The organism is Streptomyces griseorubiginosus (genome assembly GCF_001514195.1).
Lineage (GTDB): Bacteria > Actinomycetota > Actinomycetes > Streptomycetales > Streptomycetaceae > Streptomyces > Streptomyces griseorubiginosus.
In genome coordinates this window covers 227,480-342,387 of record NZ_KQ948737.1, presented here as the reverse complement: position 1 = coordinate 342,387, position 114,908 = coordinate 227,480, and the positions used below count along the sequence as shown (strand labels likewise).

Annotated in this window: 93 protein-coding genes and 1 pseudogene (2 of these 94 running past the window's edge); 46 read left to right on the top strand and 48 right to left on the bottom strand. The window is 70.4% G+C overall.

Going from position 1 to position 114,908, the window contains the following annotated elements; all coding sequences use genetic code 11:
* The 3 genes from AQJ54_RS46395 to AQJ54_RS20010 form a co-directional block, all read right to left on the bottom strand.
* Positions 1–6, bottom strand: partial view of a type I polyketide synthase gene (locus AQJ54_RS46395; RefSeq protein WP_428843804.1) — the start only. It extends 17,775 nt beyond the left edge of the window; only the first 6 of its 17,781 coding nucleotides appear in the window; the start codon lies at positions 4–6; the stop codon falls past the left edge of the window.
* Positions 7–229: 223 nt separating this feature from the next.
* Positions 230–1,450 (bottom strand): cytochrome P450 family protein, encoded by a 1,221-nt coding sequence (locus tag AQJ54_RS20015; protein ID WP_062019700.1) that lies wholly within the window; start codon positions 1,448–1,450, stop codon positions 230–232.
* Between the two features lie 125 nt (positions 1,451–1,575).
* Positions 1,576–4,500, bottom strand: coding sequence for an AfsR/SARP family transcriptional regulator (locus AQJ54_RS20010; RefSeq protein ID WP_282959635.1), 2,925 nt, complete (start codon positions 4,498–4,500; stop codon positions 1,576–1,578).
* A gap of 418 nt (positions 4,501–4,918) precedes the next feature.
* Here AQJ54_RS20010 and AQJ54_RS20005 point away from each other — a divergent pair, with 418 nt between their 5' ends.
* From AQJ54_RS20005 to AQJ54_RS19975, 7 genes are all read left to right on the top strand, one after another.
* Positions 4,919–7,255: an ATP-binding protein gene (locus AQJ54_RS20005; protein WP_062239208.1), complete on the top strand. Its 2,337-nt coding sequence runs from the start codon at positions 4,919–4,921 to the stop codon at positions 7,253–7,255.
* A 267-nt stretch (positions 7,256–7,522) separates the two neighbouring features.
* Positions 7,523–8,785 carry a cytochrome P450 gene (locus AQJ54_RS20000; RefSeq protein WP_062019693.1) on the top strand — a complete coding sequence of 421 codons (1,263 nt, stop codon included), beginning with the start codon at positions 7,523–7,525 and terminating at the stop codon, positions 8,783–8,785.
* Between the two features lie 29 nt (positions 8,786–8,814).
* Positions 8,815–10,485 (top strand): FAD-binding oxidoreductase, encoded by a 1,671-nt coding sequence (locus AQJ54_RS19995; protein ID WP_062239206.1) that lies wholly within the window; start codon positions 8,815–8,817, stop codon positions 10,483–10,485.
* 10 nt (positions 10,486–10,495) lie between these two features.
* Positions 10,496–11,851: a crotonyl-CoA carboxylase/reductase gene (gene ccrA / locus AQJ54_RS19990; protein WP_062240430.1), complete on the top strand. Its 1,356-nt coding sequence runs from the start codon at positions 10,496–10,498 to the stop codon at positions 11,849–11,851.
* A 43-nt stretch (positions 11,852–11,894) separates the two neighbouring features.
* Positions 11,895–13,001, top strand: a complete 1,107-nt coding sequence (locus AQJ54_RS19985) for a 3-oxoacyl-ACP synthase III family protein (protein ID WP_248845396.1) — start codon at positions 11,895–11,897, stop codon at positions 12,999–13,001.
* Positions 12,998–13,870 carry a 3-hydroxybutyryl-CoA dehydrogenase gene (locus tag AQJ54_RS19980; RefSeq protein ID WP_062019687.1) on the top strand — a complete coding sequence of 291 codons (873 nt, stop codon included), beginning with the start codon at positions 12,998–13,000 and terminating at the stop codon, positions 13,868–13,870. The genes AQJ54_RS19985 and AQJ54_RS19980 overlap by 4 nt, the downstream gene beginning before the upstream one ends.
* A 16-nt stretch (positions 13,871–13,886) precedes the next feature.
* Positions 13,887–14,666, top strand: coding sequence for a thioesterase II family protein (locus AQJ54_RS19975; protein ID WP_062239203.1), 780 nt, complete (start codon positions 13,887–13,889; stop codon positions 14,664–14,666).
* A gap of 22 nt (positions 14,667–14,688) precedes the next feature.
* Here AQJ54_RS19975 and AQJ54_RS19970 read toward each other — a convergent pair whose 3' ends face one another.
* On the bottom strand, positions 14,689–15,273 hold the full coding sequence (locus AQJ54_RS19970) for a TerD family protein (protein ID WP_062240426.1): 585 nt from the start codon (positions 15,271–15,273) through the stop codon (positions 14,689–14,691).
* A gap of 761 nt (positions 15,274–16,034) precedes the next feature.
* Complete coding sequence (locus AQJ54_RS19965) at positions 16,035–16,610, bottom strand: TerD family protein (protein WP_062239200.1); 576 nt, start codon at positions 16,608–16,610, stop codon at positions 16,035–16,037.
* 212 nt (positions 16,611–16,822) lie between these two features.
* Here AQJ54_RS19965 and AQJ54_RS19960 point away from each other — a divergent pair, with 212 nt between their 5' ends.
* Positions 16,823–17,212 carry a BlaI/MecI/CopY family transcriptional regulator gene (locus AQJ54_RS19960; RefSeq protein ID WP_062239197.1) on the top strand — a complete coding sequence of 130 codons (390 nt, stop codon included), beginning with the start codon at positions 16,823–16,825 and terminating at the stop codon, positions 17,210–17,212.
* 6 nt (positions 17,213–17,218) lie between these two features.
* Positions 17,219–18,151, top strand: a complete 933-nt coding sequence (locus AQJ54_RS19955) for a M56 family metallopeptidase (protein WP_062239194.1) — start codon at positions 17,219–17,221, stop codon at positions 18,149–18,151.
* Positions 18,152–18,231: 80 nt separating this feature from the next.
* On the opposite strand, the gene AQJ54_RS19950 is transcribed toward AQJ54_RS19955, so the two are convergent.
* The 4 genes from AQJ54_RS19950 to AQJ54_RS19935 form a co-directional block, all read right to left on the bottom strand.
* Entirely contained in the window at positions 18,232–18,687 is a 456-nt protein-coding gene (locus AQJ54_RS19950; RefSeq protein WP_062019677.1) for a tellurite resistance TerB family protein, read from the bottom strand.
* A gap of 158 nt (positions 18,688–18,845) precedes the next feature.
* On the bottom strand, positions 18,846–19,877 hold the full coding sequence (locus tag AQJ54_RS19945) for a sporulation protein (protein WP_062240422.1): 1,032 nt from the start codon (positions 19,875–19,877) through the stop codon (positions 18,846–18,848).
* A 336-nt stretch (positions 19,878–20,213) separates the two neighbouring features.
* Entirely contained in the window at positions 20,214–20,420 is a 207-nt protein-coding gene (locus AQJ54_RS19940; protein WP_248845395.1) for a twin-arginine translocase TatA/TatE family subunit, read from the bottom strand.
* Positions 20,421–20,572: 152 nt separating this feature from the next.
* A complete protein-coding gene (locus tag AQJ54_RS19935; RefSeq protein ID WP_062239191.1) occupies positions 20,573–20,863 on the bottom strand; it encodes an SCO0607 family lipoprotein in 291 nt (96 codons plus the stop codon).
* 386 nt (positions 20,864–21,249) lie between these two features.
* On the opposite strand from AQJ54_RS19935, the gene AQJ54_RS47790 reads away from it, so the two are divergent.
* Complete coding sequence (locus AQJ54_RS47790) at positions 21,250–21,597, top strand: helix-turn-helix domain-containing protein (protein ID WP_428843798.1); 348 nt, start codon at positions 21,250–21,252, stop codon at positions 21,595–21,597.
* Positions 21,598–22,011: 414 nt separating this feature from the next.
* On the opposite strand, the gene AQJ54_RS19920 is transcribed toward AQJ54_RS47790, so the two are convergent.
* The 7 genes from AQJ54_RS19920 to AQJ54_RS19890 all read right to left on the bottom strand — a co-directional run bounded on the left by AQJ54_RS19920 (position 22,012) and on the right by AQJ54_RS19890 (position 30,660).
* The gene (locus AQJ54_RS19920) at positions 22,012–22,383 is read right to left on the bottom strand and encodes an AQJ64_40280 family protein (protein WP_062239188.1); all 372 of its coding nucleotides are present in this window, start codon (positions 22,381–22,383) and stop codon (positions 22,012–22,014) included.
* A gap of 328 nt (positions 22,384–22,711) precedes the next feature.
* The gene (locus AQJ54_RS19915) at positions 22,712–23,734 is read right to left on the bottom strand and encodes an LLM class flavin-dependent oxidoreductase (RefSeq protein ID WP_062239185.1); all 1,023 of its coding nucleotides are present in this window, start codon (positions 23,732–23,734) and stop codon (positions 22,712–22,714) included.
* Between the two features lie 14 nt (positions 23,735–23,748).
* Positions 23,749–26,511, bottom strand: coding sequence for a cation-translocating P-type ATPase (locus AQJ54_RS19910; protein ID WP_062239183.1), 2,763 nt, complete (start codon positions 26,509–26,511; stop codon positions 23,749–23,751).
* A 108-nt stretch (positions 26,512–26,619) separates the two neighbouring features.
* The gene (locus tag AQJ54_RS19905) at positions 26,620–27,591 is read right to left on the bottom strand and encodes a polyphosphate kinase 2 family protein (protein WP_062239180.1); all 972 of its coding nucleotides are present in this window, start codon (positions 27,589–27,591) and stop codon (positions 26,620–26,622) included.
* A gap of 6 nt (positions 27,592–27,597) precedes the next feature.
* A complete protein-coding gene (locus AQJ54_RS19900) occupies positions 27,598–27,960 on the bottom strand; it encodes a three-helix bundle dimerization domain-containing protein (protein WP_062239177.1) in 363 nt (120 codons plus the stop codon).
* Between the two features lie 179 nt (positions 27,961–28,139).
* On the bottom strand, positions 28,140–30,134 hold the full coding sequence (locus AQJ54_RS19895) for a right-handed parallel beta-helix repeat-containing protein (protein ID WP_248845394.1): 1,995 nt from the start codon (positions 30,132–30,134) through the stop codon (positions 28,140–28,142).
* A 124-nt stretch (positions 30,135–30,258) separates the two neighbouring features.
* Complete coding sequence (locus AQJ54_RS19890) at positions 30,259–30,660, bottom strand: hypothetical protein (RefSeq protein ID WP_159055535.1); 402 nt, start codon at positions 30,658–30,660, stop codon at positions 30,259–30,261.
* A 225-nt stretch (positions 30,661–30,885) separates the two neighbouring features.
* Here AQJ54_RS19890 and AQJ54_RS19885 point away from each other — a divergent pair, with 225 nt between their 5' ends.
* Positions 30,886–32,244 carry a tetratricopeptide repeat protein gene (locus tag AQJ54_RS19885; RefSeq protein WP_062239173.1) on the top strand — a complete coding sequence of 453 codons (1,359 nt, stop codon included), beginning with the start codon at positions 30,886–30,888 and terminating at the stop codon, positions 32,242–32,244.
* A 43-nt stretch (positions 32,245–32,287) separates the two neighbouring features.
* Here AQJ54_RS19885 and AQJ54_RS19880 read toward each other — a convergent pair whose 3' ends face one another.
* Positions 32,288–33,913 carry a PucR family transcriptional regulator gene (locus AQJ54_RS19880; protein ID WP_062239171.1) on the bottom strand — a complete coding sequence of 542 codons (1,626 nt, stop codon included), beginning with the start codon at positions 33,911–33,913 and terminating at the stop codon, positions 32,288–32,290.
* A 301-nt stretch (positions 33,914–34,214) separates the two neighbouring features.
* On the opposite strand from AQJ54_RS19880, the gene AQJ54_RS19875 reads away from it, so the two are divergent.
* The 3 genes from AQJ54_RS19875 (at position 34,215) to AQJ54_RS19865 (ending at position 37,874) form a co-directional block, all read left to right on the top strand.
* Positions 34,215–35,483: an aspartate aminotransferase family protein gene (locus AQJ54_RS19875; protein ID WP_062239168.1), complete on the top strand. Its 1,269-nt coding sequence runs from the start codon at positions 34,215–34,217 to the stop codon at positions 35,481–35,483.
* Positions 35,484–35,611: 128 nt separating this feature from the next.
* Positions 35,612–36,538 carry a LysR family transcriptional regulator gene (locus AQJ54_RS19870; RefSeq protein ID WP_062239165.1) on the top strand — a complete coding sequence of 309 codons (927 nt, stop codon included), beginning with the start codon at positions 35,612–35,614 and terminating at the stop codon, positions 36,536–36,538.
* A 277-nt stretch (positions 36,539–36,815) separates the two neighbouring features.
* Complete coding sequence (locus AQJ54_RS19865; protein WP_062239162.1) at positions 36,816–37,874, top strand: tartrate dehydrogenase; 1,059 nt, start codon at positions 36,816–36,818, stop codon at positions 37,872–37,874.
* A 105-nt stretch (positions 37,875–37,979) separates the two neighbouring features.
* Here the strand turns inward: AQJ54_RS19865 and AQJ54_RS19860 are convergent, their stop codons facing one another.
* Positions 37,980–39,602, bottom strand: coding sequence for a PucR family transcriptional regulator (locus tag AQJ54_RS19860; protein WP_246090868.1), 1,623 nt, complete (start codon positions 39,600–39,602; stop codon positions 37,980–37,982).
* A gap of 275 nt (positions 39,603–39,877) precedes the next feature.
* On the opposite strand from AQJ54_RS19860, the gene solA reads away from it, so the two are divergent.
* The 8 genes from solA to AQJ54_RS19820 all read left to right on the top strand — a co-directional run bounded on the left by solA (position 39,878) and on the right by AQJ54_RS19820 (position 48,511).
* Positions 39,878–41,014 (top strand): N-methyl-L-tryptophan oxidase, encoded by a 1,137-nt coding sequence (gene solA, locus AQJ54_RS19855; RefSeq protein WP_062239159.1) that lies wholly within the window; start codon positions 39,878–39,880, stop codon positions 41,012–41,014.
* Between the two features lie 129 nt (positions 41,015–41,143).
* Positions 41,144–41,824 carry a haloacid dehalogenase type II gene (locus AQJ54_RS19850; protein WP_062239156.1) on the top strand — a complete coding sequence of 227 codons (681 nt, stop codon included), beginning with the start codon at positions 41,144–41,146 and terminating at the stop codon, positions 41,822–41,824.
* A gap of 109 nt (positions 41,825–41,933) precedes the next feature.
* Positions 41,934–42,890, top strand: a complete 957-nt coding sequence (locus tag AQJ54_RS19845; protein WP_062240411.1) for an ABC transporter substrate-binding protein — start codon at positions 41,934–41,936, stop codon at positions 42,888–42,890.
* 7 nt (positions 42,891–42,897) lie between these two features.
* Positions 42,898–43,848: an amino acid ABC transporter permease gene (locus AQJ54_RS19840; RefSeq protein WP_062239153.1), complete on the top strand. Its 951-nt coding sequence runs from the start codon at positions 42,898–42,900 to the stop codon at positions 43,846–43,848.
* Positions 43,845–44,612, top strand: a complete 768-nt coding sequence (locus AQJ54_RS19835; RefSeq protein ID WP_062239151.1) for an amino acid ABC transporter ATP-binding protein — start codon at positions 43,845–43,847, stop codon at positions 44,610–44,612. Before AQJ54_RS19840 ends, AQJ54_RS19835 begins: the two co-directional genes overlap by 4 nt.
* A gap of 140 nt (positions 44,613–44,752) precedes the next feature.
* On the top strand, positions 44,753–46,033 hold the full coding sequence (locus AQJ54_RS19830) for an NAD(P)/FAD-dependent oxidoreductase (protein ID WP_062239148.1): 1,281 nt from the start codon (positions 44,753–44,755) through the stop codon (positions 46,031–46,033).
* 41 nt (positions 46,034–46,074) lie between these two features.
* Positions 46,075–47,526: an NAD-dependent succinate-semialdehyde dehydrogenase gene (locus tag AQJ54_RS19825; RefSeq protein WP_062239144.1), complete on the top strand. Its 1,452-nt coding sequence runs from the start codon at positions 46,075–46,077 to the stop codon at positions 47,524–47,526.
* A gap of 1 nt (position 47,527) precedes the next feature.
* Complete coding sequence (locus AQJ54_RS19820; protein ID WP_062239141.1) at positions 47,528–48,511, top strand: D-2-hydroxyacid dehydrogenase; 984 nt, start codon at positions 47,528–47,530, stop codon at positions 48,509–48,511.
* Positions 48,512–48,624: 113 nt separating this feature from the next.
* On the opposite strand, the gene AQJ54_RS19815 is transcribed toward AQJ54_RS19820, so the two are convergent.
* Together AQJ54_RS19815 and AQJ54_RS47605 are read right to left on the bottom strand one after the other, a co-directional pair.
* Positions 48,625–48,978 (bottom strand): cupin domain-containing protein, encoded by a 354-nt coding sequence (locus tag AQJ54_RS19815; protein WP_062239139.1) that lies wholly within the window; start codon positions 48,976–48,978, stop codon positions 48,625–48,627.
* Between the two features lie 306 nt (positions 48,979–49,284).
* The gene (locus tag AQJ54_RS47605; protein ID WP_079069942.1) at positions 49,285–50,082 is read right to left on the bottom strand and encodes a DUF427 domain-containing protein; all 798 of its coding nucleotides are present in this window, start codon (positions 50,080–50,082) and stop codon (positions 49,285–49,287) included.
* Between the two features lie 818 nt (positions 50,083–50,900).
* Here AQJ54_RS47605 and AQJ54_RS19805 point away from each other — a divergent pair.
* The 4 genes and pseudogenes from AQJ54_RS19805 to AQJ54_RS46755 all read left to right on the top strand — a co-directional run.
* Complete coding sequence (locus AQJ54_RS19805) at positions 50,901–51,662, top strand: IclR family transcriptional regulator (RefSeq protein WP_062239136.1); 762 nt, start codon at positions 50,901–50,903, stop codon at positions 51,660–51,662.
* Positions 51,663–51,757: 95 nt separating this feature from the next.
* Positions 51,758–52,699, top strand: a complete 942-nt coding sequence (locus AQJ54_RS19800) for a PDR/VanB family oxidoreductase (protein ID WP_248845393.1) — start codon at positions 51,758–51,760, stop codon at positions 52,697–52,699.
* Between the two features lie 49 nt (positions 52,700–52,748).
* A complete protein-coding gene (locus AQJ54_RS19795) occupies positions 52,749–53,954 on the top strand; it encodes a cytochrome P450 (RefSeq protein ID WP_062239133.1) in 1,206 nt (401 codons plus the stop codon).
* 76 nt (positions 53,955–54,030) lie between these two features.
* Positions 54,031–54,291 (top strand): annotated as a pseudogene (locus AQJ54_RS46755) (4-hydroxyphenyl-beta-ketoacyl-CoA hydrolase); the annotation flags it as partial.
* A 16-nt stretch (positions 54,292–54,307) separates the two neighbouring features.
* Here the strand turns inward: AQJ54_RS46755 and AQJ54_RS19790 are convergent.
* Entirely contained in the window at positions 54,308–56,455 is a 2,148-nt protein-coding gene (locus AQJ54_RS19790) for a zinc metalloprotease (protein WP_159055534.1), read from the bottom strand.
* A 702-nt stretch (positions 56,456–57,157) separates the two neighbouring features.
* On the opposite strand from AQJ54_RS19790, the gene AQJ54_RS19785 reads away from it, so the two are divergent.
* The 3 genes from AQJ54_RS19785 to AQJ54_RS19775 all read left to right on the top strand — a co-directional run bounded on the left by AQJ54_RS19785 (position 57,158) and on the right by AQJ54_RS19775 (position 59,383).
* Entirely contained in the window at positions 57,158–57,562 is a 405-nt protein-coding gene (locus tag AQJ54_RS19785) for a hypothetical protein (protein ID WP_248845392.1), read from the top strand.
* 41 nt (positions 57,563–57,603) lie between these two features.
* Positions 57,604–58,449, top strand: a complete 846-nt coding sequence (locus tag AQJ54_RS19780) for a hypothetical protein (RefSeq protein ID WP_248845391.1) — start codon at positions 57,604–57,606, stop codon at positions 58,447–58,449.
* 76 nt (positions 58,450–58,525) lie between these two features.
* Positions 58,526–59,383, top strand: coding sequence for a hypothetical protein (locus AQJ54_RS19775; protein ID WP_062239122.1), 858 nt, complete (start codon positions 58,526–58,528; stop codon positions 59,381–59,383).
* 22 nt (positions 59,384–59,405) lie between these two features.
* Here AQJ54_RS19775 and AQJ54_RS19770 read toward each other — a convergent pair whose 3' ends face one another.
* The 6 genes from AQJ54_RS19770 to AQJ54_RS19745 form a co-directional block, all read right to left on the bottom strand.
* Positions 59,406–62,372 carry a helix-turn-helix transcriptional regulator gene (locus AQJ54_RS19770; protein ID WP_062239119.1) on the bottom strand — a complete coding sequence of 989 codons (2,967 nt, stop codon included), beginning with the start codon at positions 62,370–62,372 and terminating at the stop codon, positions 59,406–59,408.
* 105 nt (positions 62,373–62,477) lie between these two features.
* Entirely contained in the window at positions 62,478–63,494 is a 1,017-nt protein-coding gene (locus tag AQJ54_RS19765) for a branched-chain amino acid ABC transporter permease (RefSeq protein WP_062239116.1), read from the bottom strand.
* A complete protein-coding gene (locus AQJ54_RS19760; protein ID WP_062239114.1) occupies positions 63,491–64,363 on the bottom strand; it encodes a branched-chain amino acid ABC transporter permease in 873 nt (290 codons plus the stop codon). Before AQJ54_RS19760 ends, AQJ54_RS19765 begins: the two co-directional genes overlap by 4 nt.
* Positions 64,360–65,088, bottom strand: a complete 729-nt coding sequence (locus AQJ54_RS19755) for an ABC transporter ATP-binding protein (RefSeq protein ID WP_062239111.1) — start codon at positions 65,086–65,088, stop codon at positions 64,360–64,362. The genes AQJ54_RS19760 and AQJ54_RS19755 overlap by 4 nt, the downstream gene beginning before the upstream one ends.
* On the bottom strand, positions 65,085–65,813 hold the full coding sequence (locus tag AQJ54_RS19750; protein WP_062239107.1) for an ABC transporter ATP-binding protein: 729 nt from the start codon (positions 65,811–65,813) through the stop codon (positions 65,085–65,087). The genes AQJ54_RS19755 and AQJ54_RS19750 overlap by 4 nt, the downstream gene beginning before the upstream one ends.
* Entirely contained in the window at positions 65,810–67,132 is a 1,323-nt protein-coding gene (locus AQJ54_RS19745) for an ABC transporter substrate-binding protein (protein WP_062239104.1), read from the bottom strand. Before AQJ54_RS19745 ends, AQJ54_RS19750 begins: the two co-directional genes overlap by 4 nt.
* A 289-nt stretch (positions 67,133–67,421) precedes the next feature.
* Here AQJ54_RS19745 and AQJ54_RS19740 point away from each other — a divergent pair, with 289 nt between their 5' ends.
* The 6 genes from AQJ54_RS19740 to AQJ54_RS19715 all read left to right on the top strand — a co-directional run bounded on the left by AQJ54_RS19740 (position 67,422) and on the right by AQJ54_RS19715 (position 74,784).
* Positions 67,422–68,789 (top strand): amidase family protein, encoded by a 1,368-nt coding sequence (locus AQJ54_RS19740; protein ID WP_062239101.1) that lies wholly within the window; start codon positions 67,422–67,424, stop codon positions 68,787–68,789.
* A gap of 20 nt (positions 68,790–68,809) precedes the next feature.
* Positions 68,810–69,829, top strand: a complete 1,020-nt coding sequence (locus tag AQJ54_RS19735) for a carbon-nitrogen hydrolase family protein (protein WP_062239098.1) — start codon at positions 68,810–68,812, stop codon at positions 69,827–69,829.
* Positions 69,826–70,563 (top strand): IclR family transcriptional regulator, encoded by a 738-nt coding sequence (locus AQJ54_RS19730; protein ID WP_062239095.1) that lies wholly within the window; start codon positions 69,826–69,828, stop codon positions 70,561–70,563. The genes AQJ54_RS19735 and AQJ54_RS19730 overlap by 4 nt, the downstream gene beginning before the upstream one ends.
* Positions 70,564–70,668: 105 nt before the next feature.
* Positions 70,669–72,297: a thiamine pyrophosphate-dependent enzyme gene (locus AQJ54_RS19725; protein ID WP_062239091.1), complete on the top strand. Its 1,629-nt coding sequence runs from the start codon at positions 70,669–70,671 to the stop codon at positions 72,295–72,297.
* A gap of 25 nt (positions 72,298–72,322) precedes the next feature.
* On the top strand, positions 72,323–73,264 hold the full coding sequence (locus AQJ54_RS19720) for a malate dehydrogenase (protein WP_062239088.1): 942 nt from the start codon (positions 72,323–72,325) through the stop codon (positions 73,262–73,264).
* Positions 73,265–73,323: 59 nt separating this feature from the next.
* Positions 73,324–74,784 carry an aldehyde dehydrogenase family protein gene (locus AQJ54_RS19715; protein ID WP_062239085.1) on the top strand — a complete coding sequence of 487 codons (1,461 nt, stop codon included), beginning with the start codon at positions 73,324–73,326 and terminating at the stop codon, positions 74,782–74,784.
* A gap of 246 nt (positions 74,785–75,030) precedes the next feature.
* Here the strand turns inward: AQJ54_RS19715 and AQJ54_RS19710 are convergent, their stop codons facing one another.
* Positions 75,031–77,502, bottom strand: a complete 2,472-nt coding sequence (locus AQJ54_RS19710; RefSeq protein ID WP_079069937.1) for a SpoIIE family protein phosphatase — start codon at positions 77,500–77,502, stop codon at positions 75,031–75,033.
* A 137-nt stretch (positions 77,503–77,639) separates the two neighbouring features.
* Here AQJ54_RS19710 and AQJ54_RS19705 point away from each other — a divergent pair, with 137 nt between their 5' ends.
* A complete protein-coding gene (locus AQJ54_RS19705) occupies positions 77,640–79,103 on the top strand; it encodes a benzaldehyde dehydrogenase (protein WP_062019601.1) in 1,464 nt (487 codons plus the stop codon).
* Positions 79,104–79,344: 241 nt separating this feature from the next.
* Here AQJ54_RS19705 and AQJ54_RS19700 read toward each other — a convergent pair whose 3' ends face one another.
* The 6 genes from AQJ54_RS19700 to AQJ54_RS19675 form a co-directional block, all read right to left on the bottom strand.
* A complete protein-coding gene (locus AQJ54_RS19700) occupies positions 79,345–79,689 on the bottom strand; it encodes a DoxX family protein (RefSeq protein ID WP_062019599.1) in 345 nt (114 codons plus the stop codon).
* Entirely contained in the window at positions 79,686–81,653 is a 1,968-nt protein-coding gene (locus tag AQJ54_RS19695) for an acetoacetate--CoA ligase (RefSeq protein WP_062239082.1), read from the bottom strand. The genes AQJ54_RS19700 and AQJ54_RS19695 overlap by 4 nt, the downstream gene beginning before the upstream one ends.
* A complete protein-coding gene (mhpA, locus tag AQJ54_RS19690) occupies positions 81,653–83,233 on the bottom strand; it encodes a bifunctional 3-(3-hydroxy-phenyl)propionate/3-hydroxycinnamic acid hydroxylase MhpA (protein WP_062239079.1) in 1,581 nt (526 codons plus the stop codon). The genes AQJ54_RS19695 and mhpA overlap by 1 nt, the downstream gene beginning before the upstream one ends.
* A 7-nt stretch (positions 83,234–83,240) precedes the next feature.
* Positions 83,241–84,191, bottom strand: a complete 951-nt coding sequence (locus AQJ54_RS19685; protein WP_062239076.1) for a fumarylacetoacetate hydrolase family protein — start codon at positions 84,189–84,191, stop codon at positions 83,241–83,243.
* 36 nt (positions 84,192–84,227) lie between these two features.
* Positions 84,228–85,373 (bottom strand): VOC family protein, encoded by a 1,146-nt coding sequence (locus tag AQJ54_RS19680; protein ID WP_062239074.1) that lies wholly within the window; start codon positions 85,371–85,373, stop codon positions 84,228–84,230.
* A 92-nt stretch (positions 85,374–85,465) separates the two neighbouring features.
* The gene (locus AQJ54_RS19675) at positions 85,466–86,266 is read right to left on the bottom strand and encodes an LmeA family phospholipid-binding protein (protein ID WP_062239071.1); all 801 of its coding nucleotides are present in this window, start codon (positions 86,264–86,266) and stop codon (positions 85,466–85,468) included.
* 419 nt (positions 86,267–86,685) lie between these two features.
* Between AQJ54_RS19675 and AQJ54_RS19670 the strand changes: the two genes are divergently transcribed.
* A complete protein-coding gene (locus AQJ54_RS19670; RefSeq protein WP_062239069.1) occupies positions 86,686–88,287 on the top strand; it encodes an MFS transporter in 1,602 nt (533 codons plus the stop codon).
* Between the two features lie 144 nt (positions 88,288–88,431).
* Here the strand turns inward: AQJ54_RS19670 and AQJ54_RS19665 are convergent, their stop codons facing one another.
* Both AQJ54_RS19665 and AQJ54_RS19660 read right to left on the bottom strand, forming a co-directional pair.
* Positions 88,432–90,348 (bottom strand): Stk1 family PASTA domain-containing Ser/Thr kinase, encoded by a 1,917-nt coding sequence (locus tag AQJ54_RS19665; protein WP_062239066.1) that lies wholly within the window; start codon positions 90,346–90,348, stop codon positions 88,432–88,434.
* Positions 90,349–90,446: 98 nt separating this feature from the next.
* Entirely contained in the window at positions 90,447–91,076 is a 630-nt protein-coding gene (locus AQJ54_RS19660; protein ID WP_062239063.1) for a TetR family transcriptional regulator, read from the bottom strand.
* 141 nt (positions 91,077–91,217) lie between these two features.
* Between AQJ54_RS19660 and AQJ54_RS19655 the strand changes: the two genes are divergently transcribed.
* Both AQJ54_RS19655 and AQJ54_RS19650 read left to right on the top strand, forming a co-directional pair.
* Positions 91,218–92,033 carry a FadR/GntR family transcriptional regulator gene (locus tag AQJ54_RS19655; protein ID WP_211278562.1) on the top strand — a complete coding sequence of 272 codons (816 nt, stop codon included), beginning with the start codon at positions 91,218–91,220 and terminating at the stop codon, positions 92,031–92,033.
* A gap of 222 nt (positions 92,034–92,255) precedes the next feature.
* Positions 92,256–95,414 carry a DUF1349 domain-containing protein gene (locus tag AQJ54_RS19650; RefSeq protein WP_079069936.1) on the top strand — a complete coding sequence of 1,053 codons (3,159 nt, stop codon included), beginning with the start codon at positions 92,256–92,258 and terminating at the stop codon, positions 95,412–95,414.
* A gap of 79 nt (positions 95,415–95,493) precedes the next feature.
* On the opposite strand, the gene AQJ54_RS19645 is transcribed toward AQJ54_RS19650, so the two are convergent.
* From AQJ54_RS19645 to AQJ54_RS19625, 5 genes are read right to left on the bottom strand one after another with little or no spacing between them, the layout of a single operon-like run.
* On the bottom strand, positions 95,494–96,354 hold the full coding sequence (locus AQJ54_RS19645; protein WP_062239056.1) for a 3-hydroxybutyryl-CoA dehydrogenase: 861 nt from the start codon (positions 96,352–96,354) through the stop codon (positions 95,494–95,496).
* 40 nt (positions 96,355–96,394) lie between these two features.
* Entirely contained in the window at positions 96,395–97,348 is a 954-nt protein-coding gene (locus AQJ54_RS19640; RefSeq protein ID WP_062239053.1) for a PDR/VanB family oxidoreductase, read from the bottom strand.
* 40 nt (positions 97,349–97,388) lie between these two features.
* On the bottom strand, positions 97,389–98,579 hold the full coding sequence (locus AQJ54_RS19635) for an acetyl-CoA C-acyltransferase (protein ID WP_062239050.1): 1,191 nt from the start codon (positions 98,577–98,579) through the stop codon (positions 97,389–97,391).
* A gap of 45 nt (positions 98,580–98,624) precedes the next feature.
* Entirely contained in the window at positions 98,625–99,230 is a 606-nt protein-coding gene (locus AQJ54_RS19630) for a histidine phosphatase family protein (RefSeq protein WP_062019570.1), read from the bottom strand.
* 54 nt (positions 99,231–99,284) lie between these two features.
* On the bottom strand, positions 99,285–100,826 hold the full coding sequence (locus tag AQJ54_RS19625) for an AMP-binding protein (protein ID WP_062239048.1): 1,542 nt from the start codon (positions 100,824–100,826) through the stop codon (positions 99,285–99,287).
* Positions 100,827–101,023: 197 nt separating this feature from the next.
* On the opposite strand from AQJ54_RS19625, the gene AQJ54_RS19620 reads away from it, so the two are divergent.
* The 3 genes from AQJ54_RS19620 (at position 101,024) to AQJ54_RS19610 (ending at position 103,896) form a co-directional block, all read left to right on the top strand.
* The gene (locus AQJ54_RS19620) at positions 101,024–102,262 is read left to right on the top strand and encodes an acyl-CoA dehydrogenase family protein (protein ID WP_062239044.1); all 1,239 of its coding nucleotides are present in this window, start codon (positions 101,024–101,026) and stop codon (positions 102,260–102,262) included.
* Between the two features lie 95 nt (positions 102,263–102,357).
* A complete protein-coding gene (locus AQJ54_RS19615) occupies positions 102,358–103,122 on the top strand; it encodes an SDR family NAD(P)-dependent oxidoreductase (RefSeq protein ID WP_062019565.1) in 765 nt (254 codons plus the stop codon).
* A gap of 3 nt (positions 103,123–103,125) precedes the next feature.
* Positions 103,126–103,896, top strand: a complete 771-nt coding sequence (locus AQJ54_RS19610; RefSeq protein WP_062239040.1) for a ThuA domain-containing protein — start codon at positions 103,126–103,128, stop codon at positions 103,894–103,896.
* A 111-nt stretch (positions 103,897–104,007) separates the two neighbouring features.
* On the opposite strand, the gene AQJ54_RS19605 is transcribed toward AQJ54_RS19610, so the two are convergent.
* The 4 genes from AQJ54_RS19605 to AQJ54_RS19590 are packed head-to-tail and all read right to left on the bottom strand — an operon-like array spanning position 104,008 to position 108,730.
* Positions 104,008–105,051: an NAD(P)-dependent alcohol dehydrogenase gene (locus AQJ54_RS19605; RefSeq protein WP_062019560.1), complete on the bottom strand. Its 1,044-nt coding sequence runs from the start codon at positions 105,049–105,051 to the stop codon at positions 104,008–104,010.
* Positions 105,011–106,081, bottom strand: a complete 1,071-nt coding sequence (locus AQJ54_RS19600; RefSeq protein WP_062019558.1) for an ABC transporter permease — start codon at positions 106,079–106,081, stop codon at positions 105,011–105,013. The genes AQJ54_RS19605 and AQJ54_RS19600 overlap by 41 nt, the downstream gene beginning before the upstream one ends.
* A gap of 1 nt (position 106,082) precedes the next feature.
* Entirely contained in the window at positions 106,083–107,573 is a 1,491-nt protein-coding gene (locus AQJ54_RS45680) for a sugar ABC transporter ATP-binding protein (protein ID WP_211278561.1), read from the bottom strand.
* A 17-nt stretch (positions 107,574–107,590) separates the two neighbouring features.
* The gene (locus AQJ54_RS19590; protein WP_062239036.1) at positions 107,591–108,730 is read right to left on the bottom strand and encodes a substrate-binding domain-containing protein; all 1,140 of its coding nucleotides are present in this window, start codon (positions 108,728–108,730) and stop codon (positions 107,591–107,593) included.
* A gap of 377 nt (positions 108,731–109,107) precedes the next feature.
* Here AQJ54_RS19590 and AQJ54_RS19585 point away from each other — a divergent pair, with 377 nt between their 5' ends.
* From AQJ54_RS19585 to AQJ54_RS19570, 4 genes are read left to right on the top strand one after another with little or no spacing between them, the layout of a single operon-like run.
* Entirely contained in the window at positions 109,108–110,514 is a 1,407-nt protein-coding gene (locus AQJ54_RS19585) for an aromatic ring-hydroxylating oxygenase subunit alpha (RefSeq protein ID WP_063806440.1), read from the top strand.
* Positions 110,499–110,825 (top strand): 2Fe-2S iron-sulfur cluster-binding protein, encoded by a 327-nt coding sequence (locus tag AQJ54_RS19580; RefSeq protein ID WP_243659399.1) that lies wholly within the window; start codon positions 110,499–110,501, stop codon positions 110,823–110,825. Before AQJ54_RS19585 ends, AQJ54_RS19580 begins: the two co-directional genes overlap by 16 nt.
* A 6-nt stretch (positions 110,826–110,831) precedes the next feature.
* On the top strand, positions 110,832–111,047 hold the full coding sequence (locus tag AQJ54_RS19575) for a hypothetical protein (protein ID WP_062019548.1): 216 nt from the start codon (positions 110,832–110,834) through the stop codon (positions 111,045–111,047).
* On the top strand, positions 111,044–112,093 hold the full coding sequence (locus AQJ54_RS19570; RefSeq protein ID WP_062239016.1) for an NADP-dependent oxidoreductase: 1,050 nt from the start codon (positions 111,044–111,046) through the stop codon (positions 112,091–112,093). The genes AQJ54_RS19575 and AQJ54_RS19570 overlap by 4 nt, the downstream gene beginning before the upstream one ends.
* 56 nt (positions 112,094–112,149) lie before the next feature.
* Here the strand turns inward: AQJ54_RS19570 and AQJ54_RS19565 are convergent, their stop codons facing one another.
* The 3 genes from AQJ54_RS19565 to AQJ54_RS19555 form a co-directional block, all read right to left on the bottom strand.
* The gene (locus AQJ54_RS19565; RefSeq protein ID WP_062239014.1) at positions 112,150–112,464 is read right to left on the bottom strand and encodes a putative quinol monooxygenase; all 315 of its coding nucleotides are present in this window, start codon (positions 112,462–112,464) and stop codon (positions 112,150–112,152) included.
* A 79-nt stretch (positions 112,465–112,543) separates the two neighbouring features.
* On the bottom strand, positions 112,544–114,280 hold the full coding sequence (locus AQJ54_RS19560) for a PEP-utilizing enzyme (RefSeq protein ID WP_062239012.1): 1,737 nt from the start codon (positions 114,278–114,280) through the stop codon (positions 112,544–112,546).
* Between the two features lie 91 nt (positions 114,281–114,371).
* Positions 114,372–114,908, bottom strand: the 3' portion of a protein-coding gene (locus AQJ54_RS19555; protein WP_248845390.1) for an SDR family NAD(P)-dependent oxidoreductase. Its footprint extends 285 nt past the window's final position; only the last 537 of its 822 coding nucleotides appear in the window; the start codon falls outside the window, past its right edge — the gene reads right to left on this strand; the stop codon is at positions 114,372–114,374.

The following is a 114,908-nucleotide window of genomic DNA, read 5'->3' as shown; positions in this document are numbered from 1 at the left end:
CGTCATGGAGCCCGTCACCGCGATCGGCTCAGGGCCGTCCGTGTCCGTCATGGAGCCCGTCACCGCGATGGGCTCGTCTCCGCACGCGCCCGTCGTCGAGTCCGTCACCGTCACCTCTGCCATAGCGGACACTCCTCCCCTTCGCGGATCGCGTTTGTGGGCCACCGCACCGCACGGCCGGAGCGAGGTCCTCGTCGGAGCTCGCTCCGGGCCGTGCACTGGTGCGCGGTCAGGCGGCGCCGTGCGGCCTCACAGGCAGCCGGTCCAGGCCGTGGGTGACGGTGCTCAGCCGCCACTTCAACTCGGCGGGGTCGACCGCGAGCGTCAGGTCGGGGAAGCGGTCGAGGAGCTGACCGAGGGCGATCTCGGCCTCCAGCCGGGCAAGCGGTGCGCCCATGCAGTAGTGGATGCCGTGCCCGAAGGTCATCTGGCCGCCGATCGGCCGTGTGATGTCGAGCAGTTCGGGGTTGTCGAACCGCTCCGGGTCACGGTTCGCCGCCATCAGCGACACCATGACCACCTCGCCGACCGGGATGGTCACATCGCCGAGCGTCACCGGTTCCACCGTGAACCGGAAGGTGGCGAGGTTGACCGGTCCGTCGAAGCGCAGGAACTCCTCGACGGCCTGCGGCAGCAGCGACTTGTCCGCGCGCAGCGCGGCGAGCTGCTCGGGGTGTGTCAGCAGGGCCAGCACGCCGTTGCCGATCAGGTTGACGGCGGTCTCGGTGCCCGCCGAGAACATCAGGTAGATGGTGGCGAGCAGTTCGCCCTCGCTGAGCTTGTCGTCCTCGTCGCGGGCCGCGATCAGCGCGCTGAGCAAGTCGTCGCCGGGGTTGTCGCGCTTGACCTGGATGAGTTTCACCAGGTACTCGCGCATCGCCGTGGTGGCCTCCTCGTATCCCTCGGGGGCGAGGTCGGCGAGGACGACGCTGGCGTACCGGCCGAAGGCGAGCCGCTCGGCCTGCGGGACGCCGAGGAGGGTGCACAGCAGCTCCATCGGCACGGGGAAGGCGAGCGCCTCCAGGAGGTCGATCTCGTCGTGCTTGTCCATCTCGTCGAGCAGACTGCTGGTCAGCTCTTCCAGCATGGGGCGCATGCCCTCGACCCGCCGCGGGGTGAAGGCCTTGTTGACCAGCCTGCGCATCCGGGTGTGGTCCGGCGGGTCGCTGGCCAGCATGTGGCCGACGAGGGCCTCGTCGTACTGCTTGGGCGCCATGCCCTCCTTGGTGTGCCGGGCCATCAGCTCGTTGAGGCCCTTGAAGGACTTGCTGAGCCGGGTCTCGCTGAGCGCCTGCCTGACCTCCTCGTAGCGGGTCACGATCCAGACCAGTGAGCCGTTCGGCAGCATCACCTTCACGGCGGGCCCGGCTTCGCGGAGCCGCTTCAGCACTTCGTGGGGCGTCTGGACGAAGCTGAGGTCCAGCTCCTCGGTCACCTGGATTTCCTGCACGACTGCGCCCTCCTGGCCACGGGGTTCCCTGCTCCGGTGAGCATGGGCTTCAGTCCTTGCCGGGGGCTCGCGGGGCGGCTTGCGGTCCGCTGGCGCAAGACCTTGCGGACGGCTTGCGCGGTGGGTCAGTGCGGCGCGGGACGCGACGCGATCGCTCGCACCTCGTCGAGCTGGCGGCGCACCAGGCTCGCGTCGGGATGCCGCAGGGTGTCGAGGATGCGCAGTGCGCGTTCCCACGACCTTGCAGCCAGGTCGCTCTCGCCGCGGGCGGAGTGGGCCTGCCCGATGTGGACGAGGACGTCCGCCTCCAGGTAGCGGTCCTTCAGCTCGCGGTAGACGGTCAGCGCCCGCTGGTAGTGCTTCAGCGCGTGGTCGTACTCGCCCAGGTGGTGGTGGGCGTAGCCGAGACTGTCCAGCGCGGCTGCCTCGCCGCTCAAGTCGCCCGCGCTGTTGCACAGTTCGATGGCGCGGGCGCAGTGGTCGAGTGCCGCGCGGTGGTCGCTCTTGAGGATCAGGGTCCAGCCGATCTCGTTGAACACACTGCCCTGGCCGACGGTGTCCCCGGCGCGCCGGTACAGCGGGAGTGCGCGGTCGTAGTGGTCGAGGGCCTGGTCGTGTCGCCCGGCGGCGTTGGCGCGGAAGGCGAGGGAGCGATGGGTTGCGGCCTGGCCGCGTGGGTCGTCCGCCGCGGTGAACAGGCCGAGCGCGCGCAGGAGATGGGTGCGTGCCTCGTCGTGCTGCCCGAGCCTCCCGTGGGCGAAGCCCAGTGCCCGGTGGGCGTGTGCGGCGGCGGACGGGTCGCCCTGTGTCTCGGCGCTCAGCAGACAGATCCGCTGGAGTGCCAGTTGCTGCTCCCAATGGGCGAGCCGGTCCAGGTGGCGTTCCAGGGCCAGCCCCAACTGGCAGACGTGGGCGTGCAGTCCGTGTGTCGCGGCCTGGTCTACGACCTGGAGCAGGACGGGCAGCAGCTGCTGGTCCAGCCAGTCGGCGGCCCTCTCGTGGTCGGGTGGCGTCTGCACGGTCGTGCCTGGCTGGAGGGGCGGCAGCGGCCATGCTTCGGTCCGGTGCGGGGCCAGCCGTGTCGCCGCCGCGAGAGCGGTGTGGACGTAGTGGTCCAGCATGCGCTGCACGGACAGCTCGCGTCGGTCGTCGGGGTCGGTGGTGCGCAGGAGTTCCCGGGCGTACGCGCCGAGCAGGTCGTGCAGTACGTACAGGTCCGGGGCCTGCTCGGTCAGCAGATGGGCGCGGACGAGCTCGGAGAGGAGCTCGCGGGTCGGTTCCAGGGCTGTCCCGGCCAGGCTGGCGGCGGTGCTCGCGGCGATGACGGGCCCGGGGTGGAGGGCCAGCAGCCGGAACATCCTGGCCGTGGCGGGGGCGAGCTTGCGGTAGGACCAGGAGAAGACGCTGCGGATGTCGGCGTTGGGGTCGGTGTCGGTGAACGCGTCGAGGGCGGCGGGCCGCCCGCGGAACTCGCTTGCTATGGAGGTGAGTCGGCGATCCGGGAACAGTGCGGCCTGGGCGCCGGCGATGGCCAGCGCGAGGGGCAGCCGGGCGCAGTGCGCGGCGATCTCGTCGACGGCCGCGGGTTCAGCGTCGGTCCTGCGGGTGCCGAGGCGGCGTACGAGGGCCTGCCGGGCCTCGTCCGGGTTCAGCTCGGTCAGCATCAGCGGGTGGGCGCCGTCGGTGGCGACGAGGCCGCTGAGCCGGTCGCGGCTGGTGACGAGGACGAGGGTGCCTGGGGCGCCGGCCAGCAGCGGGCGTACGTGGTCGGAGTCGGCAACGTTGTCGAGCACGATCAGCAGCCGGAGGCCGGCCGCGGTGCTGCGGTACAGGCCGAGCTGGGCGTCCTGGCCCGGCGGGATGTCCCGGGCCGGGACGCCGAGCGCGGTGAGGAAGGTCCGTCGGGCCTCGCTGGGGGTGACCTGGGCGCCACCTGGGTCGAAGCCGCGCATGTTGAGATACAGCTGCCCGTCGGGAAACCGGTGGGCCACGCGGTGGGCCCAGTGCACGGCGAGCGTGGTCTTGCCGACCCCTGCCATGCCGACGATGGCGCCGATCGCCACGGTAGGGCGGGGGTGTGCCCGGTCGGGTGCGGTGTCTGTCTCGGTGGCCAGGTCGGCGGGGAACAGTTCGTCCAGCCGGGCCAGTTCGGCTGTGCGTCCCGCGAAAACCGTGAGATCCGGGGGGAGTTGGGCGGGTCGCACGGGGTGCGGCCGTTGGTCCGCGTGCTGATGCGGTGGCTTGGGCGGGGCGGCGGCGGGATGGAGTGCTCCTGGCGTGTCCCGGCGCAGTATCTCCTGGTAGACGGACTGGAGTTCGGGTCCGGGGGCGATGCCGAGCTGTTCGTCCAGGCGGGTGCGGACCTGGTGGTAGGCCTGGAGTGCCTCGGCCTGGCGGCCGGTCGAGGCGAGGCTCTGCACGAGGTGTGCCTGGAGCACCTCGTCGAGCGGATGCTGTGCGGCGGCGGGCTGGAGGATGTCGAGAATGGACGCCTGTTCGCCGAGGGTGGTGGCGAGGGCCGCGGCATCCTTCACCGCGGCCAGGTACTCGCTGTCGACCGCCACGAAGTACGGGTGCTGCGCGATGTGCGGCGGGATCCCGGCAGCCGTAGGGCCCCGGGACAGGCCTAACGCGCGGCTGAGCAGCCGGAGGCGCTCGGTCGTCGCGCCGGGGCCGGCCGTCTCCTCGGCCGCCTCGCGCAGTTCGCGGAACCTCAGCAGGTCGAGGGTGGTGGGGAAGGCGTCCAGTCGGTAACCGCCCGAGACGCGTACCAGTCGGGTCGCGGACGACCTGTCGGCGCCCGCGCCCGAGCGGGTGCCGAACTGGCTCTCCAGCAGTCTGCGGATGGCGGCGGCGTGGCGGTAGACGACGTTCGCGGCGCTGCTCGGTGGTGCGTCGCCCCACAGGACGTCGATGATCGTGCTCAGGCTCGTCGGCTGACCCGACCGGACCAGGAGCAGGGCGAGCAGGGCTTGCCGCTTGGCCGGCCCCAGGTCGAGTTCTTCGTCGTCATGCCAAGCCCGCAGGGGCCCCATTACGGTCAACCACACGAATCCGAGAATAGTCGAAGTCCGAACGTCGGCTTGTCCGGCTTCTCTTTTCGCCACTGGTCGGAGGGGGCGGTCCGCGGAACGGAGTGCCAGGGCGGCAACGAGACACGTGGTGGCTGAATGCAATCGGTCTCGAGGTGCGTCACATTTTCGGCACAGTGCCTGTTCTACGATCTCGCGGCAGCACGGTATCCAGGTGGTCGGCGGGGGGATCGGAGGCTTGAGTCCGAGAATGAAAATAGGAGTTCGGACGGTTGATTCGTTACTTGCAAACTCCCGCGCAAACATCGGGGAAAGAACCGGTAGAGGGCCGGACAACCACTTCTTGGGCGAGTGGCCGAAAGCTATCCTTCGTAATCCCTTCTGATGTGTGAAACCGCTCTGTTCAACAGCCTCCTCCTGCGACCAAAGGAAGCGCATGTCGGATGTGTTCACGGGTATGACTCCGGAGCGGACAAGCGGCGAGAAGGAGACCGGGAGCATCCCGCCGTGGGAGTTGCGCGTCTTCGGATCGCTGACCGCACTGCACGCCGGACGCTCCCTTCCGCTGGGGCCGCTGCGTCACCGCGCCCTGCTGGGCCTGTTGCTGGTGCGCCTCGGCAACGTCGTCGCGACCGGGCAGCTGGTCGACGAACTGTGGGCCGGTCGGCCGCCCCGCCGTCCCATCGCCACACTCCAGACCTATGTGTCGCATCTGCGCCGCGCGCTGGCGTCGGGCGGTGAACAGGGCCGTGCCGAGGCCCGGGTCCGCCACCGCTCGCCGGGCTACGTCCTGGAGATCGACCCCGAACTCGTGGACGTCCACCGCTTCGAGACCCTGGTCGACCGGGGCCGGCGCGACCTGACCCACCAGCGCTTCCGCAGCGCCCGCGACGAACTCACCCGGGCGCTCGCCCTGTGGCGCGGCGACCCCTATCTCGAGCTCACCTCGTACGGGCCGATCGCCGACGAGAACGAACGGCTGGAGCAACTGCGGCTGACCGCGGTCGAGACAAGGGCCGGTGCCTGCCTGGCCATCGGCGAGGCGGACTCCGTCGTCACCACGCTGTACCCGGAAGTGCAGCGCAACCCGACCCGCGAGCGCTGTGTGGGCCACCTGATGAGTGGCTTATACCTCCTGGGGCGCCAAGCGGAGTCCTTACGCCTCTACGAGCAGACCCGCCGCCACCTTGCCGAGGAACTCGGTGTCGACCCGGGCGCCGAACTCCAGCGCGTGCACTCCGACATACTGAACCAGCGCCTCCCCGTCAGCGAGCCGCCGCTGTCGGCCGGATCCTGCGTGACAACCGATCGCAGCGCGGCCCCGGCCTCACCGCCACCCGCCGAGACGCCTGCGAACCCCCCGGAACCCGCACCGGCCCCCTCGGCCGACGTTCCCACGCCCCTGCCCGAACGACGTCTCCGCAGGCCCCGCCGACCTGTGTTCGGCGGTGGCACGGTCGACAGGAGCGGCTCCCGAACACTTCGCCCGCCCCGGGGCGCCCGGAGCCGGGGAGCCCTCGTGGGCCGGGACCGTGAACTAGCCGTCCTCGGTGGCCATGTGCTCGACGCCCTGGAAGGCGGCAGCCATCTGACCGCCGTGCTGGGGGAGTTAGGGGTCGGCAAGACCGAGTTGGTGCAGGAACTGGCCCGCGGGTTGCAGGAGTTGCTCCAGGAGGTGGTCTGGGGCCGCTGTACCGCAGGTGAGGGTGTTCCCGCGTACTGGGTGTGGGCGCAGATCTTCCGGCAGCTCGCGGTCTCACGCCCTGAGGCGTTCCGCAAGGCCGAGGCCCGCTTCGGCAGCCTGCTGGCCCCGCTGATCCTCACCCCCGAGTCGGGCCTGCGGACGGTGAACAGCGACGCTCCCTCGGCGCGCGCCCGTTTCCTCACCCAGGACGCCATGTGCGAGACCCTGCTCTCGCTCGCCGCCGACGACCCCCTGGTCGTCGTGCTCGAAGATCTCGACCAGGCCGACGAGTCCTCCCTGGAACTGCTCGGACTGCTGCGCACCCGGCTGCACTGCGAACCGCTGAGCATCGTCGTCACCGCCGACGACACCGCGGTCGCCGCTGACTTCATGGGCGGGAACGCGGTCGCGGAAGCACTCGGGGACTCACGGACTCGCAGTGTGCGGCTCGGGGGACTGTCCCCCTGGGACACCCGCGAACTCGTGGCGGGGCACACCGCCGCAGACGTGCCCGACGACGTGCTCGGGCTGCTGCACGGCCGCAGCCGCGGCAACCCGTACTTCCTGCACCAGTTCATCGCGGCCGTCGGCGACCCCGGTCTGCTGGGGGACCGTACGGCCGTCCAGAACGCCCTCGCCGACGTGCCGCTCGGCGTCCGGCAGGCACTCGGACGGCGCCTTGCGGGGCTGCCGGGGCCGGTGCTCGACGTCCTGCGCTGCTGCTCCACGCTCGGCTCCGCCTTTGCATTCGACCTGGTCGACGACGTGATGGGCGCCCGCACCGACGTGGAGTCGGCCATCGGGACGGCGACCCGGTGCGGGCTGCTCCGTCGTGCGGCGCAGCCCCCCTTTCTGCTCTCCTTCCACGACGAACTCGTCCAGGAGGTCCTGCTCGGCGAACTGAGCGGCTGCGACCGCGCCCGGCTGCGCGAGAGCGTGGCGCGGGCGCTGGGACAACGGCGCGCGGCGCCGCACGGTGAGCAGGAGCAGCGCCGGGACCGCGTCCGCCGGACGACCCGGCTCCTCGCCGCGCCAGGCACGCCGAACAGCGCCCGCGTCCCGGCACCCGCGCCGCCGCATTCTGCCTGAGCAGCTGCCTGAGGAGGCGGCCGCGAAGCCGCATTCGCCCGGGGGAGGGGCCCGCACCGCCGGGCACCTCGCCCGAGGGAGGCGCCCGCACCGGCCCGCGCGCCCGCACCAGCCTGCGCGCCCGCGCCCCCCGAGCAGGCGAACGCCCCGCCGCAAGGAAGCGGCAAGCGATCCGACAAGGCCCCGGCAGGGGGCCCGTCGCATGCTCGGCGGCGATGTCCGCACGTCGTGGCCCCACACGTGCCGCTTCCCGCCCAGGAGGAGACCTTGGCAACCGCCGCGTCCCGGCAGTTCGACACCGCCGACATATCGTCCATCCAGTTCTGGTCGCAGCCCCCCGCCGCCTGGGACGACACCTTCCGGACCCTGCGCGACACCCGCCCGGTCTCCTGGCACAAGGCACCCGAGGGAAGCCTGCTGCCCACCCCGCCCGACGACGGATTCTGGGCCGTGGTCCGGCACGCCGACATCGTCGCCGTCAGCAGCCAACCCGACCTTTACATCTCCAGCAAGGGCGTGCAGTTCGAGGAACTGCCCGACGACATCCTCCAGGCGACCCAGTCGATCGTCGCCCTGGACGCACCGCGCCATCTGAAGCTGCGCAGTCTCGTCTCGTCCGCGTTCAGCCCGGCCCGCATGGAGCAGATGCGCGCGTCGATGGCTGCCGAAGTCGAGCGCATCGTCGAGGACTTCGCGACGGCCGGCGAATGCGACTTCGTCGCGAAGGTGTCGATGCCCATGGCCCGCTGGACGATGACCTACATGCTGGGTCTGGAGACGGCCGAGATCGACCGCTTCACCGAGGCGATCAGCATCATGCTCTCCAGCCGCGACGAGGCGGAGAAACTCGGCAAGGACCGCGCCGAGTTGGTCAACGAGGTCGTCGGCCTGGTGTCCGGCACCGCCGTGGAGATGGCCAAGGCCCGCCGCGCCGATCCGCAGGACGACGTGATGACCGACCTCGTGCAGGCCAGGGTCGACGGCGAGGGCCTGACCGACGCCGAGATCAGCGCCTTCTTCCTGCTGCTCATCGGCGCGGGCTTCGACACCCCCCGGCAGACCATCAGCCACGCCGGCAAGGCGCTCTCCGACTTTCCCGCCCAACGCGCCCTGCTCGCCGCCGACTTCGACGCCCGCTCCGGCAAGGCCGTGGAGGAACTGCTGCGCTGGGCGACCCCCGTCCTCACTCTGCGCCGCACCGCAAGCCGCGACACCGAGCTGAACGGCCAGAAGATCAGCGCCGGTGACAAGGTCGCCCTGTTCTACCCGTCGGGCAACCGCGACGAACGCGTCTTCACCGACCCGAACACCCTCGACCTCGCCCGCACCCCCAACCGGCACATCAGCTTCGGCGGCGGCGGGCCGCACCACTGCCTCGGCAGCGTCCTGGCCCGGATGGAACTGCGCATGCTGCTCGGCGAACTCCTGCGCCGTGTACCGGACTTCGAGATCGGTGAGCCGGTCCGGGTGACCAGCAACTTCGTCAGCGCGATCACCAGCATGCCCGCCGTGGCCGGCCCGCGTCGCTGACCGCAACCATCCAGGAAGAGAGAGGCCGCATGCCGGAGCTGGACCGCAGAAGACTGCTCGAATACGCGATCGCGGGGGTGACCGTGACAGGAACGACAGCGGCGGCCGGCGGGAGCGGCACCGCACACGCCGCGACCGCCGAGGACACCACGAGCAGCAAGGGCACCACGAGCGCTGGTCACAGCACACGCGCCCCGATCGTCGTCACCCCGCAGGACGGCCGTTACGACGACATGACCACCGGCTACAACAAACGCTGGGTCGGCCGGCCCGAGCAGATCCGGGTGATCCGCAGCACCGCGGACGCCGTCGCCGCCGTCCAGGAGGCGGTCACCGACGGCAAGCGGCTCTCGGTGCGCAGCGGCGGCGGCTGCTTCGAGGACTTCGTCTACAACCCCGAGATCGAGACCGTCCTCGACCTGTCGACCCTGGACAAGGTCTTCTACGACGAGTCCCGCCGCGCCTTCTGCGTGGAGCCGGGCGCCATCCTCCTCAACGTGTACGACACCCTCTACCGCGGCTGGGGTGTCACCCTCCCCGGTGGCCTGTGCTACTCGGTGGGGATGGGCGGCCACGCCTGCGGCGGCGGATACGGGCTGCTGTCACGCCAGTTCGGCCTCGTCGTCGACCACCTGCACGCCGTGGAGGTCGTGGTCGTCGACGCGGCCGGCCGGGCCAGGGCTGTCGTCGCGACCAACGATCCGAACGACCCGCACCACGACCTGTGGTGGGCGCACACCGGAGGCGGCGGCGGCAACTTCGGTGTGGTGACGCGCTATTGGTTCCGCAGTCCCGACGCGACCGGCACCGATCCGGACACCCTGCTGCCCGCCCCGCCGTCCCACGTCCTGCTCAACATCGTCGCCATCCCATGGAGTTCCGTCGACGAGGCCGACTTCGGGCGGCTGCTGCGCAACTTCTGCGCCTGGCAGCAGGCCCACAGCGCGCCCGGGGCGCCGGAGAACGCACTGTCCAGCCTGTTCGGCCTGAACCACATCGCGGCAGGCGTCCTGACCCTCATCACCCAGGTGGACGCCGACGCCCCCGACGCCGAGGCGATCCTGGCCGACCACCTGACCGCGATCGGCGCCGGCACCGCCCAGGCCGTCCGCGACAGCCTGGCCGCCGCACCCACCAAGGTCACCTGGGGCCAGGCCACCCGCTTCATCTCCACCTCGAATTACGCGGCCCCCGCCGTCCGGGTCAAAGCCCGGTCCGCCTACCTCAAGGGCAACTTCACCACCGAGCAGGCCGCGGTCATCCACCGCCATCTGACCTCGTCCGACTACAGCAACCCGGGCGCCTCACTGATCCTCTTCCCCTACGGCGGAGAGATCGGCACGGTCGCCTCCGACGCCACCGCGATCCCGCAACGCGACTCGTTCGTCAAGATGCAGTACCAGGCCTGGTGGGTCGACCCGGCCACCGACGACCAGCACATCTCCTGGGTCCGGAGCATGTACCGCGAGGTCTACGCCGACACCGGGGGAGTGCCTGTGCCCGACGGCACCTGGGACGGCTGCTACATCAACTACGTCGACGCCGACATGGCCGATCCCGCCCAGAACACGTCGGGGGTGCCGTGGTCGACCTTCTACTACAAGGACAACTACCCCCGGCTCCAGCGCGCCAAGGCTGCGTACGACCCGCGCAACGTGTTCCGGCACGCGCTGTCCATCGAACCGCCCGAAGGTGAATGAGGTGCCCGAGATGTCGCTGTCCGATGCCGTGCTGTCCGGGGCCTCCCCCGAAGAACTCCAACGCGCCCCGCTGCCCCGCCACTTCACCGCTGCTCACCTGCGGGTCGAGGACGAGGACGTCTTCCGTGACTGCCCCGAGGGCGCCGACAAGGACGTCCGGCGCACCCTGCGGGTGGGTGAGGTCCCGATGCCCGAGCTGGCACCCGACGAGGTGCTCATCGCGGTCATGGCCAGCTCCGTCAACTACAACACCGTCTGGTCCGCCAAGTTCGAGCCCCTGTCCACCTTCCGCTTCCTGCGCCACTACGGCCGTCAGGGCGGTTGGGCGGCCCGGCACGACCAGCCCTTCCACGTCCTCGGCTCGGACGGCTCCGGCGTCATCGTGCGCGTGGGCACCGGAGTGCGCCGCTGGCGCGTCGGCGACCACGTGATCGTCAGCCCGGCCCACGTCGACGACCAGGAACCTGCCACCCAGTCCGACGGGATGCTCAGCGAGCACCAGCTCGCGTGGGGCTTCGAGACCAACTACGGCGGTCTCGCCCACTACGCCGTCGCCCGGGCCAGCCAACTCGTCTCCAAACCGCCCCACTTGACCTGGGAGGAGGGTGCGAGCATCCCCGTCTGCGGCGGCACGGCCTACCGGATGCTCGTCAGCGACCGGGGCGCCCGGATGAAGCAGGGCGACATCGTGCTGATCTGGGGCGCGTCCGGCGGACTGGGCGCGTATGCCGCCCAGTTGGTGAAGAACGGCGGCGGGATCGCCGTGGGCGTCGTCGGCTCCGAGTCGAAGGTGGAGATCGCCCGCAGACTCGGCTGCGATGTGGTGATCAACCGCGAGGAGATCGGCATCACGGACGACACCGGCAACGATCCCGAACTCGCCATCAGGGCCGGCAAACGGCTCGGCGCGATCATCCGGAGCGAGCTGGGGGCGGACCCGCACATCGCCTTCGAGCACGTGGGACGCGCCACCTTCGGCATCTCCGTGTTCGTGGTCCGACGCGGCGGCGCCGTGGTCACCTGCGGGTCCAGCACCGGATACCACCACGAGTTCGACAACCGCTACCTGTGGATGAAGCTGAAGCGGATCATCGGCAGCCATATCGCCAACCTCCAGGAAATGGTCGAGTGCGCCCGCCTGTTCGAGCGCGGCCAGATCGCCCCGGTCGTCTCCGAGGTGCACCCGCTGGCCGAGGTCGCCGAGGCCACCCGGCGCGTCCAGCTCAACCAGCACATCGGCAAGGTCGGCGTCCTGTGCCTGGCCCCCGAGCCCGGCCTCGGTGTCACCGCACCCGAACTGCGCGCCCGTATCGGCGAGGACACCCTCAATCCGCTGCGCCCGTTCACCCCGGCAGCCGTCCGATGACGTACAGGGCTGCGAGCGGCGCGACACCCGAAGGGAACCGCACATGAATCCGGACACGGCTGGGGCGAGCACCGGGCCCTGTGGCATAGGCATCCTCGCGACCGGCTCCTACCTGCCCGAACGCGTGGTCACCAACGAGGACATCGCCCGGATCGTCCCCCGCACCGACGCGGAGTGGATCACCCGCAAGACCAAGATCGTCTCCCGTCGCTTCGTCGCCCCCGACGAGGCCGCCTCCGATCTCGCCGTCCACGCCTCGCGCGCCGCACTCGAGGCGGCGGGCCTCGACGCGGGCGAGATCGACTACCTCATCGTCTCCACCACCACCGGCGACGCGCCCATCCCCGCCACCGCCGCCCTGGTGCAGCACGCCCTCGGCGCACACCGGGCCGGCTGCTTCGACGTGAACATCGCCTGCTCCGGCTTCGTCACCGCCCTCGCCCTGGCCCGCGCCCTGATCACGCTGCGCCCCGCCGCCAAGGCCCTGGTGATCGGTACCGACGTGTACTCGCGGTTCGTCGACTTCGAGGACCGCGCCACCAGCGTCCTGTTCGGCGACGGCGCCGGAGCCGCCGTGGTCGCCGCCGTCGACGAGGAGAGCGGGTTCCTCGACCTCGACATGGTGGGCGGCGGCGACGCCCACGAACTGATCTGGCTGCCCGGCGGCGGCAGCCGCCGCCCCGCCTCCGCCGAGACCCTCGCCGACCGCGCGCACCTCCTGCACATGCAGGGCCGCCAGGTCCGCGACTACGTCCTCGACAACGTCCCCGGCATCATCGCCGACCTGCTGGACCGGTGCGACTGCAAGGCCGCGGACGTGGACCACTTCATGCCGCACCAGGCCAACGGCACGATGGTGGCCGAACTCGTCGACGCCTGCGGTCTCACCGCCGCCGCCACCCACCTTCCGCTCGACCACACCGGCAACACCGGCAGCGCCTCCGTGGCCATCGCCCTCGACGAGGCCAACCGCTCCGGCCTGATCGCCGCGGGCGACCTCGTGCTGCTCGCCGGATTCGGCGCCGGCATGGCCGTCGCCGCGGGCCTGCTGCGCTGGTCGGCACCGGCACCGGCACCGGCACCGGCACCGGCACCGGCACCGGCACCGGCACCGGCCCTGGCCTCGGCCACCGCGCGAGCCGCCGTATGAGCGCCCGTCGGGTCGGCGTCGTCGGGGGCGGCACCATGGGCGCCGGTATCGCCGCCGAGTGCCTGCGCAGCGGACTCGACGTCCACGTCCTGGGCACCGGGCCCGCCTCCGCCGAGCGCGCCCGCACCCGGGTCCTGCGGCTCCTCGACCGCGCCCTCGCCAAGGGACACCTCGACGAACGGCAACGGGCGGCCGCCGAGACCCGCGCCCGATTCGGCCACGACACCGACGAGCTGGCAGATCGTCAGTTCGTCATCGAGGCCGTCCCCGAGGACCGCGAGGCGAAGCTGCGCCTGTTCACCACCCTCGCCAAGACCGTCGAGGAGCCCCACGCCGTGCTCGCCTCGACGACCTCCAGTCTGTCCATCACAGACCTCGGCAACGCCACCAGCAGGCCAGGCAACGTGATCGGCCTGCACTTCTTCAACCCGGTGCCCGCCATGCCCCTGGTCGAGGTCATCCGCTCCCTGCACACCAGCGACCGCACCGCCCAGGACGCCGAGACCTTCGTGACCGACGTACTGGGCAAGGAGACCGTCCGCGCCGAGGACCGCTGCGGCTTCGTCGTCAACGCGCTCCTCATCCCGTATCTGCTTTCCGCCGTGCGCATGTACGAGTCGGGCGTGGCCACCCCCGAGGACATCGACCGCGGCATGGCCCTCGGCTGCGGCCACCCCATGGGCCCGCTCGCCGTGCTCGACCTCATCGGCCTCGACACCATCGCCGATGTCGCGCGCACGATGGAGCGCCGCACCGGCGACCCCCACCACGCCGTCCCGCCCCTGCTGGACCGTCTGATCGAGGAGGGCCGGCTCGGCCGCAAGTCGGGACGGGGCTTCCACCGCTACGACACCCAGGCCGCGCGATGACCCTCTACGGAGCCTCATGACCGAGCCCCAGAGCACCCTGTGGATACGGCGATTCCAGCCGCGCCCCGCCGCACCGGTCCGGCTGGTCTGCCTGCCCCACGCCGGCGGCTCGGCAACGTTCTTCGCGGGGCTGCCGAGCCTGCTGGGCGCCGGGGTGGAGGTGCTGGCCGTGCAGTACCCCGGGCGCCAGGACCGTCGTAACGAACCGTTCGTGGACAGTCTGGCCGAGCTCACGGGCGCGGTCGTCGACGAGCTGCTGCCCTGGACCGACCGGCCGCTCGCCCTGTTCGGCCACAGCCTGGGAGCCGTGCTCGCCTTCGAGGTCGCCCGTGGCCTGACGGCGGCCGGGCACGTCCCGGCCGCCCTGTTCGTCTCCGGAAGGAGGGCGCCCTCCCGGCAACGGCCTGGATACGCACACCAGTTGGACGACGACGGCCTGCTCCGGGAGATCCGCCGGCTCAGCGGCACCGACGACCGGGTCTTCGCCGACGAGGAACTCGTCCGCATGGTGCTGCCCGCTATCCGCGCCGACTACCGGATCGTCGAGAACTACCGTTACGAGCCCGGCCCGCCCCTGGACTGCCCGCTGACGGTGTTCACCGGCACCGACGACCCGAAGGTCTCCGCCGCCGAAGCCGCCGCCTGGGGCGAGCACACGTCGGACACCTTCGGCCTGCACACCCTGCCCGGCGGCCACTTCTTCCTCACCGCGCACCAGGAGCGACTGACCGAGGAGATCACGAAGGTGCTGCTCTCCATTGCTGTCCGTCGTGGAGACGCCGCCGGCAGGCCGTGAGGAAGTCAGAAGGGCCCGTGCTCTAGAGGTACGGCGTGATGGTGGGCAGCAGGTCCTGGAAGGTACGGCCGGTGGACGGTTCGCCGATCGCCTGCATCTGCCAGCCACCCGGACCGCGCCGGACCTTCGCCATGATCTGCGCGGTGTGCCGCCCGCCGCCGGTGAGGGTGTAACGGGCGAGTTCGGTGCCGTTCGTCTCGTCGACGAGGCGGCAGAAGGCGTTCTGGACCTCGGCGAAGGTCTGGCCGGTGAACGAGTTCACGGTGAAGACGATCTGGTCGACATGGGTGGGTACGCGGGTCAGGTCGACGAGGATCGACTCGTCGTCCCCACCGGTGCCGGCGCCGCCGGTGAGGTTGTCGCCGGTGTGCCGGACGGAGCCGTCGTCGCTGGTCAGGTGCTGGAAGAAGACGACGTCCACGGGCTTGCCGCCGGCGAAGAGGATCGCGGAGGCGTCCAGGTCGATCTCACCTCCGCCGGTGAGCTTGGCGAGGAACCCCTTGCGGGGCGCGGCCTGCCAGCCCAGGCCCATGCGGACGGTGGTGAGGGCGTTGCCGTCGGCCTTCTGGAGACTGATCTGCTGGCCCTTGTTCAGGTTGATCGACATGCGGGAGCCTCTCGCGTGGTGGGGCGGGGATTGTCGGCGGGCGTGGGGGAGGTCGTCTTCGGTCGGTGGCGCCGGGCCGGGTGCTGCCGGGCCCAAATTGGTCTCACTCAGGTAGTGACGCAGGCGAGGCAGCATTCCCTGCGCCAGGAGCGCCCGTTGCCACTCCAGCCGCGCTTGTTCCACGCGGGCGGGTCGTGCGGGTCCGCCCTGTCGCCGTACCGCCTGGGTCAGCACGGCGACGAGGGCGATGAGTGCGCTCACGGCCCCGATCAGCGCCAGGATCCAGCCCGCGGTGACCAGCGACGCGGCCAAGGAGCGTCGTGCGTCGGCCAGTCGGAGCGCGTAGCCGAGCACGAGCAGCGCGGCGGCGGCCGTCGCCGCGACGGCCGGGGTCAGGACGGCCAGGGCCGACAGCACACTGCTGCTCGCCGGGCGGTCGTCGCCGCTCTCGTGGGCCGGGGCGTGCAGGGCGAGATAGGTCGCGTACTCGTCCTGTGACGCCGCCGCTATCTCGTCGGCGTCCGTGAGCGCGCGCAAACGCAGCCGGGCGGACGTCCGGCCGGTGGGATCGGCGCCGAGGGCGGAGCGGATGTCAGGGGTGTTGAGCGCCAGGTGCAGGACGGCCTCGAAGTCGGGCCGGTCCTGGTGGCGCAGACGGAACGGCACGGTCACCGGGGCCTCCTGGCGAGGGGGACGGCGTGTCGCGCGCGGCGCCGGGTCCGCATCCGCAGGCAGGAACCCGGCGCCGGGGCGGACCCGCCTCAGACGTTCACGCCGAAGTCGGCGGCGATACCGGCGAGCCCGGAGGCGTACCCCTGCCCGACCGCCCGGAACTTCCACTCGGTGCCGTTGCGGTAGAGCTCGCCGAAGACCATCGCGGTCTCGGTGGAGGCGTCCTCGGACAGGTCGTAGCGGGCGAGTTCGGAGCCGCCGGCCTGGTTGACGACGCGGATGAAGGCGTTGCGGATCTGTCCGAAGCTCTGCGCCCGGGCCTCGGCGTCGTGGATCGACACCGGGAAGACGATCCGCTCGATCTCGGCGGGTACGGCGGACAGGTTCACCTTGATGCTCTCGTCGTCGCCCTCGCCCTCACCCGTGAGGTTGTCACCGGTGTGCTCGACCGAACCGTCCGGGCTGGTCAGGTTGTTGTAGAAGACGAAGTGCTGATCGGAGACGACCTTGCCGGAGGCGTTCAGCAGCAGCGCGGAGGCGTCGAGGTCGAAGTCGGCGCCGGTGGTGCTGCGCACGTCCCAGCCCAGGCCGACCAGAACGGCGCTGAGGCCCGGGGCCTCCTTGCTCAGCGAGACGTTGCCACCCTTGGACAGGGAAACACCCATGGTTCATTCCTCCACGCATGGTCGGTACGAGTCCGCGTCACGGACCCCGAGTTTGAATCTACAACACTGTAGAAATTTGGGCGGGTGGGGTTCCGGCCGACCCGCAACTGTCGTGCGCGAGAGGGCCGGTGGGGCGTCGATAAGATGTCTGGTCGGACAGCGTGAGGGATGGCGAGAGGGCTGGCGCTAGGGATGCGGAGAGGAGGCAGGGCGTGACGGAACACCGGAGCGGTCCCCGGCGCCGGGGGCAGGGGGAGCTGGAGGTGCAGGTCCTGTCGGCCCTGCGGGAGGCGGACGGACCGGCGACCGCCGGCTGGGTGCAGGAGCGCCTTGGCGCCGACCTCGCCTATACGACGGTCATCACGATCCTGACCCGGCTGCTGGCCAAGGGTGTGGTGACCCGGGAGCGGGCGGGCCGCTCCTTCGCCTGGACGCCCTCCTCCGACGAGGCCGGCCTCGCGGCGCACCGGATGCGCCGGGTGCTGGACGCCGAGAGCGACCGGGAGGCGGTGCTGGCCAGCTTCGTCACCAGCCTCGGCCCGGACGACGAGCGTCTGCTGCGGGAACTGCTGGGTCAGGCGCGGGCCGAAGGGGAAGACTGAGGCCTCATGGGGGTGTTCGTCTTTCTGCCGCTGGTCCTGCCGCTCACCGCGTGGCCGGTGGCCCGCCTGGCCGAGCAGCATCTGCATCCACGCATCGCGACCAGGCTGCTGACCGCCCTGTCGGCTGCGATGGCGCTGTGCAGCACGCTGTGTCTCGGGCTGGTGATGGTGGTCGGCACCGCCCAACTGCCCGGCAATCCGCTCCCCGACGGCTGGTCCGACCCCGAGGTCCGCGCGGCCGTGCCGTTCGACGAGGTGGCGGGCAAGGTCGCCATCCCGGCGCTGCTCGCCGTATTGGCCGCCTGCGGGCGGGCGCTGTGGCGACACGGCCGGGTACGGCGCCGGGCGCACCGGGCGCTGGCAGGGCTCCCGGACACCGGGGTGGCCGTCCTGCCCGATGGTGTCCCGTACGCGTATGCGCTGCCCGGTGGCCGCCGGGACCGGGTGGTGGTGACCACCGCCCTGCTGGAGTGTCTGGAACCGGCCGAGCGCCGGGCCCTGTTCGCGCACGAGCGTGCCCACCTCGCCGCACGTCATCACCGCTTCCTCCTCGCGGTCCAACTCGCCTCGCTCGCCAACCCGTTGCTGCGTCCCCTGCGGACGGCGGTGTCGTACACGGCGGAGCGGTGGGCGGACGAGGAAGCGGCGCAGGCGGTCGGCAGCCGCCGTACGGTGGCGCGAGCGATCGGCAAGGCGGCCCTGGTCTCCCGTGGTGCTCCGTCGCTCACGCTCGCCGGGTTCGCCGCGCCGGGGCCGGTGCCACGCCGGGTGGCGGCCCTGCTCGCCCCCGCACCCGTCGTGCGCAGCTGGCCGTCGGTGTTCACGGAGATGGGGCCGGCGGCCTGGAGCGCGGCCGCGGGCACGGCGGTCTCCGCCATGTCGTCCGCGAACTCCGCGGTGACCATGCTCTTCATCCTGCACGCCGCGACGCCGCTGTGAACGAGACGGTCTGCCGATGAGCGCGGGGTGCCGGGCGGCTTGCTGACGGCCCGCCCGGCACCCCGCGCGCCGTGTGTCGGTCAGAGGTCGAACTCGTGCGGCGGCAGATCGAGTGCGAAGCACGCCTCGCGGACCACGGCCTGCTCGTCCTTGTCGAAGTCCCCGTCGGCGCCGCCGATGATGACGCCGATCTGGATGACCGCGCGTGCCTCGGCGGGCTTCTTCTTGGCCTTGGCGATCTCCTGGAGCACGCTGACCTTGCCGAAGTCGAAGTCGGTCGTCAGCTTGGTCAGATTGTCCTCGAAGCGGCGCCGCAGGTCATCGGCGGGGAAGTTCTGAAGCACCTCGTTGGTGGAGATCAGCTGGGCCACCCGCTGCCGCTCGGACGGGTCGACGGTGCCGTCGGCGGCGGCGACCAGGGCGCACATGGCCATGCTGGCGTCGCGGAAGGCGCCGCTCTTGAGGTCGTTCTTCTTCGCCATCAGCTGGGTCTGCATCGTGGAGGCGGATTCCTTGAGGCGGTCCCACAGGGCCATGAGAACTCCATAGTTCGGTCGGGAGCCGGTCCACCGGTCGGTGAACCACATGAATATCTACAGCAATGTAGAAAATCGCGGTGGGTCCGACAAGTTCCCGCTGTGTCCATGGAGTTCGCTCGGGTGCGGATGGCCCTGTGGGGCGTGCCGGCGACCGGTCAGTCCTCGTCGCCCCCCTCTTCCCCCTCTTCCTCCTCGCCCTCGAAGAAGTCCCCGATCTCGTCGACCACTTCGGCCGCGACCATCCCGCCGACCACCCCCACGGCCAAGCCCGCCGCGCCCGCGGCGATCGCGGTGCCCACGCCGGGTCCGGAACGGCGGCCGTCGTCGTTGTGCTCGCCGCCGCCGTAGTGACCGCCGTGTCCATGGCCGTGGGCGTACGGGTCGTGGCCGTGGACGGCCTGTGAGCCGTACGCGGCCCGGTGCTCCACCAGTTGGCGGATCCAGCCGTCGACGACCGTGTTCCAGTCCTGGTGGTCGACACCCTCGTGGGAGACGCTGAACCTGGTCACCGCGTCGTGGCCGGAGGAGAACGGGCCGCCGCGCTTGTCCCCCTCCAAAACGACCTCCATCCCGCCCGGACCCGCCAGGAACGTCACCTCGATCTCGTTGACCAGGTGGGCGTACTGCGGCGCCGGAGTGAGCTCGATCTCCTGGTAGAAGGGCAGACGCTGGCCGGTGCCGCCGATTTGCCCGTACTCGAGGTCGGTCGACCTGAACCCGAGGCCGAGCTGCCCGAGCGCCTCCAGGATCGCCTCCTGGGCCGGCAGCGGAGCGATGTTCAGCGGGTCCAGGTCGCCCTTGTCCTTCGCGCCGGCCACGGCCAGTTCGGTCCGCACGCCGAGCACGATGCCCAGACCCTGCCCGTACAGCTCGGTGATCGGCGACTCCCAGGGGAGCGCCACGGCGAACGGAACGCTGTGCGGTTCACCCGCCGCCAGCCGAAAGCCGCCGCCGACGATGAACCGGTCGAAGACGACGACGCCCTCGCTCTCGCCGTCCTCGTGCTCCGCCTCGACCCGCGCCACCAGCTCCAGGCCGATGTGCTCGATGTCGAAGTCGGCGTCACCGCCCCTGAGATGGACCTGCCCGGTCAGTGCCGAGCCGGGTCGACCGGCACCCAGATCGAGAACCGTGTCCACCGTGGGCCCGCCCACTCCGAGCGACCCGAGCAGCCTTTTGAACACCATCGTGGCGTCCACTCCTTATGCGTGTGTTCCTATGAGGCCCTTCCTGTGCGGACCTTCTACAGGTGCGTAGAAGTTTAGGCGTCCAGTAAGCGCGGAGGGGTGAGGTCCGCGGGGGTGGGGCGGGAACGGCCGAAAATGGCTTCTGGGTCTGGCTGGAGGGTTGTCGACCTCTTCATGGCAGGGGCTGAGCGGCGCCGAACTCCCTTCCTACCTTTATCTCGCAGCGCATCCGCACGCTCCGCCGGGCGCTGACCTCCGGTGGCCGCACCCAGCCTCGCGTACCCTCTCCGGCCGGAGCGGGCTGACGCGCGGGCGGGCGGGCGTCCGGCCGGGACCTCAGGGGCGGTCCTGCTCCTTGAGTGCCTTCGCCTCGCTCTTGAAGATCCGTGCGGCCTTGCCCGCCGACCGTGTCAGCTCGGGCAGTTTCTTGATCCCTACGACCACAACGACGACGAGCAGGATCAAGGCCAGTTCACTCAAACCGAACATCAGGTCCGCCCTTCCGGTGGGGCCATCGGCCGATACGGCGAACCGGCGGCGCACGGCAACTACAGTGCTGTAGAAGCATCCCCTGGAGGGCGATCACCCAACAAGCCCGTCTTCGGGCCGAGTTGGCCGGATGTCGTCCACGTTGTCGTTGAGTGCTGTCGACTCGCCGCTGAGCGCTCCGCGGTCGGAGCCGCTGGTGGCCGGGGTCAGCGCGGAGGCGAGACGTCGATGATCTTGCCCTTCTCGTCGAGTGTGTGGGTCTCCCAGTACACGTCCCACTTGTCGCCCACTTCCTGCGGCACCTTGCCCTCGGGGTATCTCGCGTACCCGGCGTCGGGCTTCTCCCCGTCCGGCACGCACGCGGAGCCGGTCCCGCCCACGGACAGCACGGGGTACTCGCCGCTGCTGCAGATGTTCTCCTTGTACTCCCAGCCCGCGCAGCCCGTGAGCGAGAGCAATGCTGCCGCGCCTGCCAACGCGGTGCCGATGCGGGCCATTTGAGGCCGCAGGCTGGAGTTGGTCAGGCTTTCGCTGCGAGGCGTGGTCACGGCGTGCTCCCTCTCGTTGTCCGGTGTGCCTCCACTCTCGTCGCCGGACAGCCACCGCCTCCTGAGTACCCGTACTCAAAGGCAACCGCGCGGATGCTCAACGTTCCTGGGTGCTTGATCGAAGGACGGTTCTGAACAGCTCTGGTGTCCGCTCGGTGCAACGGCGGCATAGCGCCTGGTCCCAGGGCGGGCCGAGAGCCCTGGCTACGACAGGGTCGGCGTCCTTGCCCGTGCTGAGCGACGATCTCTTCGTCGTACTTGAGCGTGAGCTGCTCAAGGGCCCCGTGGCGCACGGCTGGCTGGGCCAGACGCGGACCCTATAGCGGATCAAGACGTTGATCGGGCGTCGTCTCCACAAGAGCTATACCGTCCAGGGCGTCGCGGCTTTGCTGAAGCGGCTCGGCTGGAGCTACCAGGTCTCCGCCCGCCGGGCCATCGAGCGGGACGAGGCGGCGGTGGCCGGCTGGGTGAAGGAGACCTGGCCTGACGTGGAAGGACCGTGGCGGCGCTCGACGCCTGGCTCGTCCGCGAAGGCAAGCCGGATTCTCGATGAGGCCGCCCACTACCCGCACCTGGTCAGCGCCGCGGCCATGCTCCCGGCGTCCGGGTCAGGGGGTGCTCCCGCCGCCGTATCTTGGTGGCCGCCCTGCCCTGCTACAAGTCCGGACAGCCCTCCTGGCTGATCTACCGCCCCTGCTCCGATGCCCGACCGGACGGGCGCAAGAGCTTCCCCTGGACCGACTATCGCGACCTCATCCAGACCGCTCATCATCAGCTCGGCGGCCCCATCGTGCTGGTGGGACCATTTGAACACCCACCTCACCGCCGGAATGCGCCACTGCACCGCCGACCGTGAGTGGCTCACCGTCGTTCAACTGCCGCCCTGCGCACCCCACCTCAACCCGGTGGAATGCCTGTGGTCCGTGCTTGCGGCGCGCCAGCCAGGCGAACGGGGCCTTCGCCGACCCCGACGACCTGATCACCGCCAGCCGGCGTGGCCTTCACCAACTCCAGTACCGACACGACGCCTTCGACGGCTGCCTCACCGGCACCGGACTACGCACGCAAACCACCATGACGATGTCACGCACTCATGGTCAGTGATGGTGGGGCAGGGCACGCAGCGCGGGGCCCACGTCCTTGCCGTAGATGCGCTGTACGTCCATGCCGGGAAGGCTCGGCATTTCGGCCCAGTGCGTGACTATTTCCTCGCAGGTCGGCCCGCCGATGGGGAAGCGGACCACGCCGTCGGAGTCGTAGAAGCAGTTCTCGATGATCTCTCCGGTTTCCTCCACCGGATGGATGCGACGGAAGTACATGGGGAGTACCAGCCAGAACTCCTGACCGGAGAGCGAGTCGGGGTCGTCCTCCTGCTCGCCCGGATAGCGACCCGTCACCGCTGCGAGGATGCCGGCACCGTCGTAGGGGAGTCGCTCGTCGGCTCGGATCCATTCGACTGTCGTCTTCATGCTGTGCTTTCCGGTCGAGAGGCGTGGACGAGTGCCAGTCCACCCGATCTCGCGGCTCGCCGCATCGGGGATGTCCCCAGCACGCCCCTGAGATCACCCCAACCCTGCTTCACCGACGAACAGAACAGGGCGATGATCACGTTCCCGTCCCCGCTCCGTGAGCCCACCACCCTGCGCGTACCTCATACAGGCGGCATACCGCCGACATCACGAGCCGTCGGCCCCACCGGCTCGACGGGATCAGGCCCTCCGCCCGGGACTGGCTCACCTCACCCCCCGCTCACCCCACCCCCCGCTCACCCCACCCCCCGCACAAACCCCACCGCACTCACCGCCACCCCAACGCCGGAGCCACATGCGTCAGAATGCTCTCGATCACGTGGGCGTTGTAGCCGACTCCGAGCTGGTTCGGCACCGTCAGCAGGAGCGTGTCGGCGGCGGCGACCGCCTCGTCCTCGGCGAGCTGCTTGACCAGGACGTCGGGCTCCGCTGCGTAGGAACGGCCGAAGATCGCGCGGGTGTTGGCGTCGATGTAGCCGATCTGGTCCTTGGAGTTGGCCTCGCGGCCGAAGTACGCGCGGTCACGGTCGTCGACCAGCGCGAAGATGCTGCGGCTCACCGACACCCGCGGCTCACGCGTGTGCCCCGCCTCCCGCCAGGCCTCACGGTAGGCCTCGATCTGCTTGCGCTGCTGGACGTGCAGCGGTTCGCCGCTCTCGTCGTCCTTGAGGGTGGAGCTCTGGAGGTTCATCCCGAGCGTGGCCGCCCACACCGCGGTCGCGTTCGAGCTCGATCCCCACCAGATACGGTCCCTGAGGCCTTCGGAGTACGGTTCGACGCGCAGCAGCCCCGGCGGGTTGGAGAACATCGGGTTGGGGTTGGGCTCCGCGAAGCCCTCGCCCGTGAGCACGTCGAGGAGCCGCTCGGTGTGGGCGCGTGCCATGTCGGCGTCGGTGGTGCCTTCGGCCGGCACATGCCCGAAGTGGCGCCAGCCGTCGATGACCTGCTCCGGGGATCCCCTGCTGATGCCGAGCTGAAGTCGGCCACCGGAGATCAGGTCCGCCGCACCGGCGTCCTCGGCCATGTACAGCGGGTTCTCGTAGCGCATGTCGATCACGCCGGTGCCGATCTCGATCCGGCTGGTCCGTGCGCCGATCGCGGCGAGCAGCGGGAACGGCGAGGCGTGCTGCCGCGCGAAGTGATGGACGCGGAAGTACGCGCCGTCGGCGCCCAGCTCCTCCGCGGCGACCGCGAGGTCGATCGCCTGGAGCAGGGAATCCGCTGCCGAGCGCGTCTGCGAGTGCGGCGACGGCGTCCAGTGACCGAAGGACAGGAACCCGATCTTCTTCATAGCGCTTTCAACAATCAAGGTCGGGGTTCATTCCCTGCCGGTGCGGGGGAGCGGAGTCGTGCGCGTGAGCGGCGGGCCAGTAGTTTGCCGAGTTCCCATGCCACCAGCAGGGCGAGGGCCGCCAGGAGGGCCCAGCCGAACTGCCGTGCGTCGATCTCGGTCGTTCCCAGCAGGCGCCGGAAGCCGTCCATCTGCGTGACCAGAACGGACAGCACCAGCTGGGTCAGCGCCACCCAGTTCATCTGCTTGCTGTCGAAGGTGGCGGCCGTCAGCACGGACCCCGTCTCGCTGCGGCACTCGAAGGCCGCCACGACCAGACAGAGGGAGAAAGCGGTGAAGGCGATCGACTGGCCGGTCGCGGCGCTGTCGTAGTGTGCCTGACCGAGCTTGATCAGCCCCAGCAGGGCGAGGGTGATCGCCAGTCCGGCGAGCCCGACCGTGACCAGGACGGGGCGGGTGAGCACCGACTCCCCGCGCGGGCGTGGCCTGCGGCTCATGAGCCCGGGACTCTCCTGGTCGAAACCGAGCGCGAAGCCGAAGGAGGCGTTCACCACGAAGTGGATCCACAGCACCTGCGGCGGTGTGAAGGGTTCGCCGGCCGCGATGTTGAAGATGGTCGCCCCGAGGAACGTCAGCACGAACGTGACCAGCAGGAGCAGGACGAAGCGGATGTACTTGGTGAGGTTGTCGTAGATCGCACGGCCCTGTTCGACGGCGTAGACCAGGGTGGAGAAGTTGTCGTCGGAGAGGATCATGCGTCCGGCGTTCTTCGCCACGTCGGTGCCACTGCCCATCGCGATGCCGATGTCGGCGGCCTTGATGGCGGGTGCGTCGTTGACGCCGTCCCCGGTCATCGCCACGACCTCGCCCTTCTTCTTGAGGGTGTTGGCGAGCAGCACCTTGTGCTCCGGAGCGACCCGTCCCACCACTCCGATGCGGTCGATGCGGTCCAACTGTTCTTCTTCGGTGAACGCGGCGAAGTCGGCGCCCAGGACGGCCTCGCCGGGGATGCCGATCTGGCGTGCGATGGCCGCGCCTGTGGTGACGTCGTCGCCGGTGATCAGGCGCACCCGGATGTGCGCCGCCTGCGCGTCGGCCACGGCGGCCGTGGACTCCGGGCGCGGTGGGTCGACCATCGCCACGAGACTGGTCAGTTGCAGCCCGGTGACGTACCCCAGCAGGTCGCCTTCGGGGTCGAAGTCGGCCGGGGCGAGATCGCGGGTGGCCGCGGCCATCACCCGGTTGCCCTCGCCGCCCATCCGCTCGGTCGCCGCCCGGGCACGCTCCTGCAACTCGGCGTCCCACGGGACGGTCCGACCGTCCGCCAGCGCGCCTGTGGTCCGTGCCATCACCGCGGGTGCCGCGCCTTTGACGAAACACCGGACGACCGGACGGCCCGCGGTGTCGACGGCCGAGTTGAAGGTCGCCATCAGCTTGTAGTCCGGGGCGAACGGCAGGACCGCCAGACGCGGGAACTGCTGTGCGGTGGCGTCGGTGTCCAGCCCCGCCTTGTGGGCCAGCACCAGCAACGCGCCCTCGGTGGGGTCGCCGACCACCTCGCCACCGACCAGCCGGGCGTCGCTCGCCACGACGTACGGCAGGATCGCGTCCTCCATGTCGGTGGCGGCGCCGGCGGCGTGATGGATACGGCCCTCCAGCGTGTAGCCCGTGCCGGAGACCGTGTACCGGTCGGTGGGAGTGAGCACTTCGACGGCCGTCATCTGGTTCATCGTCAGGGTGCCGGTCTTGTCCGAGTTGATCGCCGAGGTGAACGCGAGGGTCTCGACCGACGGCAGCTCCTTCACGATGGCGTTCCGCTGCGCCAGGTTGAGGCTTCCGACGGAGAGGATCGCCTGGGTGACGGTCGGCAGGGCCTCCGGGATGGCGGCGATGGCCAGGGAGACGGCACTGACGAACAGGACGTCCCAGGCCTGGTCACGGCTGCGCCCCAGGGCGAACATCACGATCATGGTGAGCCCTGCCGCCCCCGTGATCCACAGGGTGAGCCGGTCCAGCTCCCGGGTCAGGGGCGGTACCTCCTTCTCGGTCACCGAGAGCATGCCGGAGATCCTGCCCAGCTCTGTGTCCGCGCCGGTGCCGGTGACGACGACCAGGCCGCTGCCATGGGTGACCGGCGTGTTCATGAAGGCCATGTTGGTGCGGTCACCGGGTGGCGGCCGCCGCCCACCCGGCAGGGTGCCCGAGTCCTTCGCCGCCGGGACACTCTCGCCGGTGAGCGCCGACTCGTCGATCTGGAGCGCGCTGGCCTCGATGATCCGTCCGTCGGCCGGCACCTGGTCCCCGGCCGCGATCAGTACGACGTCGCCGACGACGAGATCCTCCGCGGGGACCTCGGCCTCCGTGCCGTCCCTGCGCACCCGTGCCGTGGTCTTCATCATCGACTTCAGCGCGTTCATCGCGCTCTCCGCCTTGCCCTCCTGGCGCAGCCCCACGACCGCGTTCACCAAGGTCAGGACGATGAGGAGAATCCCGGTCGTCCATTCCTGGATGATCAGGGAGACGGCCGCCGCGGCCACCAGGACGATCTGCATATAGCTGCGGTACTGCCCGAGGAACCGGATCCAGGCCGGCGTACGGCTCTCCTCGGGCAAGGCGTTGGGGCCGTTCCTCGCCCGCAGGTCGGCGGCCCGTGCCGCGCTGAGCCCGACCCCCGGATCGACGTCGAAGGCCGCCAGGAGCTCCGCGGGGGAGCGTGCGTACCAGTCGTCCTGTGCGGGCCGCGACGGTGCGGTTCTGGACTGCGGCTGTACCGTCATCGACTGCCTCCGATCCTGGCCGGCCGTGCCTGTACTCGCACCTGCCTGCACTCGTATGTGCCTGTACCGGTGAGTGCGCGGGCCGACCTCTGAGTGCGTGCGCCGACCTCATCCCCGGCCGCGGGTCTTCGCCCGACGGGCCTCAGGGTGCCGGGCCGCGTACGGGTCCGCCGGCAGACCCTCCGGCGCCTCACGCTCCAAGTCCCTTTTGACGACGAGCAGTTCCTTGCGGTCCGCCTCCGGCAGCCGCGGGTACTGGGGGTCGATCTCCATCAGGGTGTGCGCCAGGATCGCCGCCGTGCTCAGGCGCCCGAACCACTTGCGGTCCGCGGGGACCACGTACCACGGCGCCCACGGCGTGCTCGTGGCCGACAGCATCTTGGAGAACGCCTTCTGGTAGTCGTCCCAGTACCCGCGCTCCCTTACGTCCGCCGCGGAGAACTTCCAGTTCTTCTCCGGCAGATCGATCCGCTTCAGGAAACGGACGCGCTGCTCCTCCTTCGACAGGTTCAGGAAGATCTTCACCACCTTGAACCCGCTGTCCGTGAGATGGCGTTCCCAGTCGTTGATCTCCTGGTACCGCCGCTTCCACCTGCCCGGTCCGCGCGCGGCATCGGGCAGTTTCTGCCTGACGAGGAGCTCGGGATGCACCCGTACGACGAGCACCTCCTCGTAGTGGGAGCGGTTGAAGATGGCGATCTCGCCGCGCGCGGGCAGCCGCTGGGCGTAACGCCACAGGTAGTCGTGGTCCAGCTCCTCGCTGGAGGGCACCTTGAAGCTGCTGACGCGCACGCCCTGCGGGTTGACGCCGCTCATCACATGGCGGATCGTGCCGTCCTTGCCGCCGGCGTCGAGCGCCTGGAGACACAGCAGCACCCCGTAGGTGTTCTGGGCGGCCAGCCGCTGCTGGTACTCGGCCAGCAGCTCCACCCCGGACCGCAGCAGCGCGGCGGCGTCCCCCTTCTTCAGACCGGCCTTGTAGCCGGGATCGAAGTCACGGGGCAGCCGGACCTTCGACCCCGGTTCCACCCGCAGCGGCTCGATGAAGTCCGCGATGCGCGCGGCCCTCTTGTCCGACATGCCCCGTCACTTCCTCTCCTCGCCCTCGTACCGGCCGTTCCCGGGGCCGGACGGCGTGTCGCGGCAGAGCGCGCCGAGCACCCCGCGCACCCGGCGCTCGACCAGGATGGGCACGTAGGCCCTGACCTTCGCCTCACGGAACGACTCGAACGTGGACGCCACCAGCGCCTCGACGGTCGTCTCGGCCACGGCGGGCCAGGCGGCCGCGAGCCGGGCCACGATGTCGCGAACGGCCAGGTCGTCGTCCTGGGGTGAGCCGGGCCGGGGCTGCCGGTGCGGCTCCCCGCGTTCCGGCAGGTCCGTCGGCACGCGGTCCCGGGTCTCGGGGGACGGCACCGCGACACGGGAGATGCCTTCGTCGACCGTCATGGCCGTTGTGAAACGTCGCGCGATGCGTGCACCACGACCTCCACACCGCGCCCCTCGATGGCGGACGCTTACGTCGGCGAGCGGTTACCGTCTGCCATTTTCGGATCTGCCGAGTGAGCCCCGCCTCCCCTGAAACGGGTGAAGCGCGACCGAGAGGCGCAGACGACTCGGCTGTCCTGTCAGTGCAGGCCCAGGCCTTGGCGGTACGACGGGAGCGGTCCGGAGTTCTCCAGTACGGCGGCGCAGGCGGCGTTCGCGGCACAGGCCCGGCCGGGGTGGCCCGGGGGCAGCAGGGTGTTGCCGCTGAAGGCGAGGTGGTGGGGCTCTCCGCACCCCTCCTCCGGGTGCTGAGCGTTGGCCGGGGGCCAGGCGCCGGGGAAATCCCGTCGGGCGACCCATTCGGGCACGGCGTCGTCCCAGAAGTTGCCGCGGTAGCGCACGTTCCGCACCGGGCGGTCGCCCCACTCCTCGCTGCATCCGCCGATGGACGCGACGTAGTCGTACACCGTGTTGCGATCCACCGTGACCCAGTTGGTGCTGTCGTCGGTGTAGATCCCGACGTTCCACTCGCCGTACCTGCTGTCGGTGACCGCGTTGCCGCTGATGACGGCGCCGTCGGCGAAGGAGGTGCCCTGTTCGCCGCGCAGGTAGATGCCGCCTCCGTCCACCAGGATCCGGTTCGTGGCGAAGACGCGGTTGTCGAGGATGCGGTTGCCGCGCATGATGCCCCGCAGGTCGTCGGCGGGCCCGGAGAGGATGCCGGAGTAGGGCACGTCGTTGACCTGGTTGTGCGCGAGGGTGGTCTCCCGGGTCGCGGAGTCCCAGATGCCGGAGGCCGCGCGGTACTCCACGCCGATGTGGTGGATCCAGTTGTTGCTGATCCTGTTGCCGCGGTTGGTCCCCTTCTCGTCGGGCGGAACCACTCCCATGAGGATGCCGCCGTCGGAGACGTCGGTGATGACGTTGCCGTCGACGACGTTGTACGAGCTGTTCTCGGAGAGCTCCAGTGCCTGGGCGCCGAGGTGGGTGAAGCGGTTGCCCTCGACGGCGATCCGCTCGGCGGTGCGGAAGGCGACCGTGCCGGGCACCGTGAGCGTCCTCGCGTCCCCGCCCCGTCCGGGCCGCAGGTACATGCTCCACGCCGAGGGGAACCCGGCGGGCTCGCTGGGGGCACGCCAGGTGGCGTACGCGAAGGTCAGGCCGCGGAGGCCGATGTCATGGAGGGGGTGCCCGGGACGGCCGGTGCCGGTGACCAGGGACTCCAGGACCGGGGCGACCACCTTGGCCCGGTGCATGTCCTCCCCGGGCCGCGGGAGGTAGAGCAGCTGGTGGTGTCCGGGCCGGGAGCGGTCGAGATACCAGCTTCCGGGCTTGTGCGCGAAGCTGGGGGAGTTCTCCACGCTGGTCGGCGCTTCGAGCAACTCCGTTCCGCCGTAGAGCTGTTGGGCCAGGCTCCAGCAGGGCTGGTCCATCCTGATGGTGGTCCGACGGGCGCTCGCGGAGACCTCTGCGACGCCGCAGCGGCCCTCGAGATAGCCGGCTCGGTACACGAACTCGACGTCGCCAGGGTTCCGCCAGGTCCGCGGGACGGCACTGGTGGTGACGTAACCGGTGCTGGTCGCCTTCAGCGTGCCCGGGAAGCCCGCACCCTTGCCCGCGAGCCGCGTGGCGCGCCGGTCTCCGACGTACAGCTGGCGGGTCTCGAGGCTGCCCACCTCCGTGCGCCAGAAGCCCCTGAGCCGCTGGTCCGGCCGCCAACCGGAGATCCGACGGCCGCCGCTGATCGTCACCCGCTCCTGCCGCGGTGTCCCGTAGTCGTACGCCTGGTAGATCACCCGGTGGCCGTTCCGGCCGGAGTCCCCCGCGGCCTCCGACAGGCGCAACGGTGCCTTCAGGCGGTACGTCCCGCCGCGCAGGTTCACGACCAGGTCCGACGTCATCCGCGGAGCCCGAGCACGTACGGCCTGCTGGGCGCGGGCCGGTGTGGCGAAGGGCCGTTCCAGGGTGCCGGGCCAGGAGTCCTTGCCCCAGGTCGCGACATACAGCTGCGTGGGAGCCGCCGTCGGGGCCGGTAAGGCCGCCACCGGAGAGGCCGCGGCCGCCATCGCGAGCCCGATCACCCCCGCCGTACGCGTGATGAGACCTGTCCTTGCCCGCGTTCGGAAGATCGCCATGCTGCCTCCTGGATGGACGGAGGTTCCACCCTGGGGCAGCGCGAGGGGGAGCACAGTCGGTCCGAGGTATCGGTGTCGTCGACGAAAGTCGACATCGCCGGCTCTTTGGAGGGAGTCTGGTTCCTCAGTGCTGGACGGGCTGGACGTCGGGGTGGGTCTCGTCGCCCGCGAGGACGGCGTCGATGGTCCGGGTGAAGTCGAGGAGTTTCTCGGCGCTGAGCCCGGCGGCCGTGTGCAACGGGCCTTCCGAGGCGACGAGCCACGACTCGTAGTCGCGCAGGAACTCCCGGAAGTGGGTGACGCGCCCGTCGTCGGTGAGGTACTCGTCGGCGCCGATGTGGCTGAGGCCGTTGGCCTGCCGTCCGAGCGATTGCAGCCAGAAGGCCTGCCATTCGCGCAGCCACGGCACCGCGCGGTAGGTGGGGTCGGCTTCGACGTACATGGCTGCCAGCGCCATGAACGTCTCCTGCTGGACGTTGTGTGCGTGCGCCCAGTGCCCGCGGAAGCTGAACATCGACCAGCTCAAGGGATGCCCGCCCCTTCCGTGTCCAGTCCGGCTGCGCAGGCCGGGCTCGTGTGGTGGCTGTTGTTGCCGGACGGCGGACGCCCCGCATCCAGCGTCAACTCACTTACGAAGCCACCTGCCTCGTGGCACACGGTATCCGGTCGACGTCCCGTGGCCCCGAAGGCGCCTTAAACGTGCGGGTGTTCGAGTAGGGTGGGCGCCTTCACAGGTGGCGAGGGGGTGCGCATGGCTGCGTCGGCCGACGGCTGGCAGTCGCGGGTGTACGAGCTGTACTGGCAAGGCGTGCAGACCCGTTCGCAGGCTCAGCAGGCCGAGGGCGCTGAACGTCGTCGGCTCTTTCTGCAGTCGCTGGACCAGCACGGCCAGGCGGCAGAGGTCCTGCGCGCGGAGCTGGCCTCCCACCCCGACGACGAGCGGCTGAACGAGCAACTCGCCTCGCTGCTCTACTCCGTGGGGTCCTCGCAGATCGGCGTGGAGCTGATCGAGGAGGCAGTGGCCTCGCTGGACGAGAGCGAACTCCGCTACAAGCGGTCCGGACCCACGTCACCTCAACTGGCGGCACGCATCGGCGATGTGCGCGCACGCCGCGCCACGGCACACTCCCTGGCCGGGCACGCCGCTTCCGCGCTCACCGACGCCGACCTGGCCGTGGAGGCGTACGCGGGAGCCGGGTTGCAGGCCGCGGAGCCGCCCCTCTCGCTGGACTTCTCCCGCGTGCTGAGCATGGTCGCGGTGGTCCAGGCACAGCACGGTGACCCGGACCAGGCCCTCTACTGTGCCGGACAGGCCCTGAGCCGGTACCAGGACGCGATCGACACCGTGGGCAGCGACCCCGGTGCGCACCTCGGCTACGCCACCGGCATGGCAGCCGAGGTCGCCTCCCGCATCGAAGCGGCCCAGGGCAACTGGGACCATGCCCTGGCCGTGGACGGCTTCGCGCTGAGCGTCGCCGAGCAGGGCTGGGGCGACCTCGCGGGCGCGCTGGCTCGCACCGGCGTGCACCTGCGTGCCGCGGGCCGCCCGGACGAGGCGGCGCCACTGCTCGTCCAGGCCGCCCAGCTCGATCCGGACGCCGTACCGGGCCAGGAACGCATCCTGGCCCACGGTGTGCCGGTGACTCTCGGCGAGGCGATCCTCCAAGCGGGAGCGGCCCTGGGCGAGCCCGTCGAGGCCCTCCACCGAGCCCTCACCGCCGGAGAGTCCGCGTCGGTGACGGGCCGGGTGCCGCACCTGGCCACGGCCGCGCCGTACGCCCGGCGCCTGGGCCACCTGGCAACAGGACTGCGGCACGCGGAGGGCGACCAGGAGGTGGCCTGGCGCCTCGCACTGGAGAGCCACCTGCTGTACTACGCCGTCTTCCGCCATCTCCTGAAAGATCCGCAGGACTGGCTGCGTGAGCACGGCGAGGGGTGGGCACAGACCGCGATCACCGTCCTGCATCTGGCCCTCGCGCAGGGCGATCAAGCGGCCCACCACGACCTCTGCCGCCCGCTGGCAGCGCTGGCCGGGCACTTGGAGGACATGGGCAGGGAGGGTCACCCTGTTGCGGCGGCCGCGGAGCTGTCGCGCTTGACGGCGGGATGAACCCCGTGCGGACCGACGTGGGCGGCTGCCAAGGGAGCCCGTGTCAGCCGGCTCGCAGCACGTCGAGCGCGGTGAGTGCCACGTGGAGCTCGGTGCGCTGGTCGCCCGATTCGAGGTCACGGTCGAGGAGACGCTCGATGGTGCGCAGGCGTTGGTACATGGTCTCGCGGGAGAGGCCGCCCCGGCGGGCGGCGGTCGTCTTGTTGCCGGCCGCTTCGAGGTAGTGGCGCAGGGTGGTCAGCAGGTCGGTGCCGTGCTGAGTGTCATGGTCGATGAGGCGCCGGAGCTGTCGCTCGGTGTACTCCTGGACACGAGGGTCCTCTCGCAGCGCGTACAGCACACGGCGCAGACCGATGTCGGACAGCTCATGGAACGAGCGGTCCTGGGGGAGGGGCTGGCCGGGCGGGGTGGCCTCGGCGACGCGGGCGGCTTCGCGGAAGGACCGGGCGCTGTCGGTGAGGTCTCCCACCTCGCCACCCGCACTCACGACGGCTTCCGGGTCCAGCCGCCGTACCGTCCTGGCCAGGCGCTCGGCGAACGGTCGCCAGGGCTGCCCGGTACGCAGAGCCAGCAGGATGCCGAGGCGCCCGGCGGCCAACTCGCCGACGAGCGCCGCCACTCCTGCCGTGCTCAGCTCCTGCGCCAGCGGTGCCTCGGCCTCGATTGCCCCGTGCTTCGCAGGCAGGTCCACCAGGACGGCGACGAAGTGGCCTCGATCCGTGGCCAGCCCCAGGGCGGCGCAACGGGCGCGGGCGTCCTCGGCGGAGCGGTGGCGCTGTTCCGCAAGGTCGAGCAGGGCGTTGCGGTGTGCGGTGCGTTCCCAGGGAGTGGGATGGATGAGTCGCGCGACGGTCAATGCCATCGCGGCCCTCTCCAGCAGAGTGATGTCTTCCGGTCCGAAGCCTGCTCCCGAGATGCGCGCCGGGAGCATGACCACACGGCCCCAGCGCTCGCCCTGGTACTCGACCGGGGCGGTGAGCCAGCCTTCCGGGCCGTGCGTGGCCGTGGTGTCGCCCGAGCCGGTCGCTCTGGAGCGTCGTTCCCAGTCGGCGAGTGCCTCCTCCATGGTCAGCCCGGACGGTTCGCAGATCAGGGCCTGGTGCACCAGGTTCTCCAGGACGACCGTGTGTCCGCTCATGTCCGCCGCCGCACGCACCACGTCCTCCGGGCCGGCGCCGCGCAGGGTCAGGGCGGTGAACGCCTCGTGGATGCGCTGGGTGCGGCGTATCGCCTCCGTCTGGTTGCCGAGCAGAAGGGAGTGCACGACCTGCGTGACCTCCAGGAAGTTGACGTCCTTGACCAGGGTGACGAGGGGGAGGCCGCGACGCCTGCAGGCCTCGACGAGTGTGTCCGGCGGGCGGTGGTAGCGGCGTACGAGCTCGATGACCAGGGCCGCGGCCCCGACCTCGGCGAGTTCGTCGACGTACCGGCGCACACCGGCCGCGTCCTGCGGCAGCGGCATCCCGGTGGTCAGGACGAGCTCGCCGCCCTTGAGGAATGACGCGGGGTCGGTCAGCTCGGTGATGTGCACCCATCGGACCGGGCGGTCCAGATGCGGCGCACCGGTGACGACCGTCGGTTCTCCGGCGGCCAGTACCGGAAGGGCCAGGACGTCGGCGACAGTGAGCGGACGGGTGGGCCCCTGGCCGGCCGGGTGGTGGTCGTTCACGGTCTCTCCCAGGGTTCCCGCGGGGACGTGCCCCGGGTCCCGGGGACTGTCCGGTCACTGTGACAAGCGTCCCTGACCTGCACAAGGGCGGTCGGGGAAAGGGCGCTGCCCAGGCGGTGCCCAGGCGCTCCCCAGGCGCTCCCCAGTCGGTGTCCAGGCGGTGCCCAATGCGTCGTCGATGGCCTGACACAACGTCCGGATGCCGTGCGCCGGCCGGACAGATCGCGGGTGGGCGCCGTCCTTGCCGACGGGGATGCTCGGGAGGCCGTAGCAGACCGAACACCGAGGCCGGGAGCCGAACATGACCGCACTGTCGCCGCACCTTCGCCAGGCCACTCCCGTGGTGGCGGCCCGGGGCGAGGGCGTCCACCTCTTCGACCCGGACGGCCGCCGCTTCCTGGACTTCACCGCCGGCATCGGTGTCACCAGCACCGGCCACTGCCACCCCAAGGTCGTGGCGGCGGCCCAGGAGCAGGTCGGCTCGCTGATCCACGGCCAGTACACGACCGTCATGCACGAGCCGTTGCGTCGCCTGGTCGGCAAACTCGGTGAGGTGCTGCCGACAGGCCTCGACAGCCTGTTCTTCACGAACTCCGGGAGCGAGGCCGTCGAGGCCGCTCTGCGGCTCGCCCGTCAGGCCACCGGCCGCCCGAACGTGATCGTCTGCCACGGCGGCTTCCACGGCCGTACGGTCGCCGCCGCCTCCATGACGACGTCGGGCACCCGTTTCCGCTCCGGCTTCTCCCCGCTGATGAGCGGCGTGGTCGTGACCCCCTTCCCGGCGGCCTACCGCTACGGCTGGGACGAGGAGACCGCGACCCGCTTCGCCCTGACGGAGCTCGACTACACGCTCCAGACGATCTCCTCGCCCGCCGACACGGCCGCGATCATCGTCGAGCCGGTCCTCGGCGAGGGCGGCTACGTGCCCGCCAACCGCACCTTCATGGAGGGGCTCCGGGAGCGGGCGGACCGGCACGGCTTCCTGCTGATCCTCGACGAGGTGCAGACCGGGGTGGGCCGCACCGGCCGCTTCTGGGGCCACGACCACTTCGGGGTCACGCCCGACATCCTCGTCACCGCCAAGGGCCTGGCCAGCGGATTCCCGCTGTCCGGCATCGCCGCCTCCGGGGAACTGATGGCCAAGGCGTGGCCCGGCTCGCAGGGCGGAACGTACGGCGCCAACGCGGTCGCCTGCGCCGCGGCCTGCGCGACCCTGGACGTCGTACGCGACGAGAACCTGGTCGAGAACGCCGAAGCGATGGGCAAGCGGCTGCGCACCGGCCTGGAAGCGGTGGCCGACCGGACGCCGGGCATCGGCGACGTGCGCGGCCTCGGCCTCATGCTGGCCACCGAGTTCGTCACCGAGGACGGCAGCCCCGACCCGGAGACGGCAGCCCGCGTCCAGCGCGCCGCCGTCGACGAGGGGCTTCTCCTGCTGCTGTGCGGCGCCTGGAACCAGGTCGTGCGCATGATCCCGGCGCTCGTCATCGACGAGACGGCGGTGGACGAGGGCCTCCGGGCCTGGGCGAACGCGGTCGAGACCGGCACGTCCGCAGCGGCAGGGCGCTGACGAACGCAACGCCACCGCGGCCGCACCGATCACGGGCGAGCAGTCGCTCACGCCGCACGGCGTCGCTGCGGTCGGTGGAGCTGCGCCCGAGCGGTTCATCCACCGTCACATGGGGACAGAGGGCGAGTATGGATGTCCGGCAGCTGGAGTACTTCCTGGCGATCGTCGACCGCGGCGGGTTCACCCGTGCCGCCTCCGCCCTGTACGTGTCACAGCCGTCGCTGTCGCAGGCGGTGCGGGCGCTGGAGCGTGATCTCGGTTCCGACCTGTTCCATCGCATCGGACGCAGGGTGGTGCTGACGGAGGCCGGCAAGGCACTGATCCATCCTGCCCGGGAGGCCGTGCGGAGTTTGCAGACGGCGCGGGCGAGCGTCGCGGCGGTGCACGAGCTCCGTGAGGGGCGTCTGGACGTGGCATCCGTGCCGTCGCAGGCGGTGGAGCCGCTGACGAGCCTGGTGAGCACCTTCAGCCACCGGTACCCCGGGGTCTCCGTCGCCATCAAGGCGGCGTTCACCGCACGTGATGTGGTCGACATGGTGCGCACGGGCGCCGTGGAACTGGGGCTCCTGGCGTCCACCGGGCCGTTCTCCGACACGGAGGTCGTCTCGTACGCGCTGGAGCGGCAGCGCTTCGTGCTGATGGTGCCGGCCGACGGCCCGTTCGCCGGTCGGACCGCGGTGGACTGCCGCGAGCTTGCCGGACAACGGCTGATCGTCGGACAGCCGGGTACCGGGATGCGCGCCTACGTCGACGCGCTGCGGGCACAGGGCATCGAGTTCACTATCGCCGCCGAGACGGAGCACCGGGTGTCGCTCATGCCCCTGGTCCTGGCCGGCGTAGGGCTCGCGGTGGTCATGGATTCCTGGCGTGACCTCGCCCGGCGACTGGGCGCCCGCGTCCTGGACATCGAGCCGGAGACCAGCCTGGACATCGCACTCGTCACCCGCCGCGGCACACTGTCGCCCGCAGCCGCCGCGTTCGTCACGGCCGCGACCTCGGCCGCCGGACCCGGAGAGGCACTGCAACAGCCGAATGAGCACCGCAGCGGCCGATAGGCACCACGACGGCAGACAGGCACCACGACAGCAGACAGGCACGCGGCAGCTGACAGGCACCACGACAGTCGATAGGCACCGTGGCCGCTGACAGGCATCGCGGCAGCCGATAGGCACCGCAGCACCAGACAGGCACCGCGGCAGCCGATAGGCACCACAGCCCCTGACAGGCACCACGGCAGCCAACAGGCACGCGGCGGCTGATAGGCGGCGCTTATCAGGGATATCCGCTTTGCGTCTTGGACGCCCCACACATCGCCTTGCTGCAATCGACGGCATGACGACCAACCACCGCATTGCCCTGATCCCCGGCGACGGCATCGGCGCCGAAGTCCTGCCCCCGGCACGGCAAGTGCTCGATGTCCTCGGCCACCGCCACGGCTTCAGCCTGTCCTACACCTCGTACGACTGGTCCTGCGAGCGCTACCTGCGCGAGGGCGCCATGATGCCGGCCGACGGGCTCGACCAGCTGCGCGACAAGGACGCGATCCTGCTGGGTGCCGTCGGCTACCCGGGGGTGCCGGACCATGTCTCGCTGTGGGGGTTGCTGATCCCGATCCGGCGCAGCTTCCGCCAGTACGTCAACCTCCGGCCGATCCGTGTCTTCGAGGGCGTCGACAGTCCGGTGCGCGGCGCACGGCCGGGCGCGGTCGACATGGTCGTCGTGCGGGAGAACGCCGAAGGCGAGTACAGCGCGATCGGCGGACGGCTGAACCAGGGCACTGCCGAGGAACTGGCCGTCCAGGAAGCGGTGTTCACGCGGGCCGGGGTCACCCGGATCGCCGACTACGCCTTCTCGCTCGCCGCTCGCCGCCGCGGAAGGCTCACCTCCGCCACCAAGTCCAACGGCATCATCCACACCATGCCGTTCTGGGACGAGCTGATCGCCGAGCGGGCCGCCGGGCACCCGGGCGTCACCTGGGACCAGGAGCTCATCGACGCGTTGGCGGCCAAGTTCGTCCTCGACCCCGCCCGCTTCGACGTCGTCGTCGCCTCCAACCTCTTCGGTGACATCCTCAGCGACCTCGCCGCCGCGGTCGCGGGATCCATCGGTATCGCCCCGTCGGCCAACCTCAACCCCGAGCGGGACTTTCCGTCCATGTTCGAGCCGGTGCACGGCTCCGCGCCCGACATCGCCGGCAAGGGCATCGCCAACCCGCTGGGCGCGATCTGGTCAGCGGCCATGATGCTCGACCACCTCGGCCATCCCGCCGCGGCCAAGGACATCACGGACGCGATCGCGTCGATTCTGGCCAAGAGCGACACCCGCACCCGTGACCTGGGCGGCACCGCGACCACCGCCGAGTTCACCGACAGACTGATCGAACTCCTCTGAGCCGTCGGCGCCCGCGGTGGGCGGCGAGGACGTCGCCGCCCACCAGGCAGACGTCGCATGTGCGGACCCGCCCTCGCCCCCGGCGTCCCCTCATGGGCGACGGGGTCAGGCCCCCGGAGCAGGAGCCTCACTCGCGTCCAGGACGAGCACCGCGACATGCAGGGACGTGCGCTCCAGTCCTGACTCCAGGTCGCAGCCGAGAAGCCGTTCGATGGTGTGCAGGCGCTGGTAGTACGCCTGCCGGGACATGCCGACGCTCTTCGCTGCGACCGACTTGTTGCCGGCCGCCGCCAGGTAGGCGCGCAGCGCCGGGAGCAGATCGCCGCTGTTGCGGTCGTCGTGCTCGATGAGGCGGGTCAGCTGCCGTTCCGCGTACCGCTGAAGACGGGTGTCCACCCGCAGGACGCCCAGCAGATCCGGGAGCCGGACGTCGGAGGGCACGTAGAACCAACGCTCCGGGGAGGTCGGTGTGATGGCCTCGGCCGTCTGCTCCGCCTCCTGCCACGACCGGGCGATCCCGCCGAGGTCGGTCACCCCCGGACCGACGGCGACCACTGCCCGCGGTCCGAGCTCTTCCCTGGTCAGACGGCCGATCCGCTCGGCGACCGGCTGCCATGCGCTCGCCTGTGCCAAGGCCATGAGGACGCCGATCCGGCCCTGGGCCGTCTCGCCGACCAGCGCGCGGACGCCCGTGTGCGTCAGCGCCTTCGCGATGCGCTCGTCGAGATGCTCGTCCTCGGTGCCGGTGTACGGGTGGCTAATGACCACAGCGAAGAGCCGGTGGCCGAAGGTGGGGAGCCCCAGTGCCTCGGCGCGCGCACGCGCGTCGGCGGGGGAGCGGAAACGCCGTTCGTACAGGTCCCGCAGTACGGAGCGATGGGCGCGGCGCTCCCACCAGGCCTGCCCCGCCAAGCGCGCCATGGTCAGCGCGACGGCGGCGCTCTCCAGTACGAGGACGTGTTCCGGGTCGGGCTCGGCGTTGAGGCGCCCCTCCAGCAGGACGAGACGTCCCCATGGCCCGTGGTGGTCCTGCACGGGGGCGATCAGCCACCCCTCCGGGCCGCTCGGCGTGATCCTCTCCGGCGTCGGCGCGGCTCGCGAACGCCGCGACCAGGCCGACACCACCGGCTCGTACGGCCGACCGAGCAGCTCGCACATGAGGACCCGGTGGGTGAGATCCTCCAGCACCGCGGGGGCTCCCGTGAGTTCCGCGGTGGTGCGCACCAGTTCCTCGGGATCCGCGCCCCGCAGGGTCAGGGCCGTGAAGATGTCCTGAATGTCCTTGCCGCGGCGCAGCAGGGACCCCTGGGCGTCGAGGATGAGCTCGTGCACCGTCTGCGTGACGTCGATGAACCGGACGCCGCGGGCCAGCTCGACCAGCGGCACGTCCCGCGCGCGGCACGCCGCCACCAGCTCCTGGGGCACCTTCTGGTAGCGGTATCCGAGCTCCACGATCAGGCCTGCCGCGCCGACGTCCGCGAGCTGGTCGACGTAGCCGCGCAGCTGGGAGGCGTCCTCGGGATGCGGCATGCCGGTCGTCAGTACCAGCTCCCCGCCCTCCAGGAAGTCCGCGGGGTTGAGCAGCTCCGTGACGTGGACCCAGCGCACCGGGCTGTCCAGTCGTGACTCCCCGGCCAGTACGCGTGGCAGTCCTTCCGCGAGCACGGGCAGGAGCAGTACCTCCCGGAGGGTGGGGAAGTGACCGCTTGCGGGGTGTCTGGGCGGCATAGAGGGTCTTTCTTCCGAAGGAATCGGGCTCACCTTGGCACCGGCCACTCATCGTGACAAGAGGCGGCCCGTCATTCGGGCAGTCCGGTCGTCCGCCGTGACAGACCGTCTCGAGAAGGCCCCGGGGCGGAACACAGTGTGGGTTGACCTGCGGGTTCCGCCGGGCGGAAAGTGAACGCCATCCCCAGCGGGATCCGAACCGGAGAGGTCCGCACGGTGTCCGCACCGTGCCGGGGCCGACTGCCTCCCACCACACCATCGAGAGGAGCGACCTCATGCGCATCCCGAAGCGCGTCGCCGTGATCGGTGCCGGCAGCATGGGCAGCCAGGCCATGTGGCGACTGGCCGTCCGTGGGGCCGAGGTCATCGGCTACGACCGCTACGCACCGGGGCACGACCGCGGCGCGGCCGGGGGCGAGAGCCGCATCTACCGGGCCGCCCACCTCGGGGAGCCCGCGTACATTCCCCTGCTGCGGCTGGCGGACCGGATGTGGGAGCAGCTCCAGGCGGAGACCGGCCGGGCGCTGCGACGCCGCAGCGGCAGCCTGGTGATGGGGGAGGCCTCCTCGCCGTCCATGAGCCTGCTCCTGTCCACCAGCACCGCCCAGGGGCTGGATCATGAGGTCCTGGAGCGGGAGGAACTCGGCCGCCGCTACCCGCAGCACCGGCTTCCGGACGGACACATCGCCGTCCTGGACCGGTTGGGCGCCGTCATCAGGCCGGAGGCGTCCATCCAGGCTGCCGCCGGCCGTGCCGAGCAGCTGGGCGCCCGGCTGCACCGCTACACCACGGTGCGCGAGGTCGTCCCCCTGTCGGGCGGCGGGGTACGGATCGTCACCGACCAGGGCACGGACCACGTGGACGCCGCCGTCGTGACCGTGGGCCCCTGGATCAACACCCTGCTCCCGGACCTCCCGCAAGCCGTCGACGTCCGCCGGGTGATCTGCTCCTGGCACCTGCCCACCCGCCACGACTGGTTCGCGGGCGGTGCTCCTCCGTTCGTGCGCGTCGCACCGCACGACTGCTTCGGCATCCCGTCACCCGACGGCATCTCCGTCAAGCTCGGTCTCTCCTTCAAGTACCACGCACCGGTGCCCGAGCCCGAACGGCTCGACCGCACCGTCCGCCCCGAGGAACTCGGCACCTTCCGCGAGTTCATCGACGAACTCATGCCCGACCTGAACCCCGACCCCATCCGGATGTCGGCCTACATGGAGGGCTATACGCAGTCCGGAAACCCGCTCGTCGGTCATCTCCCCGGCGAGGACGACATCATCGTCATGGCCGGCTTCTCCGGCAGCGGCTTCAAGATCTCGCCGGCGATGGGAGAGATCGCCGCCGACCTCGCGCTCGACGGCAGCACCCGCCATCCCGTCGCCTTCCTGGCTCCTGCCGGAGTCGGCGCCGCCTGATCCCGGCGATCGTCCACAGGGACACCCCGCGCACCGACCTGTATGTCGTGCGCATGCCAAACAATGCACGCCGGCCATGCCGGTCACCCACGCATCAGAGACTCACGCACCAGAGACTGGAGTACTGCCATGCCCATCCCCTCGTTCCAGTTCCGCCCGAAGTACGTCTCGTTCGACTGCTACGGCACGTTGATCGAGTGGCCGATGACCCCCATCACCCGTGAACTCGTCGGCGACCAGATCCCGGCCGAGCAGTGGGACCAGTTCGTCAAGGAGTTCCGCGGCTACCGCTACGACTCGATCCTCGACAAGTACTACCCCTACGAGCAGTCGCTCCAGGCCGCCTTCGAGGGCGTCTGCCGCAAGTGGGGCGTCAAGGCCGCCCCGGACGCCGGCAAGCGGCTCGCCGACGGCGTGCGCAGCTGGGGTCCGCACGCGGATGTGCCGGCACCGCTGAAGAAGATGGGCGAGCACTACAAGCTCGTAATCCTCTCCAACGCCGACGACGCCTTCCTCGCGGAGAGTGTGCCCCGGCTCGGCGCGGACTTCCACGCGGTCTTCACCGCGGAGCAGGCCGGCTACTACAAGCCCCGCTACGCGGCGTTCGAGTACATGCTCGACCAACTCGACGCTTCCCCCGAGGACTTCGTGCACGTCTCGTCGCACACCCGCTACGACCTGATGCCGATGCACGACATGGGTTTCCGCAACCTGGTCCTCCTGGACCGCGGCTACGACCCGGTCACCCACGGCTACGACTACGTGACCGTCAAGTCCCTCGACGAGCTCAACCAGATGCTCGGCATCTGACGCCGTTCCCCCCGTATCCCCAGCGTTTCCCCCAGGAGGCACCGCCATGGAAAACAACCGGACAGGCCGCAGAACCGTACGCCGCACCGCAGGCGCCGCAGGGGCCGCCATGCACGTCAACAGGCACCTGAGCATCCCGATCGTCACCACCGCCCTGGCCCTCGCGCTCGCCGCGTGCGGGGCGGGCGCCACCGGGCAGAACGTGGGGGCGAAGAGCACAGCACAGGGCGCAGGGTCCGGCTCGTCGGCCGAGCACACCGACGACATCTCGGCCGGTGTGAAGCCCGACCAGAACGCGGTGAAGCTGCTGCCCCCGTCGGTGAAGGCCAAGGGCACGCTCTCGGTGGCCATGGACCTGTCGTACCCGCCCACCATGTTCATGGCGTCGGACAACAAGACCCCGATCGGGTTCAACCCGGACATGGCCCGGCTCATCGCCGCCAAGCTCGGTCTGAAACTCCAGATCGACAACGTCAAGTTCGACACCATCATCACCGGACTTCAGGCCGACCGGTACGACTTCACCGCCTCCACCATGGGTGCCACGAAGGACCGGCTGAAGGCGCTCGACATGGTCGACTACGTCAACTCCGGCACCGGCGTGTCCGTCCCCTACGGCAACCCGCAGAAGCTGGGCACCCACACGCTGTGCGGGCACCGCGTCGGGGTCACCTCCGGCACCACCCAGCAGCTCCAGTGGCTGCCCCAGCTGTCCAAGCAGGACTGTACGAGCAAGGGCAAGCCGGCCATCCAGGCGGTGTCCCTGCCCAGCGTGAACGACGCTCTGACCCAGCTGGTCTCCAAGCGGATCGACGCGGTCATGTACGACTTCATCGCACTCGAGTGGGCGGACACGCAGCAGCCCAAGACCTTCGACGTGCTCAAGCCGCTGGTGACCACCAAGCCCGTGACCGTCGGCCTGAAGAAGGGCTCACCGCTGACCCCCGCGCTGAAGGCCGCCATCCAGTCGATCATCGACAGCCCCAAGTACGCCCAGGCGCTGGGACGCTGGGGTTTCACGGATCTCGGGGTCACGTCCGCGGCCATGGCCGTCCCGCAGGACTGAGACTCCGATGGACGTGATCGAGACCACGACGACCAGGCGCGGACCGGTGTCACCCCTACGGGCCGAAGAGAAGAAGCGGATCACGCCGAAGCGTCCCCGCGACTATGTCGCCTGGGCCGTCGCCATCGCGATCGTCGCCGGTCTGGTGTGGACCGCGGTGACGAACGAGAACTATCGCTGGCCGGTGGTGTTCAGCTACTTCACCACGCAGACCATCCTCAACGGCCTGCTGATCACGCTGCTGCTGACCGTGACGAGCATGGCCCTGGGCACGCTGCTGGGGCTGGTGCTGGCCGTGATGCGCATGTCGCACCAGCGGCCCGTCTCCGGACTGGCCCAGCTCTACATCACCTTCTTCCGCGGCACCCCGGTGCTGGTGCAGCTGGTGTTCTGGTTCAACATCGCGGCGCTGTACCCGAATCTGTCGATCGGGATCCCGTTCACCGACATCTCCACACCGGTGAACGTGAACGCGATCATGACTCCGATGACCGCGGCCATCGTGGGACTGTCACTGAACCAGGCCGCCTACATGTCCGAGATCATCCGTGGCGGCTTCGCCGCGGTCAGCCGCGGCCAGCACGAGGCCGCCGAATCGCTGGGCATGTCGGCCTTCACCAAGCTCCGTCACGTGATCATCCCGCAGACCATGCCGGCGATCATCCCGGCCACCGGCAACCAGATGATCGGCATGCTCAAGGAGACCTCGCTGGTGAGCGTGCTCGGCGTCGCCGACCTGCTGCAAAGCGCACAGGCGATCTACGCCCGCACCTACCAGACGATCCCGCTGCTGATCGTGGCCAGCCTCTGGTACCTGATCATGACGCTGGTGCTCAGCGTGCCCCAGTCCATGATCGAGCGCCGGTTCTCCCGCTCCACCCGCACACGGCTGACCCCGGCCGTCACCTCCGCCGGGCCCGGGCAGCCCGTCGCCACCACGAGGGAGTCAGTGCTGTGAACCCGGACGGAACGATCGTCGCACGCAAGCTGTGCAAGAGCTTCGGACGTCACCAGGTCCTGCGTGACATCGACCTGACCGTCAAGGCCGGGGAGATCTCCTGCATCATCGGGCCCAGCGGCTCGGGCAAATCGACCCTGCTGCGGTGCGTCAACGGCCTGGAGACCGTCGACCGCGGAGTCCTCAGGGTCAACGGAGAGGACTTCGGCTACGTCGAGAAGGACGACGCCTACCACGCCGTGCGCCCCAAGCGGCTGGCCGAGCAGCGCGCCCGGATCGGCATGGTGTTCCAGCAGTTCAACCTGTTCCCCAACATGACCGCAGAGTCCAACGTCATGTCCGGACCGGTCCTGGTGCAGAAGAAGAACCGCGCCAGCTGCCGGGAGCAGGCAAACGAACTGCTGGCCAAGGCCGGCCTCAAGGGATGCGGCCACAAGTACCCGGCCCAGCTCTCCGGCGGCCAGCAACAACGCGTGGCCATCGCCCGCGCGCTGGCGATGGAACCCACCATCATGCTGTTCGACGAACCCACCAGCGCACTGGACCCCGAGCGCGTGGGCGAAGTACTCGCCGTCATGCGCGACCTCGCCGGCAACGGAATGACCATGCTCCTCGTCACCCACGAGATGGCCTTCGCCCGCGAGGTCGCCGACGAAGTGCTGTTCATGGACGAAGGCGTCGCGGTCGAACGCGGCGACGCACGCGAACTGCTGGCCAACCCACGCGAGAAGCGCACGCAGGCGTTCCTCGAAAGGGTCCTGTAGAACGGCCCGCACTCGCGGAAACGGTTCCGGCTCCGAGTTCTACGTCGATCCGACCGTCACAGCGCTCACCGCGCCGACGGCCGGGCCCCTGGTGGTGCCCGGCCGTCCCCCACCACGAAACTCCCCGCAGAGGACCCGAGATGAAGACGATTCCCTACTGGATAGAAACCGCAGGGGCGTTTCCCGACCGATCCGGCAAGCCGCTGACCGAGGACACCGACCTGGTCGTCATCGGCGCCGGCCTGACGGGTCTGTCCACCGCCCTGCACTCCGCCCGCAAGGGCGCCCGCGTCACCCTCGTCGAGAAGGGCCAGATCGGCTCCGGCGCCTCCGCCCGCAACGGAGGCATGGCCAACCTGGGCTTCACCATCGGCGTGGGCCAGGCGGTCCGCCGGTACGGACTCGAACGGGCCCGCGAGATCTACAACTCCTACGGCGAGGCCGTGGACACCGTCGAGCGGCTCGTGAACGAGGAGTCCATCGACTGCCAGTTCCGCCGCGTCGGACGCCTGGGCGTCGCCTCCCGCCCCGCCCACTTCGAGAGCAAGAAGGCCCAACAGCGCGACCTGGCCAAGTACTTCGGCCACGAGACCATCCTGATCGGCAAGTCCGAGCTGCGTTCCGAGATCGGATCCGACGTCTACCACGGCGGCCTGCTCGACCCGTTCAGCGCGGCCCTGCACGTCGGCCGCTTCGTGCGCGGCATGGCCGAGGCATGCGAGCGCGCCGGTGTGGAGATCCACGAGCGCAACGCGGCCATCGGTGTGCGGCGTACCGCGGCGGGCCGGTTCGAGGTCAGCACCGAGCGCGGCGTGATCCGTGCAGGGCAGGTCATGATGGCCACCGACGCCTACACCGACAAGAACTTCCCGTGGCTGCGCCGCCAACAGGTCTGCGTGGGCAGCTTCATCATCGTCACCGAGCCGCTCGGCGAGGAACTCGCCCGGGACATCATCCCCAAGGCCCGCCTCATCGTCGACTCGAACAAGGTCTGCCACTACTTCCGGCTCACCCCGGACAACCGGCTGCTGTTCGGCGGCCGCGCCCGCTTCGCGCCGTCCGACCCCACCTCGGACAAGAAGAGCGGGGCCGTCCTGTTCCGCGAGATGTGCGGGATCTTCCCCCAGCTCGCCCGCACGAAGATCGAGTACGTGTGGGGCGGCTCCGTCGGCTTCGCCATGGACCGCATCGTGCACGCCGGGCAGACCGAGGACGGCGTCCACTACTCCATGGGCTACGCGGGCCACGGCGTACAGATGGCCACCCACATGGGGCACGTCATGGCCGAGGTCCTGGACGGCCACCCCGAAGTCAACCCCGTGCGTGACATCACCCCGCCGCGCATCCCCCTCTACAACGGCACCGCCTGGTTCCTGCCCTTCGCGGGCGCCTACTACAAGACCCTCGACCGCATCCGCTGACCGGTCGGCAGCCTCTCTGCACCCACAAGGAGACACCCATCATGACTGTCGTCCGTGATGTTCCCAAGCAGCTGTTCATCGGCGGCAACTGGCAGGACGCGGAGTCCGGCCGGACCCTGTCCGTCGACAACCCGGCCACCGGCGAGGAACTGTGCCAGGTCGCCGACGCCTCACCCGGCGACGGCCGGCGTGCCCTCGATGCGGCCGTGGCCGCGCAGGCCGCCTGGGCCGCCACTGCGCCGCGTGTGCGCAGCGAGATCCTGCGGCGCGCCTACGACATCATCATCGCGCGCACCGAGGAGCTGGCGCTGCTGATGACCCTGGAGATGGGCAAGCCGCTGGCCGAGGCGCGTGCCGAAGTGGCCTACGGGGCGGAGTTCTTCCGCTGGTTCTCCGAAGAAGCCGTACGTGTCGACGGCGGCATGATGACCGCCCCCGACGGCAGGAACCGGCTGCTGGTCACCCGGCAGCCCGTCGGCCCCTGTCTGCTGATCACGCCCTGGAACTTCCCCCTGGCCATGGGCACCCGCAAGATCGGCCCCGCCATCGCCGCCGGCTGCACCATCGTCCTCAAACCCGCCCCGCAGACGCCCCTGACCAGCCTCGCCCTCGCCCAGATCCTCACCGAAGCGGGACTGCCGGACGGTGTGCTGAACGTCGTCACCACCTCCGACGCCGCCGGAGTCGTCGAACCCCTCCTTCGCGGCGGGCAGATCCGCAAGCTGTCCTTCACCGGCTCCACCCAGGTCGGCCGGATCCTGCTGGCCCAGTGTGCCGACACTGTCATCCGCACCTCCATGGAACTGGGCGGCAACGCCCCGCTCCTCGTGTTCGACGACGCCGACCTCGACGTGGCCGTCGAAGGCACCATGGTCGCCAAGATGCGCAACATGGGCGAGTCCTGCTGCGCGGCCAACCGCATCTTCGTCCACACCTCCGTCGCCGACGAGTTCGCCCAGCGCCTCACCGCCCGCATGGCCGCCCTCACCGTCGGACCCGGCACCGAACCCGGCACCGACGTCGGCCCCCTCATCGACGCCGTCGGCCGCAGCAAGGCACACGACCTGGTGCGGGACGCCGTCAAGCGCGGTGCCACCGTCCTGACCGGCGGTGAACTCCCCGAAGGCGCCGGCTGCTTCTACCCGCCCACCGTCCTCACCGGTATCGCCCCGGACTCCGCGATCATCGACTCCGAGATCTTCGGCCCGGTCGCCGCGATCCGCACCTTCGAGACCGAGGACGAGGCCGTCGCCGCGGCCAACGACACCGAATTCGGCCTGGCCGCCTACCTGTTCACCCAGAGCCTCGACCGCGCCCTGCAGGTCGCCGAACGCCTCGAAAGCGGCATGATCGGCATCAACACCGGACTGGTCTCCAACCCCGCCGCACCCTTCGGCGGCGTCAAGCAGTCCGGACTGGGCCGTGAAGGCGGCCGCGTCGGCATCGACGAGTTCCTGGAGTACAAGTACCTGGCCGTCCCCGTCGGAGCCTGACATGCGCGAGCGACTCGTCGTCCTCTACCGCGGAAACAGGCCCCCCGCCACCGCGCGCCTCGAAAGCCTCGCCGACACCGTGTACGCGACCGAGGAGGAACTGCGCTACCTCCTCCCCGGCGCCGACGTCCTGCTGGCCTGGGTGAACATCACCCCGGCCATCCGGGAGTCATGGCCGGACGACCCGCACAAGGCGCCGCGCTGGGTGCACGCGTCCTCGGCGGGAGTGGACTCCTTCCTCTTCCCCGCCCTGGTGGACGATCCGGACGTCGTCCTGACCAACGCCCGCGGGGTCTACGAGCAGCCCACCGCCGAGTACGTCCTGGGCCTCATCCTCGCCCTCGCCAAGGACTTCCCCGGCACGTGGGAGCACCAGCGGCGCCGCGAGTGGCGCCCGCGCCCCAGTGACAGCATCACCGGACGTACCGTGCTGGTCTGGGGGACGGGGCCGATCGGGCGGGCCATCGCCCGGCTGCTGCGCGCCGTCGGGATGCGGGTGAGCGGAGCAGGCCGCAAGCCCCGCACGGACGACCCCGACTTCGGCACGGTCCACGGGACGGCGACCCTGCGCTCCGCCCTGACGGAAGCGGACTACGTCGTCCTGGCCGCGCCCCTCACCCAGGGCACCCGGGGAATGGTCGACGCCCCCGTGCTGGCGGCCATGAAACCGGGGGCGCGGCTGATCAACGTGGGCCGGGGCGGTCTCGTCGACGAGGAGGCGCTGGTCGACCACCTCGCCTCCGGACGACTCGCCGGCGCGGCCCTGGACGTGTTCACCCGGGAGCCGCTGCCGGCCGAATCACCCCTGTGGAACATGCCCGGCGTGCTGATCTCCCCGCACACGGCGGGCGAGACCACCAGCGAGCGGGAGGCTCTCATCGGGGTGTTCCTCGACAACTACGCCCGCCACCTCGAGGGCCGGCCGCTGCGCAATGTGGTGGACAAGCAGCGCGGATACGTGGTCGACGACACGCACCACGCCTGAAGGCAAGCAGCGCGTGGCTCCGGCCGGTAGGGATTACCGGCCGGAGCCACGCGCTACTCGCTTTTTCTCGCGGCGGGTCGCGTCACCGCACTGTGGCTACGAAACGACTGTATCTACGAAACGGTCAGGTACATCTTGCGCACGGTTTCGATGGTCTTCCAGACGCCGACGAAGCCCGGCTTCATGACAAAGCTGTCCCCTGCTTTGTAGATCACGGGTCGGCCGCCGTCCGGCGTGATCTCGACGACGCCGGAAAGGATGTGGCAGAACTCGAAGAGCTCGCCCTTGACGGAGCGCGTCTCACCGGGCGTCGCCTCCCATACCCCGGTCTTGACCGTTTCCCAGCGGGCAGCGTCCTGGACCCACGTCTTGTAGGCCGGGTCACCGGAGATCAGGCGTTCCGGCAGCGGGCCGGACTCCTGGGGTGCGAAGGAGGGGTTGGGATCGATGGTCTTCAGGAGCGACATGCTGTTCCTCCGGTGGAGTCGGCGACGAAGAAGATCCGCAGCGGCCATACCCGGCATCACCTCGCCGAGTGCGACCAGCCTGCGCCCGCGGCGCGCAGCGTGTGCCTGCCCCGGTACTTCGAGCATTTCCGACGCCGCGCGCGAAGCCCACGCGTGATCTGTCCGTGGCGGGTGTGATGTTCGGACGTTGTGTCAGGCGGGATTTCCTAGGCCAGACTCAGCAACCCCAAGCTCAGCGGCGCAGGTTCCACGTGCTCGCTGGCGCGGGCCGCTCTCGCCACGCCCCGTCAGGGACGTTCGGCGCGCTCACCACAGGCTGGTCCCGGGTGCGCCTTTGAAGGGTCCTTGGATCTCGGAGGTGATCCAGCCACCGTAGAAGTCCCCTTCTTGTGGGGTGACGTCCTCTCCGGCGACGGTGCAGTGGTCCATGCGGCTGGGGTAGAAGGCGAGGAAGTTGGTGAGGGCTGCGTAGTCGGGTTCGGGGTGGGGGTAGCTCCAGGCGGCGCGAGCGCGTACATCGTCTCCGACGATCACGTCCCAGTAGCGGGCGGCGCCCTTCCATTCGCACCAGGTCCGGCCGGAGTGGGCGGGGAAGACGAACTCGGTGCGGATGTCGTGGGCGGGGATGTAGAAGACGGGGGGATGGCTGGTCTCCAGCACGCGGATCGCCGTACGGGTCTCGGCCACGACCTGCCCGGCGCACTCGACACGTACGAGCCGGTCGTCGTGGTGCAGGGCAGGTGGCCGCGGGTAATCCCAGACGGACTCGACGGGACGCGGAGCGGACGGCGGCTGGTGGTCGTCCAGCACATCCAGGTACACCTCGTCGACGTAGCACCAAGCCCATGCTTGGCCTGCCGTCAGACTCCGGGCCGCGGGATGTTTGCTGGAGTCGAAGTGCGCTGTGGCGTGAGCGCCGGGGGAGCTGTCACTGCATCCCACGTGGCCGCAGGTCAGGCACAGCAGCAGATCGCCCGGCACACGTCCGCGCGCCGCGCAGGACAGGCACGTCTCGCTCAGCGGGGCGGGGTCGGCCGTCCAGGTATGGGAGCAGTCCCTGCCGGACGGTCGCCCGCCGTCGTGCCGGGGTGTCCACCTCGTCATCGCCGAACACCGGCCCGCCTGCCCGGCGCATGGCGCCACTTCGGCCCACTTATCCGAAGGCGGACTTCCGTGTGGGTCATGAGCGCTCCTCTGGCTCTGCGGCTTATTGTGCCTTCGCAGGTGCTTCGGCGCGGGGCCCTGCGGGGGATGCAGGCTGGGGGATGTCGGTGGCGGCTGCCCTGTCACCCGCCCCACCTGTTGAGGTTGCTGACCTGCGGAAACGTTCAATTTGTCCTGTCGGGTCGTCAGCGTTGCTTGAACGGACTGAATCCGCTGCGCGTGAGTTCGGCTCCGTTGCGGTCAGTGTTGGTTCGCATCACTCTGACCTGCGCAGATGTCGTGCACCGGCGATGGGGCAGGTTGCCGAGGGTGGCGTGTGCGAGGCATGGGGCGCCGGATTCTGGACGCTGGCTGGACACGAGGATTCTGAAGTGCTGCCGGGCCGCCGCCCTCGCCGCCGTAAGGCCCGTCTTGGTGGCATCGACCCACGGCTCGGCGAGGCGCTGTGCGGAACCTGTTCGACGAGGTTGCCGCTCCGGTCGCGGATGAGCGGATGAGCGGATGAGCGGATGCGTTTCTGGCGGGCCTGCGGCTGATTGCGGTGGACGGCACGGGCGAGGGGTGTTGATCAAGGAGCAGTAAAGCCCGGACAGCCGCTGAGCGATCCGTTGTCCCCGGACTGACCAGCCACTGGTGCGTCGTCTCCTCGAAGACAGCCCGGACGAGCGCCCCGAAAGTCAAAGGGCCGACCGCCGCGAACGGACATCCGCAACCGTGCGGACCTGGACCTCCGGACACCAGGGGCCGATCATGTCGGTGTGAGGACAACACGGACGGGTGAGTCGGTTCTGTCGCGAGCCGTGCGGATCCTCGAAGTGTTCACACCCGACGATCCTGCTCTCACTGTCTCCGAGATCTCCCGGCGTACGGGACTGCACCTGGCAACGGCCTCGCGGCTGGTGGCAGAGTTGATCGAGCACGGCTTCCTGGCACGTGACGCCGACCGCCGGGTGCGGGTCGGTATGCGTCTGTGGGAGCTGGGGACGCGGGCGTCGCCCACCCTGTCACTGCGGGACGCGGCGATGCCGTTCCTGGAGGGCGTGCACGATGTGGTGGGACATCATGTCCAGCTCGGGGTGCTGGACGGCGACGAGGTGCTGTTCCTCGAACGTCTCACAGCGCCGGGAGCGGTCATCAACTACACCCGTATCGCGGGTCGGCTGCCGATGCACGGGTCGTCCAGCGGCCTGGTACTGCTTGCCCATGGTCCCGTCGCGCTCCAGGAGCGCATCCTCGCCGGACCTCTGAAGGCGTACACGCCGCACACCATCACCAACCCCACCGCGCTGCGTTCCACCCTGGCCGCCATCCGACGCCAGGGATACGCGTACTGCCCGGGATACGTGCACGAGGAGGCTCTCGGTATCGCCGCCCCGGTGCGCGGCCGGCAAGGGGAAGTGGTGGCCGCATTCTCGGTGATCGTCCCGAACGATGCCGGGGCAGCCGCTGTCGTGCCCGTGGTGCGCACCGCGGCGCGCGGCGTTTCCCGGGCCCTTGCGGCTCACGGCTTGCCCGGCTGAGTTTTCGATTCGTCTCTCATTCAATGAGAGTCCCGTCGCGCCCTTCGCTCACCCGCGCGCATGCTTCCCGCAATCCGAAGACGGGAGGCGACGACGTGGTCGTGACTCTGGAAATCTCCGCCAAGGAAGCCGTGGCCGAGGGCGTGGTCGCGCTGACCCTTGTGCATCCGGCCGGCGCGCGACTGCCGGACTGGACCCCCGGCTCCCATATCGAGGTCGTTCTTCCGGACAGGACGGTGCGGCACTATTCGCTGTGCGGAAGCCGGTGGGACGCCTACACCTACCGAGTCGCGGTCCTGCGTGAGCCGTACGGCCGCGGCGGATCGGCGCTTGTCCACGACACACTGCGTCCGGGCGACCGGGTGGGCGTCGGAGGACCACGCAACCACTTCCCCCTGGTGCCCTCGGAGACGTACCTGTTCATCGCCGGCGGCATCGGCATCACCCCCCTTCTGCCGATGGTCCAGCAGGCCGAACTACTGGGCGCGGAGTGGCAGTTGTTGTACGGCGGACGGACGCGGGCCTCCATGGCCTTCCTGGAGGAGTTGACCGCGGCCTACGGAGAGCGGGTACACATCGCTCCCCAGGACGAGGTCGGGCTGCTCGATCTCGGGTCCTGGCTCGGCGCCCCGCGCCTGGACACCAAGGTCTACTGCTGCGGACCCGCCCCGCTGCTCACCGCGGTGGAGGCCGCCTGCGCACACTGGCCCGCGTACACGCTGCGTACCGAGCGGTTCACCGCCGCCGAACAGGCCGCGCCGGTACGGGACGTGCCCTTCGAGGTCGAGTTGCGACGGACGGGGCGCGTCGTCACCGTCACTCCGGACGTCTCGGTGCTGGACGCTGTGCGCAGCGTCGGAGTGGACGTGCTGTCCTCCTGCGAGCAGGGCACCTGCGGCACCTGCCTCACCCCCGTACTGGAAGGCAGCCCCGACCACCGCGACTCGATCCTCGCCGATCACGAGCGCGTGGCGAACACCTGCATGTTCCCGTGCGTGTCCCGGTCCCTCGATGACCGTCTGGTCCTCGACCTGTGATCCCTCCCTCCCCTTCCCCTCCCCGTCTTCCCCGTAGCCAGGAGCCGCCATGCCCGGGACCGCCGAGCTGCCCGTCTGTGACATCGACGTCTTCTCACCCGCCGCCCTCGAAGATCCCGAGGAGTTGCACCGCGTCCTGAGGGGCGCCGGCCCCGTCGTGTATCTCTCCCGATACGACGTACGTGCCCTGGCCCGCCATGAGGAGGTGCATGCCGCACTCGCGGACTGGCAGCACTTCGAGTCGGGGTCGGGGGTGGGCCTGGCCAACTTCCGCCACGAGGAGCCGTGGCGTCCGCCCAGCGTGCTGCTGGAGGCCGACCCGCCCCGGCACGACGCCCCCCGCCGGGTGCTGCGGGACATTCTGGCCCCCTCCGCGCTGCGCGTGCTGCGCGCGGCCTGGCAGCGGGCGGCCGAGGAACTCGTCGAGCAGGTTCTCACCAGCGGTACAGGGGAGTTCGATGCCTTCACCGAGCTGGCGTGCGCGTTTCCGCTCAAAGTGTTTCCCGACGCCGTGGGTCTCGGCCCGTACGGCCGGGAGAACCTCCTGCCGTATGGCAACGTGGCCTTCAACTCCTTCGGCCCTGTCAACGACCTGGTCAGAGCCGACGCCCACCGGGTCGCCGAGCTGTCGGCGTGGGTGAACGCCCAATGCGCCCGTGAGGCGCTCACCGATGACGGATTCGGAGCGAGGATCTGGGCCGCCGCCGACCGCGGGGACCTCACCCGGGCACAGGCCCCCCTCGTGGTGCGCTCCCTGCTCACCGCAGGAGTCGACACCACCGTGCACGGCCTGGCGGCCTGTCTCTACGCCTTCGCCACCCACCCCGAGCAGTGGCAGCGGCTGCGCGAACGACCGGAACTGGCGCGCGTCGCCTTCGACGAAGCGGTGCGCTGGCAGTCGCCGGTACAGACCTTCTTCCGGACCGCCACCACCGACGTGACCATCGCCGGCGCGCTCGTCCCCGAGGGCACGAAGATCCTCATGTTCCTCGGCGCCGCCAACCGCGACCCGGACCGATGGGACGATCCGGACCGGTTCGACCTCACGAGGGATCCCTCGGGGCACGTCGGCTTCGGCATGGGCATCCACCAGTGCGTCGGACAGCACGTCGCCCGACTGGAGGCCGAAACCCTGCTGACCGCGCTCGCCGCCCGCGTCGAGCACATCGAACTCACGGCGACCCCGGGCCGGCACCTCAACAACACCCTCCGCTCCTGGGCCTCCCTGCCCGTGCGCGTCCACCGAACGCGCTGAGTGGCCTGCGACGCATGTCCCGGCCACCTACGGCGTCGCTCTATCCGAACTGTTCACCGCGCACCAGGAAACTGCCGAGGTCGCCGCGTACTACCGGGAACGGCACATGGCATGTGTCGTGTTCACTGTGGACGCCGAGTCCACCACCGGCTCTCCGGCCATCGCCAACGAAGAGGTCGCCGAAGCGGCGGCGGCACACCCGGACTTGATCCCCTTCGCCGGCATCGACCCGGCGAAGGGGCGGACGGGAGTGCGGACCGCCCGGCGCCTGGTCGAGAAGCATCAGGTCCGGGGCTTCACGTTCCACCCCAACATGCGGGCGTTCTTCCCGAACGACTGTCTCCGAGGCCGGCTCATTCTTCGAGGACGATCCTTGTCCTTCGCAGCGAGAGCGATTCCTCATCGGCCGCGTGGACATGCAATACGAAGTCACCCCGCTCCGGGTCACCCAGGCCGATGAGGACGCGATCGTCATGGTCGGTCCACCAATAGCCGTCGACCCGGTCGACGCCGTCCGTAGCTCCGATGTCGAAGACGACTGCGGTGTGGTCCGGGAGTAGTTCAAGTCCCCAGCGGCCGTGGGAGACGGGGAACTCATAACCTTCCGGCCGGAACATCTGCATGTCCGTTCGGTCTTCCTCATGCGAGTGCCACCATCGCCCCAGGGGTACTTGCTTGTCGCCCTGCTTGGGGGGGAGCACCTTGAAGGCGACTCGCTGTCCGCCGACCAGAACGTTCTTCTGGTCACGGCGCTCGTATTGCTCAATGTCGATGAGGAACAGGCCGAAGAGCGGGGCTTCGGTGTCGGCTGTGATCCGGACACCGAGCGTGTAGTACTGCCCACTGTCGACTGTCACTGGGCCGATCGGTGTATCGAGCTTGTGGATCAGGAGCGTGTCCTTCTCAAAGCTCGCCACCGTCAGGTCGAGTTGTGCCTCCCGCAGCTTGTCGGCCAGCTCGTTCGGCACTTCCAGCTCGACGTGTCCCCACGGGTCCTTGCCGGCAAGCGATGGCGCACGCACGGCGAACAGCACCTCGCGTTCGATGGGTTGGGGATTGCCCAGCGTGGCGAATCCCGGCAGGTCGAAGTGGTTACTGGTGGCCACTTCCACGTTTTTCCAGACGATTTTGTTGTTGTTCTTGACGTTGTCGTAGAGATTTGAAGTTTCGGGGAAGGTCATCCCGTACGGCGGGGTGGCAGCGGTCTCGATCCGGCTCAGCAGGCAGAAATGGTTCTGGTCGCCGCCGAACATGCTGTAGTCGGCCGGGTCGGGCGGGGACCAGGGGAACTCCAGCACTGACGACCCGCGCCCCGGGACGGATCCCGTCGGTTGGGTCCCGATCAGCCCGCCCATCAGTGCGGGTGCAGTGATGCTGCCGTCCCAGGGATCCGGCCATGCCAGTGCCGAGGACGCCTTGGCCCAATAGAGTTTCACCGTGCCGGCGGCGGGTGTCCCGCAGGCGGCGTTGCGAACACGTACGTAGACATAGTTCGGCTGCGACCCTGCGGGGCGATGGACCGGGTTCTGGTGTTGCTGGGTGATGCGGCCGTCGTTCTGGTTGCGCACCCAAATGTCTTCGCTCTGCCACATCGGCTCCGTGAGCGGGTCCGGCTCCACGGCCGTGTCCCGCGGAGTGTCGGCCGACCACAGGCTGCCCGCGTTGGTGGCGTAGGGGGGAACCAAACCGTCGGATGCGAGAAGGTAGGACCGCGGTCCGGTCAACGTGGCCTGGATCCGCGCGGCCTGGTCGACGGTGAACATCACCTTCGTGGAGTCGTTGGTGTAATCCATGTGATTGACGAACATATCTCCGTGCGGAGCACCTTGGCAGGAGACGTGCGGGAAGGTCGGGGTGCCGAAGTTGGGGTCGGCCTGTGGCGGAGTGTCGCCGCACTGGTCGTTGTCCGCGCAGCCTCCCTGGAACACGTGGAACAGTTGGAAGTAGTGCCCCACCTCGTGCACGGTGATGCGGCCGAGATCGTACGGTGGGACACCGGGGCCGAACACGGTGTAGTTGACGATCACCCCGTCCCTGGCGGCGGGCGCGCTGGGGAACGTGCCGCGACCGCCCTGCCCGTCCAGTGCCGGACATACCCAGATGTTCAAGTACGTGTCCCTTGGCCACGGATCTGCTCCTCCGGTAGCCGCGGATTTGACGTCGTCGGTGTTGAAGATGTCGAACGACGTGGTTTCGGTGTGAGTCCGGGTGATGCCGTTCGTCGGCTTGCACGAGGGGTCCCGGGCGGCCAGCTGGAAGCGGATGCCTGTGTCAGCCGCCAGTGAGGAGAACTCCGGGGGCGCTGTGGAGAGATCGGCGTTTCCCTTGCCGAAGTCGCGGTTCAACGCGTCAATCTGGGTGTGAACCGCTGCGTCTGGGATGTTCTGAGCTGTGGTGTTGTAGACGACGTGGACTACGACGGGAACGACCACCGGGGTCAAACGGAATGCCGCGTCGGCGTTTTCCCGCACGTAGAGGTTGATGAATGCTTCCGATGCCACGAATCGCCGACGGTAACCCAAATCCCGCTTGAGGAGCTCAAGATGGTCCTCCCATGTTCCACAGGGATTCCGCATGACGCCCATCTGGACAGTGTTTTGTGACATCTGAACTCCTTGCCGACTTTCTTCGCACCGTGCTGCGACCTGGCAGTGCCGATGATGAGTTCTGGAGATCATGGACACGCGCCGGATGTTCCACGTCTTCTGCCCGGCGATCCAAAGGTGCCTTCGCTTACGGGTAGCGAGTGCTCGGGCGGCGTGTCCGAGGCCTTCTCGGGCCTACCGTTCCAGTGTGCGCCGGGTGGGACTGTCCTGCACCCCAGCTGTAGAGCGCGGCCCCGTTCCCGGACCCTCGTCCGGGATTCAGCCTGGGGCGTGTGGGGCTTGCCGTGTCCGTCTGCTACTTCGTCGCGACGGCCGGTCCCTCGGCGACGCGGGCACGAGTTCACTCACGCATCCGCGCTGCCACCCGCCTCGCTGCTCTGCCACGAGGCGACCCCGTACACGCAGTGGCTCTTATCTGCGACTTCGCCGAAATCCAGCAGTGGTCGTCAAGCTCGTCGTGGTGTCGTCATGGGTGCGCCGGTTCGTCTAGGCACCTTCCGCCGCAGCACGCGGCGTACAGGCGGTGAGGGCATATACGTAGATGAATACGTACTCCTACCGACGTGTCCCTGACACTTGTGCCGTTTCCTTGCCTTCATGACGACACCGAGCGTGAAAGCGCAGATGCCGAGGAACGTCAGGCTGGCGCTGGTGGGGGTATGGGTCCAGGCCGTGTTGAACCTTGCCGCGGGATTCCTGTTGCTGGCCTTGGTGAACGACGCGGTGGACCACGGTCAGGACGAGGGGGCCGGGCTGCTCCGGTTCGTGGCGGTGCTGTCGCTGCTGATCGCCGGGGCGCTCCTGCTGTGCGGTGTTCTCGCGGGCAAGCGGTCGAACGGGATACGCGTCACGGTCATCGTCATCGAGGCGCTGGGCCTGCTCAGCGGTGTGCTCGGCCTGTTCCAAGGGGGCGGAGTCGGGGTGGTCCCCGGCATCGTCCTCGCTCTCGTCGTGCTGCGGGGCTTCAGTTCCGCGGAAGCCAGGAACTGGTTCGACCAGTGAGGTACGTGTCGAGGCGCATACCCGGGCCGAAGCACTTCGTCGTGGCTGTCGCGGCGGCCCTCGCCGTCGCCGTACCGTTCACCGGGGGCTGTTCGAGCGCCCACGGCACCTCCCTTGCCGGGGATCCGTCCGAGAGCGCGACGGGGGTTTCCGAGTCGCCGAGCCCTTCGCCGACTCCCTCGCTCACGCCGCCGTATCCCACCGGGGCGTCCGGTTGCCACGACAACAAGGCGTGGACGGCCGAGGAATCCAGGGAGTGGGTCCGACGCTTCGTCGACACTCCCAAGGAGGCCTACGGGGACGACGTGGTGAAGGTGGACAGCCTGCCGGGGTACAACGGCCCGCTCTGCCGGAAGATCACCGTGCAGGTCGAGTTCTGGAAACTGGTCTACGGAGCTGCGAACGGAGACGACGGTGACCGGCTCTCGGACGGGCGGCGGCCCGACTACTACTTCGACATCCGCCGGGTGAAGCGCGTCGAACTCCGTACGGACGCCGCCGTCGAGCAGAAGATCGCCCTGCCCGCGTCCCTCTACGCGACGGACCGCAGTCCCTGTGAGGGAGCCCTGGTCTCGATCACCGTGGGCAAACCGCTGGCGAGCAGGGAACTGCCCAAGGAGGTCGGGGTCGGCGGCACCAAGGACATCTGGGGGCGCACCACGGTGGAATTCCGGTCGCAGAGGGTCGCCGACTACGAACTGTCCGAGCCCTCGGCACCGCAGGTGTGCAGCCCGGACGGCAAGCCCACCGCGGATCCGGCCGACGTACCCGCTCCGGGCTCCCAGCCGACGGACCTGTACCCGACCGACCTGTATCCGACCGATCTCCACCCGACGCCCGACTACAGCATCGACATCGACGACGTCTTCCGCTCTCCCACGCCTTGAGCTCATCGCCATATCAACAGACCCTGTCGCAACGCCAGTTGGGCAGGGTCGCCCGACCACTTCCTGGGAAGACCACATGCGTATGCACACCACGACCGCCGTTCTTTCCGGCGCCCTCGTCCTCCCGGCGCTCGTTCTTCCGGGTGCCGCACAGGCGGCGGAGCGCCCCGGGACGGCGCCGGATCTCAGAGCCTTCGCGTCACAGGGCGTCCGGCCGAACGACGCGCTGGGCGGAACCACGTTCAAGGACGGAGTCGTCAACAACGGCAAGGACGTCGTCCTCGGTGTGACGGGCAAGAAGGCCGTTCCCGTCACGTTCACCGCCTTCGACGAGGAAGGCCTGGCTCTCACCGTGGCGTTCCTGTGGCAGGGCACCGACAGTTCGAGCACGGACACCATCACCGGCGCCCTGGGGACGGATGACAACCCCGTCTGCACGGAGACCACGGTCGAGGGCGGTTACAGCTACAGCTGCAAGACGGTCTTCACCATCGACCCCGCGGTCGCCTTCAAGGACGGCAACGGCACTGCGGGGACCTGGAAGCTCTTCCTGGGCGCCTACGACCTCTACGCGAACGCCAGTTACAACGACGACGTTGCCAGGACCAAGATCAAGCGTGCCGCCGCGCTGACGGCAAACGCTGCCCCCGAGCCCGTGAAGAAGGGCAGGACCATCACCGTCACCGGCAAGCTGAGCCGCGCCAACTGGACCACGGGCAAGTACGCGGGATACGCGAACCAGCCGGTGCAGTTGCAGTTCCGCAAGAAGGGCAGCAACACGTACACCACCCTCAAGACGGTCAACACCAGCAGCACCGGCACCTTGAAGGCCACCACCAAGGCCATCTCGGACGGCTACTACCGCTTCGCCTTCGCAGGCACCACCACGACAGGCTCCACGACGGCGCCCGGCGACTTCGTCGACGTCAGGTAGGCAGCTCACCGGCCCACCAGGCTCAGCCCTGGTCGGCGCGACCGTCCCCGAAACGGCTCCCACCGCGGCGGCGGGCCATCAACGTCGCCAGGGCGGTGCGCGAGGAGACCCCGGTCTTGCGGAAGGCCCGGGAGACATGGGTTTCGACGGTACGACGGCTGAGGTAGAGCCGGTCCGCGATGGCCTGGCTGGTGAGCCCCTGCGCCACCAGCTCGGCTACCTCCAGCTCCCGGGCGGTCAACGTGGCCAGTCGCTCGGCGAGTTCGGCGCGGGCCGGGGAACCGTACGGAGCCTCCGGGCCGCCGCCGGGCGGACGGGTGGCGTCGGCGAGGCCGATCAGCATTCCGCTGCCGCCCGCCTCGGCGAGCCGGCGTCCCCTGAGCCAGGCATGCGTGCCGTCCCGTCCGCGGCCCGCCGCCGCTTCCAGCGGGGCGCCGAGCAGCAGGGAGTAGGTCTCCCAGAAGGCCGCGCCGCAGCGGGCGCTCTCCGCCGCGGCCTCCGCGAACAGGTCCGCCGCTGCTGCCATGTCCCCCTGGGCCAGCGGCAGATGGGCGCTGCTGCGCAGCGCGGACGCCCGCTGCATCGGCAGCCCGAGCTGTTCCGCCTCCTTCCGAGCCCGTTCCGCCCAGCTCCGGGCCTCCTCGGAGCTTCCTGTGATCAGCGCGGAGGTGACCAGGATCTCCAGGTACAGCGGGCGCAGCGACGGCTGGATCCGTTGCAGTTCGGGGCCGCCCGCCTGGAGCATCGCGTCCCGCGCGCGGGCCGGGTCGCCGGCCATGAGCGCGGCCCAGCCGAAGATGCACCAGGCCGTGGACGCCCACCAGTTCACCCCGCTACCGGCTGCGGCCACCGCCTCCTCGGCGACGGCGAGGGGGCGCGGATCGCCCGGCGGGCAGCCGGCGACGAGCGCTGCCGCCTTGCTCGCCAGTACGAACGCGAGCAACTGGTCGCTGCCGATCCCGCGGGCGATGTCCTCGGCCTGGTCGGCCAGTTCCAGCGCCGAGGAGATCCGGCAGGTCTGGACCCGGACATGGGACAGGCACAGCAGCAGGTGGGGCACGACATAGAGCTGACCGCTGCGGCGGGCGATGTCGAGGCCGCGCTCCGCGTGCCGCTCGGCGTCCGGGTAGTGCTCCAGGAATGCCTCCGCCCAGCCGAGCCGGGCCAGGGGTTCGCACAGCGCGGTGAGATCGTTGTCGGGCAGGGAGTCGACCAGGGCGGCGGCCTGGCGGGCGAGCCTGTGCGCCGCGGTCATGTTGCCCTCGTACGCCTCTCCCAGGGCGGCGACGGCGAGGACGCCGGCCTCCCCGACCTCGTCGCCCGTGGACCGGGCCGCCGCGAGCGCGGCCTCCACCTCGGTACGCACCCGGGCGTACGAGGTGTCGCTGTCCTGGGGCGCGGCCGAGCCGAGCTCCAGGCCGAGCCGGACGACGTGGGCCGGAGCGGGGCCGCGGGCCAGCTCCCGGCGCAACAGGGCGACGGCCTCGGTGCAGCGCCCCAGATGACGCTCCACCAGCGCGCACAGGACGACCGCGCGCACTCTGAGGCCCTGGTCCTCTCCGGTGGCCGGGCCGTCGGGTGACCGCCGCGGGGTGGCGATCAGCTCCTGGAGCAGGTCGCGGCTCTCGCGCAGGCCACCGCACGCGGCCAGCGCGCGGGCTCGCCGGAGGACCAACTCGCGCCGCCGAGCGGTGTGTTCGGGCTTGTGCGGAAGATGGCGCAGGGCTACATCGAGCCAGTGGGCGCAGCTCGCCGGGGCCGTTCGGGCGGTGCTTGCGGCGGCCTCGTCGAGCACGGCCACCGCTGCCGGGTCCCAGGCGGTCAGCGACTGTTCCACGTGGTGGGCCCGCTCGGCGGCCGAGGCGCCGGCGCGCGCGAGTTCCTGCGCGGCGAGCCCGTGGATCTCGACGCGCCTCAAGAAGGGCGTGCTTTCGTGGACGAGGGTCCGAACGACCGGATGCCGCAGGGTCAGCAGCCCCTGCGGGGCGGAGCGCAGCAGGTCGCGTCGGGTGAGGGCGTGGACGTCGGCGGTGAACGCGGTGCCGGAGTGTCCGGTCACCCGGCTCACCATCGCCGGGTTGGCGTGGTCGCCCAGTACCGCCACGGCCTCCACGATGGCGCGCCGGGATGAGGTGAGCGCGGTCAGTTCGTCCAGCAGCAGGGTGCCGAGCCCGGGCGGCGCCGAGGACTCGGGCGTCGCACTCGCGCGGCGGGCTTGAAGGAGCGTCAGGAAGTAGAACGGGTTGCCCTCGCTCGTGGCGTACAGCGCGGCGGCCTCGGTGGGCGGCAGGCCAGGGCCGGCCAGCTCGGCGCAGTCGCGTGCGCTCAGCGGTCTCAGGCCGAGTCTGACGACCGCGCCGGTGTCGAGGCCTCGGGTGAGCCCGGCGGCGAGGGACTCGGGACCTTGGCGGTCACGACGGGTCACAGCCAGGACGACAGGGGCGTGCAGGGGATGGCGTACGAGATGGTCCAGCAGCTCCAGTGACGCCGCGTCCGCCCAGTGCACGTCGTCGAGGGCCAGCAGCAGTCCGGACGGGGCGGCGAGCCGGGCGAGCAGGCCGGCCGTGGACCGGTGCAGTCCAAATCGGTCGACCGCCCCGCTTCGTTGAAGAAGGGTTGTCATCGCCTCCGTCCCGGTCTCCGGGAAGCCGTCCGGGGTATGCGGGTCGAGGTGGGCGAGTGCGTCGGTGAACACCTGGAACGGCACCTGCCGTTCGTACTCCGTGGCTCTGCCGCGCAGCACCGTCATTCCGCGTCGGCGCGCCCGTGCGCAGACCTCGCCGAGCAGCCGACTCTTGCCGATGCCGGCCTCACCGGTGATGTCGACGAGCCGGGAACGGTCGCTGTCACGGAACTCCCCGCGCCGCCTCGTGCCGCGCGCGCCACCCGCCGCGCGGTCGAGAAGCGCGTCACACCGGGCCAGCTCGACGGAGCGGCCCAGTAACGGTGCTCCGTTCCCGCTGTCCCCAACTGCATCGCCCGCGACCATAGTTGCCCCCCTGCCTTTACATTCCCCTCACATACCATGCTCCTTCGGTGATCGTTGTAATCGCAGAGACGGGTGGTTCCCCTGCAGGGGTCGCTTTAGTCGGGCCTACGACCGGACCGTGTGGCGCACCGGGAAGACGGCGAACCCCGTGCGGTGCGCCAGCGTCCCCCACAGCCCCCGCGGCAGGTACAGCGAGACCACGATCGCCGCCGCGCCCACCACGATCAGGTACCAGACACCGCTCTGCGCGAAGTACTTGTCGAGGAGGAAGTACGCGACCGCGCCGACGACGGGGCCTTCGATCGTGCCGATGCCGCCGATGATCACCATGAAGACCATCAGGGCCGAGTACTGCACCCCGAAGATCTGCGTCGGCGACGCCACTCCCAGGCTGTTGACACAGATCACCGCACCGGCGGCGGCACATCCGGCGGCCGCGGTGATGTAGATGATCCGCTTGCCGCGCGTGACGTTCACGCCGAGGGAACCGGCCGCGGTGTCGTCGTCACGGATGGCCTGGAGGCTCAGGCCGAGCCGGCTGCGCAGGACGGCGTAGGTGCCGAGCACGGCCGCGGCCATGACGGCGAGCGCCAGCCAGTAGGTGAAGGCGCGCCGCAGCACCGGATCGGCGGTGACGTCCGAGAGGGTGCGTCCGCTCGCCGCGCCCAGGGAGTCGAAGCGGACCACGATCAGGCGTACCACCTCGGCGATCACCCAGGTGCCGACGGCGAAGTAGCCGCCGCGCAGCCGGAAGGCGAGGTACGACACCGGCCAGGCGAGCAGCGCCACCGCGGCGGAGACGACGAGCGTGCCGACGTAGACGTTCACGCCGTGGTCGTTGACGACGAAGAGCAGGTAGGCGCCCAGGCCGATGAACGCCTGCTGGCCCATCGACATCATGCCCGCGTATCCCGCGAGCAGATTCCACATGGAGGCCAGGGCCACCAGGTAGCAGAGCTTGACCAGTTGGGCCGTGACACCCGATTCGACGACGTAGGGGAGGGCCGCCATCGTCAGGAGGACGACGGCTGTTCCCGCCAGGCCCAGGGCGGTCGCGCGGCCACCGCGGTGGACGGCCGGCCGTGCGGTCGCCTCGGCGGCGGGTGCTGTCTGGACGGTCATGCGAGGACACTCCTGCCGAACAGGCCCTGCGGGCGGAACACCAGGACCAGGAGAAAGACCACGTGCCCCGTGAGCAGGGGAAGGTCCGGGGAGATCTGGGCGCCGACGGACTGCGCCACACCGAGCACCACGCCACCCGCGAGCGTTCCCCACAGCGAGCCGAGACCGCCGATGATCACCGTCTCGAAGGCGAACAGGACGGTGAGCTGACCCTCGAAGGGGGTGACTCCGCCCTGCCGCATCGTGTACAGGACACCGGCCAGGGCCACCGTCGCGAAGGCGATGACCGACGTCAGGGCGTACACGCGGCGGTTGTCGACGCCCATCAGGCGGACCACCGCGCGGTCGTCGGACGTGGCCCGGACGATACGGCCGGGCTGCGTGCGGAAGAGGAAGAGGTGGAGGGAGACCAGGACCGCCACCGCCGCGGCCACCGTGATCAGGGGGAACCAGCCGATGGCCAGGCCACCGCCCAGGTCGATGCTCGCGGTGCCGAGCGAGCCGATGGGCAGCGGCTGCGCGTCGCTGCTGAACACCTGGACCAGGACGTTCGGGATGATGACCGAGATGCCGAAGGTGACCAGCATCGGGGCGAGTTCGCCGAGGCCCATCGCCCGGTCCAGCAGGGAGCGTTGGACGAGGTAGCCGAGCGCGCCGACCGCGATCATCGACACGACGATGGTGACGGGGACCGGCACGCCGTAGTGCGCGGCGGTCACCGAGGCGACGTAACCGCCGAGGATCATCAGGTCCCCGTGGGCGAGGTTGGCGATCCGCATCACGCCGAAGACGAGGGACAGGCCCGCGGCGGCCATCGCGAAGATGCCGCCCAGCAGGACGCCCTGCAGGATTGCGTTGAGCCAGTTCATGGGGTCTTCACCTCCGGGAAGGCACCGGTGCCGAAGTACGCGGCGGTCACCTCGTCGCGGGTGAGTCCGGCCGCCGAGCCCGTCAGCACGATCCGGCCCTCCAGGACACACGCGATGCGGTCCGCCACGGCGAACGTGCGGTTCAGGTCCTGCTCGACCAGGATCACGGTCGCGCCCTCGGCGCGGATACCGGGCAGCGCCGTGTAGAGCTGGTCCACGACGAGCGGGGCCAGGCCCAGGGAGACCTCGTCGAGGAGCAGCAGCCGCGGATTGCCCATCAGGGCGCGGCCGATGGCGACGGCCTGCTGCTCACCGCCGGAGAGCCGGGCCGCCTTGCGGGTACGGCGGTCGGCGACGAGCGGCATCGCCTCGTACACCTTGGCCAGGTTCCAGGGGCCCTTGCGCCCGGTGGCGGCGCCCACCTGGAGGTTCTCCTCGACGGTGAGCGACGGGAAGAGGCGCCGGCCCTCCGGGACCAGGCAGACTCCCTTGCGGGCTCGTCGGATGTCGGGCTCGGCGGTGACGTCCTCACCGGCCAGGCCGATGGTGCCGCGGAAGGGCTTCAGGGCTCCCGCGATGGTCTTCAACAGGGTTGATTTCCCCGCGCCGTTGGCGCCGACGAGGGCGAGCAGCTCGCCCTCGGCCACGTCGAGGTCGATGCCGAACAGGGCCTGAAAGTCGCCGTATCCGGCATCGACGGAGTCGACTCGCAGCAGCGTGCTCATGCCGCCGTACCTCCCAGATAGACCTCCGCGACCTCGTCGCTGGCCAGTACCTCGTGCGGGTCGCCGTCGACGCGGATCCGGCCGTAGGCGAGGCAGACCAGCCGGTCGACGACCTGGACCAGGGCCTTGACGACATGCTCGATCCACAGGATCGTCACGCCGGACTCCTTCAGGGACAGCACGGTGGCGACGAGTTCCTCGGCCTCGGCCTCGGTGAGGCCGCCCGCGATCTCGTCGAGGAGGAGCAGGTCGGGGCCGGTGGCGAGGGCCCGTGCCAGCTCCAGCCGTTTGCGGCCGAGGAGGGGCAGGGAACCGGCGGGCTTGTTGGCGAGGTGGAGCAGTCCGGCGGTCTCCAGCGCGCGCAGGGCCTGTTCGCGGGCGGGGGCGCCGCGCAACCGGGCTCCCCGCTCGGCGCCGACCAGGGCGTTCTCGAACACGGTCAGGTCGCCGAAGGGGCGCGGTATCTGGAAGGAGCGGCCGACGCCGAGCCGGCATCGCTGCGCCGCGGAGGTGCGCGTGACATCGCGGCCCGCCAGCCGCACGGAACCTGCGGTCGCGCGCTCGACGCCCGAGATCGCGCTGAGCAGGGTGGACTTGCCCGCGCCGTTCGGGCCGACGATGCCGACGGCCTGCCCCCGGGGGACGGTCAGCTCGACGTCCTCCAGGACGCGCAACTCGCCGAAGTGCACGGCGAGATGGTCCACTTCGAGCAGGGGAGCGGTCACAGTTCCGCCGCCTTGGCGTCGGGCTTGACCTCGGGCAGCAAGCTGTTGCTGATGACCTTCAGCTCGTACGCCGCACCGCTGCCCTTGACCCACTGGGTGCCGACCATGGGGATGGTGGCGACGTTCTTGACCGGATTGGCCGCACCGCCGCCGGTCCAGGACAGGTGGCCGAGGACGGTGTCGAGGCTGGTCCTCGCGATCTGGGCGGCGACGGCCTCGCGGTCCTTGGGGTTCGCGTTGCGCAGGACGTGGTTGGCGACCTCGAACAGCGCGTGGTTGGGGCCGAGTCCCTGGTTCCACGAACGGCCTTTGGAGAGCGGGGACTTCTCGTAGTCGTCGGCCAGGGCGGTGGCCGTCTGACCGGTGAGCGTGGAGGTGAACGGGTACTGCGGCACCCACCAGCTCGCCGTGCACAGGCCGTTGCCCAGACCGTTCGGCAGGGACGCCACCGACGACTCGAAGAGGATGGCCTTGGAGATGGTGGCGACCTTGGGCTTGAAGTTCTGCTGTGCGGCCTGCGTCCAGAACGTCGAGAAGTCGGGAGGCGAGGGCACGCCGGCGAGGATCTCGACCCCCTCCTTCTTGAACTTCGCGATGATCGACGAGAAGTCCTTGGTGCCGGGCTCGTAGGGACCCGGGTCGACGAAGGTGAAGCCCTTGGTCGGGGGCTGCGCGCGGTAGCCGGTGGCCTTGTCCCGGAAGGCGTTGCCGTCGGAGTCGTTGGGCCACAGCACGCCGACCTTCTTGTCGGTGGCGTGCTGGCGCCACATGTCGCTCTCGACCCTGGCCAGGTGCTCGATGCCGTCGAAGAAGTGGAACGTGTACGTGAAGGTCTTCTTCGGCGTGCCGCCGCGCCCGAAGAACCAGGCCTGCCAGGGCTCGATGGTCGAGACGCAGGGCACGCCCTCGCTCTCGCACTTGGCCGCCACCGGGTGGATCGTGTCCGGCGTCGCGGTGACGAGGACCAGGTCGACCTGCTGCTGGGAGATCAGCTCGTCCGCGATGGTGGCCGCCTGCTGCGGGTCCGAGCCGGTGTCGCGGTCCAGGATCTGCACGTCGTACTTCTTGCCGTCGTGGGTGATCCCCTTGGCGAAGAAGGCACGCACCTGCTGGAGGATGTAGGCGTCGGACTCGGCGAAGGCCGCGTAGGCACCGGTGCGCGGGCTGACGTAACCGATCTTGATCGTGTCGCCGGTCGAGGTGCCCGAGCCCTTGAGGCCGGAGGAACAGGCGGAGAGGATCGGGGCGGCCGCCACGGCAGAGACTCCGAGGCCTCTGAGGACGGTGCGGCGGGAGGGCTTGATCGCGGGATGTTCCATGGCGGGCTCCGGAGGGCCTTGAGCCGCAGGTCGCGGGCTGCGGCGGGTGGAGGAAGTGGCCGCGAACGTAGGCCCGCCGTTCGTGCCTGGACAGGGCATGGATTCGATATGCGAGACAGCTGGGCCGTCGGTGACCTCAATGAGACGTCCAGTCGTAGGCCGAGGGACGTAGAGGGGATACGGCACGTCCGGAACGGGGTCGCGGGTGGCTCCCGGAGACCCGTTCTGGAGTCTCGCATTGCGAAACAGCCCTGTTCACCGGTAGCGGCGAGGCCCTTATGGTCCGCCCATGCACACCGCCCTCTCCCGGCTCGCCGCCGGGACGCTCACCAGCGTCTCGCTCACCGAGGAACTCCTCACACGTGCGGAGCGGGCCGGCGACCTGGGGGCCTATGTCACCCTCGATGCCGACCGCGCTCTCGCCGAGGCCGCAGCTGCGGACCGTGGCCCCGCGCGGGGCCCGCTGCACGGGCTGCCGATCGCGGTCAAGGACAACATCCACGTCGCCGGGCTCCCCAACACCGCGGCCTGCGAGGTGCTCGCCGGATTCGTCCCGGACCGCGACGCGCAGGCGATCACCCGGCTGCGCGCGGCAGGCGCGATCGTGCTCGGCAAGACCAACATGCACGAGCTGGCCCTGGGAGCCACCACCACGGGCGGCCCGTACGGCCCCGCCCGCAACCCCGCCGACCCCACCCGATTCGCGGGCGGAAGCAGCGGCGGCACCGCCACGGCCGTCGCCGCCGGTCTGGCGCCGGCCGGTCTGGGCACCGACACCGGCGGCTCGGTCCGCGTCCCGGCCGCGCTCACCGGCATCGCCGGTCTCCGCCCGACCAGGGGCCGTTACCCGGCCGGGGGAGTGACCCCGCTGTCGTGGACCCGCGACACCATCGGACCCATGGCCCCGACCGTCGCGGACCTGGTCCTCCTGGACAGCGTCCTCGCCGCCGACCACGACCCTGCCGAGGCACCCGACCCACGCGAGATCCTGCTCGCCGTCCCCGAGCACCACTTCACCGAGCCGCTGCATCCGCGCACCGCCGAGGTGTGGGAGCACTCCCTGGACGTCCTGAGGACCGCCGGGGTCAGGCTCGTGCCGGTACAGCTGCCGGAGGTCGAGACGGCCGAGGAACGGGCCGGATTCCCGATCACCCTCTACGAGGCGGCCCGGCAGCTGCCCCAGTATCTGGGCCAGGCCACGGGCCATACCGATCCCGCGAAACTTCTGGACCGGATCACCGACCGGCACGTACAGGCGACGATGGCGGACGTCGTGTTCCCGCGGGCAGTCACTGAACGTGCGTACGAGGCCGCCCTCAGGATCCGTGACCGTGTGCTCGTGGACGGCTACCGGCGGATCTTCCGCGCCACCGGAGCCCATGCCGTCCTCTTCCCCACCACCCCCCTGCCCGCCGGACGGATCGACACCGACACCGAGCGTGTACGGCTCGACGGTGCCCTGCGTCCGTCCTTTCCCACCTACATCCGCAACACGGGACCCGGCAGTATCGCCGCGCTTCCCGGTCTCACCGTGCCCGTCCGGTCGGCGGGTCCTGGACTGCCGGTGGGTGTGGCGCTCGACGGGCCCTGGAACACCGACCGACAGCTCCTGGGCATCGGCCTGCTGGTCGAAAAACTCCTGGAAGCGGGAGCATGAAGAGAAGGAGACGATCGGACATGACAGACACCATCCGCCGCTTCAAGGCCGCGGCCGTCCAGGCCGAGCCCGCCTGGCTCGACGCGGAGGCCGGGGTCGCCAAGACCGTCGACCTGATCGCGGAAGCGGCCCGGGGCGGTGCCTCGCTCATCGCCTTCCCCGAAGTGTGGATTCCCGGCTATCCGCACTTCCTGTGGCTGGGCGCGGTCGCCGACCAGGTCCCCTTCGTCGGTCGCTACCACGCCGCCTCCCTCGCCTCCGACAGCGACGGACTGACCACGATCCGCCGCGCGGCCCGCCGGCACGGCATCACCGTCGCGCTCGGATACAGCGAGAAGGACCACGGCACCCTCTACATCACCCAGACCGTGATCGCCGCCGACGGCAGCGTGCTCCTGCACCGCCGCAAGCTCAAGCCGACGCACGTCGAGCGCACCCTGTTCGGCGAGGGAGACGGCAGCGACCTCAAGGTCGTCGACAGCGCGGTCGGCCGGCTCGGCGCCCTGAACTGCGCCGAGCACGTCCAGCCGCTCAGCAAGTACGCCCTGTACGCGCAGAACGAGCAGGTGCACGTGGCCAGTTGGCCGTGCTTCGGTCTCTACCGCGACCTCGCCTTCCAGCTCAGCGCCGAGGCCAACATCGCCGCGTCCCAGGTCTACGCCATCGAGGGCAGCGCGTTCGTCCTGATGGCCACGCAGGTCATCTCCCCGGCCGGCATCGACGTCTTCGCGTCCACCCCCGAGCAGCGCCGCCTGCTCACAGCCGGCGGCGGGTGCTCGCGGATCTTCGGCCCCGACGGACGTACCCTCACCAAGGACGTCGACGAGGGCGAGGAGGCACTGGTGTACGCCGACATCGACCTCGACGAGATCGACCTCGCGAAGAACGCCTACGACCCGGCCGGCCACTACGCACGCGCCGACGCCACCTACCTCGTTCACCGACGCGAAGGCCGCCGGCCCGTCGTCCGGGAGGGAAGCCCCGCCGAGAGCGTGTTCCCGGCGTTTCCGTCCCTGGACGAAGAGATCCCGGAACCATGACCGGACCCGCCGAAGACCCCCCGCCGCCGGGCCGGCCCCCCGTCCAGACCCTGGACCGGGGGCTGCGGCTGCTGGAAGTGATCGCGCTGTCGGACGTGCCGCTGACACTGGCCGAACTGAGCCAGCAGATGGGGCTGCACCGCTCGATCGTCTACCGGCTGCTGCGCACCCTCCAGGACCACCACCTGGTCGCGCACACCACCCACGGGTACGTCATCGGCACCCGCGCCCAGTCGCTGGGCCGCCGCACCCTGCCCATGCTGCAGCGCATCGCCAAACCGGAGATCGCCAAGCTGGCCACACGCGTGGGCCTGACCTCGTTCTTCGTCGTCCGGGACGGCGAAGAAGCGGTCACGCTGGTGTCCGTCGAGGTCGAGAGCACCCGCTCGCGCACCGTCTACAGCCCCGGCGACCGGCATCCGCTGACCCTGGGCTCCCCGGGCATCGCCATGCTCTCCGCCGAGCCTCAACTGCTCGGTGAGCGACCGGAGATCAGCCGGGCCCGGGCCAGCGGCTACGCCACCACACGCAACGAGGTCGTGCGCGGCCTCGGGACGATCTCGGCGCCGGTCGTGTCGGCGCCGGGCCACGCCGTCGCCGCCGTGTCGATCGCCTTCACCGTCGAACACCCCGGCCCACCGCAGATCGAGGCCGTCCTCGACACCGCCCGCCTCATCACCGGCCGGCTGCGTGCGGAGCTGTCCACCGGAGCGGTTCTGCCCGGGGTCGAGTGACCCGTCCGCCGCCGCGGGTACGACTCGTTTCGCATAGCGAACGTGCCTGTGGTTCGCGGGGGACGCACGGCCTAGCGTCCCGTCCTGTCAGAAAGGGGACCCGAGATGACCACGGCCGCCCACGCCAGGACCGTCAAGGAACAGACCTTCGACGTCCTGCGCGAGTACGACCTCACCACCCTCTTCAGCAATCCGGGCTCCACCGAGGTCGGCTTCCTCGCCGACCTGCCGGCCGACATCTCCTTCGTGCTCGGCCTGCACGAGGGCTCGGTCGTCGGGATGGCCGCCGGCAGCGCCCTGGCCACCGGTCGCCCCGCGCTCGTCCTGCTGCACACCACGGCCGGATACGGCAACGCCGTCAGCGCCCTGGCCACCGCCCGCGCGAACCGCGCGCCCCTGGTGGTGATCGTGGGCCAGCAGGACCGTCGGCATCTGGCCCACGAGCCGTTCCTGGCCGGGAGGTTGGACGGCCTGGCGGGGGAGTACCCGGTATGGCAGCACACGCCCACCCGTCCGCAGGACGTCCCCGGCGCCGTGGCCCGCGCCTGGCACGAGGCCCAGGAAGGCCGTGGTGCGGCGGTCGTCGTGGTCCCGATGGACGACTGGTTCGCCGAGGCCGACGAGGACATCGCTCCAGCGGCGCCGCGCGGACCGGTCGCGCTACGAGGCGGTCGTACGGCCTCCGACGAAGCACTGGCCGACCTCGGCGCGCTGTTGACGGCCGCCGGCTCGCCCTGTCTCGTGGCGGGCGCCGGCAACGACACGGTGGACGGCTGGGAGGCCCTCGTCACGCTGGCCGAGCGCCTCGACTGCCCCGTCTACCAGGAGCCGTTCGGTGCCCGCGCCGGCTTCCCCCAGGACCACCGTCTCTTCGCCGGCCACCTCCCCGCTGTCCGACCCGCACTGCGGGAGGCGCTCGCACCGTACGACACGGTCCTCACCGTCGGAACCGCCGCGTTCCGCCAGTACACCTACGCGCCAGGCGACTTCACCCTGGCGGGCACCCGGGTCGCCGTCATCACGGACGACCCGGAGGAAGCCCACCGCAGCCCAGCGGAGCTGGTACTGCTCGCCGAACCGGCCGACACCGTACGCCGGTTGGCCCCGCTGGTGCCCGACGTGCCGCGTTCCTCGACACTGAACCGGCCTGCAACGCCCCAGCCCCCTGCGCCCGGTGAGCCTCTGCGTGCCGCTCACGTACTGGCCGCCCTCGCCGAGCGGCTCGACCCGAAGGCCGTGGTGGTCGAGGAGACCCCCTCCAGCCGCCCGGACCTGCACCGGCTGCTGCCCGCCCGCGCGCCGCTCGGCTTCCTCAGCGCGGCCATGGGCGGACTGGGCTTCGCCATGCCGGCCGCGATCGGGGTCCGCCACGGCGCTCCGGACCGGCCCGTCGTGGCCGTGCTCGGCGACGGCTCCTCCCTCTACTCGATCCAGGCCCTGTGGAGCGCCGCCCACTACGGCATCGGCGTCCTGTTCGTCGTCCTCGCCAACGGCCGCTACGCGATCATGGACCGCCTTTCCGAGCGTGAGGGCTCCGCGGCCCCGGCCTGGCCCGCGTTCACCGAGCTGAGCGTGTCCACCCTGGCCAAGGGCCTGGGCTGCCCGGCCGAACGGGTCGAGGACCACACCGCGTTGCTGTCCGCCCTGGACAAGGTCCTGCCCTCCCTTGCGGACCGACGCGAGCCGCTCGTGCTCGAAGTCGCCGTCGAGGCCGACGCCCACTACTCCTCCTGACCCGCTGAACGGAAGGCACAGACCCGTGAAGGTCGTCATCATCGGGGGCGCCGGCGGCATCGGCTCCTCCGCCGCGTTCAACCTGCTCTCCGCGCAGGGGACGTACGAGATCGTGCTCGTCGACACCCGCCCGAACATGATCACCAGCCACACCATGGACCTGGAGAACGCCCTCGGCCTCGGCGGCACCGCGGACACCGTGCGGGGCGGCACCCCCGAGGACGCGCTCGACGCGGACGTGGTCGTACTGAGCGCGGCTGTCCCGCTGCGGCTGAACTCCTCCCGTTCGGTCTTCCTCGCCGACAACGCGCGGATCGTGGAGGAGTGCCTGCGCCCCGTGCGGGAAGCCGGAGCGGACTTCGGCGGTGTGGTCCTCCTGCTCACCAACCCCGTCGACCCGCTGCTGACCTGGGTGCATCGGCAGAGCCGGCTGCCCCGCGAGCGGCTGATCGGCTACACCCTCAACGACAGCCTCCGGCTGCGCACCGGTATCGCGTTCGCGCTCGGGGTGCCGCCGAAGGACGTCGACGCATGGATGCTCGGCGAACACGGCGAGGGCCAGGTCCCGCTGTACAGCCGGGTCACGGTCGGCGGGGAACCCGTCGTGCTCAGCGACGAACAGCGCGCGGCCGCCGAGGAGTACGTGGACACCTGGTACTCCAAGCACGTCGCCCTGGACTCCGGCCGCACCTCCACGTGGACCACCGGCCTGGGCACCGCCCGCCTCATCGAGGCGATCGCCACCGGTTCCGGAACCCTCGTCCCCGCCTCCGTCGTGCTGGACGGCGAGTACGGCGTGCACGGCACCAGCCTCACCGTGCCCGTCGAACTCGGGCCCGAGGGTGTACGCCGTATCGCGGACTGGGACCTGCCGGACGAGGAAGCGGCCGGCATGGTCCGGGCCGCGGCCCGTGTCGAGGCGGGCGCCTCCGAACTGACCGACCAGGTCGTGGCCCAGCAGTCCTGACACCGCTCACCACGCATCACGACGTATCAACGACGCTACGGAGCAAGGAGAACCACCTCATGGCCACCACCCGAGCCCTCTACATCGCCGGCAGAGACGTGCCCGCCGCCTCCGGCCGCACCACCGACGACATCAACCCCTTCACCGGGGAGGTGTACGCCACGGTCTCCGCCGCCGGTCCCGAGGACGTCGTGCGTGCCGTGGACGCGGCCGACGCGGCGTTCGAGGAGTGGGCCGCCTTGGCGCCCTACGCCCGTCGGGCCATCTTCCTGAGGGCCGCCGACCTGCTGGACGGGCGCGGCGCACAGGTCGCCGACCTCATGGCGCAGGAGGCGGGCGGCACACGGCCGTGGGCGTTCTTCAACGTGGGATTGGCGGCGAACATCCTGCGCGAGGCGGCGGCCGCGATCACCGCCCCGCGCGGTGAGGTGCTCAGCGCGCAGGAGCAGGGCGCGCTGGGCCTGGCGGTGCGCGAACCGCTGGGTGTGGTGGCCGCGTTCGCGCCCTGGAACGCGCCGGTCATCCTGGGCGTGCGTGCCGTGGCGGCGCCGCTGGCCGCGGGCAACACGGTGGTCGTCAAGGCGAGCGAGGACGCGCCGATCGCCTGTGGGCTGCTGGTCGCCGACGTGCTGCGGGAAGCCGGGCTGCCGGACGGCGTGCTCAACGTCATCACCAACGCCCGTGAGGACGCGGCCGAGATCGCCGAGACGCTGATCGCCGACGAGCGGGTGCGGGCAGTGAACTTCACCGGCTCCACCGCTGTCGGGCGGATCGTCGGCGAGCTGGCGGCCCGTCACCTCAAGCCTGCGGTGCTGGAGTTGGGCGGCAAGAACGCTGTGCTCGTCCTCGACGACGCGGACGTGGACTACGCCGTGGACGCCGTGACGTTCAGCGTGTTCATGAACGCCGGGCAGATCTGCATGTCCGGCGACCGGATCCTCGTCCACGCGTCCCTGGCGGAGGAGTTCACCCGGAAGTTCACCGCGAAGGCGGATTCGCTGCCGGCCGGTGACCCCGGGGAGCCGTACACGGTCGTGGGCCCGCTGGTGAGCGCACAGGCCGCCCGGCGGGTGGCCGACCTGGTCGCGGACGCCGTGGCGAAGGGCGCGAAGATCCTGGTCGGCGGCGGTGAACCGGAGGGCGCGGTCCACCCGGCGACCGTCCTCACCGATGTCCCGAGGGACGCGGACCTGTACCACGCGGAGGCGTTCGGCCCGGTCTGCGTGATCGAGACCTTCACCGACGACGACACCGCGGTGGCCCTCGCCAACGACACCGAAAACGGCCTGACCTGCGGCATCATCACGGAGAACGCCACCCACGGACTGACGGTGGCGCGCAGGATCCGTACGGGCATCGTGCACATCAACGACCAGTCCGTGGCCGACGAGCCGCAAGCCCCGTTCGGTGGGGCGAAGGCCTCCGGGTACGGGCGCTTCGGCGGCCGGTGGGGGATCGAGGCGTTCTCCAACACCCGCTGGGTGACCATCGCGACACAGCAAGCGCACTACCCCTTCTGAATCGACCTGTCGGGCCTGTCGGGGCCCATTGAGGCCGAGTTGAGGCCGCAAGGACAGGAACAGACTGGCAAGGGCTGAGGAGCACCAACCTGGATCACCGCACCTGACCTGCGAAAGTGCGAAGGATGAGCGTTGATCGGCAAGAACCGCCCGGCGACTTCGCCTCCCGGGCGGCCCGGTCTCCGGTGGCCTGCCGGTGGAGACACCATCCTCAAGGGACTCGCAGCAGCAGGACCTCGGCATCGATCAGTCCGTCTTCGTCGACGGTGATGCATGCGGGGAGAGCGACTGTTCGGCCCAGATCGTCTTACCCGTGTACGTCTGGCGAGTGCCCCAGGCCTGGGTGAGCTGAGCGACGAGGAGCAGGCCGCGGCCGCCTTCGTCGAAGGTGCGCGCGCGGCGCAGATGGGGAGTGGTGTTGCTGGCGTCGGAGACTTCGCAGATGAGGTTGCGGTCGCGGATGAGACGGAGCTGGATGGGGGCGCCACCGTAACGGATGGCGTTGGTGACGAGTTCACTGACGACCAGTTCGGTGACGAAGGCGGCCTCGTCCAGGCCCCAGGCGGACAGCTGCCGGGTGGCGTTCTTTCGGGTCTCGGCGACCGCCGCGGGATCGGGCGGCACGTCCCAGGTGGCGACATGGGCCTCGTCCAGGGCGCGGGTGCGGGCCATCAACAGCGCCACGTCGTCCGCGGGGTGGTCCGGGAGGAGTGTCTGGAGCACCGTGTCGCAGGTGTTCTCCAAGGACGAAGTCGGCCGGGCCAGTACCTTGCGCAGTGCGTCGAGGCCGTCGTCGATGTCGCGGCCGCGGGCCTCGATGAGGCCGTCGGTGTACAGCGCGAGGATGCTTCCTTCGGTCAGCTCGATCTCGGTGACCTCGAAGGGCAGGCCGCCAAGACCCAGCGGCGGGCCCGCAGGGATGTCGGGGAACACGACAACGCCGTCCGGGGTCGCCAGGGCGGGTACCGGGTGGCCCGCGCGAGCCATGGCGCAGCGCCGGGAGACCGGGTCGTAGACGGCGTACAGGCAGGTCGCCCCGATCTCGCCGACCACGCCGGCCGCGATGTCGGCCTCGGCGGACAGGCGGACGACCATGTCGTCCAGGTGGGTCAGCAGCTCGTCGGGCGGAAGGTCGACATCGGCAAGGGTGCGCACGGCGGTACGCAGCCGTCCCATGGCGGCCGAGGCCTGGATGCCGTGGCCGACGACGTCGCCGACGACGAGCGCGACCCGGGCGCCGGACAGCGGGATCACGTCGAACCAGTCGCCGCCGATGCCGGCTTGCGTGCTGGCCGGCAGGTAGCGGGAGGCGACTTCGACGGCGGCCTGCGGGGGCAACCGCTGCGGCAGGAGACTGCTCTGAAGAGTGAGGGAGATGCGGCGCTCGCGGCCGTAGCGGCGGGCGTTGTCGATGCAGACGGCGGCCCTGGCGGTGATCTCCTCGCCCAGGAGCAGGTCGTCCTGCGCGAAGGGTTCCGGGTTCCGGTGGCGGGAGAACGTGGCCACGCCGAGGGTGATGCCGCGGGCCCGCATCGGCACGGCCAGCACGGAGTGAAAGCCGTAGCGCTGCATCCGCTCGGCCCGGTCCGGGGTCTGGCTCGCCACCCGGTCCATCGCGGCGGCTGTCACGTTCTCGATCAGCGGCCGACCGGTGGCCAGGCACCTGGCCGCAGTGGAGTCGTCCGGGTACGCGGCCACTGTTCCGCGCTCCACCACGACCTCGGGGCACCCCTCCAGGACGGACTGGTAGGCGACACGGCGCAGCATGACGGGGCTGGGCGGCGAGCCTGCGCGCGGGTCGTCGCCGCCCTCGATGGCGGGAAGCAGGTCGACGGTGACGAAGTCCGCCAGTTGCGGGATGGCCACATCGGCGAGTTCCTGCGCGGTCCGGGCGAGGTCCAGGGTGCTGCCGATGCGGATGCTGGCCTCGTTGAGCAGGGCCAGGCGTCCTCGGGCCAGGTGCTCCTCGGTCATGTCGTACGCGGAAAGGAGTACTCCCCGTATCGTTCCCTCGGCGTCCCGCACGGGGGTGAGCAACGTCGTCCAGACGCTCGGGCTCTCATGGCCCGCCAGGTGCAGGGACTGCTGGAGATGCTGCTGTTCGCCCGTCTCCAGCGCCCGCCGCATGATCCGTTCCGTCCGGTCGCTCTCCGGGTCGACCACGATCTCGGATACGCGCAGCCCCTGCATCGCCGCTTCGGGCAGGCCGATCACGCGCTCCATGTCCGCGTTCGCCCGTCGCAGCCGCAGGCCGGTGTCGTAGAGCGCCGTCGTGACGGGGGACCGGGTGAACGCCCACATCACCAGCGCGTCGTCGTGCGGCGGCGACGACGGCGGCCGGGCCAGGGGGCACACCAGGAGCCACTCGCCGCCTCCCTTCTCCTCGCCGTCGGGCTCCACGCGGTGGGCCAGCAGGTTCACTGTGAGGTGGTGGCCGTCCCGGTGCCGGAGAGTCGTCGCGCCGTTCCACCTCGGCAGGGTTTTCAGGGATCGAAGCGTCTCGACGGGCGGCTCCCCTGCGAGCAACGATGCCGCCGGGCGGCCGATGATCTCCGTGGACCGGTATCCGAGCAGCCGCCGTGCTCCCTCGCTCCACCCGGTGACGATGCCGTGCGGGTCCACCTCGGCTCTGGCCGTGGCCGACTCGTCGATGAGGTCGTCCGGCTGCCACGCCGCCCGGTCGTCGCCGGCGGTGTCAGAACCCGTCATCGCGTTCATCCGCCCTCGCTTCGGTCCTACCACCGTGCGTCCCGGCCCGGCCACGGGCAACCCAGGGGAGCCGGTGAGACATATATCCTCGATAAGGGCATAAATGCACAAGAGGAACCCATGCATCGGGGCTGGAGGGTCGTGTCATGACCGTCACCGATGAGAAGACATGGCCGGACGCGGCCCAGTGGACCGGGAAGATCTACAGCGACGGCTGGCGGCCGTCCGAGGGCGGTGTTCAGCCGGTGCTCGAACCCGCCACGGGTGAGCGGCTGGCCGAGGTGGGCGTGGCAGCGCCCGCGGACGTCGCCCGCGCCGGAACCCTGGCCGCCCGAGCCCAGCGGGACTGGGCCGAGGCAGCGCCCCAGGAGCGCGCCCAGGTCCTGCTCCGCACCGCCCAGGCACTGCGCGACAACGCCGGAGCGGTGCGCGAGTGGATTGTCAGGGAGTCCGGGGGCGTCCCGGCGAAGGGCGACTACGAGATCGCGGCCGGACTCAGCCAGCTTGCGCAGGCCGCCGGACTCGCGTCGCTGCCCCGCGGCGAGATCCTGAGCCCGTCGGCGCCCGCCGGGACCAGTTACGCCTGGCGGGTCCCCCTGGGGGTGGTCGGTGTCGTCAATCCCTGGAACGCGCCCCTGCTGTTCGCCATGCGGGCCCTGGCGCCCGCACTCGTCCTGGGCAACGCCGTTCTGCTCAAGCCCGATCCCCACACACCCGTGTCCGGCGGCGTCGTCGTGGCGCGGCTGTTCGAGGAGGCCGGACTGCCCCAGGGGCTGCTCCACGTCCTGCCCGGAGGCCCCGGCACCGGTGAGGCGGTCGTGGCCGATCCCCACGTCGCCATGGTCGTCTTCACCGGCTCCACCGAGGCGGGACGGGCGGTCGCCCGCGCAGCGGGCGACCGGCTCAAGCGGGTGGCCCTGGAGCTCGGCGGCAAGAACTCGATCGTCGTGCTCGACGACGCGGACATCGACTCCGCCGCGGCAGCCGGGGCGATGAGCTCCTTCGGCTACCAGGGGCAGGCCTGCGTCGCCGCCGGACGACATCTGGTGCACGCCGACGTCGTGGCGCCCTACACGGAGGCGCTGATCAGGCAGGCCGCGGCGCTGCGGGTCGGCGACCCCCGTGAGGAGGGCGTGGCCCTCGGCCCTGTGATCAGCGAGCGCCAGGCCGCGAGGATCGAACGCATCGTGGACGAGAGCGTGGCCGCCGGCGCACGGGTACTGGCGGGCGGCCGCCGCGACGGACTGTTCTACCCGCCCACCGTCCTGGACCGCGTCGAGCGGACCATGCCCGCCTTCACCGAAGAGATCTTCGGGCCGGTCGCTCCCCTCGTCGCGTTCCGTAGCGACCAGGAGGCCGTCGAGATCGCCAACGACACCGCGTACGGACTGACGGCGGCCGTGCACTCCCGTTCGATGCCGAGGGCCGCGGCCGTCGCCGAGCAGTTGCGCACCGGCATGGTGCACCTCAACGACGTCTCCGCCAAGGACGCCGCGAACGCCCCCTTCGGCGGGATGGGAGCGTCGGGCAACGGCTCTCGCATCGGCGGCACCGCCAACCTGGAGCAGTTCACGCAGTGGCGCTGGATGACGACCCCGGGTTCCGTGTGATCGCGGGGACGATTGCCGGAATCGGCGAGGACGAACCGGATCCAGCGAGGACGGACCGGAACCAGCGAGGACGGACCGGAACCAGCGAGGACGGACCGGAACCAGCGAGGACGAGGGGACCGGTGTGGTCGGCCGACCGGCCGAGGCGGTGTCGGGACGCTACGGTCCAGAGCTCCGGGACCTCACGCCGCAGCCACCCTGCCGCAGCGGGCCTCAGTCGTCGGCGAGCCTTCGGACGGTGTCAGCCCGCGGCCACCGCCGCCCCCATGTACGCCAGCGCCGCCACGGCCAGTACGACGGCAGGCAGCGCCCGCGGCAGTGGGTCGCCGTGCCGCCGGTGGACCACTGCAGCCGCGGCCATCAGCAGGGCGAGACCTGTCGCCGCCGCCACACCCAGCCACGTCCAGGTCAGACCCATCAGCAGACCGGCGCCGCCGGCCACCTCCAGCGCGCCGACCACGCGGTAGAGGCCGATCGGCATACCGAGATGGGCCGCGGCCTGCCGCATGACCGGCACAGCCGCGATCTTGGCCAGGCCCAGCGGGAGGAAGACCAAGGCCAGAATGATGGTGAGGACGGTGGTCATGCGGTGATCCTGTTCTCGCGACGCTCCGCGCCCAGACGCGCGTAGTACTCGATGAGTTCGGGGCTGTCCACGGTGGCTGGGTTGACGACCTGCTCGACCGCGGCGCCCTGGAGCAGACGCTTGATCGGAACCTCAAGCTTCTTGCCGGTGCGGGTGTGCGGGATGCCCGGCACTTCGAGGATTTCGTCCGGGACGTGGCGGGGTGATGCGCCCGTACGAACGGCGTCGCGGATGTTCTCGCGCAGGGCGTCGTCCAGGACGACGCCGGCCGCCGGGACCACGAACAGGGGCATCCAGTAGCCGCCGTCGGGTTCCTCCGCGCCGATGACCAGGGCCTCGGTGATCTCCGGGAGGCGTTCGACGACGTCATGGATGTCGGCGCTGCCCAGCCGTACCCCGTTGCGGTTGAGCGTCGAGTCGGAGCGACCGTGGATGATCACCGAGCCGTGTCCCGTGACCGTGATCCAGTCGCCGTGCCGCCACACCCCGGGGTACGCCGAGAAGTAGGCGTCGCGGTAGCGGGTGCCCTCCGGGTCGTTCCAGAAGTACAGCGGCATCGACGGCATGGGGCGGGTGACGACCAGCTCGCCGACCTGGTCGACGACGGGGAAGCCCTCGGCGTCGTACGCGGCCAGCGCCACGCCGAGATGGGGAGCCGACAACTCGCCCGCCCACACCGGTGTGTTGGGGGCGCTGCCCGCGAACCCGGAGACGATGTCGGTGCCGCCGCTGATGGACGCCAGCAGCACATGCTCGCCGACGTGCTCGCGGACCCACGGGTAGGCGGAGGCAGGCAGGGCCGAGCCCGTGCAGCCGACCACGCGGATCGACGACAGGTCGTGCGCCGACGGGTCGATGCCGAACTTGGCCATGCCCAGCAGGTACTGGGGGCTTGTGCCGAAGACGGTCACCCGGTGGCGGGCGGCCAGTTCCCAGAGGCGGTCGAGCTGGGCGAAGGGGGCCGGGCTGCCGTCGTACGTGCAGGTCGTGGCGCCGGTCAGGAGTGTGGAGGCGATCAGGTTCCACATCATCCAGTGGGTGGTGGTGTACCAGAGGAGGCGGTCGCCGGGCCCCAAGTCCGAGTGCAGGCCCAGGGTTTTGAGGTGCTCCACCAGGACACCGCCGTGGCCGTGGACGATGCCCTTGGGCAGGCCGGTGGTGCCGGAGGAGAACACGACCCACAGCGGATGGTCGAACGGGACCGGTGCGCAGGCGAGTTCCTCGGTACGGGTGGAGGCGTCCTCCCAGGGGACCACCAGGGACGGGTACGCCTGGGAAGGCCACGGCAGGCCGACATGGTCCACCAGCAAGGTCGCCTTCAACGTGGGCAGCGCATGGGCGAGTTCGAGGGTGGCGTCGCGCCGGTCGTGGGTCGTGCCGTTGAAGAGGTAGCCGTCGGCGGCGATCAACACGGTGGGTTCGAGCTGGGCGAAGCGGTCGGCGGCGGCCTTCGGGGCGTAGTCCTGCCCGCACACCGACCACACCGCCCCCAGGCTCGCGGCGGCGAGGAACGCCACGATGGCGTGCGGGGTGTTGGGCAGATAGCCGACGACCCGGTCGCCCTTGCCGACGCCGAGGTCGCGCAGGGTGGCGGCCACGGACGCCACCCGGACGCGCAACTGGGCGCCGGTCACCTCGTATCCGGCACCGGTCTCGTCGAGGGCGATGATCGCCACGGCGTCGTCGGCCAGGTTGCGCAGGGCATGGTGGGCGTAGTTGAGGGTCGCGCCCGGGAACCAGCGGGCGCCCGGCATCCGTTCCTCCGCCAGCACCTGCTCGTAAGAAGTGTCCGCGTCGATGTCGAAGTACTCCCACACCGCGCCCCAGAAGCCCTCCAGGTCGGTGACCGACCACTGGTGCAGGGCGGCGTAGTCGTCCGGGGCGATGTCCTGACGCCGGGCGAAGTCCGCGATGCGACTGGCGGCCGCCGTCTCCGGATCGGGTGTGAAGAAGGGCGTGCTCATCACGTCGTACTCCTCAACAGGCTTTTCGAGGCCGTCTGTTCGGAAGGGACTGGGCTTCGTGTGGTGTGCAGCAGAGGGGCCCAGGCGGCGGTCGACGTGAAGTCGCGGCCGCTTGTCGGGACGATGTCCATGACGACGCGGTCGGGCCGCAGCAGGACCGCGTCCGCGTGTCCGGCGCGCAGCCAGGCGGCGAGAGTGCCGTCGTCGCCGAGGTCGGTCACCGTGACGGCGTGAACGCCGAGACTGTGGGCGAGGGCGGTCAGGGAAGGGCCGGGCTCGGTGGCGGTCAGTACGGCGAAGGAGTCGCCGAGCGCGTCGTCGAGACGGACCCGCCGTCCCCCGGCGCTCACCCACGGCTGCGGACAGTGCGTGCCCGCCAGGCCTCGGCGGTACCCGCGCCGCACCAGCGGTCCGGCGGTGAGGGGCGGGCTGAGGTCGCGGCCGGCCAGCTCGGTCAGGCCGGGTATGCGGCAGGCCGCGGACAGCACCCTGCGGCGAAGGGCGGCGGCGCCGTCCTGGCCGCCGGTCATGGCCCAGCCCATGACGACCGCGAGCCGGATGACATGCCGTGCGTGCGGCCTCCGTTCGCTCTCATAAGTGTCCAGAAGCCGTTGATCGGCCCCCTGTTGGAGGACGCGGGCGAGCTTCCAGGTGAGGTTGTATGCGTCCCGCAAGCCCGCGCACAGTCCCTGTCCGATGAACGGCGGGGTGAGGTGGGCGGCATCGCCGAGCAGGAAGACCCGTCCGCTGCGCCAGCGGTCGGCGAGGCGGGCCCGGAAGGTGTACTGAGCTTCGCGGATGACCTCGAAGTCCCCCTCGTACGAGGGCGGCAGCCACGGAGCGACCAAGTCGCGGACCGGCTGCTCCGCCCCCTCGCGCATCCGGAACTCCCAGCGGTAGCGGTCCTCGCCGATGCGCGTGAAGGTCGCCGGCCGGTCCGGGTCACAGACCTGGTCGACCCCCTCCCAGGAGCGCACGTCGGCCGTCGTGCGGACGTCGATGACGCTCCAGCGTTCCTCGAAACGCAGGTCCTCCCACACGGCGCCGATCGCCTCGCGGGTGAGGCTGTTCGCACCGTCGCAGCCGAGGACGGCCTCGGCCCACAGCTCATGCTCGCCGGTGTGGTCGCGGAAGGTCACGCGCACAGGGCCTTCGGTGTCCGGGCCGATCCCGGTGACTTCCACGCCTCCGCGCAGTTCGCACTCGGGGTGCCGGGCCAGGGCGTCGCGCAGGACGCGCTCCAGCTCGGGCTGGTCGAACATGCTGGTCTGCGGGTAGCCGTGCAGGCCGTGCTCGGTGCGCCGGAATTCGGCCATCACCCGGTGCCGGGCGTCCAGCAGCCGCAGCCCGTTCGCAGGGCGGGCCATCGCGGCGAACTGCTCTCCCACGCCAGCGGCCTGGAGGATCCGGCGCACCTCGTCGTCGGTGGCGGCGGCCCGGGGGAGCGGGTAGATGTCCCTGTGGCGTTCGAGCAGGACACTGCGTACTCCGCGCCGGGCCAGGAGAAGTGCGGCGGTCACGCCCACCGGCCCCGCTCCGACGATCACGACGGGCACACGTGCGGCTTCGTCGACGGTCATGTGCGGCTCACCTCGGGGTCTGGTTCGCGTCCGCGACGGGCGTGCGCTGCTCGCCGAGGTCGATGCGGCCGTCGGGGGTCGCGATCGTCGCCGTGATCACGTCGCCCGGGTTCAGGTAGTGCGGGTTCTTGGCCTGGCTCTTGAAGAACGCCTTCCACTTCACGGCGGGCGGCAGCAGCGCGCCGATCTTCTCGACGGCCTTCGGCGGGGCCTTCAGGGCCGTGCCGCCAGGCGTGCCGGTCAGCAGCAGGTCACCGGCGTCCAGGGTCTGGAAGCGGGCCAGCAGAGTGAGCGCCTGGGCCGGGCGGACGATCATGTCGGCCAGGGTGCGGTCCTGGCGCAGCTCGCCGTTGACGCTCAACTTCAGCCGCAGGTCCAGGAGATGGGCGAAGTCCTCCGGCTCCAGCAGCGACAGGTACGGACCGGTCGGCGTGAAGGTGGGGTACGACTTGCTCTCGTAGAACTGCGTCTTGGTCAGCTGCACCTCGCGGGCGCTGACATCGTTGGTGATCACCAGTCCGGCGACGTACGAGGGCAGGTCCCGCTCCTCGACGACCGTGCCGACAGGCAGCGGCGCACCCATGACCAGGCCGAGTTCGATCTCGTAGTCGAGGAACTTCACGTGGGAGGGGCGGACGACGGCCTCGCCGGGGCCGCTGACCGAGCCGGACGCCTTGCGGAAGAACGCGGGCGGGATGTCGCCCTTGAAGCCCGAATCGCGGGCGTGGCTGCGGTAGTTGACCATCTGGGCGACCACCCGGCAGGGGGTGGTGACCGGCGAGAGGGCTACCAGGTCGGCGACGGGTGTGCCCGCCTCATCCGAGAGGGCCGCCTCTTGTACGGCGTCGCGGTCGGCGAGGAGTTCGGCGGTGGTGGCGGCCTTGGTGTCGACCGGGACAGCTCGGTCGCCTCGGACGACCCACCAGCCGTCGGCGGTGCGCAGGACATTGGTGCTCATGTCAGTGCCTTCGTGAGGGGGATTCGCGTGCGGGGGTCAGGAGTTGGCGGCCTTGAGCAGGCCGAACAGTCGCGCCGGGTCCATTTCGTTGTCGCCGCGCAGGGCCTCGATGACATCGCGGACGCGTTGTGGGGAGGGGCTCGCGCCGAGGAAGTCGCGGGTGGCCGGCGGGCCCCACTGGGCCAGACCGCTGGTCGACATGGGCGCCCAGCCGGGCTCGACGTCGCAGGAGAACAGGTCGCCGTCGGCGAAGTGCTCCAGCATGAAGTGGTCCGGGTCGCGCCAGTAGTCGAAGAGCTGGCTGCCCTGGATGTGCCGGCCGATGCCCCAACTGCGCTTGTAGCCGCGCTCCTTGAGGTACTCGCCACCGGCGGCGATGGAGTCCAGGTCGGTGACCTGGTACGCGGAGTGGACGTAACCGGTGCCCGGCCCCAGATGCATCGCGAGGGTGTGGTGGTCGGCCGGCACGCCGCCGAGGTCGCAGCGGATGAACGCCATCGTCGGACCACGGCCACGCTGCCCGTCCAGGAACAGGAAGTCGGACACGATCATCCCGAGGGTGTCCAGATACCAGTCCAGGGCCCGGCCGAACACCCGCGTCTCCAGCACCACATGCCCAAGACGCTGGATGCGGGAGGGCTCGCGTGGCGGCCGCTGGGTGGCGTTCGTACGAAGGTGATCCGTGCCGAAGTTGAGGAGCAGGGGCTGCTGTTCCGGCAGGGCGCGGAGCTGTTCGGCGCAGTGCACGACCCGTACCGGGAAGCCCGAGGGGTCGAGCAGGTCGACCACCTTGCCGCCACCGGGCACGTCGGCGTCCCGTACGTCCCGGCCCGTCGCGCGAGCCAGCCGGTCCAGGTCGGCCCGCTCCGCCGCGCGGAACGCGGGGCCGATGAAACGCGAGGTCCGTCCACGCCGGATCACCATGCAGGGCGAGCCGGCGAACGTGCCGCGCAGCCACAGCTCCCGCTCGGTGCGGGCGGCGACCCCGAACCCGAAGTCCCGGGCGAAGACCTCCGCACGGTCGAGGTCGGGCTTCTCGAACTCCAGCCAGGCCAGGTCGGCCACCTTGATCACGGGATTCCGGGAGCGGCCGGTGTGTTCGCCCCGCAGGGCGCCCTGCTCGCTGTGGAGGTCCTGGTGGGCCGTGATGACGTCGGCCCCGTTGACGCGGATTTCAGACATGGTGCCCTCCGAGCAACATTGCCGTAATGAGGAAATCATCAACTGTGACAGTTCTGTCGTCAAGGTGTTCGCGGCGCGAAATGATGAATTCATCAGGACTGTGATTGGACTCGCCCAGACGACGAGTCCGGGTGGAACGTGACCGAGCGGCCTGTGAAGTGGGCGTCGATGCCGTCCTCGGTGGAGGTGACCGACCGCAGATGCAGCCCGTCAGGCACGTTCCGCAGCGGAATGGGCTCGGTCAGGGCTCTGTCGAGCAGTGACTTCAGCGGAGGGAGCAGCTCGCCCTGCTCCGCCCGTACGTCCGTGAAGGCGATGCGGTTTCCGCTCGCCGCCGAGACGGCCGCGCTCACCGTCACGTCGCCCACGAGCGGCAGACTCGCGGTCGCGTCGACCCGGCCGGGCTCGTTCCCCCGTGACACCTGCACGCCGAGCGCGCTCGACATGTCCGCGTACGACAGGAACGCGGTCGCGGTGACGCTGTCCGCGTGAGCCTCGTCGGCGCTCCCCGAGGTCTTCAGTCCGACCATCCCGACCGCCAGCTTCGTCACCGGGAGCGGCCGGGTCGTGCCGTCGGCCGGAATGTCATGAGCGGTCAGGTCGACATGGTCCAGGCTGCCCGCAGCCAGTTGGCTCAGTACAGGAAAGCCGCTGACGTGCACCGATGGCCGCTCGGCGGTCCCCATGCCGTCCTGGAACGCCTCCGCCGTACGGCTCTCGGCGCGAGCTGCGGCGATCCGGTCGACCGCGACTCCGCCGACCAGCACGGCCAGCAGGGACGCGGCGGCGATGAACATGCGTCGCCTGGTCCGGGTCGGGGGGCTCACGTACGTGGAGCTGTCGCCGTAGTGGGCCTCGTCGGCGTACTCCTCGTCGCGGTGGGGCTGATGCATGGTTCTCCTCTTCGAGTGCTGCTTGGGGGTGCGCCTACGCGGCGTCGCCATCGGGCGAGGCGGAGCCGGATGCGGTAGCGGTCGGTGGCGGGTTACGCGGCGTGGGTGAGGCGCGCCAGTTCCGTGACGGTGTCCGGCATCGGCCGGCGGGTGCCTTCCGCAAGGCTCACGTGGCCTCCTCCACCAGTCACTCCATCAGTGCGGCCCGGCCGTTGTAGTGGCCGTAGACCGTGCGGCGCACCGCTCCAGTAGACGGGGGAGGGCGGCTCGATAGTTGCACACCGGCGGGCAATAAACTAGTCTGCACATCAGTGGGCAATTAGCTGTCCCTGGTGCCGGGCCCTCTTGGCCTCGCGTGCACCGATCCACCGATTCCGCACCCCCGAAGCCACCGCTTCACCCCGCCAAGGAGCCTGACCATGCCGCTCTTTCCGAACACACCCGTCGAGAAGATGACGGAGCCCTACCACCGCCGCTGGTGGGCCCTGCTGGTTCTGTGCCTGAGCCTGCTGATCGTCGTCATGGCGAACACGTCTCTGATCGTGGCCGCCCCCGACATGACCAGGGACCTGGGCCTGAGCAGCAGCGATTTGCAGTGGGTGATCGACGGTTACACCGTCCCCTACGCCGCGCTGATGTTGGTGCTCGGCGCGATCGGCGACAAGTACAGCCGTCGCGGCGCTCTCGTCCTGGGCCTGTTGATCTTCGCCGGGGGCGCGGTGATGGGCGGCCTGGTCGACGAGACGAACCTCGTCATCACGGCCCGCGCGATCATGGGCGTCGGCGCCGCCGTCGTCATGCCGGCCACCCTCTCGCTGCTGGTCGCGATCTTCCCGCGCGCCGAGCGCGCCAAGGCCATCACCGCCTGGTCCGCGACCTCCGGCCTCGCCATCGCCGCCGGCCCGCTGGCCGCCGGCTGGCTGCTGGAGAACCACGCCTGGGGCTCGACGTTCCTGATGAACGTCCCGGTCGCCGTCCTCGGTGTCGTCGGCGCGCTGCTGCTGGTGCCGCCGTCGAAGGCGGAGGGCATGGGCCGCATCGACTACGTCGGGGGCCTGCTGTCGATCGTGTCGGTCGGTTCTCTGGTGTACGCCACCATCGAGGGCCCGCACTTCGGCTGGGGCGTCGGCCCCGTCACCGCGGCCGTCGTCGCCGGCGTGGGCCTGCTGGCCTTCGTGGCCTGGGAGCTGAAGCACCCCAACCCCATGCTGAACGTGCGCAAGTTCACCGAGCGCCCCTTCACCGGCTCGATGATGGCGGTGCTGTTCTTCTTCTTCGGCACCTTCGGCTCGATCTACTACTCCACCCAGTTCCTCCAGTTCGTCCTCGGCTACGACGCCCTGGAGACCGGCATCCGCCTGCTGCCGCTGGCCGGTGCGGTCTTCGTCGGCGCCGCCGTCACCGGCAAGCTGGCTCCCAAGCTGGGCGTCAAGCTCGTGGTCGGAACCGGCATGGTCATCGGCACCGTGGGCGTCTTCCTGCTCACGCGAATCGAGTCGGGCTCGACCTACACCGACTTCCTGGCGCCCCTGCTGCTGCTCGGCTTCGCCATCGGCCTGAGCCTGTCCCCGGCCACCGACACCATCATGGGCTCCTTCCCCGAGTCGGAGCTGGGCGTCGGCGGCGGCGCCAACGACACCGCCCTGGAACTCGGTGCCTCACTGGGCATCGCCATCCTCGGCTCGCTGCTGGCCACCGCCTACAAGGACAAGCTGACCGACCTGGTCGGAGGCCACCTCCCGGCCGCGGCCATGGACACCGCCAAGGACTCCGTCGGCGGTGGCATCGCGGTCGCCGAACAGGTCGCCAAGAACCCCCAGGGCGGCGCCGAGCAGGCCCAGACCCTGCTGGGTGCGGTGCACGAGTCGTTCGCCCACGCCATCGCCCACACCAGCCTCATCGGCGGCATCATCATGGCCGCGGGAACCCTGATCGTCATTGCCGTCCTGCCCGGTCGCGAGCGCGGTGCGAGGGAAGTGGAGCAGACGGCCGAGGAGCAGGTCGAGACCGTGAACGCCTGAGTCCCGTACGACCTGAGGCCGGAACTCCGATTCCGGCCTCCTCCACCCCCATGACGGGCTGTGCCTGAGCGGCGCACGGCCCCGGGACGGTGCCGGGAGGGGACACCCGGCACCGTCCCCTTTTCCGTTGGTGGCAGCGGCGTCTCACTGGGCGCCGTTCGTCGCCCCAGGCGTCGCGGTGCCATCGTCCGGTGTCCCGCCGTCCGACGGCGTGGCCTGCGCCTCCTCGGTGACGACGACCACCGTGCTGCCCGCCTCGACCTCGCTCCCGGCTGTCGGAGTGCTGGAGGTGACCACCGCGTCGGCGGCCTGGGAGTACCCGGAGGCGACGGTCACCTGGAGGCCGAGGTCACCCAGTTCGTTCTGGACCTCGGCAAGCGTCTTGCCGACGATGTCCGCCGGGATCTGCACGGTCTGCACCGACTTGGCGATCCAGACGTCGACCGACGAACCGGGCTCGACCTCAGCTCCCGCGGCGGTGCTCTGCTCGACGACGGTCCCGGCCGCGGCGGTGCTGTCCACCTCGGTGGTGTCGCCCAGTTCGAGGTCGTGCTCGGCGAGCAGCGTGCGGGCCTGGCTCAGGGTGCTGCCGGTGAGGTCGGGAACCGTGGCCTTCTCAGCTTCCTCGGCCACCGTGAGGGTGATCTCGGTGCCCTTCTCGACGCTCTCGCCGCCTTCCGGGTCCTGCTCCAGAACGGTCCCGGCGTCCTCGGTGGACACCTTGTGCCGGAGCTTCACCTTGAACCCCTTGTTCTCCAAAATGCGGGACGCGTCGTCCTCGTCCTTGTCCGTGACCTCCGGCACCTCGACCTTCGGTGCGCCGGTGGAGACGGTGACCGACACCGCGTCGCCCTTGTCGAGCCGGCCGTCCAGCGGGGTCTGCTCGCAGATGTGCCCCTTGGGCTGGTCCGCGCAGGGTTCGTTCTCGGTGACGGTGAGCGTGAGTCCGACGTTGTCCGTAGTGCGGCGGGCCTGCTCCAGGGTCTGGCCGACGAGATCGGGTACGTCGGTCCTGCCGTCGTCGGCCGTACCGCGCCCGAACATGAACCAGCCGACCGCGAGCGCCCCGACGGCGACCGCGACACCCGCGCCGATCAGCGCGGCTCTGCCTCTGTGGCGGCCGCTCTCCGCCATGACGTCATCGTCGGGCTCCTCCTCACCGCCGTCGAACGGCCGGTCCAGGACGGTCTGCACCCCGAGGCGCGCGTCCACGTCGGCCAGCATCTCCTGCGCGGACTGGTAGCGGTACGCGGGATCCTTCGCGAGGGCCCGCAGGACGATCGCGTCGACCCGCGGTCCGACCTCGGGGTTGTAGAGGCTCGGCGGTCGCGGTTCCTCCTGGACGTGCTGGTACATCACCGCCATCGGCGATTCACCGGTGAACGGCGTGCGCAGGGTGAGGAGTTCGTACAGAAGGCAGCCCACCGAGTACAGGTCGGAGCGGGCGTCGACGGCGTGGCCCATCGCCTGCTCCGGGGAGAGGTACTGCGCGGTGCCGATCACCAGGGAGGTCTGGGTCATGCCGACGTCCCGTGCGTCACGGGCGACGCCGAAGTCCATGACCTTGACCTGACCGGACCAGGTCACCATGACGTTGGCCGGCTTGATGTCCCGGTGCACGATGCCGTGCTGATGGGAATGTGCGAGCGCCTCCAGGATGCCCGCCGTCACCTCCAAGGCGCGTTCGACCGTCAGCGGCGGTCCGGAGTACAGGGACTCGCGCAGGGTCATGCCGTCGACGTACTCCATCACGAGGTACGGCAACTGCGCCCCGTACGAGAAGTGTTCGCCCGTGTCGTAGACGGCGGCGATGGCCGGGTGGTTGAGCGAGGCGGTGGACTGGGCCTCCCGCCGGAACCGCTCCTGGAGGGCCGGATCGTGGGCGAGGTCGGTGCGCGGAGTCTTCACCGCGACGCTGCGGTCGAGCCGGAGATCGTGCGCGAGATGCACCTCGGCCATGCCTCCGGAGCCGAGCAGCAGCCGCAGTTCGTATCTGTCGCCGAGGACCGCCACCGGCGCAGGCTGGGAGAAGGCCAGATCGTCTGGTCCACCGAAGTTCATGGCTCAAGATAATTGCACGTCGAAGGGTAAGTAAAGAAGTGGGGGCGGACATGGAAAGACCCCGGCGCTCAGCACCGGGGTCACGTCCGACGGGGAGCTCACCCCTCGGCGGCTGCTGCCACCTCGTCGACCACGATCTGCGCCCGCTTCTCCGGCACCCCGGCCGCGACCAGCGTCGTGACGGCCACCCGGGTGCCGTCGTCCTCCAGCGCTCCGGTGTTGACCTCTTCCAGCAGGGCGACCGTCATCGCCTCCAGACCGGCGCTCAGGACCGGGGCCGGCAGTTGCGTGTGGAAGATCCCGTCCCGCTGTCCCTGTTCCAGGACGGCCGCGACCCTGACCCGGGCGGGCTCCAGGATCCCGGCGACCCGGTCCATGCCGAGGTCCCGTCGGGCCAGCGCCAGGAGCATCCGGTAACGGTCGCCGACGGGCCACAGCGCCAACGTGAAGTGGGCGAGGGCCCGGTCGGCCGGTTCCGTCCCGCCTTCTCCTGCGGAAACGGCGGCATGGATCGCCTCTGCGGCCTCCTCGGCCAGCGCGTCCAGCAGCGCCGCCCGGCCGGGGAAGTGCCCGAACAGCGTGCGCCGTACGACACCGGCGGCGCGGGCGAGTTCCTCCAGGGTGACGTCGGGATTCCGCCCGAGCTCCTGGCGGGCGGTGGCGAGGATGCGCGCCCGGTTGGACCGGGCGTTGCGTCGCTGGGGCACACGACCGACGGGCTGGGACACGAAGGGAACCTCGAAGAAGCCGGGCGGAGAACGGACTCTCCATTCTGGCATGCGAGCCCCGACCGGTCTGTGCCGCAGCCGGGGTCGGTGGGACCCTGGTCAGGCGGGAAGCCCCGTAGTCGTAATACGAATGCTGTCTAGGTGTCGCGAGCAGTAGACTCGGCGATCGTCCACAGCGGTGAGGGGGCCCTTATGGCGAAGAGCGGTCGAAGCGGTGTCCAGGATCCGGCAGCCCTGAAACCGTGGCCCAAGCGACCTGCGCGGCTCGCCCACGCGGTGGTGGAGTCCCTCACCGACAGCATCGTCTCGGGTGCCGTTCCGCCCGGCGCCACCTTGCCCGTCGAGCCCGAACTGTGCGAGACGTTCGGCGTCAGCCGGATCACCGTCCGCGAGGCGGTCAAGTCGTTGGAGGCCAAGGGGCTGGTTCGGGCCCGGCAGGGTTCCGGCACCACCGTCACCCAGCCCGAGGAGTGGAACCTCCTGGATCCCGTCGTCCTGGCGGCCACCGTCCAGCACGACGGTGAACTCGTCGTGCTGGACCAGCTCGTCGGCGTGCGTTCCGCCCTCGAGGCGCAGATGGCGGCCCAAGCCGCCGAACTCGCCACCGACGACGATCTCCGGGAGGTGGAGCGGCTGCTCGACCGTCTCGACGAGGAGATCGCCGCTCCCGCCCGGTTCGTCGAGACCGATGTGTTCTTCCATGACCGGATCATGCAGGCGTCCCGGAACAGGCTCGGTCGTTCCATCATCCGGACCGTCCACACCCAGGCCCGCAGCACGTTCCTGTACAACGGCACTCCCGACGGCCACTCGTGCGAGCAGGCGAACGCCGAGCACCGCCGGATCGTCGAGCGACTCCTGGCCCGCGATGCGCAGGGTGCGGCGCAGGCCATGACGGCCCATATCGAAGCGGCCTGGAGCCGCCGCCGAATCCCGCACCCCGACATCGCCAGCTGAGCGCCCGCTGCACCTTTGCGCGCGCCGGTATCCGCCCCCGGGTCGTAGGCCCGGGGGCGGTTCCTTTTGGGGTGCAGATCAGTTTCTGCGGCACATATTGACAGCATACGTATGACGACTAATGTTACGTCGCCGTATCACCTCCGCAATCACCGCAGGGCCGCATCCCGCTGAGGGGGAGGACGCCTGCGCGTGCCCTCTTGCACCATCGGAAGGTCCCAGATGCGCCCAACCCGCCCTCGTCCCGCACTGCGTGACCGGCTCAGACCATGTCTGGCGGCTCTCGCTCTCCTCACCGCCTCTGCCGGCGCCGTCGTCGCGCAGGCCGTGCCCGCGTCAGCCGCCACCGCCGCGACACTCCATGTGTCGCCCGACGGCACCGGCACCGCCTGCTCGACGAGCCAGCCGTGCTCCCTGACCCAGGCCAAGACCAACGTCCGGGCGATGAGCAGCTCCATGACGGGCGACATCGTGGTTGAGGTCGCCGACGGTACGTACCGGCTGACGGCCCCCCTCACCTTCACCTCCGCCGATTCCGGCACCGGCGGCAACTCGGTGATCTGGAAGGCCGCGCCGGGCGCCCGCCCGGTCATCACCGGCGCGCAGCGGGCCACGGGCTGGACCGTGCAGGACTCGGCGAAGAACATCTGGAAGGCCAATGTCGGGACCGGGTTCGACACCCGGCAGCTGTACGTCGACGGCGTCCTGGCGACCAGGGCCCGATCCTCGATCAACCGCGCCGACCTGACCGCGACCACCAGCGGCTACACGTTCACCAACAGCGCGCTGAACTACCTCAACACCCTTGCGAACCCCGGCCGGACCGAGATCCACGGCATCGGCTCCTTCACCGACCGCTACTCCCCGGTGTCCGGCATCAGCAACGGCACCATCACCATGGATCAGCCCGCCTGGGACGACAACACCTTCGGCTACGACACCCTGACCAAACCCTTCCGGGCGGCATCGCTCTACATCGAGAACGCCTACGAGTTCCTCGACGCGGCCGGCGAGTGGTACCTCGACACCGGCACCGGCACCCTCTACTACAAGCCGCTGCCGGGGCAGAGCATGAGCACCGCGGACGTCGAGGTGCCGAAGCTGGACTCGCTCATCGACGTCGGGGGAAGCTATGCCTCTCCCGCCACCCACATCACGTTCTCAGGGCTCCAGTTCTCCGGCACCAGCTGGCTGGACCCCAGCACTCGCGGCTACGCCAGCCAGCAGACCGGCGCGTACCTCACCGGCACCTGGAACCGCCCCTCCGACGCGCTGACCTCCTGCCAGAGCGGCTGCCCGCTCTTCGAGGCGACCCGCCCCCACTGGGACCAGATGCCGGCCGCCGTCCAGGTCTCGGCCGCCGACCACATCACCTTCACCGGCAACCGGTTCACCCAGCTCGGGCAGGTGGCGCTGGGCATCGGCCAGGACGCCAACGCCCACGCCACCGGGGTCGGCCTCGGCGCCGACACCATCACCGCCAACGGCAACGTCTTCACCCAGGACGCCGGCGGCGGCATCGCCGTGGGCGGGCTCCAGGCCGACGCGCATCATCCCAGTGACAGCCGGATGACCAACAAGAACATCACCCTGAGCAACAACCTCATCCACGACGTGGCGATCGACTACCGGGACATGTCGGCCATCCTGCTGACCTACGTCAACGGCGCGACCGTCTCGCACAACGAGGTGTACAACCTGCCCTACTCAGGGCTGACCATCGGCTACGGCTGGGGCGTCAACGACCCGGGCGGCAGCCAGGACTACGCGAACCGCGGTCTGTACGACTACCAGCCCGTCTACTCGACTCCCACCACCGCCGCGAACAACCACATCACCGACAACTACATCCACGACATCATGCAGCAGATGAACGACGGCGGCTGTCTGTACACCCTGTCGGATTCGCCCGGCAGCACCTTCGAACGCAACTACTGCCACACCAACAACAACTACTTCGGCTTCTACCACGACGAGGGCTCCCGGCACTTCACGGACACCAACAACGTCTTCCGCAACGTGGGCGAGTGGGCCCACGAGAACGCCAACTCCACCAACAACACCGGTGCCCTGACCGTCCAGAACAACTGGACGAGCAACTCCTCGACCGACATAACCGACGGTAACCGCGGCAATGTCGTGAGCGGTACGGTGGTCGTATCCGACGGCAACTGGCCCTCCGGCGCCCGCACGGTCATGAACAACGCGGGCATCCAGCCCCAGTACCGGCCCCTGACAACGGGCCCCGTCACGGCCCCTTACAGCGGCTACTCCTCCACTCCCGGCCTGACCGGCCAGAGCGGTGGCAGCTTCACCGTCACCGACGCGGGAGCCGACATCTGGGGTGCCGGCGGCCAGCACGACGACGCCTACGGCACCGTCTACCGGTCAGGCGCCGCCGTCAACGGCACCTCGGTCACCGCCCGGGTCGACAACCTCGACAACACCAACGCCTGGGCCAAGGCCGGTGTGGTGCTGCGCAACAACCTCACCGGCAGCGGCTCCTCACCCGGCTACGCGACCGTGGTGGTGACTCCGTCCAACGGCGTGAGTTTCCAGTGGGACTCCAACGGCGACGGATACCTCGACCAGCTGACCTCCACGGCAACCTCGGTCAAGGCACCGGTCTGGGTACGGCTCACCCGCACCGCGACCCAAGTGTCCGGCTACTACTCCACCGACGGATCCACCTTCAACCAGATCGGCTCGGCGGTGACCCTGCCGTCCATGGCCGCCACCCAGGACGCCGGTGTCATCCACACCGCCCACAGCACCACCGTCGGCAGCGCGACCTTCAGCAACCTGCGGATCGTCACGTCGCCCTTCAAGGCCTACGGCTCCATCCCGGCGGCGGTGAGCCAGAGCCAGGGAGTGACCTCCCTGACCAACGCGGGCATCGACGTCTGGGCCACGGGCACGCAACACGACGACGAGTACTCCGCGGCCTATCAGTCGGGGGTGGCGGGAACGTCGTCGACCGTCACCGTCCATGTCGACAGCCAGGACAACACCAACACCTGGGGCAAGGCCGGCCTGATGCTGCGCAACGACATCACCGGCACCGGGTCCTCCACCGGATACGTCGTCCTCGCGGCCACGCCGGGCCAGGGCGTCTCCTTGTCGTCGGACTCCAACAGTGACGGTTACCTCGACTCCAACATCACCAATACCGGCACAACCGCCGTCGCCCCGGTCCGGCTCCGCCTGGTCAGGAACGGCAATTCGGTCACCGGCTCCTACTCCGCCAACGGCACCACCTGGACCACGGTGGGCACGGCGACGCTGACCGGCGCCAACAGCACCGAGGATGCGGGGGTGTTCTTCAGCGCACACGGTGCGGCGCCCGGCACCGCGAAGTTCAGCCAGTTCTCCGTGAACTGACGGAGCATTCAGGGTCACTGTCTCCGGGTGCTGGTGCGTATGCCGCACCAGCACCCGGAGGTCATGTGCGGATCCACGTTCAGCTCCCGTACGTATGGAACCCGCGCCCGCTCTTCCGCCCCAGGTGGCCCGCCGCGACCATGCGGCGCAGCAACGCCGGTGGGGCGTACAGCGGTTCCTTGTACTCCTCGTACATCGACTCCGCCACGGCCTGGGCGGTGTCGAGGCCGATGAGGTCGAGCAGGCGCAGCGGCCCCATGGGGTGCGCGCATCCGAGTTCCATCCCCCGGTCGATGTCGTCCGGACTCGCCGCACCCGACTCCACCATCCGCACCGCGCCGAGCAGATACGGCACCAGGAGGGCGTTGACGACGAAGCCGGAGCGGTCGGGGGCCAGGATGGTCTGTTTGCCCAACTGCTCGGCGACCGCACGGGTTCGCGCCACCGTCTCGGCGCTGGTGACGAGCGCGGGAATGACCTCGACCAGCCGCTGCACGGGGACAGGGTTGAAGAAGTGCAGGCCGATGACCCGCTCGGGGCGCTCGGTGACGACGGCCAGGTCGACGACCGGGATCGAGGAGGTGTTCGTGGCCAGGACCGCGGCCGGGTCCTCGACCGCCTTGTCCAGGACGCGCAGGACCCCGGTCTTGATGGCGAGGTTCTCGGCGACGGCCTCGACGACGAACTGGCGGTCGGCCATGTCGCCGAGGTCCACGGTGAACGACAGCCGGGCGAGGGCCTGTTCGCGCTGTTCCGCGCTGAGCTTGCCGTGCCGTACGCCCCGGTCGAGGGAGGCGGTGACGCGACGGCGGCCCGCCTCGGCGGCCTCGGGCGTGGATTCGGCGACTCGTACGTCCATGCCGTGGCGGGCGGCGACCTCGGCGATGCCGGAGCCCATGAGGCCGCAGCCGACGACGCCGAGACGGGTGACGGGGTGCATCCGGGGCCCGTCCTTTCTGGTGAGCGAGGGATGATCGGTGTCAGAGGTCCAGGACCAGGCGGGGGCCGCACGAGCGGGAGACGCAGATGAGCATCGTGTCGCCGGCGGACCGCTCGTCCTCGGTCAGCAGCGAGTCGCGGTGGTCCGGCACGCCCTCCAGCACCTCGGTCTCGCAGGTGCCGCAGGTGCCTTCCCGGCAGGAGAAGTCGACGTCCACGCCGGCCTCCTCCACGGTTTCGAGCACCGAACGGTCCGGCGGCACGGTCAACGTGAGCCCGGAACGGGCGAGTTCCAGTGCGAAAGCCGTGGTCGATCCGGTTCCGGTCGGCGGTACGGGCGTGAACCGTTCCACACCCAGCGTGCCCGGCGGCCACCCCGCGCACTGTTCCTGCACCGCCCGCAGCAGGGGTTCGGGACCGCAGGCGTGCACCAGGGTTCCCTCCTTGGGCACGCCGAGGTGGGCGGCGAGGTCCAGCAGGCCGTACTCGTCCTGGGGGCGGACCAGGACGCGGTCGCCGTGCGGGGCGAGGCGGTCCAGGAAGGCCATGGAGGTCCGGGTGCGGCCGCCGTAGAGCAGGCTCCAGTCGGCCCCCTCTGCCTCGGCCGCCTCGACCATGGGGAGGATGGGGGTGATTCCGACGCCGCCGGCGATGAACAGGTGGCGTGCGGCGGGCCGCAGCGGGAAGTTGTTGCGCGGGCCGCGGACCCGCACGTCGGCGCCTACGAGCAGCCGGTCGTGCACGTGCGCCGAGCCGCCGCGGCCCTGCGGCTCCCGCAGTACCGCGATCTGCCAGGTGTCGCGGTCGGCCGGGTGTCCGCACAGGGAGTACTGACGGACCAGGTCGCCCGCTTCACCGTCCAGGAGTACGTCGATGTGGGCGCCCGGTGTCCAGGTGGGAAGCGGGCCGCCGTCGGGGCGGCGCAGGGTGAGGCTGACCACGCCGTCTGCCACGAGGGTGCGGGCGGCCACCGTCAGGGGGAGTTGGTCGTTCATGTGGGTTCGCTCCGGGTCAGAGGTCTGTTCGCTCCGGGTCTCAGGTCCGCGCCGGCACATGCAGCAGCAGTGCGTCGCCCTGGCCGCCGCCTCCGCACAGGGCCGCCGCTCCGCTGCCGCCTCCGCGTCGCCGTAGCTCCGTGGCGAGGGTCAGGACCAGCCGGGCTCCCGTCATGCCGACCGGGTGCCCGAGCGCGATCGCGCCGCCGTTGACGTTCACCTTGTCCACCGGGATGTCCAGCTCCCGTACGGAGGCCAGGGCCACTCCGGCGAACGCCTCGTTGATCTCGAACAGGTCCAGGTCGGCTGCCTTGAGCCGGCCGTCCCGGTCGAGGGCGTCGCGGACCGCTCCTGCCGGTTGGACGAGCAGGGAGGGGTCGGGGCCCGCGACCGTGCCGTAGGCGCCGATCTCGGCGAGAGGTGTCAGGCCTTCCCGCCGGGCGCGCTCGGTGCTCATCACGACGAGGGCTGCGGCGCCGTCGGAGAGTTGAGAGGAGTTGCCGGCGGTGATGGTGCCCGTGCTGGAGAATGCCGACCGCAGGCGGCCCAGCAGCTCCGGCGTGCTGTCCGGCCGTACGCCTTCGTCGGCGTCCACCACCGTCCCGCCCCGGCGTCCGGTCACCGTGACGGGCGCGATCTCCTGTGAGAGCGCGCCCGACTGCTGGGCGTGGGCGGCCCGTTGGTGGGACAGCGCGCTGTACTCGTCCTGTTCCTGCCGGGTCAGGGTGAAGGGCCGCTGGTAACGCTCGGTGGCCGCGCCCATGGAGACCCCGTCGAAGGCGCACACGAGGGCGTCGCGGTCCAGGGCGTCCTCCAGCTCGGACGGGCCGTACTTCCAGCCGCTGCGTGATCCGCGCAGCAGGTGCGGGGCGCCGGACATGGACTCCATGCCGCCCGCGACGACCACCTCGTGCCGGCCGGAGGTGATCATGAGGTCGGCCAGCGCGATGGCGTGCAGTCCGGACGGACAGAGCTTGTTGACGGTGCTCGCCGGGACGGAGAAGGGGATCCCGGCGCGGACCGCGGCCTGCCGGGCCGAGTTGGGGCCCGCCCCGGCCTGTACTACGTGGCCCATGACGACGGCCTGGACGGCCCGCGGGTCCACGTGGGCGGCGGCCAGTGCCTCGCGGATGGCATGGGCGCCGAGATCGACCGCGGACAGGGTGCTCAGGGCGCCCATCAGCTTGCCGATGGGCGTTCTCGCGCCGGCGACGACGACGGATCCGGGCATGGCCGGGACCTCCTGGGGTGGGAGCGGCTTCGGACGGCGGCGGGTTCAGGCGACCGGGTCCGCGGCGCGCTCGGCGATCATGTGGGCGGTCTCGTTCACCGAGTGCAGGACGACCCGGCCGCCGGGCATGCGCCGCACCCGGCAGACCGAGGTGTAGCCGGGGTGGAACCAGAACATCGTCGGCAGGCCGAGCACCGTCGCGAGGTAGGTGTTGGTGATGCCGCCGTGGCACACGGCCGCGACCCGTCGGCCGGGATGGGCGTCGAGGATGGTGTCCATCGCGCGCACCGCCCGTCCGCGGAAGGCCTCCCGGTCGAGGTCGGGCACGAAGTCCTCGAAGCGTCCCTCGGCCAGTGCCGCCGCCCGGGGGTCGCCGGTGCCGATCTGCTCCGGCGGGGTGTAGGGCTGGGAGACGTCCGTGTCCCATTCACGCAGGTCGTCGAGGACGGTCGCGGTCATGCCGGTGAGGCGTTCCAGGGGTGCCACGGTCTCGCGGGCCCGCCGGAACGGGCTGACGTACAGGGCGTCGAGGTCCTCGTGGCCGAGCCACACGGCGAGGCGTTCGGCCTGGGCCGTGCCCTCGGGGGACAGCCCCGGGTCGAACACCCCGGCCAGGGGGAGTCCGTGCCGGACGAGAAGGAGTTCGGTCATGAGGGGTCCTTGCTTACTCGCACAGGTGATCCTTTAGTGCTTGAAGGGAGCGACTCAGCCGGCGATGGTCCGTTCCGAGCTCCAATAGGGGCGGCGCATCGCGCGCTTGTCGAGCTTGCCCATGGCGTTGCGCAGCAGCTCGGGGACGATCTCGTACGACTTCGGGCACTTGTAGGGGGCCAGACGCGCGCGGCAGAACCGGTCCAGTTCCTCGGCCGGGGGCGGCTTCTCTCCCGTCGGCACGACCAGCGCCCGCAATGCCTCGCCGAAGTCGGGGTCGGGCACGCCGATCACCGCGAGTTCGGCGACGGACGGGTGCTGCCGCAGGACGGCCTCGCTCTCGGCGGGGTAGAGGTTGACCCCGCCGGAGACCACGACGTCCGCGGCCCGGTCGGTGATGAAGATGTAGCCCTCGGCGTCGACGTAGCCGATGTCGCCGAGGGTGAAGACGCCGGGGGAGAGGTAGGCGGCCCTGGTCTTGTCCGGGTCCGCGTGGTAGCGGACGCCCTGGTCGTCCGGTGCCCGGAAGGCCAGCAACCCCGTCTCGCCGGGCGGTAGTTGACCGCCGTCGTCGTCGGTGACCAGGACCTCGAACGGGGGCCGGACCCGTCCGACCGAGCCGGGATGGGCCAGCCACTCGGCACTGCTGATGCGGGCCACCGTCCCTGCCTCGCTGGCGCCGTACGACTCGGTCAGCACCGGACCGAACCAGTCGATCATGGCGCGCTTGACCTCTGGTGGACACGCGGAGCCGGTGTGGGAGACCTGCCGCAGGCTGGAGACGTCGTAGCGGGAGCGGACGTCGTCCGGGAGGGCGAGCAGCCGCTGGAAGTGGGTGGGAACCATCACCGTCGAGGTGACCCGCCACCTCTGCACGCGGCTGAGGAAGGTCTCCGCGTCGTAACGGCCGAGGACGACCACCGGCTCACCGGCCGCGAGGTGTCGCAGCGAGGTCAGGGGCGCGTTGTGCTGGAGGGGGCCGCACACCAGGTGGGGTCCCGACGGGAAGCCGGGCCGGGCGGACATCGCGGCGAGGTAGGCGGCGCTGTCGGCGACCGGGGTGCCGACCCAGCGCACCTCGGTGCCGCGGGCCCGGCCGGTGGTTCCGGAGGTGTAGACGAGCGGGGGCCGGGCGGGTCGCTCGGCCGGGAGGGCGCGGTCGTCAGGCGCGGCGGCGAGCCACAGGTCCCAGTCGAAGGCGTGCCCGGCCGCCGGGGTGCCGTGCGTCACCAGGGGCAGCCCCAGTTCCCGGGCCGCGTCGAGGGCGGCACCGGCGCCGACCGGTCCGGCGATGATCCCGGTGGCGCCCGCGTCGATGATCTGGTCGATGAGTTCTCGTGAGGTGAGGTGGCGGGAGATGGCCACGGTCCCCACTCCGGCACGCAGGCCCGCCAGATGGGTCACCAGGGTCGGGATGGCGTTGTCGCCGAGGACGGCGATCCGGTCGTCCGGTCCGGGTGCGAACTCCAGCAGCCGGACCGCCGCCCGCGCCACCTGGTCGGCGAGGCCGGACCAGGTGAGCCCGCCCAGGTCGTCCGCCAGGGCGGGCTCGTCGGGTGTCTCCTGGGCGCGGCGGTCGAGTGGCAGCAGCGACATGGCTCCTCCGGCGGCTCCTGGGTCCTCTCCCGATGCCGACGGGAGAGAGGGATGCTGAGACTGTAGCGTTTATCAAGAAAGTACGGAACACTCTGATCCCGGACGAAGCCGTTCCCGCATGTTTCAGCTGCAAAAACGGCATGCGAGCCGCTCAGCGTTACTCAATCCGTCGTCTGGTAAGTAGTGGAGGAGGAGCCATGTCCCAGCCCGATCCGGACACATGGCGCCGGCAGGTCCGGCAGTGGCTGGCCACCGTGCTGGAACCGGCGCGCGAGTCGGAGTCCGCCGGAGCGGACGCCGACCTCGCCGTGTTCCACAACCTTCCGGAGGACGAGGAACGCCTGCTGCTGGAGCGCTGCCGCGCGTACCAGCGGGCCCGCTTCGACGCCGGCTACCAGGCGCTGACACTTCCCGCCGACAAGGGCGGCGCCGGACTGACCGCCGCGCATGCGGCCGTCTTCGCCCAGGAGGAGTCCGCGTTCGAGGTGCCGCCCTCCACCGAGCTGATCAGCGTCACCGTGCGCCTGGTCGCGATGGCCGTCTCCCTGTTCGGGACGGACGAGCAACGCCAGGAGTACGCCCGGGCGTTCCTGCGCACCGACCTGCTCGCCTGCCAGCTCTTCAGCGAACCCGGCGCGGGATCCGACCTCGCCGCCCTGCGCACCCGTGCCCGCCAGGACGGCGACGCGTGGGTGATCGACGGCCAGAAGGTGTGGACCTCGGGCGCCCAGTTCGCCGACTACGGTCTGCTGCTCGCCCGCACCGACCCGGACGTCGTGAAACAGGCCGGCATCACCGCCTTCCTGGTCCCGATGGACGCCCCCGGCGTGGAGGTGCGTCCCATCCGGCAGATGAGCGGCGGCGCCTCCTTCAACGAGGTCTTCCTCAGTGGCGTCCGCGTCCCGGACGCCCTGCGGATCGGGCGGCCGGGCCAGGGCTGGGAGGTCGCCACCACCACCCTCGCCTTCGAGCGGACCGCGTCCGGCAGCGGCAACCGCCGCAAGGGCGGCACTTTTTCGGACGTCCTCGCGCTCGCCCGCTCCCTCGGCCGCACCGGTGACCCCCTGGCCCGCCAGCTCCTCGCCGACCTGTACGTGCGTGCCGCTCTGCGCGAGGCCACCGTCGAGCGGGTCGCCCGGACGAGCGCCGCTGGCGGGCGGCCGGGTCCCGAGGCTTCCCTGACCAAACTCATGGCCTCCGAACTGCTCACCCGCACCGGCCAGGTCGCCGCCGAGCTCATGGGCGCGCGGATCACCGCCGACATTGGGGAGCCGGGCACCTTCGCCTGGACCCAGCACCTGCTCGGCGCCCCCGGCTACCGCCTCGCCGGCGGCACCGACCAGATCCAGCGCAACCTCATCGGCGAACGCGTGCTGAAGCTGCCGCCGGAACCGCGTACGGACCGGGCGCCTTTCTCACAGCTTCCCGGCAACTGACAGACGCCAACTGACAGACACCAACTGACAGACGCCAACTGGCAGACGCCAACTGACAGACCTCCCAAAGGCTTTCTCACAAAGGAGTGACGACGATGGATCTGGGACTGACAGGCGCGAAGGCACTGGTGACCGGCGCCAGCCGCGGCATCGGCCGGGCGATTGCCGCCACCCTGGCCGCCGAGGGCTGCGGCCTGGCCCTGTGCGCCCGCGGCGAGGAAGGCCTCGCCAAGGCGGCCGCCGAACTGCGCGCCGAAGGCGCCACCGTGTTCGCCGAGCCGGTCGACGTCACCGACCCGGCCGCCCTCGCGGCCTTCGTGGAGCGCGCGGCCGGTGAACTCGGCGGCCTCGACCTGCTGGTGTCCAACGTGTCGGCGGGCAACGTGAAGGGCCCCACGTCCTGGGAGGACAGCCTGCGCGGCGACCTCATCCCCTTCGCCGGGCTCGTCGAGGCGGCCCTTCCCCACCTGGAGGCCTCGGAGCGGGCCGCCGTCGTCGCCATCGGCACCACCAACGCCTCCGACACCGCGCGCCCGGCCGGCGCCAACTCGTACTCCGCCCTCAAGGCGGCCGTCGTCCAGCACGCCTCGGCCCTCGCACACTCCCTCGCCCCCCAGGGCATCCGCGTCAACACCGTTTCGCCCGGCCCGATCGACTTCCCCGGCGGCGCCTGGGAGACCATCCGCACCAGCCGCCCGGAGGTCTACGAGGAGGTCCTCGCCAAGCTCCCTATCGGTCGCTACGGCACCGCCGAGGACGTGGCCGCCGCGGTCGCGTTCCTGCTGGGGCGCACCGGCTCCTTCTGCGTCGGCGTCAACCTCGTGGTGGACGGCGGGCTGCTGACCCGCGTCCAGTACTGAGCCGTGGCGGGCCCCGCCGGCCGTCTGGACGCCGTGCTGGTCTGCGGCGGCCGTTGGCACGACTTCGACCACGCCCGGCTCAGGCTGCTCGAACTCCTCGCCGAGCAGCCACGGGTGCGTACCACGGTGTACCAGGACTACGACTGCCTGGACGCCCTCGACCGGGCGGACCTGCTGGTCACCTACACCTGCGACGTCCGGCCCCGCCCCGCGCAGCGGGCCGCGCTGGCCCGGTTCGTCGAGCGGGGCGGGCGCTGGCTGGCCCTGCATGGCACCAACGCGGTCATCGAGCCGTCCACGGGCGCCGGGCCAAGGGAGTTCACCACCCCGCGGCTCCTCGGCGATCTGGCACAGGTGCTCGGCAGCCAGTTCCTGGCCCACCCGCCGATCGAGCCGTACCAGGTGAAGGTGACCCGGCCCGACCATCCCCTGGTCGCCGGCATCGAGCCGTTCACCGTGACCGACGAGCTGTACGTGTGCGAACTGCACGGCGAGCTGGAGGTGTTGCTGCACGCCGAGTACACGGGACCGTGCCGCGGCTTCGCCGAAGGTGATACGGCGGCACTCGACAACGCCCCCCGACCGGTGCTGTACCTCAAGCCGCACGGCCGCGGCGAGGTCTGCTACTTCACCCTCGGCCACTGCCGGGGCCGCTACGACATGCAGGACCTCGGCGTGGCCGACACCGGGCGGGTGGACATGGGGCCCTGGCAGACCCTCGAGTTCCTTACCGTGCTGCGGCGGTGTGTGCGACGGATGGCGGACATGCCGTAGGGGGCCGACGCCCGCCGGCCCCCTACGGCACCGGGCTCACCGTCCTCCTAGGGCACCGGGCTCACCGACCCCCTGCAGCACCGGGCTCATCGGCCCCCTACAGCACCGGCCTCAGCCGTGCGGCAGCACCACCGCACGGCCGGTGATGTCCCCGGCGTGCAGCCGTGCGTACGCCTCGGGCGCCTGCTCCAGCGTGAATGTCTCGACGTGGGAGGAGACGAGCCCCTGCCGCGCGAGGCCGAGGACCTCCATGAGCTCGGTGCGGCTGCCCCAGTAGGGGAAGGCGGCCGACACCTCGAACGGCAGCCCGCCGCCGAAGCCCACCGGCAGCGTGCCCCCGCCGAGGCCGACGACGGTGACATCGCCCGCGACCGCCACCGAGGCGGCCGCGATCGCCAGGGTCGCCTCGGCGCCGACGAAGTCCAGGACCACCTCCGCCCCGATACCGCCGGTGAGTTGGCGGATCCGTGCGCTCGCCTCGCCGTCGGAGAGCAGTGTCTCGTGGGCGCCGACCTTGCCCGCCAGCTGGAGCTTGTCCTCGCTCGTGTCCAGGGCGACCACCCGCGTGGGGGTCAGCGCGCGCAGCAGCTGCACGGCGAGATGGCCCAGGCCGCCCACGCCGATCACCACCGCCGTGCTCCCGGGCCGAAGCTTCGGCAGCGACCTGCGGATCGCGTGGTACGGGGTCAGTCCGGCGTCGGTGAGGGGCGCTGCCTGCACCGGGTCCACGCCGTGCAGGGGGACCAGGTGGCGGGGCGAGTCCACCAGCAGGTACTCCGCCAGCGCGCCGGGCCTGCCCAGACCCGGCGGGACGATGCCGAGGCCCGCCGCGTGCGGACAGCAGTTCTCCCTGCCCTCGGCGCACGGGTGGCAGCGTCCGCAGCCCCAGGGGCCGTACACCGCCACCGCCTCGCCCTCCGTCACCTCGGTGACACCGGCGCCCAAGGCCGCCACCGTGCCCACGCCCTCGTGGCCGAGTGTCATCGGCAGGGCGTAGGGGAAGGCCTCCTCGGGCCAGCCCATCACCGCGATGTCGGAGTGGCACAGGCCCGCCGCCGTCACCTTCAACAGCACCTGGCCCGGGCCGGGTTCGGGCACCGGTACCTCCACGAGCTCAGGCGCGTGTCCCACCCGCAGGTACTGCACGGCTCTCATCATCGGTACTTCCTTCCGGTTGTGCGGGGCCGGGCAGCTTCCCGGCCCGGCGGCGCAGCACGGTGGGCACGGCGATCCGCCCGCCCGTGAGCACGAGGGCCACGATCAGGACGGAGCCGGTGAACAGGCTCGCGGCCCACTGCGCGCTGGTGGCGAGCCCGAGCCCGGTGATGCCGGTGCCGAGCAGCAGCACCGCGATCACCGTCCCCCAGGCGTTGAAGCGGCCCGCGCGCAGCTGGGTCGCCCCGACGAAGGCCGCCGCGTAGGCGGACAGCAGATAGGGGCTGCCCGCGGTCGGCGATCCGGATCCCACCGAGGACGCGAACACCACTCCGGCGAAACCGGAGAGCAGCGCGGACGCCACCAGGGTCGCGAAGCGCAGCCGGTCGGTGCGCACCCCCTGGAGGCGGGCGGCGTCGGCGTTGAACCCGGTCGCGTACAAGCGGCGTCCGGTCGCGGTGTGTTCCAGGACGAACCAGATGGCGAGGGCGGCGAGCAGCAGGTACAGCACCGGCAGGGTGATGCCGCCGGCGTCGAGCTGGGCGATGCTCGCGAAGGGCTTGGCGAGCAGTTGCACCCCGGTGATCGAGCTGTCGTTGGTGACCATGGTGATCAGGGACTGGATCAGCGCGCCGGTGGCGAGGGTGGCGATGAACGAGTCGACGCGCAGGACCACCACCACGAGGGCGTTGACCACGCCGACCAGCAGGGCCGCGGCCATGGCGAGGGCGATCGCGGTGAAGGGGCCGAGGCCGGTGGAGACCAGGAAGTGGGCGGTCAGCACGCTGGTCAGGGACATGGTGTAGGCGACCGACAGATCGAAGACGCGGGCGGCCAGCGGCGGTACGACGCTGAGCGCCACCAGTCCTGCTACCGCGTTCCCGTTCAGCACCTGCTTGACCGTGACGGCCGTCGGGAAGGTGTCCGGCGCCCACACGGAGAAGAGCACGACGATGGCCAGCCACACGTACACCGCGCCGATGGTGCGGAACGACAGGGTGGTCTTCACCCGGGTCGGGACGGATGTCATCTCACTCGGTTCCTTCCATGGCGTGCACGAGCGTGGACTCGGTGATGTCCGGCCCGCTGAGCTCCCGTGCGATGCGGCCGTCCCGCACCACCAGGACGCGGGTGCACAGGGCGAGGAGGTCCTGGGTGTCGGAGGAGGAGACGAGGACGCCCGTGCCCTGGTCGGCCTGCCGCTCGATCAGGTCGTAGAGCTGGAGGCGGGTGGCGATGTCGACGCCTGCCGTGGGTTCGCACAAGGTCAGCACGGGTGGGCGCTGGGCGAGGCAGCGGGCCATGACGACCTTCTGCTGGTTGCCGCCGCTGAGCGTGGTGATCCTGGCGGTGCGGCCTGCGGTGCGGACGTCGACCCGGTTGATCCAGTCCTCGGTGAGGGTGGCCTCCCGGCGTCTGCGCAGCCGTCCGGAGCGGGTGCGCAGCCGGTCGAGGAGCGGCAGGGTGAGGTTCTCGCCGACCGAGAAGTCGCCGATCACGCCTTCGGCCGCCCGGTCCGCCGGGACCAGGGGGAGGCCCAGGGCGCGGGCGTCACGGGCCTCGGTCCACCGGGTGGAGCGTTCCGTGAGGCGCAGTCTGCCGTTCACCCGACCGGTATGGGCTCCGCAGACCGCGTACGGCACGATCTCGTGGCCGGAGCCGACCAGTCCCGTGACGCCGAGGCGTTCGCCCCGGGCCAGGTCGAAGCCGACTCCGCGCAGCGGCCCGGCCCACAGGTCGCGCACCTCCAGCACGGGATCGCCGGTGGCGGGGGAGGACGGCGGCCGGTGGTCGGTGTCCATCTCCTCGCCCGCCATGAGTGCGGCCAGCGAGCGTGGGGTGAGGTCGGCGACCGGGCGGGTGGCGATCCGGCGTCCGCCGCGGATCACGGTGACCCGGTCGGCGAGCGCGAAGATCTCGTCCATGCGGTGCGAGACGTACAGCACGCCCGCTCCCGCGGCGCGGACCTCGCGCACGATGTCGAAGAGGCGGGCCACCTCGCCCGGAGGCAGCACGGCGGTGGGTTCGTCGAGCACCAGGACGCCGCGGCGGCCCTCCCAGCCCTGGAGCGCGGCGGCGATGGCCACCACCGTGCGCTGGACGGGGGTGGCCGCCGCGAGGGGGCGGCGCACGTCGATGCCGAGACCGAAGCGTTCGACCAGGGCGTGGGTACGCCGTTCCATCTCCGGCCAGTCGATGTTGCCGAAGGCGGTGCGGGCGAAGCCGTGGCGGAGGGCGAGGTTGTCGACGGCGCTCAACTCGCCCACCAGGCCCAGCTCCTGGTGGACGAAGCGCAGGCGGTCGTGGCGGGAGGCCGCCACCTGGCTCAGGTCGAAGGGCTCACCGTCGAGTTCGGCCACCGCGCCCGGCTCCGCGTGGTGGTACCCGGCGAGGATCTTGATGAGGGTGGACTTGCCGGAGCCGTTCGGTCCGATCAGGGCGTGGATCTCGCCGGGCGCCACCTCGAGGTCGACGTCCGTCAGGGCCCGGGTGGCGCCGAATCGCTTGGAAAGGGCTGCCACCCGCAGCAGCGGCCCGGTCAACTCACGCCCCACAGCGCCTTGAACTGGGCCTGGTAGTCCTCGACGATCGGGAAGTCCCCGATGGTCTTGGGCAGGTTGTCCTTGGTGATGAGCATGTTGGGCAGCACCGCCTTCTGGTCCACGTCCATGGACTGACCGGTGAAGTGGCGTGCCAGCGCGTCCACCTGGAGCCAGGAGGTCTCGTGCGAGTTCAGGGCCATCGCGGCGTCGCTGAGCCCGCTCTGGATGTACTGGTAGTTCTGTCCGTCCCCGACGTTCACGGCGAGATGCTTGCCGGTGATGCCGGCCGTCTTGAGCGCGGCCGGGACGCCCACGTTGAGCAGGCCCAGTGAGAAGACGACGTGGGTCACCTTCGGGTGGGAGCGCAGGTACGACACCACCCGGTCCGGCATGTCCTTGCCGATCGCGGTGATCGGGACGTCCACGGTGTCCAGCCCGCATCCCGCGCACCACTGCTTGTACTTGGCGGCGAAGGTGTCCTTGACCGGCTTGAGGATGGTGTAGGCGGGCAGGTCGAAGTAGACGGTGTCGGCCCGGGCGTTGCTGTCGGCGACCACCCAGGAGGCGAGCATCTCGCCTTGGACGGCGACATCTTGGGGCCCGTTCTTGAGCAGGGAGACCCCGTCGCCCACGACGTCGTCGGCGTTCGACTGGAGGACGGGGATGCCCGCCGCCTTGAACTGGGCGAGCTGCTTGGCGTACACGGCGCGCGGGAACCCGGAGGAGACGACGGCGTCGGGCTTGTCGCGCAGCGCCTGTTCGTAGGCGCTCTGGACGGATTCCGGTGTGCCCTGGGTGGCGATCTGGCGGACGTGCCAGCCGAGTTGGTTGGCGGCCGCGGTGAAGAAGTTGGCGAGGTCCTGGCAGGACTGCACGCCGCACAGGATGAAGTCGACGGTCTTGCCCGCGGGGATCTTCCTGCCCACCGGCTGGGTGACCGGGATCCGGTCCGGGTGTGCGGAGTACTTCGCCATGGCCGTGCGGGCGGCGGTCAGGCCGGGGGAGTCCGGAGCCGCCTTGGCGGAGTCGGCGGCCGGTGTCGTCCCGCTGCCGCAGCCCGCAAGGGCGAGCAGGGCGGTGACGGGGACGATCGCGGTCAGGGCGCGGCGGGCCGCGCGACGGGGTCTGGAACTCATCGTTGAGCACTCCCGTGGTGTGTCGCCTGCGTTGTCGCGGCCCGGGGCGTCCCGTGTCCGTGGGGGTGGGTTCCGGTCGGGCGACATGGATGGCGTGTCAGGCGAATGGATGGTGTGTCGCGCCGGGCGGGAACGCCACGGCACCGGGCCGGGACCGGTCGGAGATCGTCCCGGGATCGAGAAACTTTTGAGGCACTACAGCCTCAAGTGGGTCGGAGTGTGACACGGCCGGGCGGCCTTGGGGAGAGGGTCGTCGCAAAAAGTTGGGACTTACCAGCTGGATAAGGGGCCTCACCTGGGAGAGGTCGGCGGGACTGTTGCCCCCAGCCACGACTCGTAACTACACTCCATCTAAAGTTTCTGCCGGAGGAGAGATGATGGACGAAACATCGGAGCCGGCCACCGCCCGCTGCCCGGGCCCCAGCGTCCAGGACTACCTCGGCCAGGACAGCCGCCCCGTACCGGCCGCCCTGAGGTACGAGCACAACGACCACCTCGGCAGCGAGGACATCGACACCGCCCGTTTCACCTCCCGCGAGTGGGCCGAACGCGAGATGCGGCAGGTCTGGCGGCGCGTGTGGCAGTTCGCCTGCCTGGAGAGCGAGATCCCCGAGGTCGGCGACCACGAGATCTACGAGATCGGTGACGACTCCCTGATCGTCGTACGCACCGCCCCCGAGGAGATCCGCGCCTTCGTCAACGTCTGCCTGCACCGCGGACGCAAACTGCGCACCGGAGGCGGCAACGTCAGCGAGTTCCGCTGCTCGTTCCACGGTTTCGCCTGGAACCTCGACGGCACCATGCAGAGCCCGCCCTGCGCCTGGGACTTCCCGCACGTCGTCCCGGAGAAGTTCGCCCTGCCCGAGGCCCAGGTGGCCACCTGGCGCGGCTTCGTGTTCATCAACATGGACCCGTACGCCGAATCCTTCGACAGCTACCGCGGCACCTTCGACGACTACTACATCTGGCCGCTGGAGGACCGCTACAAGTCCCTGCACATCGCCAAGGTGCTGCCCTGCAACTGGAAGGTCGCCCAGGACGCGTTCATCGAGTCCTTCCACGTGATCGCCACCCACCCGCAGATGCTGCCGTGGCTCGCCGACGCCAACTCGCAGTACGACGTCATGGCGGACCAGCCGCACTGGAACCGGATGATCAACATCCAGGGCGCGCCCAGCCCGCACGTGGCCGACTCCGTGACGGAGGAGGACGTCCTGGAGACCTTCTACGACTCGCGCGCCTTCTACGCCGCCGCGCAGGGCCGTGACCTCGTCATGCAGGAGGGCGACGAACTCCCCGCGATCCCGCCCGGCGGCACCGCCCGCCAGGTCCTCGCCGAGCGCATGCGCGCCCAGCTCGCGGCCACCTCGGCGCAGGACTTCTCCCAGACCCCGGACACCGAACTGCTGGACGCCATCAACTACTTGCTGTTCCCGAACTTCAACCCCTGGGGCGGCGCGAAGTCCAACATCATCTACCGGTTCCGGCCCCACGGCCTGGACCCCGACTCCTGCACCGCCGAGATCATCTTCATGTCGTCCCCGAAGCAGCCCGGCGAGAAGCCCGCTCCCGCGAGGATCCGCTGGGTGCCCGAGGACATGCTCTTCGCCGACATCCCCGAACTGGGCGTGCTCGGGCCCGTCTTCGACCAGGACTGCGAGAACCTCCCCTACGTCCAGCAGGGCCTGAAGGCGATGCGCAAGCCGGGCATCACCCTGGCCAACTACCAGGAGAGCCGCATCCGCCACTTCAACCGGACGCTCGACCAGTGGATGGAGAAGTGACCCACCGGGTGGCGGTCAGACCCTCCGGCATCGAGCTCGACGTCCTCGACGGAGAGGACCTGTTCACCGCCGCCCAGCGCCTCGGCTACCGCTGGCCCACCGTGTGCGGCGGCCAGGGCACCTGCCGTACCTGCTTCGTCCAGGTCGACGAGGGCGCCGAGAACTGCTCCCCCGTGGGCCCGCTGGAACGCGAGGGCATCGAAGCCCTGCGCAGGCCGGTGGACGGCCTGACCCGGCTCGCCTGCCGGCTCCGGGTCGAGGGCCCGGTGACCGTGACCAAGCGCGGCGTGCGCCGCCGAGTGCAGGAGTGAGGCCCCATGTCCAAGCAAGTGATCCACCCCCTGACCGGGCACGTGTACCGGCTCACCGAGGACGGCCTGGTCGAGGTGACCGACCCCGCGACCGGCGCACGGGGCCTCTTCGACTTCCAGGCCCGCTGGCAGTCCGGCGAACTGCGGCACGCCGACCTCCAGATGGCCGGCTGGGTGGGACGCCTCGCCCGGCGCCGTACGCCCCCGCAGCCGGAGCGGTGACCACCGTGACGCCCCGCAGCACCCGGGTGGTCACGCTGGTGCGCCGCCCCGACGGGGAACCGCGCACCAGCGACTTCGCCGTCGAGGAGCGCCCGCTCCCGTCCCTGGCAGAGGGCCAACTTCTCGTCCGCAACCTCTACATGAGCGTCGACCCGTCGATGCGCGGGCGCCTGGAGAGCACCGAGAAGCACTACACGCACAACTTCACCCCGGGCTCGCCCCTCGACGGCCGCGCCCTGGGTGTGGTGGAGGAGAGCCGCTGCGCCTCGGTCCCGCCGGGCTCGTACGTACGCCATCAACTCGGCTGGCGGGAGCGGGCCGTGCTGGACGCGGCGGACACCGACGGCGCCGACCGCATCGACCCCCGGCTCGCCCCGCTGCCCACCTGGCTGGGTCTGCTCGGCCAGACCGGGTTCACCGCCTACGTGGGCCTGACCCGCATCGCGACGCTGCGTCCCGGGGACACCGTCTTCGTCTCGGCGGCGGCCGGGGCCGTCGGCACCGCCGCAGGACAGTTCGCGCGCCTGCTGGGCGCGGACCGCGTGGTCGGGACCGCCGGCGGCCCGGACAAGTGCGCCCTGCTGGTCAAGGAGTTCGGCTACGACGCCGCAGCCGACCACCGGGCCGAGCCGGTCCGGGACGCACTGGCCCGGATCGCGCCCGACGGCATCGACGTCTACTTCGACAACGTCGGCGGCGAGCAGCTCGCCGCCGCCCTGCACGCACTGCGCACCGGTGGCCGGGTCGCCCTGTGCGGGATGATGTCGCAGTTCGGCGGCGACCGGCGGACCGAGGGCCGGCGGACCGTGGACATCAACCATCTGATCCAGGCCGTCCTCAAGCGTCTGACCCTGTGCGGCTTCATCGTCCGCGACCACGACGACCTGCGCCCCGAGTTCGAGCACCGGGTCGCCGGCTGGCTCGCCGAAGGCCGCGTCACCGCACGCGAGACGGTCGTGGAGGGCCTGGAGAACGCCGCGGGGGCGCTGTTGTCGCTGCTGAGCGGCGGCAACGTCGGCAAGATGCTGGTGCGGTTGGACGACTGAGGCAGCGACGGCAGAAGCGGCGCCCCCTGGCGGGGGCGCCGCTTTCTCACTGCGCGTCAGCGCAGGGGGCGGGAGGCGGCGACGGAGTGTGCCGTCAACGACACCCCGACCCGGGTCAGCCCCGCCACGGCCGCCCGGAAGTCCTTGATGTGCGGGGTGGCGAAGTGCTCGTCGAGGGCCTGCTGGGAGGTCCAGTGCTCGTACACCCGGATCCGCCGCTCGTCGTCCGGATCGGCGGTCATGGCGTAGTCCAGGCAGCCGGGCTCGGCCGCACGGGTCTGCCGGCCCAGCTCGGCGAGCGCCTTGAGCATCGTGGCGCGGTCGCCGGGCTCGTAGTCCATCCAGCCGGCGACGATGATTTCCTCGGCCATGCCAGTCACACGTGTCCTCTCGCGGTCATGACCGCGGACCCGCCACCGATGGGGAGACGGTGACGGGCCCGCGGCGTACTCAACTGCCGAGCGGTGCCGGGACGCTGTCCACGGTGACCGTGCCCCGCTCGCCGTCGACCGTGATCACCATGCCGTCCCGCAGCCGCCGTGTCCCGCCCTCGACGGAGATCACCGCCGGGATGCCCAGTTCACGGCAGACCACCACGGCGTGGCTGTTGAGCGCGCCCACGTCCACGACGGCCGCCCCGGCGACCAGGAACAGCGGGGTCCAGGCCGCGTCGGTGATCGGTGCGACCAGCACCTCGCCCGGCTCCAGCGCCTCGCAGGAGGCCGGGTCGGTGACCACCCGCACGGTGCCGGTGTAGGTGCCGTGGCTGCCGCCCACCCCGGAGAGCACATCGCCCTCGACGGCGGCCGGGGTGCGCTCCTCGGCGCGGCGCGGCCAGCCGTCGATCTCGGTCTGCGCGTCGGCGGCCACGAAGAACGGCGGCTCAAGCTCGTGCAGGCCCGCGTACTCCTCCAGCCGTTGCGCGATCACCGGGCCGAAGGACTCCGGGGCGCCGACATAGTCGTCGAGCTCGGTGTCCAGCAGCATCATCACGTCCTCGGGCCGGGCGAACACTCCCGCCTCGACTCCGCGCCGGCCCAGCTCCCGTATCGCCATGCGGATCTCGTTGACGACGGTGACGCAGTTCGCCTTGGTGCGCTCGCGGGCCGGGATCCACACCTGGGAGGCGTGCAGACCCGCGTCGAACAAGGGCTGCGTCTCCTCCGGAAGCAGGGCCCTGATCTCCCGTGCCGTCCGCTCGCGCCCCTCGGTCAGACGCGTGCGGCGGGCGGCGGGGGAGTCGTCGTCGGGGCTGTGCCGGATCCGGTCGACCAGGGCCAGCGCCTGGACGGGGGCCGCCTCCCAGGACAGGGCGTGGATGTCCCACTCGTTGGGGCCGCGGTCGCCGGACTCGGCGAGGAACTCCTCGAAGGAGTCCCGGAACGCTTTCACATCACCGGTAGCGGCGTCGAGCGCCTGCTCCACCGCGGCCGGACCCCGGTCGAAGAGCGCGCTCAGCTCGGCCGAGGCCGCCACCTGACGGGACAGCGTCCACAGTCCGGTCGACGGGGAGGCGGAGTCGACGTCGCCCAGACCGCCGATCAGGTCGAGCATCGCGCCGGGTCGCTCCACGCTCGCACAGAGCGGGCCGAGGATCGCCGGCCCGACGGAGGCGGGGAGCGACGACTCCACGTGCCGCTGGAAGGTCGTCTCCACCTCGTCGAGCAACGACCGTGCGTGCGCCACCAGTTCGGCGTCGGACAGGGCGCTCAGGTCGGGGCGCGCACGGCGCAGGGCGCGCAGCCGGTCACGGTCGGCGTCGGCCTCCGGGAAGCCGGACTGGCCGAGCATCCGCTGGAGTGTGGCGCCCGCCTTGGCGGTCAGCTCCTCGTCCTGGTCGTCCGGGTGCGCCACGTACACCGGGGTGTCGGAGCGCTGGCCGACGAAGGCCGCGTCGATCTGGTCGGCGGTCTGGCCCATCCGGATGCCGAACAGCCGCATGTGGGACAGGTTCAGATAGAAGTGCCCGCCGAACATCCCGACGAACGGCGGCCGGGGCCCGGCCACTTCCTCCTCGCGGTAGATGCCGAACCCGACGAAGCCGTTGCGCCAGCCTTGCAGGCCCCGCCCCCAGACCAGGGTCCAGCCCAGCGGGCTGGCCGGGTCCGGGAGGGTCTCGCCCGCGTTGGCCCGGGTGTAGTGCGGCAGCCGCTCACTGCGCTGCCAGTCCGTGATCCAGCTCTTCATGCCCGAGATCTCCCGCTGTCCGTACCCGCGCCTGCCCGTGCCCGTCCCGCGTCTGCCGCTGCGCGTGCGCCCACCACTGCTGCGCGTGCGTCTACCACTGCGCTGTTCCGCCGTCGACGCTGATCAGCGTGCCGGTGATACCCGCCCCCGCGTCGCTCGCGAGCAGGGAGGCGACCGCCGCGATCTGCTCCACAGTGGTGATCTGCTTGGTGGCGGCGTGCTCGGCGAACCGGCCCAGCCACTCCTCGTACGAGATGCCCTCGGCCTCCGCCGCGGCGGGACCCGCGGCCCGCATGAGGTCGGTGTCGACGGCGCCGGGGCAGATGGCGTTGCAGGTGATGCCCTGGGTGCCGTACTCGAAGGCGGTCGCCTTGGTCAGTCCGTGGATGGCGTGCTTGTTGGTGATGTAGTGGCTGATCGCGGGCTTGTTGGCCTGCTTGCCCTCCACCGACGAGATGTTGATGATGCGGCCCCAGCCGCCGTCCAGCATCTTCGGCAGTGCCCGGCGGGTGCCGTAGAAGTAGTTGTTGACGTTCAGGTCGAGGGCCGCGTGCCAGGCCTCGTCGCTGAGCTGGTGGATCGGTGCGAAGCCGGAGCTGCCGCCGGCGTTGTTGACCCAGATGTCGAG

What these genes read in the sequence shown, in the direction of transcription:
- AQJ54_RS19785 (WP_248845392.1), top strand. Translation starts at nt 57,158, where the DNA reads ATGACGACACCGAGCGTGAAAGCGCAGATGCCGAGGAACGTCAGGCTG.
- AQJ54_RS19775 (WP_062239122.1), top strand. Translation starts at nt 58,526, where the DNA reads ATGCGTATGCACACCACGACCGCCGTTCTTTCCGGCGCCCTCGTCCTC.
- AQJ54_RS19585 (WP_063806440.1), top strand. Translation starts at nt 109,108, where the DNA reads ATGGACGAAACATCGGAGCCGGCCACCGCCCGCTGCCCGGGCCCCAGC.
- AQJ54_RS19760 (WP_062239114.1), bottom strand. Translation starts at nt 64,363, where the DNA reads ATGAACTGGCTCAACGCAATCCTGCAGGGCGTCCTGCTGGGCGGCATC.
- AQJ54_RS19950 (WP_062019677.1), bottom strand. Translation starts at nt 18,687, where the DNA reads ATGGCCCTGTGGGACCGCCTCAAGGAATCCGCCTCCACGATGCAGACC.
- AQJ54_RS19675 (WP_062239071.1), bottom strand. Translation starts at nt 86,266, where the DNA reads ATGCATCAGCCCCACCGCGACGAGGAGTACGCCGACGAGGCCCACTAC.
- AQJ54_RS19825 (WP_062239144.1), top strand. Translation starts at nt 46,075, where the DNA reads ATGACTGTCGTCCGTGATGTTCCCAAGCAGCTGTTCATCGGCGGCAAC.
- AQJ54_RS19745 (WP_062239104.1), bottom strand. Translation starts at nt 67,132, where the DNA reads ATGGAACATCCCGCGATCAAGCCCTCCCGCCGCACCGTCCTCAGAGGC.
- AQJ54_RS19895 (WP_248845394.1), bottom strand. Translation starts at nt 30,134, where the DNA reads ATGGCGATCTTCCGAACGCGGGCAAGGACAGGTCTCATCACGCGTACG.
- AQJ54_RS19630 (WP_062019570.1), bottom strand. Translation starts at nt 99,230, where the DNA reads ATGACCGAACTCCTTCTCGTCCGGCACGGACTCCCCCTGGCCGGGGTG.
- AQJ54_RS19755 (WP_062239111.1), bottom strand. Translation starts at nt 65,088, where the DNA reads ATGAGCACGCTGCTGCGAGTCGACTCCGTCGATGCCGGATACGGCGAC.
- AQJ54_RS19900 (WP_062239177.1), bottom strand. Translation starts at nt 27,960, where the DNA reads ATGACGGTCGACGAAGGCATCTCCCGTGTCGCGGTGCCGTCCCCCGAG.
- AQJ54_RS19685 (WP_062239076.1), bottom strand. Translation starts at nt 84,191, where the DNA reads ATGAGCACCAATGTCCTGCGCACCGCCGACGGCTGGTGGGTCGTCCGA.
- AQJ54_RS19575 (WP_062019548.1), top strand. Translation starts at nt 110,832, where the DNA reads ATGTCCAAGCAAGTGATCCACCCCCTGACCGGGCACGTGTACCGGCTC.
- AQJ54_RS19995 (WP_062239206.1), top strand. Translation starts at nt 8,815, where the DNA reads ATGCCGGAGCTGGACCGCAGAAGACTGCTCGAATACGCGATCGCGGGG.
- AQJ54_RS19605 (WP_062019560.1), bottom strand. Translation starts at nt 105,051, where the DNA reads ATGAGAGCCGTGCAGTACCTGCGGGTGGGACACGCGCCTGAGCTCGTG.
- AQJ54_RS19815 (WP_062239139.1), bottom strand. Translation starts at nt 48,978, where the DNA reads ATGTCGCTCCTGAAGACCATCGATCCCAACCCCTCCTTCGCACCCCAG.
- solA (WP_062239159.1), top strand. Translation starts at nt 39,878, where the DNA reads ATGCGCATCCCGAAGCGCGTCGCCGTGATCGGTGCCGGCAGCATGGGC.
- AQJ54_RS19770 (WP_062239119.1), bottom strand. Translation starts at nt 62,372, where the DNA reads ATGGTCGCGGGCGATGCAGTTGGGGACAGCGGGAACGGAGCACCGTTA.
- AQJ54_RS19730 (WP_062239095.1), top strand. Translation starts at nt 69,826, where the DNA reads ATGACCGGACCCGCCGAAGACCCCCCGCCGCCGGGCCGGCCCCCCGTC.
- AQJ54_RS19985 (WP_248845396.1), top strand. Translation starts at nt 11,895, where the DNA reads ATGAATCCGGACACGGCTGGGGCGAGCACCGGGCCCTGTGGCATAGGC.
- AQJ54_RS19650 (WP_079069936.1), top strand. Translation starts at nt 92,256, where the DNA reads ATGCGCCCAACCCGCCCTCGTCCCGCACTGCGTGACCGGCTCAGACCA.
- AQJ54_RS19905 (WP_062239180.1), bottom strand. Translation starts at nt 27,591, where the DNA reads ATGTCGGACAAGAGGGCCGCGCGCATCGCGGACTTCATCGAGCCGCTG.
- mhpA (WP_062239079.1), bottom strand. Translation starts at nt 83,233, where the DNA reads ATGACCGTCGACGAAGCCGCACGTGTGCCCGTCGTGATCGTCGGAGCG.
- AQJ54_RS19695 (WP_062239082.1), bottom strand. Translation starts at nt 81,653, where the DNA reads ATGAGCACGCCCTTCTTCACACCCGATCCGGAGACGGCGGCCGCCAGT.
- AQJ54_RS19955 (WP_062239194.1), top strand. Translation starts at nt 17,219, where the DNA reads ATGGGGGTGTTCGTCTTTCTGCCGCTGGTCCTGCCGCTCACCGCGTGG.
- AQJ54_RS19600 (WP_062019558.1), bottom strand. Translation starts at nt 106,081, where the DNA reads ATGACATCCGTCCCGACCCGGGTGAAGACCACCCTGTCGTTCCGCACC.
- AQJ54_RS19850 (WP_062239156.1), top strand. Translation starts at nt 41,144, where the DNA reads ATGCCCATCCCCTCGTTCCAGTTCCGCCCGAAGTACGTCTCGTTCGAC.
- AQJ54_RS19590 (WP_062239036.1), bottom strand. Translation starts at nt 108,730, where the DNA reads ATGAGTTCCAGACCCCGTCGCGCGGCCCGCCGCGCCCTGACCGCGATC.
- AQJ54_RS19870 (WP_062239165.1), top strand. Translation starts at nt 35,612, where the DNA reads ATGGATGTCCGGCAGCTGGAGTACTTCCTGGCGATCGTCGACCGCGGC.
- AQJ54_RS19840 (WP_062239153.1), top strand. Translation starts at nt 42,898, where the DNA reads ATGGACGTGATCGAGACCACGACGACCAGGCGCGGACCGGTGTCACCC.
- AQJ54_RS19920 (WP_062239188.1), bottom strand. Translation starts at nt 22,383, where the DNA reads ATGAAGACGACAGTCGAATGGATCCGAGCCGACGAGCGACTCCCCTAC.
- AQJ54_RS19935 (WP_062239191.1), bottom strand. Translation starts at nt 20,863, where the DNA reads ATGGCCCGCATCGGCACCGCGTTGGCAGGCGCGGCAGCATTGCTCTCG.
- AQJ54_RS19705 (WP_062019601.1), top strand. Translation starts at nt 77,640, where the DNA reads ATGACCGTCACCGATGAGAAGACATGGCCGGACGCGGCCCAGTGGACC.
- AQJ54_RS19625 (WP_062239048.1), bottom strand. Translation starts at nt 100,826, where the DNA reads ATGTCGCTGCTGCCACTCGACCGCCGCGCCCAGGAGACACCCGACGAG.
- AQJ54_RS19680 (WP_062239074.1), bottom strand. Translation starts at nt 85,373, where the DNA reads ATGTCTGAAATCCGCGTCAACGGGGCCGACGTCATCACGGCCCACCAG.
- AQJ54_RS19970 (WP_062240426.1), bottom strand. Translation starts at nt 15,273, where the DNA reads ATGTCGATCAACCTGAACAAGGGCCAGCAGATCAGTCTCCAGAAGGCC.
- AQJ54_RS19670 (WP_062239069.1), top strand. Translation starts at nt 86,686, where the DNA reads ATGCCGCTCTTTCCGAACACACCCGTCGAGAAGATGACGGAGCCCTAC.
- AQJ54_RS19875 (WP_062239168.1), top strand. Translation starts at nt 34,215, where the DNA reads ATGACCGCACTGTCGCCGCACCTTCGCCAGGCCACTCCCGTGGTGGCG.
- ccrA (WP_062240430.1), top strand. Translation starts at nt 10,496, where the DNA reads ATGTCGCTGTCCGATGCCGTGCTGTCCGGGGCCTCCCCCGAAGAACTC.
- AQJ54_RS19700 (WP_062019599.1), bottom strand. Translation starts at nt 79,689, where the DNA reads ATGACCACCGTCCTCACCATCATTCTGGCCTTGGTCTTCCTCCCGCTG.
- AQJ54_RS19560 (WP_062239012.1), bottom strand. Translation starts at nt 114,280, where the DNA reads ATGAAGAGCTGGATCACGGACTGGCAGCGCAGTGAGCGGCTGCCGCAC.
- AQJ54_RS19645 (WP_062239056.1), bottom strand. Translation starts at nt 96,354, where the DNA reads ATGCACCCCGTCACCCGTCTCGGCGTCGTCGGCTGCGGCCTCATGGGC.
- AQJ54_RS19765 (WP_062239116.1), bottom strand. Translation starts at nt 63,494, where the DNA reads ATGACCGTCCAGACAGCACCCGCCGCCGAGGCGACCGCACGGCCGGCC.
- AQJ54_RS19830 (WP_062239148.1), top strand. Translation starts at nt 44,753, where the DNA reads ATGAAGACGATTCCCTACTGGATAGAAACCGCAGGGGCGTTTCCCGAC.
- AQJ54_RS19565 (WP_062239014.1), bottom strand. Translation starts at nt 112,464, where the DNA reads ATGGCCGAGGAAATCATCGTCGCCGGCTGGATGGACTACGAGCCCGGC.
- AQJ54_RS19820 (WP_062239141.1), top strand. Translation starts at nt 47,528, where the DNA reads ATGCGCGAGCGACTCGTCGTCCTCTACCGCGGAAACAGGCCCCCCGCC.
- AQJ54_RS47605 (WP_079069942.1), bottom strand. Translation starts at nt 50,082, where the DNA reads ATGACGAGGTGGACACCCCGGCACGACGGCGGGCGACCGTCCGGCAGG.
- AQJ54_RS20005 (WP_062239208.1), top strand. Translation starts at nt 4,919, where the DNA reads ATGTCGGATGTGTTCACGGGTATGACTCCGGAGCGGACAAGCGGCGAG.
- AQJ54_RS19965 (WP_062239200.1), bottom strand. Translation starts at nt 16,610, where the DNA reads ATGGGTGTTTCCCTGTCCAAGGGTGGCAACGTCTCGCTGAGCAAGGAG.
- AQJ54_RS19665 (WP_062239066.1), bottom strand. Translation starts at nt 90,348, where the DNA reads ATGAACTTCGGTGGACCAGACGATCTGGCCTTCTCCCAGCCTGCGCCG.
- AQJ54_RS19635 (WP_062239050.1), bottom strand. Translation starts at nt 98,579, where the DNA reads ATGCCCGGATCCGTCGTCGTCGCCGGCGCGAGAACGCCCATCGGCAAG.
- AQJ54_RS19975 (WP_062239203.1), top strand. Translation starts at nt 13,887, where the DNA reads ATGACCGAGCCCCAGAGCACCCTGTGGATACGGCGATTCCAGCCGCGC.
- AQJ54_RS19845 (WP_062240411.1), top strand. Translation starts at nt 41,934, where the DNA reads ATGCACGTCAACAGGCACCTGAGCATCCCGATCGTCACCACCGCCCTG.
- AQJ54_RS19915 (WP_062239185.1), bottom strand. Translation starts at nt 23,734, where the DNA reads ATGAAGAAGATCGGGTTCCTGTCCTTCGGTCACTGGACGCCGTCGCCG.
- AQJ54_RS19715 (WP_062239085.1), top strand. Translation starts at nt 73,324, where the DNA reads ATGGCCACCACCCGAGCCCTCTACATCGCCGGCAGAGACGTGCCCGCC.
- AQJ54_RS19945 (WP_062240422.1), bottom strand. Translation starts at nt 19,877, where the DNA reads ATGGTGTTCAAAAGGCTGCTCGGGTCGCTCGGAGTGGGCGGGCCCACG.
- AQJ54_RS19735 (WP_062239098.1), top strand. Translation starts at nt 68,810, where the DNA reads ATGACAGACACCATCCGCCGCTTCAAGGCCGCGGCCGTCCAGGCCGAG.
- AQJ54_RS19795 (WP_062239133.1), top strand. Translation starts at nt 52,749, where the DNA reads ATGCCCGGGACCGCCGAGCTGCCCGTCTGTGACATCGACGTCTTCTCA.
- AQJ54_RS19860 (WP_246090868.1), bottom strand. Translation starts at nt 39,602, where the DNA reads ATGCCGCCCAGACACCCCGCAAGCGGTCACTTCCCCACCCTCCGGGAG.
- AQJ54_RS19740 (WP_062239101.1), top strand. Translation starts at nt 67,422, where the DNA reads ATGCACACCGCCCTCTCCCGGCTCGCCGCCGGGACGCTCACCAGCGTC.
- AQJ54_RS19980 (WP_062019687.1), top strand. Translation starts at nt 12,998, where the DNA reads ATGAGCGCCCGTCGGGTCGGCGTCGTCGGGGGCGGCACCATGGGCGCC.
- AQJ54_RS19710 (WP_079069937.1), bottom strand. Translation starts at nt 77,502, where the DNA reads ATGAACGCGATGACGGGTTCTGACACCGCCGGCGACGACCGGGCGGCG.
- AQJ54_RS19620 (WP_062239044.1), top strand. Translation starts at nt 101,024, where the DNA reads ATGTCCCAGCCCGATCCGGACACATGGCGCCGGCAGGTCCGGCAGTGG.
- AQJ54_RS19910 (WP_062239183.1), bottom strand. Translation starts at nt 26,511, where the DNA reads ATGACGGTACAGCCGCAGTCCAGAACCGCACCGTCGCGGCCCGCACAG.
- AQJ54_RS19640 (WP_062239053.1), bottom strand. Translation starts at nt 97,348, where the DNA reads ATGAACGACCAACTCCCCCTGACGGTGGCCGCCCGCACCCTCGTGGCA.
- AQJ54_RS19615 (WP_062019565.1), top strand. Translation starts at nt 102,358, where the DNA reads ATGGATCTGGGACTGACAGGCGCGAAGGCACTGGTGACCGGCGCCAGC.
- AQJ54_RS19865 (WP_062239162.1), top strand. Translation starts at nt 36,816, where the DNA reads ATGACGACCAACCACCGCATTGCCCTGATCCCCGGCGACGGCATCGGC.
- AQJ54_RS19885 (WP_062239173.1), top strand. Translation starts at nt 30,886, where the DNA reads ATGGCTGCGTCGGCCGACGGCTGGCAGTCGCGGGTGTACGAGCTGTAC.
- AQJ54_RS19725 (WP_062239091.1), top strand. Translation starts at nt 70,669, where the DNA reads ATGACCACGGCCGCCCACGCCAGGACCGTCAAGGAACAGACCTTCGAC.